Origin of the sequence: Bacteroides sp. AR29, assembly GCF_900217715.1 — a bacterium.
Classification (GTDB): domain Bacteria; phylum Bacteroidota; class Bacteroidia; order Bacteroidales; family Bacteroidaceae; genus Bacteroides; species Bacteroides uniformis.
In genome coordinates this window covers 57,672-173,014 of record NZ_OBMS01000004.1, presented here as the reverse complement: position 1 = coordinate 173,014, position 115,343 = coordinate 57,672, and the positions used below count along the sequence as shown (strand labels likewise).

86 protein-coding genes, 1 other RNA gene and 3 pseudogenes (2 of these 90 cut by a window edge) are annotated in these 115,343 nt (G+C 46.2%); 36 read left to right on the top strand and 54 right to left on the bottom strand.

The features are described from left to right. The 3 genes and pseudogenes from CSD97_RS03535 to CSD97_RS03525 all read right to left on the bottom strand — a co-directional run. Positions 1-835, bottom strand: partial view of a LytTR family DNA-binding domain-containing protein gene (locus CSD97_RS03535; RefSeq protein ID WP_008665300.1) — the 5' portion only. 77 nt of this gene lie to the left of the window's left edge; 835 of the gene's 912 nt are visible here — the first part of the coding sequence; its start codon is at positions 833-835; its stop codon lies beyond the left edge, outside the window. Positions 836-901: 66 nt separating this feature from the next. After that, complete coding sequence (locus tag CSD97_RS03530) at positions 902-1,504, bottom strand: sugar O-acetyltransferase (RefSeq protein WP_005832814.1); 603 nt, start codon at positions 1,502-1,504, stop codon at positions 902-904. A 55-nt stretch (positions 1,505-1,559) separates the two neighbouring features. Further along, positions 1,560-2,133 (bottom strand): annotated as a pseudogene (locus CSD97_RS03525) (Crp/Fnr family transcriptional regulator). 245 nt (positions 2,134-2,378) lie between these two features. Between CSD97_RS03525 and CSD97_RS18895 the strand changes: the two are divergent. Continuing rightward, positions 2,379-2,519 (top strand): hypothetical protein, encoded by a 141-nt coding sequence (locus tag CSD97_RS18895; protein ID WP_005832819.1) that lies wholly within the window; start codon positions 2,379-2,381, stop codon positions 2,517-2,519. Positions 2,520-2,598: 79 nt separating this feature from the next. Here CSD97_RS18895 and CSD97_RS03520 read toward each other — a convergent pair whose 3' ends face one another. From CSD97_RS03520 to CSD97_RS03480, 9 genes and pseudogenes are all read right to left on the bottom strand, one after another. Continuing rightward, positions 2,599-4,164, bottom strand: coding sequence for a hypothetical protein (locus CSD97_RS03520; RefSeq protein ID WP_227212788.1), 1,566 nt, complete (start codon positions 4,162-4,164; stop codon positions 2,599-2,601). 84 nt (positions 4,165-4,248) lie between these two features. Next, positions 4,249-5,382 carry a DUF4249 domain-containing protein gene (locus CSD97_RS03515; protein ID WP_035448985.1) on the bottom strand — a complete coding sequence of 378 codons (1,134 nt, stop codon included), beginning with the start codon at positions 5,380-5,382 and terminating at the stop codon, positions 4,249-4,251. A 12-nt stretch (positions 5,383-5,394) separates the two neighbouring features. After that, positions 5,395-6,558 (bottom strand): DUF4249 domain-containing protein, encoded by a 1,164-nt coding sequence (locus CSD97_RS03510; RefSeq protein ID WP_005832823.1) that lies wholly within the window; start codon positions 6,556-6,558, stop codon positions 5,395-5,397. Between the two features lie 6 nt (positions 6,559-6,564). Beyond that, positions 6,565-9,303 (bottom strand): TonB-dependent receptor, encoded by a 2,739-nt coding sequence (locus tag CSD97_RS03505; RefSeq protein WP_098031996.1) that lies wholly within the window; start codon positions 9,301-9,303, stop codon positions 6,565-6,567. A 1-nt stretch (position 9,304) separates the two neighbouring features. Beyond that, complete coding sequence (locus tag CSD97_RS03500; RefSeq protein ID WP_005832827.1) at positions 9,305-9,988, bottom strand: hypothetical protein; 684 nt, start codon at positions 9,986-9,988, stop codon at positions 9,305-9,307. A gap of 241 nt (positions 9,989-10,229) precedes the next feature. Then, positions 10,230-10,604: a YccF domain-containing protein gene (locus CSD97_RS03495; RefSeq protein WP_098031977.1), complete on the bottom strand. Its 375-nt coding sequence runs from the start codon at positions 10,602-10,604 to the stop codon at positions 10,230-10,232. Positions 10,605-10,641: 37 nt separating this feature from the next. Continuing rightward, a complete protein-coding gene (gene dinB / locus CSD97_RS03490; RefSeq protein ID WP_057255711.1) occupies positions 10,642-11,745 on the bottom strand; it encodes a DNA polymerase IV in 1,104 nt (367 codons plus the stop codon). Positions 11,746-11,776: 31 nt separating this feature from the next. Beyond that, positions 11,777-12,064 (bottom strand): annotated as a pseudogene (locus CSD97_RS03485) (2-aminoethylphosphonate--pyruvate aminotransferase); the annotation flags it as partial. Positions 12,065-12,159: 95 nt separating this feature from the next. Next, positions 12,160-12,234, bottom strand: a pseudogene (locus CSD97_RS03480) (2-aminoethylphosphonate:pyruvate aminotransferase); the annotation flags it as partial. An 87-nt stretch (positions 12,235-12,321) separates the two neighbouring features. Between CSD97_RS03480 and CSD97_RS03475 the strand changes: the two are divergent. From CSD97_RS03475 to CSD97_RS03460, 4 genes are all read left to right on the top strand, one after another. After that, positions 12,322-14,262: a heavy metal translocating P-type ATPase gene (locus CSD97_RS03475; protein WP_098031976.1), complete on the top strand. Its 1,941-nt coding sequence runs from the start codon at positions 12,322-12,324 to the stop codon at positions 14,260-14,262. 5 nt (positions 14,263-14,267) lie between these two features. Continuing rightward, positions 14,268-14,702: a transcriptional repressor gene (locus tag CSD97_RS03470; RefSeq protein WP_005831909.1), complete on the top strand. Its 435-nt coding sequence runs from the start codon at positions 14,268-14,270 to the stop codon at positions 14,700-14,702. Positions 14,703-14,773: 71 nt separating this feature from the next. Continuing rightward, a complete protein-coding gene (locus CSD97_RS03465) occupies positions 14,774-16,414 on the top strand; it encodes a sigma-70 family RNA polymerase sigma factor (RefSeq protein WP_098031975.1) in 1,641 nt (546 codons plus the stop codon). A gap of 81 nt (positions 16,415-16,495) precedes the next feature. Beyond that, entirely contained in the window at positions 16,496-17,293 is a 798-nt protein-coding gene (locus CSD97_RS03460) for a class I SAM-dependent methyltransferase (protein ID WP_098031974.1), read from the top strand. A gap of 199 nt (positions 17,294-17,492) precedes the next feature. Here the strand turns inward: CSD97_RS03460 and CSD97_RS03455 are convergent, their stop codons facing one another. Further along, a complete protein-coding gene (locus tag CSD97_RS03455) occupies positions 17,493-17,978 on the bottom strand; it encodes a helix-turn-helix transcriptional regulator (protein WP_008665278.1) in 486 nt (161 codons plus the stop codon). Positions 17,979-18,183: 205 nt separating this feature from the next. After that, positions 18,184-18,582: a transfer-messenger RNA gene (ssrA, locus tag CSD97_RS03450) on the bottom strand. Between the two features lie 816 nt (positions 18,583-19,398). Here ssrA and CSD97_RS03445 point away from each other — a divergent pair. From CSD97_RS03445 to CSD97_RS03435, 3 genes are all read left to right on the top strand, one after another. Then, on the top strand, positions 19,399-22,227 hold the full coding sequence (locus CSD97_RS03445) for a beta-glucosidase (protein ID WP_098031973.1): 2,829 nt from the start codon (positions 19,399-19,401) through the stop codon (positions 22,225-22,227). Positions 22,228-22,328: 101 nt separating this feature from the next. Next, positions 22,329-23,456 carry a lactonase family protein gene (locus CSD97_RS03440; RefSeq protein ID WP_098031972.1) on the top strand — a complete coding sequence of 376 codons (1,128 nt, stop codon included), beginning with the start codon at positions 22,329-22,331 and terminating at the stop codon, positions 23,454-23,456. Positions 23,457-23,526: 70 nt separating this feature from the next. Further along, positions 23,527-24,576 (top strand): DUF4831 family protein, encoded by a 1,050-nt coding sequence (locus tag CSD97_RS03435; protein WP_057258670.1) that lies wholly within the window; start codon positions 23,527-23,529, stop codon positions 24,574-24,576. A 7-nt stretch (positions 24,577-24,583) separates the two neighbouring features. On the opposite strand, the gene CSD97_RS03430 is transcribed toward CSD97_RS03435, so the two are convergent. The 15 genes from CSD97_RS03430 to CSD97_RS03360 all read right to left on the bottom strand — a co-directional run bounded on the left by CSD97_RS03430 (position 24,584) and on the right by CSD97_RS03360 (position 40,364). After that, a complete protein-coding gene (locus tag CSD97_RS03430) occupies positions 24,584-24,937 on the bottom strand; it encodes a PqqD family protein (RefSeq protein WP_057258649.1) in 354 nt (117 codons plus the stop codon). Between the two features lie 19 nt (positions 24,938-24,956). Beyond that, positions 24,957-26,348 carry an MFS transporter gene (locus tag CSD97_RS03425; RefSeq protein WP_005831932.1) on the bottom strand — a complete coding sequence of 464 codons (1,392 nt, stop codon included), beginning with the start codon at positions 26,346-26,348 and terminating at the stop codon, positions 24,957-24,959. 153 nt (positions 26,349-26,501) lie between these two features. Beyond that, a complete protein-coding gene (gene secG, locus CSD97_RS03420; RefSeq protein ID WP_005831936.1) occupies positions 26,502-26,891 on the bottom strand; it encodes a preprotein translocase subunit SecG in 390 nt (129 codons plus the stop codon). Between the two features lie 4 nt (positions 26,892-26,895). Beyond that, complete coding sequence (locus CSD97_RS03415) at positions 26,896-27,669, bottom strand: hypothetical protein (RefSeq protein WP_005831938.1); 774 nt, start codon at positions 27,667-27,669, stop codon at positions 26,896-26,898. A gap of 4 nt (positions 27,670-27,673) precedes the next feature. After that, entirely contained in the window at positions 27,674-28,198 is a 525-nt protein-coding gene (locus CSD97_RS03410; RefSeq protein ID WP_005831940.1) for an LptE family protein, read from the bottom strand. Beyond that, positions 28,185-29,435 (bottom strand): sigma-54 dependent transcriptional regulator, encoded by a 1,251-nt coding sequence (locus CSD97_RS03405; protein ID WP_005831941.1) that lies wholly within the window; start codon positions 29,433-29,435, stop codon positions 28,185-28,187. Before CSD97_RS03405 ends, CSD97_RS03410 begins: the two co-directional genes overlap by 14 nt. A gap of 1 nt (position 29,436) precedes the next feature. After that, positions 29,437-30,534, bottom strand: coding sequence for a 4-hydroxythreonine-4-phosphate dehydrogenase PdxA (pdxA, locus tag CSD97_RS03400; RefSeq protein ID WP_005831943.1), 1,098 nt, complete (start codon positions 30,532-30,534; stop codon positions 29,437-29,439). A gap of 5 nt (positions 30,535-30,539) precedes the next feature. Next, a complete protein-coding gene (locus CSD97_RS03395; protein WP_008665256.1) occupies positions 30,540-31,595 on the bottom strand; it encodes a DUF4837 family protein in 1,056 nt (351 codons plus the stop codon). 70 nt (positions 31,596-31,665) lie between these two features. Further along, a complete protein-coding gene (rlmN, locus tag CSD97_RS03390) occupies positions 31,666-32,706 on the bottom strand; it encodes a 23S rRNA (adenine(2503)-C(2))-methyltransferase RlmN (RefSeq protein ID WP_022401941.1) in 1,041 nt (346 codons plus the stop codon). A gap of 153 nt (positions 32,707-32,859) precedes the next feature. After that, on the bottom strand, positions 32,860-34,998 hold the full coding sequence (locus CSD97_RS03385) for a SurA N-terminal domain-containing protein (protein WP_016272890.1): 2,139 nt from the start codon (positions 34,996-34,998) through the stop codon (positions 32,860-32,862). A gap of 122 nt (positions 34,999-35,120) precedes the next feature. Further along, the gene (locus CSD97_RS03380; protein ID WP_005831951.1) at positions 35,121-36,377 is read right to left on the bottom strand and encodes a hemolysin family protein; all 1,257 of its coding nucleotides are present in this window, start codon (positions 36,375-36,377) and stop codon (positions 35,121-35,123) included. 4 nt (positions 36,378-36,381) lie between these two features. Beyond that, the gene (gene lptC / locus CSD97_RS03375) at positions 36,382-37,008 is read right to left on the bottom strand and encodes an LPS export ABC transporter periplasmic protein LptC (RefSeq protein ID WP_098031971.1); all 627 of its coding nucleotides are present in this window, start codon (positions 37,006-37,008) and stop codon (positions 36,382-36,384) included. Positions 37,009-37,012: 4 nt separating this feature from the next. Then, positions 37,013-38,338 (bottom strand): hypothetical protein, encoded by a 1,326-nt coding sequence (locus tag CSD97_RS03370; protein ID WP_005831953.1) that lies wholly within the window; start codon positions 38,336-38,338, stop codon positions 37,013-37,015. Between the two features lie 45 nt (positions 38,339-38,383). Next, positions 38,384-39,646: a hypothetical protein gene (locus tag CSD97_RS03365; RefSeq protein ID WP_057089747.1), complete on the bottom strand. Its 1,263-nt coding sequence runs from the start codon at positions 39,644-39,646 to the stop codon at positions 38,384-38,386. Continuing rightward, the gene (locus tag CSD97_RS03360) at positions 39,633-40,364 is read right to left on the bottom strand and encodes a type III pantothenate kinase (RefSeq protein WP_057097786.1); all 732 of its coding nucleotides are present in this window, start codon (positions 40,362-40,364) and stop codon (positions 39,633-39,635) included. Before CSD97_RS03360 ends, CSD97_RS03365 begins: the two co-directional genes overlap by 14 nt. 505 nt (positions 40,365-40,869) lie before the next feature. On the opposite strand from CSD97_RS03360, the gene CSD97_RS03355 reads away from it, so the two are divergent. From CSD97_RS03355 to CSD97_RS03335, 5 genes are all read left to right on the top strand, one after another. Next, on the top strand, positions 40,870-42,090 hold the full coding sequence (locus CSD97_RS03355; RefSeq protein ID WP_044468557.1) for a DUF4105 domain-containing protein: 1,221 nt from the start codon (positions 40,870-40,872) through the stop codon (positions 42,088-42,090). Further along, the gene (locus CSD97_RS03350; RefSeq protein WP_098031970.1) at positions 42,090-43,658 is read left to right on the top strand and encodes an alkaline phosphatase family protein; all 1,569 of its coding nucleotides are present in this window, start codon (positions 42,090-42,092) and stop codon (positions 43,656-43,658) included. Before CSD97_RS03355 ends, CSD97_RS03350 begins: the two co-directional genes overlap by 1 nt. 97 nt (positions 43,659-43,755) lie before the next feature. Further along, a complete protein-coding gene (secA, locus tag CSD97_RS03345) occupies positions 43,756-47,091 on the top strand; it encodes a preprotein translocase subunit SecA (protein WP_098031969.1) in 3,336 nt (1,111 codons plus the stop codon). Positions 47,092-47,261: 170 nt separating this feature from the next. Next, positions 47,262-48,362 (top strand): DUF6340 family protein, encoded by a 1,101-nt coding sequence (locus CSD97_RS03340; RefSeq protein WP_098031968.1) that lies wholly within the window; start codon positions 47,262-47,264, stop codon positions 48,360-48,362. A gap of 66 nt (positions 48,363-48,428) precedes the next feature. Next, complete coding sequence (locus CSD97_RS03335) at positions 48,429-48,875, top strand: hypothetical protein (RefSeq protein ID WP_016272898.1); 447 nt, start codon at positions 48,429-48,431, stop codon at positions 48,873-48,875. A 106-nt stretch (positions 48,876-48,981) separates the two neighbouring features. Here the strand turns inward: CSD97_RS03335 and CSD97_RS03330 are convergent, their stop codons facing one another. From CSD97_RS03330 to CSD97_RS03305, 6 genes are all read right to left on the bottom strand, one after another. Next, the gene (locus tag CSD97_RS03330; RefSeq protein ID WP_098031967.1) at positions 48,982-51,984 is read right to left on the bottom strand and encodes a glycosyl hydrolase family 28-related protein; all 3,003 of its coding nucleotides are present in this window, start codon (positions 51,982-51,984) and stop codon (positions 48,982-48,984) included. A 29-nt stretch (positions 51,985-52,013) separates the two neighbouring features. Further along, complete coding sequence (locus CSD97_RS03325) at positions 52,014-55,031, bottom strand: glycosyl hydrolase family 28-related protein (RefSeq protein ID WP_005832872.1); 3,018 nt, start codon at positions 55,029-55,031, stop codon at positions 52,014-52,016. Between the two features lie 146 nt (positions 55,032-55,177). Beyond that, positions 55,178-55,897 (bottom strand): DUF3823 domain-containing protein, encoded by a 720-nt coding sequence (locus CSD97_RS03320; protein ID WP_005832874.1) that lies wholly within the window; start codon positions 55,895-55,897, stop codon positions 55,178-55,180. A gap of 20 nt (positions 55,898-55,917) precedes the next feature. Then, positions 55,918-57,882 (bottom strand): RagB/SusD family nutrient uptake outer membrane protein, encoded by a 1,965-nt coding sequence (locus CSD97_RS03315; RefSeq protein WP_005832876.1) that lies wholly within the window; start codon positions 57,880-57,882, stop codon positions 55,918-55,920. Between the two features lie 13 nt (positions 57,883-57,895). Next, positions 57,896-61,312, bottom strand: a complete 3,417-nt coding sequence (locus tag CSD97_RS03310; protein WP_057097849.1) for a TonB-dependent receptor — start codon at positions 61,310-61,312, stop codon at positions 57,896-57,898. 235 nt (positions 61,313-61,547) lie between these two features. Further along, on the bottom strand, positions 61,548-62,561 hold the full coding sequence (locus CSD97_RS03305) for a FecR domain-containing protein (RefSeq protein WP_055288535.1): 1,014 nt from the start codon (positions 62,559-62,561) through the stop codon (positions 61,548-61,550). A gap of 139 nt (positions 62,562-62,700) precedes the next feature. On the opposite strand from CSD97_RS03305, the gene CSD97_RS03300 reads away from it, so the two are divergent. The 4 genes from CSD97_RS03300 (at position 62,701) to CSD97_RS03285 (ending at position 67,480) form a co-directional block, all read left to right on the top strand. After that, on the top strand, positions 62,701-63,279 hold the full coding sequence (locus tag CSD97_RS03300) for an RNA polymerase sigma-70 factor (RefSeq protein WP_034522723.1): 579 nt from the start codon (positions 62,701-62,703) through the stop codon (positions 63,277-63,279). A gap of 354 nt (positions 63,280-63,633) precedes the next feature. Continuing rightward, positions 63,634-64,128 (top strand): hypothetical protein, encoded by a 495-nt coding sequence (locus CSD97_RS03295; protein WP_098031966.1) that lies wholly within the window; start codon positions 63,634-63,636, stop codon positions 64,126-64,128. After that, the gene (locus tag CSD97_RS03290; protein ID WP_009038079.1) at positions 64,125-65,054 is read left to right on the top strand and encodes a ThuA domain-containing protein; all 930 of its coding nucleotides are present in this window, start codon (positions 64,125-64,127) and stop codon (positions 65,052-65,054) included. Before CSD97_RS03295 ends, CSD97_RS03290 begins: the two co-directional genes overlap by 4 nt. A gap of 5 nt (positions 65,055-65,059) precedes the next feature. Then, complete coding sequence (locus CSD97_RS03285; protein WP_098031965.1) at positions 65,060-67,480, top strand: glycoside hydrolase family 9 protein; 2,421 nt, start codon at positions 65,060-65,062, stop codon at positions 67,478-67,480. 78 nt (positions 67,481-67,558) lie between these two features. On the opposite strand, the gene CSD97_RS03280 is transcribed toward CSD97_RS03285, so the two are convergent. Then, the gene (locus CSD97_RS03280) at positions 67,559-70,207 is read right to left on the bottom strand and encodes a valine--tRNA ligase (RefSeq protein ID WP_057097783.1); all 2,649 of its coding nucleotides are present in this window, start codon (positions 70,205-70,207) and stop codon (positions 67,559-67,561) included. A 186-nt stretch (positions 70,208-70,393) separates the two neighbouring features. Here CSD97_RS03280 and CSD97_RS03275 point away from each other — a divergent pair, with 186 nt between their 5' ends. Both CSD97_RS03275 and mazG read left to right on the top strand, forming a co-directional pair. Continuing rightward, entirely contained in the window at positions 70,394-71,440 is a 1,047-nt protein-coding gene (locus tag CSD97_RS03275; protein WP_005831985.1) for a DUF3810 domain-containing protein, read from the top strand. An 8-nt stretch (positions 71,441-71,448) separates the two neighbouring features. After that, positions 71,449-72,273, top strand: coding sequence for a nucleoside triphosphate pyrophosphohydrolase (gene mazG / locus CSD97_RS03270; RefSeq protein WP_098031995.1), 825 nt, complete (start codon positions 71,449-71,451; stop codon positions 72,271-72,273). Between the two features lie 86 nt (positions 72,274-72,359). On the opposite strand, the gene CSD97_RS03265 is transcribed toward mazG, so the two are convergent. The 6 genes from CSD97_RS03265 to rpsA all read right to left on the bottom strand — a co-directional run bounded on the left by CSD97_RS03265 (position 72,360) and on the right by rpsA (position 77,596). Further along, positions 72,360-72,833: a hypothetical protein gene (locus CSD97_RS03265; protein ID WP_035449335.1), complete on the bottom strand. Its 474-nt coding sequence runs from the start codon at positions 72,831-72,833 to the stop codon at positions 72,360-72,362. Between the two features lie 25 nt (positions 72,834-72,858). Beyond that, the gene (locus CSD97_RS03260) at positions 72,859-73,224 is read right to left on the bottom strand and encodes a hypothetical protein (protein ID WP_005831990.1); all 366 of its coding nucleotides are present in this window, start codon (positions 73,222-73,224) and stop codon (positions 72,859-72,861) included. Positions 73,225-73,271: 47 nt separating this feature from the next. Continuing rightward, on the bottom strand, positions 73,272-73,826 hold the full coding sequence (locus CSD97_RS03255; protein ID WP_005831992.1) for a sigma-70 family RNA polymerase sigma factor: 555 nt from the start codon (positions 73,824-73,826) through the stop codon (positions 73,272-73,274). Positions 73,827-73,880: 54 nt separating this feature from the next. After that, entirely contained in the window at positions 73,881-74,795 is a 915-nt protein-coding gene (locus CSD97_RS03250) for a ribonuclease Z (RefSeq protein ID WP_098031964.1), read from the bottom strand. A gap of 34 nt (positions 74,796-74,829) precedes the next feature. Continuing rightward, entirely contained in the window at positions 74,830-75,624 is a 795-nt protein-coding gene (locus tag CSD97_RS03245; protein ID WP_057097779.1) for a hypothetical protein, read from the bottom strand. A gap of 175 nt (positions 75,625-75,799) precedes the next feature. Next, positions 75,800-77,596 (bottom strand): 30S ribosomal protein S1, encoded by a 1,797-nt coding sequence (gene rpsA, locus CSD97_RS03240; protein WP_005831997.1) that lies wholly within the window; start codon positions 77,594-77,596, stop codon positions 75,800-75,802. Positions 77,597-77,792: 196 nt separating this feature from the next. On the opposite strand from rpsA, the gene CSD97_RS03235 reads away from it, so the two are divergent. After that, entirely contained in the window at positions 77,793-78,614 is an 822-nt protein-coding gene (locus CSD97_RS03235) for an alpha/beta hydrolase (RefSeq protein ID WP_005832910.1), read from the top strand. Between the two features lie 3 nt (positions 78,615-78,617). Here the strand turns inward: CSD97_RS03235 and coaW are convergent, their stop codons facing one another. Together coaW and CSD97_RS03225 are read right to left on the bottom strand one after the other, a co-directional pair. Further along, the gene (gene coaW / locus CSD97_RS03230; RefSeq protein ID WP_008665214.1) at positions 78,618-79,448 is read right to left on the bottom strand and encodes a type II pantothenate kinase; all 831 of its coding nucleotides are present in this window, start codon (positions 79,446-79,448) and stop codon (positions 78,618-78,620) included. Between the two features lie 167 nt (positions 79,449-79,615). Further along, entirely contained in the window at positions 79,616-81,937 is a 2,322-nt protein-coding gene (locus CSD97_RS03225) for a DUF5686 family protein (RefSeq protein WP_034522728.1), read from the bottom strand. A gap of 416 nt (positions 81,938-82,353) precedes the next feature. Here CSD97_RS03225 and CSD97_RS03220 point away from each other — a divergent pair, with 416 nt between their 5' ends. Then, entirely contained in the window at positions 82,354-84,543 is a 2,190-nt protein-coding gene (locus CSD97_RS03220; RefSeq protein WP_005832915.1) for a glutamine synthetase III, read from the top strand. A gap of 292 nt (positions 84,544-84,835) precedes the next feature. After that, complete coding sequence (locus tag CSD97_RS03215; protein ID WP_005832010.1) at positions 84,836-85,537, top strand: Crp/Fnr family transcriptional regulator; 702 nt, start codon at positions 84,836-84,838, stop codon at positions 85,535-85,537. Between the two features lie 83 nt (positions 85,538-85,620). On the opposite strand, the gene trxB is transcribed toward CSD97_RS03215, so the two are convergent. From trxB to CSD97_RS03170, 8 genes are all read right to left on the bottom strand, one after another. Beyond that, positions 85,621-86,571, bottom strand: a complete 951-nt coding sequence (gene trxB / locus CSD97_RS03210) for a thioredoxin-disulfide reductase (RefSeq protein WP_008665210.1) — start codon at positions 86,569-86,571, stop codon at positions 85,621-85,623. A gap of 37 nt (positions 86,572-86,608) precedes the next feature. Continuing rightward, positions 86,609-87,259, bottom strand: a complete 651-nt coding sequence (locus CSD97_RS03205; RefSeq protein ID WP_081106164.1) for a LolA-like putative outer membrane lipoprotein chaperone — start codon at positions 87,257-87,259, stop codon at positions 86,609-86,611. 3 nt (positions 87,260-87,262) lie between these two features. After that, positions 87,263-89,767: a DNA translocase FtsK gene (locus CSD97_RS03200; protein ID WP_098031963.1), complete on the bottom strand. Its 2,505-nt coding sequence runs from the start codon at positions 89,765-89,767 to the stop codon at positions 87,263-87,265. Between the two features lie 271 nt (positions 89,768-90,038). Continuing rightward, entirely contained in the window at positions 90,039-90,650 is a 612-nt protein-coding gene (locus CSD97_RS03195) for a winged helix-turn-helix transcriptional regulator (protein ID WP_057252352.1), read from the bottom strand. A gap of 359 nt (positions 90,651-91,009) precedes the next feature. Continuing rightward, complete coding sequence (locus CSD97_RS03185; RefSeq protein WP_081030256.1) at positions 91,010-91,279, bottom strand: hypothetical protein; 270 nt, start codon at positions 91,277-91,279, stop codon at positions 91,010-91,012. 13 nt (positions 91,280-91,292) lie between these two features. Then, entirely contained in the window at positions 91,293-91,580 is a 288-nt protein-coding gene (locus tag CSD97_RS03180) for a hypothetical protein (protein WP_044468860.1), read from the bottom strand. After that, complete coding sequence (locus tag CSD97_RS18960) at positions 91,558-92,133, bottom strand: hypothetical protein (RefSeq protein WP_070101133.1); 576 nt, start codon at positions 92,131-92,133, stop codon at positions 91,558-91,560. Before CSD97_RS18960 ends, CSD97_RS03180 begins: the two co-directional genes overlap by 23 nt. 138 nt (positions 92,134-92,271) lie before the next feature. Continuing rightward, a complete protein-coding gene (locus CSD97_RS03170; RefSeq protein ID WP_057258636.1) occupies positions 92,272-93,852 on the bottom strand; it encodes a hypothetical protein in 1,581 nt (526 codons plus the stop codon). Between the two features lie 201 nt (positions 93,853-94,053). Between CSD97_RS03170 and CSD97_RS03165 the strand changes: the two genes are divergently transcribed. The 13 genes from CSD97_RS03165 to CSD97_RS03105 all read left to right on the top strand — a co-directional run bounded on the left by CSD97_RS03165 (position 94,054) and on the right by CSD97_RS03105 (position 112,634). Then, entirely contained in the window at positions 94,054-96,873 is a 2,820-nt protein-coding gene (locus CSD97_RS03165) for a glycoside hydrolase (RefSeq protein WP_098031962.1), read from the top strand. A gap of 96 nt (positions 96,874-96,969) precedes the next feature. Beyond that, positions 96,970-99,060, top strand: a complete 2,091-nt coding sequence (locus CSD97_RS03160) for a BT4734/BF3469 family protein (protein ID WP_016272917.1) — start codon at positions 96,970-96,972, stop codon at positions 99,058-99,060. 64 nt (positions 99,061-99,124) lie between these two features. Beyond that, positions 99,125-99,679, top strand: coding sequence for a DUF5063 domain-containing protein (locus CSD97_RS03155; protein ID WP_098031994.1), 555 nt, complete (start codon positions 99,125-99,127; stop codon positions 99,677-99,679). A gap of 3 nt (positions 99,680-99,682) precedes the next feature. Next, the gene (locus tag CSD97_RS03150) at positions 99,683-100,306 is read left to right on the top strand and encodes a 3'-5' exonuclease (protein ID WP_005826911.1); all 624 of its coding nucleotides are present in this window, start codon (positions 99,683-99,685) and stop codon (positions 100,304-100,306) included. A gap of 39 nt (positions 100,307-100,345) precedes the next feature. After that, entirely contained in the window at positions 100,346-101,527 is a 1,182-nt protein-coding gene (locus CSD97_RS03145) for a class I SAM-dependent rRNA methyltransferase (protein WP_005826914.1), read from the top strand. Between the two features lie 314 nt (positions 101,528-101,841). Continuing rightward, positions 101,842-103,098: a nucleoside permease gene (locus CSD97_RS03140; protein WP_005826918.1), complete on the top strand. Its 1,257-nt coding sequence runs from the start codon at positions 101,842-101,844 to the stop codon at positions 103,096-103,098. Positions 103,099-103,124: 26 nt separating this feature from the next. Then, on the top strand, positions 103,125-103,709 hold the full coding sequence (locus CSD97_RS03135) for a bifunctional nuclease family protein (protein ID WP_098031961.1): 585 nt from the start codon (positions 103,125-103,127) through the stop codon (positions 103,707-103,709). 1 nt (position 103,710) lies between these two features. Next, on the top strand, positions 103,711-104,409 hold the full coding sequence (locus CSD97_RS03130; RefSeq protein WP_009038062.1) for a 16S rRNA (uracil(1498)-N(3))-methyltransferase: 699 nt from the start codon (positions 103,711-103,713) through the stop codon (positions 104,407-104,409). A 22-nt stretch (positions 104,410-104,431) separates the two neighbouring features. Further along, on the top strand, positions 104,432-105,985 hold the full coding sequence (locus CSD97_RS03125; RefSeq protein ID WP_098031960.1) for a DUF4836 family protein: 1,554 nt from the start codon (positions 104,432-104,434) through the stop codon (positions 105,983-105,985). Between the two features lie 41 nt (positions 105,986-106,026). Then, the gene (locus tag CSD97_RS03120; RefSeq protein ID WP_098031959.1) at positions 106,027-106,671 is read left to right on the top strand and encodes an ATP-binding cassette domain-containing protein; all 645 of its coding nucleotides are present in this window, start codon (positions 106,027-106,029) and stop codon (positions 106,669-106,671) included. 11 nt (positions 106,672-106,682) lie between these two features. Next, positions 106,683-107,888 (top strand): hypothetical protein, encoded by a 1,206-nt coding sequence (locus CSD97_RS03115; RefSeq protein WP_098031958.1) that lies wholly within the window; start codon positions 106,683-106,685, stop codon positions 107,886-107,888. A 35-nt stretch (positions 107,889-107,923) separates the two neighbouring features. Beyond that, entirely contained in the window at positions 107,924-110,197 is a 2,274-nt protein-coding gene (locus CSD97_RS03110) for a helix-turn-helix domain-containing protein (protein WP_173675098.1), read from the top strand. An 85-nt stretch (positions 110,198-110,282) separates the two neighbouring features. Beyond that, the gene (locus CSD97_RS03105; RefSeq protein ID WP_173675097.1) at positions 110,283-112,634 is read left to right on the top strand and encodes a TIM-barrel domain-containing protein; all 2,352 of its coding nucleotides are present in this window, start codon (positions 110,283-110,285) and stop codon (positions 112,632-112,634) included. Between the two features lie 147 nt (positions 112,635-112,781). Here CSD97_RS03105 and CSD97_RS03100 read toward each other — a convergent pair whose 3' ends face one another. Then, positions 112,782-114,641 (bottom strand): SLC13 family permease, encoded by a 1,860-nt coding sequence (locus CSD97_RS03100; protein ID WP_005826934.1) that lies wholly within the window; start codon positions 114,639-114,641, stop codon positions 112,782-112,784. Positions 114,642-114,719: 78 nt separating this feature from the next. Further along, a complete protein-coding gene (locus tag CSD97_RS03095) occupies positions 114,720-114,995 on the bottom strand; it encodes a putative quinol monooxygenase (protein WP_005826936.1) in 276 nt (91 codons plus the stop codon). Positions 114,996-115,161: 166 nt separating this feature from the next. Between CSD97_RS03095 and CSD97_RS03090 the strand changes: the two genes are divergently transcribed. Beyond that, on the top strand, positions 115,162-115,343 hold the 5' portion of the coding sequence (locus tag CSD97_RS03090) for a YtxH domain-containing protein (RefSeq protein ID WP_035449063.1). It continues 112 nt past the right edge of the window; 182 of the gene's 294 nt are visible here — the first part of the coding sequence; it begins with the start codon at positions 115,162-115,164; its stop codon lies off the right edge, out of view.

Below are 115,343 nucleotides of genomic sequence, written 5' to 3'. Positions count from 1 at the left end.
AACCCTCCAGATTCAGCTTATATCCCTGAGAGTTTCCATCTACTTTCACCACCATCCGGATGTTTACAAGAAAGGCCCTATGGCAACGGATAATAAAAGGGCAAGCAGAGACAGCTTCCTCTGCCTGCTTCATGGTGGCACGCAACAATCTCCATGTAATTTTCTTTTCTTTATCCGAATCTGAACGGTAACCTACTTTTACGTAATTCCCCTTTGCCTCTGCATAAAGGAAATCTCCGGCCTTTACTTCCAGCATTTCTTTGGTGCCACCGGCAAACACCAACGCTTCTTCCGAGGAAAACACCTTGTCTTCCAAGCTCGCTATCCCAACTTCCGGGGATATTCTCCTTGAAAGGTGACCGTTCATCTCCATAGCTTCTTTCAGATTGCGGGTCAGTTGCAAATTGCGGTTCCACATCAGAAAAAATATGGTAGGAAAAGGTGCCAGCACCATTACCCAAGACAAAGCCAGAAAGAACAACCGCTTGTCCAACCACATTCCCATCAACCATGATTGATAGGCCCAAATCCCCACTGCTATCAGCAACAACATCAGCAGCAAATTCAACACATGCTTACCCAATGTCCAGTTCTGCTCCTTGTAATAAGCAGGAAATAATGCCGGAAGCAAATAGGTGAAAACTCCCGAAGCACCTGCCGCAATCAATGCAGAACCGGCAACCACCCCAAACACACTTCCCTTTATCCGGGAAATACCGAACGGCTGAAGTATATATAATATCAGAAAAATAATGGCCGAAGGTATCACTACTGCCTTCCAGCGTTGATAAAACGTAGGATAAGGACTCCGCCAAAGTTCCACCAATTTCCCCATAAGTATATAGTCTCTCTTGTTTACATGGTAATATATGCAAAGATAATACATTTACTCAACACATGCTCATACAGATACTATATTATCAATCTGTTTTATCACACGACAAGGATTTCCCACTGCCACACAATTCGCAGGAATAGAACGGGTAACCACACTCCCCGCCCCGATAACGCTGTTCCTCCCGATGGTGACACCAGGCAAAATGACAACCCCTCCACCAATCCATACTCCATCCTCTATTCGTACAGGTAAGGCATACGTACGGCAGATTTCTTGTTCTTCCGGACAGTCCTGCACCATACGTTCATCTACTTTGGTAGAATGGGTTGCCGTATATATCTGTACATTAGAGGCTATTAAGACGTTGCTACCTATGTCAATACGATTGTTGTCCACAAAGGTACAATTCATGTTGACAATTACCTTGTCGCCCATAAAAATATGCTTGCCACATTCACAATGGAAGTCAATATCCACATGCACATTCTTGCCTACATGTCCCAACATCTCACACAACAACTCCCTCCTGCGCTTGCTATCGGCATAATCTGTGGCATTGAATTGTGCCAGGAGACGTTTTGTACGCAAAATCATCTCCACTATTTTCGGATCCCTGCTTCCTATAAAAGGTTCGCCAGCCATGCACTTTTCATATTCTGTTTTCATACGCATCCTGTTTTTGCGGACAAAAATACAAAACTCTAATGTATAGGAATTTATCCTATGTTAAAAAATACCCCTTTGCCCTGATACGACTCAATGATTGTTGTGTAATGCCAAGGAAAGAAGCGATATGTCCCAAAGTCACTCTATGAAAAAGGGCCGGACACTCACTCATTAATTTTTCATAACGCTCATACGCAGACAAGTTGAGGCGAGATATATGAATATCTTGTAAGCGAAGAAAATTTTCCTGTTGTAACACCCTCATCCAATTTGCAATATCTATATCTGACTTATACAACTCATTAAGCGTTTCAATGGAAATAGAATAGACCAGTGTTTCTTCCAATGTTTCCACGTATTCAAAGCCTGCTTTGTTCCTATATAAATCCCACGAGCCACAAGCTACATCACCTTCCATAGAGAACCATGTCGTTATTTCTTTTCCATCGTGCAAGGTGTACGAGCGTGTCATTCCCTTCTCTATGAAGTGGACTTGCCTATCAAATTGTCCTGCACGGATAAAGTGTTTTGACAGGAAACACTTGCTTTTCAAAACCATGTGCCAATGTCGCCAATGCTTCATCTGAAACCGGATAATAAACTCTTATTGTTCTGACAATATTCTCCATACTAAAATATCCCTTTTTACAAAGGTATAAAACAAGGAAGAGTTTGCGAAACTTGCGTAACATATTTGTCATATATAGATTGCAAAATCTAGTATTTCTAAAGAAAATAAAGGATGAATGGCTATTTTTTATGTTATAAAACACATTTCTCGCAAACATTTCGTATCTTTGCAACGTTATAAGATAAAAGAAAAGATGTAAAAACCCGCTTTCCGAAACGCGGAGAGCACAAAAAGATGAGAATTATGAAAAAGAATGCAAATGAAATTTTTATGTTACAGTACCAAATCAAACGCTATCAGGCAATGGGTAATGGAACAATGTGTCAAACACTGAACGGTAAACTACAAAAGCTGCTTGCAAAGCAGTCACTCGTAACCATGTAAAAAAACACCTTTAAATACAATGAATAAAGGGCAGGGAACTTTTCTGTTCTCTGCCCTTTTTCTTTTTTATCCATCTATACTAATGGTTAGCACCAACAACAAACTCACTTTGCATCCTTATCTCCCTACCGTCAACCGAAATTCCTTGTAGGGTAATTATATATATTCCGTTCATATCCGAAGTATAAAAGTTGAGTGTACCCATAGCGGAAGTTATCTCCGGATTCCAATAAAGTGTATGCCGAAAATCCGGTAAGCGAGAACCGGCTTGTTTCTCTGAATTGTATGATGGAGCAACAAATGCGATTCTCTTTTGTGGAAACTCATAAGAAAACATCTGTGAATTCTTATCCAAACGTATATCAGGCAATGTTCCCCGATGGGTTATAAACGAAACAATTCCATCATACAACTCCCCGCCAAAAGTATATTTGCCAGTATAACGATGTATATAGTGTATCAAACGGGCATCATAGTTCAGAATGGTTTCATGGTCATCAAACGGAATCCCGTCTAACAACACCAGTGTTTTCATATTACTGAATCTCCTTATATCCGGTTGCAGTATCCGGATGACATCTTTACCTTCCAGCTGACTGATACGTATTCCCTTGACAAATTCCACAAAAACATCCCTCACAGTCCTGAAACGAACATACTCATCCAGATTATAAGTGGAAGCGGGAACAAAATCATAAAGTTGTTGCAATATACTCTTGCTATACGAAGAATCTACCGGCAAAAGAGAATGTAATTGCGCGCTGAAACCACGCTCTATCAAGTCTTCTTTCCGAAATGACACACAGACTTTAGGAAGTTTTTCCGCCAACACCCCGACAAAAGGAGAAATAAGCTCCAATCGGCAGGGACTTTCCTCCTCCGGTAATGCAGTTAATACAATCTCCTGCATATCCGTTATTCCGGTCGTATAAAAAGCATAAATAGCGTCAGCCTTAGGCTGTCCGCCAAAGACACGAATATCCTTGCCCACACATGCCAGACGTGCATTTACATTGTCAGCAGGCGCTCCCATCAGCCTGCCGGTTACAATATGCCCTTCACACTCTGCAGCAAATGACCGTTCCGGAACACTTGTATAGTTCTTCTGCCCGTCGGCTGATATTGGAAACCCCTTTAGCACATAGTCTTTTCGTACTACGGACAAAGTAAGCTCCTTGACATCAGCAGGCAGATTGGGTAATGTCAAGGCTACTTTACTCCGGTTCCCATAGACCGATTTATCTGTCCATAAGTCCGCTCCGGAAAGCTGATTGCCGGAAGCTTGTGAAACGGTAATGGAATCCGTGAAAAGTTCCACATTATCCTCCTCTGTTGTCTGAACAGTATTAAGCAAGGCTATATACTTCTTTGGGAAACAAGCCATAGGATAGTTCCTCATATAACGCGTATATGCCGTCAGTTGGTAAGCTCCGGTATGCATGACTTGCGGAAGTCTGATACGTCCCCATCCATTCCCGTTCTGCAAGTCGATTTTACCTTGTGCGTATACCAGCTTCGTGTCACTTATCTCTACATAAGCTACTTTGCTTAATACGCTTCCACGAGACAAGGAATCCGTCACACAAACTTTTATCCACAAATCTTCTCCAGCCACATAGCAGTCCTTGTCTGTATAAATACGCATATTCTCAACAATTTGAGCGTGTAATCCCAATACAAGAACCCAACCTATAATACAAAATATCACTCTCTTCATATCATTTCAATATTAATTCATTTCATCCGGCCAGAAGGAAGGCTTTTCCAAGCTGGCACCTAAATAGCGTACGTCTGTACAACCTCCGGAAACCCATGCATAACCTACCATCAATGGATAAGCAATAGCATATCCCATCACATATAAATCCATGTACGAATCTGCCCAACCTCTAAATTCTTGGCAATAACCGTCAGGAAACCTATAATATATATCATCGGCAGAAATGAAAATACGATATTTTGCCACATTCATGCTAACTCCCACATAACCAACTACATTTTTGCCTGAATTGTTGCAAATAATATTCGTAGGAAGTTCTGAAGGCTGAGGAATAAACAATCCACCCATTTCTTCATTGATTTTTATTTTCTCCTGATAATATTCGTACTCGCCCCTCGAAATCTTACGCTGTTTCACCAAAGTGCTATAATGATGAAAGACACGGTTATTATCCGCCTTTATAGAATAGAGCCACTTATCCTTCAATTGAGTATCCTTATTTGTTCCTATATTACCTACTATGATTTTAGCCGACTTATCATGACACCATCCCCGTGCATATGGTGTAGTATCAAAATCAACCACCTCATCAGTGGTAGGGTCATAACGGAACTTGGGATTATATACTGCCCTCACTTCCCAATCTTCCTCGTAACTCCAGAAATAACATCCGCCATCTTCACTCCGCATAGAAAAGCGGATAGAGATGTCACCGTATTTTTCCGGTTGCTCGTAGGTAACGTCATTTATTGTTTCTGTCTCCAATGGATATTGAGGCTCCGAAGTATAAATATCCCCTTCATACACAATTTTCAGACTATAGCTGGCATCTTTATTCAAAGAGCCAATTACAACTTGGTATTTTCCATCTCCCAAAGAAGTGCCATTAAAACAAGAACCATCACTTCCTACTACACTGACTTCTGCATCTATCTTGTTATAATCCTGAGGAATTCCTTCTACATTCAAAGGAAAGGAACAGCTCAAGGAAAAAACAACTGTACTATCTGATATGATGTTACCTTCAACTATAAGCACCCTCGTACTACTCTCCGGCAAGTGCGCATTGAATTTATCCACACAACTGCCAATAGTGAGCCACAACAAGCATATCCATGTTACTATATATTTTGCATTATTCATCGCTTTTTCTTATTAAAACAGATTGATTTCAACTGGCCAGAAGGAAGGCTTTTCCAAGCTGGCACCTAAATAGCGTACGTCTGTACAACCTCCAGAAACCCATGCATAACCTTTGAATCCCGTACGTGGGTCCGGGTCCGGATATGCAATGGTATACCCCATCAAGTATAAATCTAAAAATGTATACTCTTCTTTCAGCCCTTTCGCTCCCTGACAATACCCCTCAGGAAGCCTATATTGTATATCATCTGTAGAAATGAAAATGCGATATTCCGCCACATTCAAACTGACACCAACATATCCAATGGCCTGTTTATTTGAGCTTTCACATCTAATGTTCGACGGCAATTCCGAAGGCTGGGGAACAAACAACCCGCCCATCTCCTCATTAAGCTTTATTTTCTCCTGATAATATTCATATTCACCCTTCGAAATCTTACGTTGTTTCACTATAGTACTGTAATAGCAAGAAAAACGAATATCGTCTGCTTCAATGGAATAGAGACACTTATCCTTTACACGATTATCCTTGTTTATTTCCATATTACCTATTATTATCTCGGACGATTCACTATGACACCATCCGCGTGAGTATGGTCTAGCATCATAATCAACGATCTTATCTGTTTCGGGGTCATAAGCACACATAGGATTGTATACGGCCCTCACCTCCCAATCTTCTTCATAACTCCAAGAATAACATGCAGCATCTTTGCTTTGCATAGAGAAACGGATACTGACATCACCATACTCCCCTTGCTGTTCGTAGGTGACATCGTCTATGCTTTCCGTTCCTATCGGATATTGAGGTTCGGAAGTATAGATATCTCCCTCATAGACAATCTTCAAGCTATAGCGGACATCCCTATGCAATGTTCCGACAGCAACCCGGTACTTTCCATTACCCAACGCAACACCCCTAAAACTGGAGCCATCCTCACCGGTTACACAAACTTCAGCATCCACCTTATTGAAATCAGGAGGAACCCCTTCCACATCCAAGGAAAAGGAACGGCTCAAAGAAAACACGACAGCACTATCCGATATTATACTACCTTCAACTATGAGAAGGCCGATACTACTTTCCGGCAAGTGGGCATTGAACTTATCCACACAATTACTAAGGAACAACCATAACGGACATATACATATCACCCAATATACTTTATTCTTCATACCCTTTCAGAATTTAATATTATAAGTAACAAAAGGAATGGGAGCACCGAATATGGACATCTTGTATCCTTGAATCCTACCCTCCTCGGACACAAAATAGACAGAGTACACATTCTTCCTTCCGGTCAGGTTATAGATACCGAAAGAAAGGGAACTGTGGGTCAACAATGTCAGGTGGTGACTGGGTTCAATATTGAACGACAAATCCATACGGAAATAGTCGGGAACACGATAACTGTTACGGTCGGTATAGTAAACCTGCATTTTCTTCAAACCCTGGTCGTAGTATTGCCCGGCAGGAATTGTGGTGGGACGGCCCGTACTGTAATCCATATTGAAAGACATGCTGTAACGGCGGGTAAACTTGTAATTGCCTACAAGCTTGAAGTCATGCGGCTTGTCATACTCGGTCGGATACCATTCTCCACCATTGATGGGACGGGCTATGCGCGGATCATTCTGACGCAAGAAAGTGCGCGAATAAGTATAGCTCATCCACCCGTTCAGTTTTCCAGCCGGTTTTTTCACCTGGAATTCCACGCCGTAAGCATATCCCTCCGTATTGATGACATCCGTCTCCAGATGGTGGTTCATCAGGATTTGGGCGGAACTGCGATAATCCAGATAATCAATCAGCTTTTTGTAATATCCTTCTACAGATAATTCCAGAAGTTGCCCCGGCGTATTATAGTAGGCGCCTGCCGCCACCTGCCAGCCACGTTGAGGCTTGATATTGGGGTCGCTCAGCTTCCAGGTATCTGTAGGAGACATAACGGCAGTATTCGATACCTTATGGATATACTGCCTCATCGTATTGAAACCGGCCTTTACGGAAAAATCATCTGTAAAGGCATAACGTGCCGACACTCTGAATTCCGGTCCGTGATAGGTCTTGATGACCTTTCCATTCCCCGCCGTGATAGAATCCGCCACCGAAGACATGGAGGGCAGTATACCTTCCTGATATGTATAGTAAGTGCACGGTCCCAAAGCATTGAGCATGGAATAGCGTATACCCGCATTGATGGAGAGCCTGGAAGTTATATCCCATTCATCCCCTATATAAACGGCACTTTCCAGTGCTTTATCCTTTTGCAGTTCATCATATCTTACCAGCGAATTAGGCCCCACCGGCTCGTAGGTCCCGGAATTCACATTATACAGCTGGCTCATCAAACCGAAGTTCACCGCATGGCTATTGCCGGCTTGATAAAGAAAGTCCGCTTTTCCAAACCATTGGTTAATGGCAAAAGACAGCCGTGCGGCAGACGCTTCCTCCACCGTTTCATCATTTCGGTAATCGTAGTGGTCATAACCGAAAGAGAAGTTTCCGGTCAGCTTTTCTGCAAAGACAGTCCTCCAGTTTGCCGAGAAATTCATATTGTTGTAGGCATACTTCTCATTGTCATTAAAGGCAAAACGGTCGTGACTATAATAGCCATAGACATTCAGCTTGTTGCGCTCGTTCACCGTATGCGAGAAGACAGTCCCCAAATCATAGAAACCGGCTTTCCCATCACGATACCCGCTTTTGTTGGGCAATGTCTTCATTATCCAGTCCGAATAGGTCGTACGTCCACTCAGCAGAAGGGAAGTCTTTTCCTTAATGATGGGAATCTCGAGATTCAACTTACTGGTCACAAGCCCGATACCTGCAGAACCAGTAAACTTTTCCTTGTTCGCCTCCTTGCTGGTGATGTTCAGTACGGAAGCGATACGCCCGCCATACTGGCTGGGGATACTGCTCTTATAAAGTTCCGCATCCTTTATCATGTCCGAATTAAAAGCCGTGAAAAAACCGAAAAGATGATTGGGGTTATAAATCGTTCCGTTATTGAAAAGAAGCAGGTTCTGGTCAGCGGCACTCCCACGCACATTGTATCCGCTGGATGCCTCCCCCACTGTCTTGATGCCGGGAAGTGTCTGTATCATCTTCAGCACATCCACCTCACCCATAGCCGTAGGAATGTTTTTCAGCAGGGCAGGCTGCAGCTTCTCCATTCCCAACTGCACACTTTTCACGTTCTGTATACGCCCCGAAACAATAAGCACCTCATCCAGCATATGGTCTTCCTCTTCCAACTCGATATGGACAATGCCTTCACCATAAAGCATAAATTGCCGATGGGTCACTTTGATATTCATCCCACTGATTTCAAGAATATTATAGCCTGCAGGCAGGTCAATGGTAAATTCCCCCTGACGGTTGGTCGTCGTAGCTACCCACGGCTCTCGATGAATGATGTTGATACCATCCAGATTCTGGCCGGTCTTAAAGTCAGAAACTCTTCCGGTCAAAGTTATCATATCTCCGGGGGCAGGCTTGTACTTGTTTCCTATCTCATAGACCTTGTTTTCTGAAGAAGACTTCACAATAGGAATGTATGAAGGCAATAGTTCCTCATCCGTCTCCAACTTTTCCCCCATCAATACCGGTGGCAGCGAGGTAGCCAGAAAAATCTCCGGCAAGACAAATATTCTGTCACCATAAACCGTCACCTTATAGATAGTAGCTGCCAAAGCCTCTCTCAAGTACTCGGCAGTGGGGTTCTTCACCTCTGCCCGCTTCACTTTAAAAGGAACCGTTATCGTTGTATAAACACGGCAAGACGTGCCCTTTTCTACTGCATCCATCAATTCGAATATGGAAATGCTGTCCGTAGCCATCTGTTGCTGTGCAAACATGCCGAAAGGCGACAATAGGAGGAAAAAGGCTACTGTATATTTAAGATTATGTGCTTTCATATTATTTTCCATGAATTAAGGAATCAATATATTCCGTTAACCGGGTCATTGCCCGGACACCGCCATCTTCCTTGAAGTCCAGCCGCTCTTTCCGGCAATAAGCCTTCAACTGCTTCTTGTATGTAGGAAAAAGTTTCAAGAAACCCGAACGGGAAGTTATCACATAATCGGTTCCGCCACTGCGAAGACTGAAATAGCTCTTTTTCTTGAACCGGCTGTAATAAAGATCGTTTTTCTTCACCTGAGACTCCATTGTGGATACGATATACTGTGTCAGGCACATTTGCGGACTATCATATAGCAACGCAGCGAAACAGTCACCCTGCGGTACAAACTTCTGTCCTTCTATGACAAAATAATCCACTTTCCGCATATCTACCTGCAAGGTTATCCGTTTCTCCGGAGTAACCACAATCAGACTCTTTTTATAGGTATCATAACGGAGCTGCAAATCCGAGTAAAGCCATCTGCCATAACAGACAGCCCCCTCGCGAAATTCATCCGTATTCCAATAGGGATGGTTAAGATACTTCTGCTGGTTATAATTTTCCTCTGCCTTACCGGAGTAAAGAGCAGCATAATCTCCTGCCGCTTTTCTGAATTCATCAAAAACGGCTTGTTGTGCACAAACCAAAGATGGAAAACATAGGACGCATAGTAGCGTGTAAAGGTGTGTTTTTCGCATATATGTGAAGTGTTATAGGTGAGGATAATCACAAATATAACATTTCACTTTTAAAAATAAAATTATTATTATATATAATTCAAATAAAAACAAAAAATAGAGCCATAATCGGATGCTAAACACAAAGCTAAACATTTAGCATGCAAGCAGAAGCACATTACGATAAGATTAAAGCACCATTCATCCTCCACCATCAATTATACTTACATATATTTATAAAAAAACGATACAGCACAATCGCTCAAGCCACAACAATATCCTTCCCGAAAGGAGTCAATGCCAGCCCTGCCAGCTTAAAGTGTTGGATACCGAAAGGAATGCCTATAATGGTGATGCACAGCAATAACCCGAATCCCAAGTGCGAAAGGCAAATCCAAATGCCGCCCAAGAATATCCAAAGAATATTCATCAGCACATAGAGGCAACCGTTGGAACGTTCCCCGCTACGAACCTCTTTGCCGAAAGGCCACAAGGCAAGGCTTGCCATTTTCAAGGTCTGCATGCCGAAAGGGATGCCAATAATGGTGAACATCATCAATAAACTTGCAATAAGATACTCCACAGCAGTGATGATACCTCCAAACATCAACCACAAAATATTCATAAAACAGCCCATAGCTTTCCTTTTTTTAATACTGAACACAAATATAGCATTATTTATTTGAATGGTCCGTCTCCCAGTCACTAAATTCAAAACTCAGTTGTTCCCAGACTCCCTTCTCCTCCTCTTCACGGGGATTGGAAACGGAAAGTCCAATCAAACGGATAGGATGATGTTCATAATCCACTTCCTGCAGCAACTGCTTTGCCAAAGGCAGAATCACGTCAAGGGCAACCAGCTCCTTTGTTTGGGTCATACTGCGGGTAATCTGGCTAAAATCATGAAACTTGATTTTCAGCGTCAGCGTATTCCCGCGGAAATTGGCGTGCTCCAGTCGCCCCACCAGCTCCACTGCCGCATGGTACAGCTCTATAATGACGGATGAACGCTTGCTGATGTCCTTCTCCAACGTATGTTCGCAACCCACAGACTTGCGGATGCGGACAGCCTCTACCGGACGGGTATCGATGCCACGGGCAAAATCATAATAGACTGTCCCCACTTTGCCAAATTCGCGGGTCAGCATCTCCAAAGACTGCATGCGCAGCTGTTCCCCGTTGTGAATCCCCAAGGTGTGCATCTTCTTCGCCGTTACCGGTCCCACTCCCCAGAAACTTTCAATGGGCAGCCGGGCAACAAAGTCCAGTGCCTGGGCAGGATGTATGGTGCAAAGCCCATCCGGCTTGCGGTAGTCCGAGGCTATCTTGGCAAGAAACTTATTATAGGATATGCCGGCGGAAGCCACCAGATTCAACCTCTCCCGCACCTTCCGCTTTATCTCCTTCGCGATGTCTACAGCCAATGGAATGCCCGGTTTATTCTCCGTCACATCCAAAAAAGCCTCGTCCAGCGAAATGGGCTCGATGACATCCGTATATTCATGAAAGATTTCGTGTATCTGGCGGGAAACGGATTTGTAGACTTCCATCCGTCCCGGGATAAAGATAAGTTGGGGGCACAGCTGCTTTGCCTTCAGTGACGACATGGCAGAACGCACCCCGAAACGCCGTGCCTCGTAACTGGCTGCCGCCACCACTCCCCGTTCCTCCGCATGGCCCACGGCAATGGGCTTGCCCCGCAATGCAGGATTATCACGCTGTTCTACGGAGGCGTAGAATGCGTCCATATCGATGTGTATAATTTTTCGTCCAGTCATTCTTCTTTCAACTCCCCGATACAAAGATACACTAATTTTTCTTCATCCGAAGTATCCGCCGATAGACATAAATGAAGGCTGGTATTAAAAAGGCATCTGCAAAAATCCATGCAGTAGGGTCACCAAAACAAACAGCCAGACAACCGAAGGCTGGAACAGCCAGTAGGCTGACCAGTATCCGGGCAATCATCTCCAAGACACCGGAAAGCATGGCAAGATTGGTATATCCCACCCCCTGGATAGTGTATCGCAGGATGCAGAGCAGTCTCCAAACCGGGAAAAAAGAAACGGAAATGTATAGGAACAACTCCGTATTCTTCCATTTCTCTGGATGTTGCCATAAATCTAATACCTCCGAAATTGGGTGTAAAAATAGGGAAAGATAGCGTTTAACTCGCGAATTACCTCTATCAGCTACCGGAAATCTTCGGGATGAACATCTCCGATATTGCCGATACGGAAAGTGTCGGCTTGCGAAATCTTTCCCGGACATTCCGGAAATTTTCACTTTGCAACCAAGTTGCATCTCCTTTCCGCTACCTTTGCTGCAGAAAATAGAAAATAGGAGGAAACAATATGAGTTGCAAATGCTGCTGCACACACGGACATACAGCGATACAAGAAAAAAGAAACAGTCTGCTGAAAGATTATTGGAGAATCATCCTCTCCGCCCTATTGCTCTTCGGAGGGCTCATCCTGAATGCTACTGACACCACCTTCTTCAAGGGAGAGTATGTACCTTTTATATGGTACTTGCTTGCCTATCTCCCCGTAGGCCTCCCGGTGATGAGGGAAGCCTGGGAAAGCATCCTGCAAAAGGACGTGTTCAGCGAATTCACCCTTATGTCCATCGCCACCCTCGGCGCCTTCTATATAGGCGAATATCCCGAAGGCGTTGCCGTCATGCTCTTCTACTCCTTGGGAGAGCTCTTTCAGGACAAAGCCGTAGACAAAGCCAAGCGTAACATCAGCGCCCTGCTCGACGTACGTCCCGAAACGGCAACGGTCATCAGAAACGGCAGTACACTTGTCGAAGCTCCCCAACGTGTGCAGGTAGGCGAAACCATCGAAGTAAAAGCCGGAGAGCGCGTCCCCCTGGACGGAACGATGCTGGACGAAGTTGCCGCCTTCAACACCTCCGCACTGACGGGAGAAAGTGTTCCCCGCAACATCCGCCAGGGCGGGGAAGTGCTTGCCGGAATGATTGCGACCGACAAAGTCGTACGCATCCAAGTCACCAAACCCTTCGAGAAAAGTGCTCTTTCCCGTATATTGGAACTGGTGCAGAATGCCTCCGAGCGCAAAGCGCCGGCAGAACTTTTCATCCGTAAGTTTGCCCGTATCTATACGCCCGCCGTCACCGGACTGGCGGCATTGATTGTACTGCTCCCCTTCCTCTATTCGCTGGCAGATGCACAATTCTCGTTCATCTTCAATGACTGGCTATACAGGGCATTGGTCTTTCTGGTTATCTCCTGCCCGTGCGCCCTCGTCGTAAGCATTCCGTTAGGCTACTTCGGAGGAATCGGCGCCGCCTCCCGCCTGGGTGTCCTCTTCAAAGGTGGCAACTACCTCGATGCCATCACCCAAGTCAACACGGTGGTATTCGACAAGACGGGTACGCTGACCAAAGGTACCTTCGATGTACAATCCTGCCAGGCACAACCGGGAGTTACGGAAGAGAAGTTGATACAGCTTGCCGCCTCGGCAGAGCGAAACAGTACGCACCCCATAGCCAAAGCCATCATAAGCTATGCCCAACAAAGAGATATAGAGCTGATTGCCACAACGGACGTTACGGAGATTGCCGGCCACGGACTGCAAGCCACTATGGATGGAACGCGTGTCCTGGTGGGCAACACCCGCCTGCTGACTAAGTTCGGGATAGAATATCCCGATGAATTGTCATCAATTGTCGATACGATTGTGGCCTGCGCCATCGGAACAAAATATGCCGGTTATCTGTTGCTATCAGACACATTAAAGGAAGATGCCGTCAACGCCGTCAAAGAATTAAAAGCTTTAAATATCAATAATATTCAGATATTATCGGGAGACAAACAAGCCATTGTTACTAACTTTGCAGAAAAGCTAGGCATCACCCAGGCATACGGAGACCTGCTGCCGGACGGAAAGGTGAAGCACATCGAGGCACTCCGCAGCAACCCTGCCAACCGAATAGCCTTTGTGGGCGACGGCATCAATGATGCCCCGGTTCTTGCCCTTAGCCATGTGGGCATCGCCATGGGCGGACTTGGCAGCGATGCCGCCATCGAAACCGCCGATGTAGTGATACAGACAGACCAGCCTTCGAGAGTGGCCACCGCCATTCATGCGGGCAGGCAAACCCGCCGGATTGTCTGGCAGAACATCTCGCTGGCTTTCGGAGTGAAGCTGCTTGTCCTCATCCTCGGTGCCGGTGGAATCGCTACACTTTGGGAAGCTGTCTTTGCCGACGTAGGCGTCGCCCTCATTGCGATAGTGAACGCCATACGCATACAAAAACTTATTAAATAGAAAAAATGGAAGAAAAGAAATATTTGGACCTATTGGCCAAAAGGGACATACAGCCCACTGCCATCCGCATCCTGGTATTGCGCACCATGATGCAGGCAGGCCGTTCCGTCTCATTGCTCGACCTTGAAACCATGCTGGATACGGTGGACAAATCCACCATCTTCCGTACCCTTACCCTATTCCTCTCCCATCATCTGATACACAGTATAGATGACGGGACGGGTTCCTTCAAGTATGCCGTGTGCAGCGACAGTTGCTCTTGCGACGTAAGCGACCTGCACACCCATTTCCATTGCGAGAAATGCAACAAAACCTTCTGCTTCACCAACATTCCCACTCCGGTGGTGAAGCTGCCTCAAGGATTTACACTGAACAGCATCAACTATGTACTGAAAGGCATTTGTCCGGACTGTGCAGCAGAAGTCAACCGGGAGGCTTAGTCAAAAAATAAAAATCCATGCAGTCATTCATGTTCTTCTCTATCCTTAAGAAATAACATTGAGACAAACACATGGATACAAAAGCTCTTGTCACTTTATGCCAGAAGGGAAACGGGCAGGCCTTGAGCCTGCTCTACGAAAACTATTCAGAGAAAATGCTGAAAGTATGTCTACGCTATATTCCCGACCCAACGATAGCCCAAGATCTTCTTCACGACGGTTTTGTCATCATATTCACTTCCATTCATTCGCTGCGCAACCCGGAGAAACTGGAATACTGGATGAAAAAGATTATGAGAAACCTGGCACTGCAATACCTCAACCATGCCAATGCCAACCCCACCATCCCATTGACAGATATTCCGGAAGAGGAAGAGCCTGCTGAAAATCCTTTTTGTCCGGATTTCATTTCGTACGATAAGATGCTGGATATAGTGGAGAGCCTTCCGGAGGGCTACTGCAAGGTATTTAAACTGGCAGTACTGGAAGGATTGTCCCACAAAGAAATCGGAGATTTACTGGGTATAGCGCCACACTCCTCTTCCTCCCAATTGTTCCGGGCGAAAATTTTACTTAAAAAGATGCTGGCAGGATACCGTGTATTCATTGTTTTGACAGTATTGCTTCTCTTTCCAACGCTGTATGACTATCTGTACAGAGAGAAAAAGAGTATCAGGGAAAACCGTTTGTCCAAAGTTTCTTCCAGGCAAGCCGGGAGTACGCAACAAACAAAGAAAACCGATACTCCCCGAACCGACGAACAATGCTATACCAAAGAAAATCTGAACAAAAGGGAACGAATCATCCCTCCCGTTCCAGTTTCCACAGAATGGCCCCTTGCCATACCCACAATGAAAGATAGTATCCACAAATATCCCATACCTTCTCCATTCACCGGACAGACCATCACCAACCGACAGATGGCTTTCGTCTTCTCCCCTTCCCTGATGCCGCCAACCCGCAAGAAGAAATCCGGAAAATGGAAGTTGATGCTGGCAGGTTCACTCGGACCGCAACTGGCACAGAACTTATATAAGCTGATTGCCACTCCACATACCGACGGCATTTCAAGTGACTTCCCTCAACAAGTCAGCACGTGGGAAGAGTATTATTCTTATCTGCACACCCGCTATCAGCAGGGTACTCTGGGAAAAGATTCCATCGGACTCATGCAGATTGCCCAGAATAACAGCGGCAGGATTGTTGAGAACCAGCAACATCATGCCCCCATCGTCGTGGGACTCTCTCTCAGCAAGAAATTGAATGAGCGTTGGAGTCTGGAAACCGGATTGCAATATACGCTTCTCAGGTCGGAGTTCACTACCGGCGAAGCATTCCGCATTCAAGACAACCAGAAGTTGCATTATATCGGCATTCCTCTCCGGCTTTCCTACCGTTTCTGGCATTACAAACGTTTCTCCGGTTATGCCACGGCAGGCATGCAGGTGGATATCCCCATAAAAGGGACACTCCAAAGCTTCCATGTCACGGACAGTATTCCACACAAGCTCGGCAGTCATCCGGTAAGTGCTCCCTGGCAGTGGTCGGTCAACACAAGTATAGGCATACAATATCACCTCACACCCCAGGCAGGCATCTATCTGGAGCCGACTGTAAACTATTACATCCCCGACGGCAGCCAACTGCGCACCATCCGAAAGGAACACCCGTTCATATTCACCCTCCCGGTAGGCCTCCGCATTTCCTGGTAAAAAAACGATGCGCCACGCAGTCTTTTACCCGACTGATTATCTATTTATATGGATAATCAAACTCAAGAAGGAACAAAGAACATGCAGAAACGACATACCGACCGGGAAAGCTACTTTGATGAACAGTCACAGACCAGCAAGAACTATTATATCCCCTACATAAAGGAAGTCATCGGACACATCCCCGATAAAGTGCTGGAAGTGGGCTGTGGAGAGGGAGGCAATCTGCTTCCCTTTGCCAAAGCCGGTTGCCGGGTGATGGGCGTAGACATTGATGCCATGCGAATAGAGCAAGCCAGGACCTTCTTCACCCAAAGGCATCAGCAGGGACAGTTCATTTCCACCGACATTTTCCAGCTTGAGGACAAGGCTACGAATTTTCCCCTGATTCTTCTACACGATGTGATAGAGCATATCAGAGACAAAGAACGGTTCCTCTCCGGCCTACAAAAACATTTGTCTGCCGACGGAGCTGTATTTGTAGGATTTCCCGCCTGGCAAATGCCATTCGGAGGCCACCAGCAGATAGCACACAGCCACATTGTTTCACATTTCCCTTTTCTCCACCTCCTTCCCCGCACTTTATACAGATGGATATTAAGACTATGCGGTGAGCAGGAACGCGTAATCACGGAGCTACTGGATATAAAGAGCACCGGATGCACCATCGAACTGTTCAATCGCATCGCCCGGCAAGCCAACTATCAAATCATTGACCGGAGACTGTACCTTATAAACCCACATTATAAAATCAAATTCGGCTTGTCCCCACGAAGGCTCAACGGAGTTATTGCTGCTATCCCGTACATAAGAAACTTCTTTTGTACAAGTTGCTTTTACATATTAAAGAAAGGGACTAAAACTGTTAATCACTACTGATTTCCCAGCTTTAGAATTGATTCCGAACCATCAATTTAAGATTATATATTCAGAAGAAACCATTAAATTTTTGAATAGCTCTGATGAAAGAGGGGGTGTAGAAACCCTCATAAACTAAAAAATCACCCTCGCTGCAGATGGTTGTAGCGAAGGTGATTTCAATAAAAGGGGAACTTGCACTTCCTCCCTTTTAATGTTTTTACATCGTTACTTGGTTCATTACAGCCTCGTCAGGTGTCGTTCCTATTTCATCGGCAAATAATATGTGGGTGATAGACCCTCTCGGGGTCGGAGTTTCGATTTTAATTCTTTGACCTTGGTACATCTCCGGAATATCCACCAGCTTACATCTATGGGCTTCGTTATTGCCAAAACTGACATAATAATCTTCCCCTATTACCAGCTTTACAGGTTTACGTTGAGAGAAATGAGTCGGACAAACAGAGCTATCCACTTTTATATCTATCACAAAACCAAGAGCGGATGTTACCTTAGATAGTATATCAATGCTCACATTATAAGCCCCTTTCTCTATCTTGGCTATATTAACACGATTAACACCACAAAGATTAGCCAATTCCTCTTGGGTCATATTTCTCTTCTTGCGAAGAATGGCTAACCGACTACCAATCCGTTCACGTTCTTTCAAAATCTTCTCTGTACATTTTCCTTCGTGAATTTTCATAAATCTGTTGCAGAATTTAAAGTGTTGCCCCCACTTCTAATAGTTATTGATTTTTGAACAGACAAAAGTAGATATTAATTTTAAATTGTAGCACATTTACTACAACCGTTTTCTAAATGAATATAAAAGGTAGGGGGAGTAGAAGAAAAGAGAAAGCCCCTGAATTACTGGAATTCAAGGACTTACAAACTTCTTTTTACTATATCCGTGGAGCTGGAGGGAATCGAACCCTCGTCCAAACGAGGAAATCATAAGCTTTCTACATGCTTATCTTTGCCTAAATTTTCGTGCAGCGGCAGAACCAAAGCCATCAACCGTTGCCTTATCCTCTAAATTTTCACCCGCGCCACGAGGCTGACACGAACTATCCCCGATTTGACTGCACCACTTTATCGGAATGCTTCGGAGCAACAGCTTCCGAGTGATGTCACGTCCCAGCACCTGGTGCCGGGATTAAGCTTCAATCTACTATACTTCGATTAAGCAGCGAGAGCGTAACGAGTTTCGCCAGATAAAATTTTGAGGACTGAGATTAAAGTGCAAATCAACGACGCACTGCATGCTTACTTACCATTTCTGCCCGCTGTCAAATCCAGTCAACCCCATGACTTTGTAACGGTCTGAAATTTAAAAGATTGCGTAACTCATTGCTAAGTAGGGAGGGTGAAAAAGGGATAAATGCTACTTTATTTTTCATCCTCTACCGCTTTCTTTGGCCCAAAGATACATATTCTTTTATTAGCAATCACCATATATTTACAAATATTAGCTAATACTGACTTTTCGTGATAAAAACAATAATCTTCCATACATAGAATATGTGCACCCCATTGTCATCAATGTTCAAACAGCTACCAAAGCCAGTATCCGTTGACGGAATTACCCCCTGCAAGAGGGAATATCTATCTTCTGTAATGGATATTTGCACAAAAGAGATGGGAAGTTAACGGAAAAAGTCTCTGAAGTTAACTGAAAAACCGGAAAGAATTAAGGAAGCAATCTATCCCAAACTTTGGTTTTTCCATACCCAGCCTTGAGATGTCTAAACCAAGGTTTGGTTTAGACATCCCAAGGTTGAAAAGAAAGTTCTTCCGTACAAGCAACAATTCCGCCAACAGATTCCTATTATATAAATACACCCTCGTTTAACAGATGTAGCCGTAATACTTGTATACACCGCGATTGCATCTACTTTTCAGGTTATTATAGTGTTCTTTCTTTTTAAAAGTGAATGATATGTTTCGTCTAATAATGATTTGAATTCCCCGGTAGCGTCTTGGAGGATATTTTTAGTAAGAGGAAGACCCTTCGGACAATAAAAGCCGATACTTCGGACTATTTTATCCCTTTATTTCACACATTAGCCGTATTTTTGTCAACAAAAGAAACAATAATAACCAAGAGATTTTTAGAACATATCATGAAGAACCTTATTGCCCTAACCCTGCTGCTTGGAGGAAGCACACTGCTCTGCGCACAAAAGCCTGCCAAAACACCGGCAACCTACAAGCCGGTGAAAAGTGAAATGTACCGCAAAGGTTGGATAGACTTCAACAAAAACGGAGTGAAAGACGTGTACGAAGACCCCTCCGCCCCGCTCGAAGCACGCATCGAAAACCTGCTGCAACAGATGACGCTGGACGAAAAGACCTGCCAAATGGTCACCCTCTACGGCTACAAACGCGTACTGAAAGACGACCTCCCCACCCCCGAATGGAAAGAGCTGCTCTGGAAAGACGGCATCGGCGCCATCGACGAACACCTGAACGGCTTCCAGCAATGGGGGCTGCCTCCCTCGGACAATGCCTACGTCTGGCCCGCCTCGCGCCACGCCTGGGCACTGAACGAGGTGCAACGGTTCTTTGTGGAAGATACCCGTCTCGGCATCCCCGTAGACTTTACCAACGAAGGCATACGCGGCGTGGAAAGCTACCGCGCCACCAACTTCCCCACCCAACTGGGACTGGGACATACCTGGAACCGTGAACTGATTCGCCAAGTAGGACTCATCACCGGACGCGAAGCCCGCATGCTGGGCTACACCAACGTCTACGCCCCCATCCTCGACGTAGGACGCGACCAGCGCTGGGGACGCTACGAAGAAGTTTACGGCGAATCTCCCTACCTCGTAGCCGAACTGGGCATCGAAATGGTGCGCGGCTTGCAGCACAACCACCAAGTGGCCGCCACCGGCAAGCACTTTGCCGCTTACAGTAACAACAAAGGCGCCCGCGAAGGCATGGCACGCGTGGACCCGCAAATGTCGCCGCGCGAAGTGGAGAACATACACATCTACCCCTTCAAACGCGTCATCCGGGAAGCTGGCATGCTGGGCGTAATGAGTTCGTACAACGATTACGACGGCATCCCCGTGCAGGGCAGCTACTACTGGCTCACCACCCGCCTGCGTGGCGAAATGGGATTCCGTGGCTACGTCGTATCCGACAGTGACGCCGTAGAATACCTCTACACCAAGCACGGCACCGCCAAAGACATGAAAGAAGCCGTCCGCCAAAGCGTGGAAGCCGGGCTGAACGTACGCTGTACCTTCCGCTCGCCCGACTCCTTCGTCCTTCCCCTCCGCGAACTGGTGAAGGAAGGCGGGCTGAGCGAAGAAGTCATTAACGACCGTGTGCGCGACATCCTCCGGGTAAAGTTCCTCATTGGTCTGTTCGATGCCCCCTACCAGACAGACCTTGCCGGTGCCGACCGTGAAGTGGAAAAAGAAGAGAACGAAGCCATCGCCTTGCAGGCATCCCACGAGTCCGTCGTTCTGCTGAAGAATGCCGATGAGCTGTTGCCCTTAGACATCAACTCCACCAAGAAGATTGCCGTCTGTGGTCCCAATGCCAATGAAGAAGGCTACGCGCTGACCCATTACGGCCCACTTGCCGTAGAAGTGACCACTGTACTGGAAGGCATTCAAGAAAAGACAAAAAGCAAGGCAGAGGTGCTCTACACCAAAGGCTGCGACCTAGTGGATGCCCACTGGCCCGAAAGTGAAATCATAGACTATCCTCTGACCGACGACGAGCAAGCCGAGATAGACAAAGCCGTAGAAAATGCCCGCCAAGCTGATGTTGCCGTCGTAGTATTGGGCGGCGGACAACGCACCTGCGGCGAAAACAAATCGCGCACCAGCCTCGACCTGCCCGGCCGGCAGTTGCAACTGCTTCAAGCCATACAAGCCACGGGCAAGCCCGTCGTACTGATACTCATCAACGGACGCCCGCTCTCCATCAACTGGGCAGACAAGTTCGTCCCCGCTATCCTCGAAGCCTGGTATCCCGGCTCCAAAGGCGGAACAGCCCTGGCCGACATCCTCTTCGGCGACTACAACCCCGGTGGAAAGCTGACGGTGACCTTCCCCAAGACCGTAGGGCAAATCCCCTTCAACTTCCCCTGCAAACCTTCTTCACAGATAGACGGCGGTAAGAATCCGGGACCTACGGGCAACATGTCACGCATCAACGGAGCACTCTACCCCTTCGGTTACGGCTTGAGCTACACCACCTTCGAGTACTCCGACCTCGACATCACCCCCCGAGTCATCACCCCGAACGAGTCTGCCACCGTCCGCCTGAAGGTGACCAACACCGGCAAACGTGCCGGAGATGAAGTAGTGCAGCTCTATATCCGCGACGTACTGAGCAGCATCACCACCTACGAAAAGAATCTTGCAGGCTTCCAGCGCATCCACCTCGAACCGGGCGAAGCCCAGGAGCTGTCCTTCACCATCGACCGCAAGCACCTGGAGCTTCTGGACGCCGACATGAAATGGGTGGTGGAACCCGGCGACTTCGTGCTCATGGCCGGCGCCTCTTCCGAAGACATCCGCCTGAACGGAACGCTGACCGTAGAAGACTACCAGACCCGTGCCAAAGCCATTGAAGCCCAAAAACCAGCAAAGCGTGTGAGTGCCAGCACCAACCCAGAGGATGCCGAAAACGTGCTCGACGAAAAAATCAATACCGCATGGCAAGGAAATAAGGGAGATTATATTACCTTTGCCTTGAAGAACGGAACCCAGGTAGATAAAGTTACCATCGCCTTTACACGTGACAACAACCTGCCGGCAACCTTCGAAATCCAGCTCTCGGGCGGTGGCGGACAGTTCCTCACCATATATTCGGGCACCGTCAGCGAATATGGCAAGCTGATTTCCTATCCGTTCAAAGGCACTACCGCCAGCGACCTCCGCATCGTGCTGAACGATGACCGCGTCAGTATTGCCGAAGTTAAATTTTAATGTGCTAATGTGCCAATATGCTAATGTACCAATGACCATGCAGCATATACAGCGCAGCCAATTAGCACATTAGCATATTGGCACATTAACACATTAAATTAATGAAAACACTTCTTTTCTGTATGCTCGGATTAGGTTTGACAGCATGTGGCTCTTCTCCAAAGGGCACTAACGGTGACCAGGACGAACTCGCCATGCTAATAGGTACTTACACGAATGGCTCAAGCAAGGGTATCTATACCTTCCGCTTTAATCAGGAGACGGGAACAGCCGTTCCGCTCAGTTCAGCGGCATTGCCCAATCCCTCCTACCTCGTCCCCTCGGAAGATGGCGAATTTGTCTATGCCGTCAGTGAAATGAACGACAGCACAGCAGCCCTCAGCTCCCTTGCCTTCGACCGGGAAACGGGAGAAATGCGCCTGCTGAACACCGTTCCCACCTTCGGCGCCGACCCCTGCTACGTGGCCACCAATGGCCGGGAAGTGTTGACTGCCAACTACAGCGGTGGAACCATGTCCGTCTTTCCTTTACAGAAAGACGGCACTTTGGCTCCTGCAGACACGCTCTTTCAAGGCTCTGCCACCGGTCCCGACGCCATACGGCAAGCCACTCCCCACATCCATTGCACGGTCTTTTCACCGGACGGAAAGTATATCTTCGCCACCGACTTCAGTGCCGACCGCATCCTGCGCTTTGTGATGCACCCCGACAACCCTATTCCTCATGCTTCTCTGGAAGCCGTTGGCATTGAGGCAGATTCCGGCCCGCGCCATCTGACATTCAGCCCTAATGGGAAGTTTGCCTATCTCATCACCGAACTGTCCGGTAAGGTCATTGCCTTCAGTTACGACGACGGCCGCCTGGAACAGATACAGACTATCACAGCCGACACCGTAGCCGCCCGTGGAAGTGCAGACATCCACCTCAGTCCGGATGGGAAATACCTCTACGCCAGCAACCGTCTGAAAGAAGACGGCATCGCCATCTTTGCCGTGAATCCCGAAAATGGGACCTTGGCAAAGGTAGGTTATCAGCCCACCGGCATCCATCCCCGCAACTTCAACATCACGCCCAACGGTAAATACTTGCTTGCCGCCTGCCGCGACAGCAATGTCATTCAGGTATACAAACGAAACGAAGTTACCGGACTCTTGGAAGATACTCATCAGGACATTGTAGTCGACATGCCGGTTTGCGTACAGTTCGTCAGCTCTGTTAATAATTTATAAAGCAATATTTAGCAAAGATAACTTCATTAACTTTGTCCCTTAGCTAAATCAGTCTAAACGAATGTACATTATGAAGAAGAATATATTGATGCTCTCAGCTCTGTTCTTGTCTACCACTGCCCTGGCGCAAACAGACGTAACCACCGGTGTGATGCGTGGCAAAGACTACGGAGTGACTTATATGTTGCCCAAAACAGAAATAGAAATCGTATTGCAAGCCACCAAACATACTTACACTCCCGGAGAATTTTGCAGATATGCCGACCGCTATCTGCGTCTCAACAACGTGTCTGCCGAACCCGAGGAGTTCTGGACACTGGATAAGATAGAAACCCGCATAGCCGGTGTACCGGATAAGGACAACGTCTATTTCGTGAAGATGAAAGACAAGACCGTAGCACCCCTTATGGAGCTTACCGAAGACGGAATTGTCCGCTCCATCAACATTCCGTTCAGCGGTAAGCCTGCTGCCAAGACGCCCGAAGCCAAAGCCACCGAAAGCAGCATTGACCCACGCAGTTTTCTGACGGAAGAAATACTGATGTCCAACTCCAGTGCCAAGATGGCCGAGCTGGTGGCTAAGGAAATATACAGCATCCGCGAAAGCAAGAATGCCCTCCTGCGCGGCGAAGCAGACAATATGCCCAAGGACGGCGCCCAACTCAAGCTGATGCTTGACAATCTGAACCAGCAGGAAACGGCTATGACGGAAATGTTCTCGGGCAAAATAAAGAAAGAACCCAAGACATTCACCATCCGGCTGACGCCTAAAGAGATGAAAGATGAAGTGGCTTTCCGTTTTTCCCGAAAGCTGGGAGTGGTGGCCAATAATGACCTTGCCGGTGAACCGTATTATATCAGCGTCACCGACCTCAAAAGTCCCGATGTATCTGCCACCGAGGAAGGCAAAAAGAAAGTGGACGGTGTAGCCTATAACCTTCCGGGCAAGGCACAAGTGACATTGGTGTATAACAATAAGAAATTGTTTGACGACCAACTTCCCATTACCCAATTCGGCACCGTAGAATACCTCGCACCGGTACTGTTCAACAAGAATTCTACCATCAAAGTGCTGTTTGATACGGCAACGGGAGGATTGATAAAAGTGGATAGGGAATAAAGGAATTCTAATTCCGGATTGTCAACTGGATAAATCCATCCTTACGCAACTGCATTACGTAGGCGGTGACCCGGGGAATATAATTCTCTTCCTCCCCAAAGTGCCTGGCAAGTAGATAGATGATTTCGCGCACGGTACGATGTCCATCTATCAGATTCCAGACAGCTGTACCGTGTTCTTCCAGCCTCACATGGATGTCAGGAGACATCCCCTTCGGCAATAAAAAACGACGCATCCATTCGTATTTAAACCGTGGGTAGGCGAGTACGGCGCACTCACCTTCCCATTCGGTTGTTATATGTCCACAGCGGACCGGAACAGCGTCCAACAGACTTACTTTTCCTTCGGGTATTTCCATCATACGGTATCCGCTTTTCCTATTATTTCTGAATATTAGGCTCTTCCAGCTTATAACCATACTTCTTGTCTGCCTTCTTCAGCAGTAGAGCCACTATAAGGGACAAGCAGGCAATACCGGTAAAAATGCACATAGGCACCGTATAGTCATACATATTCGTTCCATCTGGTTTCTTGCCGGATATACAATAGGCATCAAGCACCCACCCTATCAATGTAGGAATACCCCAAAGACCGATATTCTGGATAAAGAAAATCAATGCGTATGCCGTACCCAACTGGCTTACCGGGAATATCTTGGCCACAGCCGGCCACATGGCAGAAGGTACCAGCGAGAAAGCGATACCCAAAATTATCATCAGCACAATAGCTACCAGCCAATAGTTTATATCGGGAATAGCATAAATGAAATGCACACATATCAGCATGGCCGAGCCCAGCAGCATGATAGATGCGGACTTGCCCCGCTTGTCAATGAAACCACCAAAGACCGGAGTCAGAATCAGCGCTCCCAATGCCGGAAGTCCGGCAAATGTACCGGCCACATTCTCATTGATACCGTATTTGATAATCATCAACTCGGAAGCAAACTTCTGGAATGGGAATACACAAGAGTAGAACAATACACACAGCAATGCTATCAGCCAGAAACCGGGATTGACCAGAATATTCTTCACATCCTTAAAAGAGAACTTCTCTTCCTCATCTTCCGTACCGGCAGCAATGGCAGCAGCTTCCATCTGTTTGTCCAGCTTCTTGTCCATCACTGCAAAGACGAAGAAAGCAATCATACCGCCCAACAACAGAACCAAACCCAACAACACCGGTGTGGAAATACCGAAAGCGCGGGCCAAAGGAATGGCTACGGCATAACCGGCTTGCGAACCGATACGTGCTAAAGCGACTTGTACCCCCATAGCCGTGGCAAGCTCTTTCCCCTTAAACCACTTGGCTATGATTTTGGAAACTGTAATACCGGCGACCTCCGCTCCTACTCCAAAAATGGAATAACCGGCAAAAGCAACAAACACACCCGTTTTATAGCCAAATATTTCATTGATTCCGAATAAAGTCGCGTCGGCACCGGCAAGTCCCGTCATTGCATAGTATTCAAGTGCTGTACCACCTACCATCAGGATAGTTGCCAGCTTTCCGGTGAAACGGATACCAAAGCGGTCGAGGATTAATCCTCCCCAAATCAACATCAGGAAAAAAACATTCAGAAAACTATAACCACCGGTAAAGAATCCGAAATCGGTACTCGACCAAGCCAAGTCCGTTTCCAACATTGTCTTCAACGGTGCTACCACGTCGTTTACATAATAAGCTGCCATCATCGTGAAGGCAACAATCACCAATGCCCCCCAACGGGTAGCCTTGGAATCATTCAATTTAAGTTTGAGTTGTTCTGTCATTGTACTATTTGGATTTCAATTTATTAATCAGATTGCATAAATTGCTGACAAAGGTAAATAAATACTTCATCAAAACGAAAAAAGGCTGACACCTTTTCAGTATCAACCTTTCTCTTATTTTTCCAAGCGGGAGTCATCCGCAATATCCTTATCTTATTCTGCTGCAGGGGCTTCTGCTGCAGGAGCAGGAGTTTCAGCCGGAGTTGTAGCTGCAGGGGCCTCCGATTGCGGAGCTTCTGTACCTACGGGCATGTTATAAGGATTAGTTTTTTCTTCTTGTTGCGCCTGTTCCAGAATCACATCACCGCCCTTGCCTGTGGAAGAAGGAATAGTGTAAGCAGAAACAATACTGAAGACTACCATGACAGCTGCCAGAGTCCAGGTTGCTTTTTCCAAAAAGTCCGTAGTCTTGCGCACACCCATAATTTGGTTGGATGATGAAAAGCCTGATGCCAGACCACCTCCTTTAGAATTTTGAATCAATACAATGAAGCACATCAGCACAGATGCAATCAGCATTAAGATAACTAATAATAAATACATTTTGTTATTTTGATTTAGCGTTAATAATCAATTTCTCCAAAAATCTGATTTGGTCTGCAAAGTAAGCATTTTTTTTTGGATAATTCAAACTTAATTTTTTAATAATTTCAAGCGCCTTGTCATATCGGTGCTGTTTTATATAGATTTTGGCTAAAGTTTCCGTAAAACAGCTATCGTCCAACTCTTCCGTTACCGGCGATACTGAGGGTTCTTCCTCTTCTTCAGTCTCTTCCTCCTTCTCTACAAGAAACTCCCTTCTCGTATCCGAGGCATCCGAAGACTCACTCTTTTGGATAAAGTCATCTATCAATTCATGCCCACGCAGTTTAGGCACTTCCGACTCATCTTCTGCATCCACACCGGGTTCTTCCTGCATTAAATAGGCCGTATAATCCACCGCATAATCCAGCTCCGTATGCTGTGAATGCTCTTCGGGAACAGTAGCCAGAAATGCGTCAATCAAGGAAAGGGTACGGTCCACACTCGGCTCTTTCTCCAAATCGCCGGAAAACAGCGACGAGACCTTCCGGGATTTCAAAGTATAGCGGTCACCCTCTATAAAGTAAAACAGCACACGACGGTCTGCCACATACAACACAGCCTTGCGCAACTCCGCGCCAAAGTTGATGTCGTGCAGTAGATAGAGGTTTTTCAGATAGAGCAAACGGAGCGACTGGAAATAAGGATAGCGTGCCACCAATGTGCGAAGCTCGTACAAAGTATCCCTATTCAGCGTCTCGGGATGCTGAATCCATTGTTGCAAATGGGTAGGCGTCATGAGTTTACCAGTTAGCTACAGTTGCATTGAAAATCTGTTCGGCAATGTCTTTCACCATCAAGGTTATCAGCTGGTCCTGCACTTCGGTCAGCAATTTTGAGGAATCATAGGTCTGGAAAGCCGAGAACTGCTGTTCAAAGTCCTCCTCATGGTTCGTGTTATTGGTGTAGCGCACGTTGACAGTCAGCGTCACCTTCACCTTCGAAGAGTAGCCGCTGGCATCCACCGATTCATTATATTGATTGTAGCCGGTTATTTCTCCGTCTATTTCCAGGTCTCCTCCGGAATTCACCAGTTGCAGGCGAGTCTGCTGAATGAACATATCCTTCATTTTCTGGTTAAATTCTGTTGCCAGCGGTGCATATACATACTCTGCCCGGTTCTGGAAATCGGCAATGGAAATCGTTTTTACCTTTGTATAGTCGATAGAGCTTATCGGAGCAAGTCCCAACTTCATACTACATGAATTCACCAGAAATAACAAGCTTACCAACAAGGAAGCAAATGCCGCTTTTTTAATCCAATCCATATTCTTTTATCTTTCTGTATAACGTACGCTCAGAGATATTCAAATCCTGAGCCGCACTCTTACGCTTGCCGTGATGTTTTTCAAGCGCCTTACGTATCATTTCTTTCTCCACTTCATCCAGGGAGAGTGACTCCTCCACATATTCTTCCGTATCCTGGAAATCATCGTCCACCGGAGTAACCGGCTTTACCGAAGGATGTATAATGGTGGGAACACTGGATGTTACCGGAGGTACCACCGCCGGAGTAGCCGGCGTATAGTAGGCCGATGTGGCAACCGCCGGATTGGCTACCGTTCCCCTTTCAGCCATAATCTCATGCACCAACTTTTTCAAGTCCGTTACATCCTGGCGCATATCAAACAGAACCTGGTAGAGAATTTCCCGTTCACTCCCAAAGCTCTTGTCCTCCTTCACTCCAAACAAGGCAGGCAGGCGCTGCATATTGTTCTGCTCAGGCAGATAGCCCTTCAGTATGGATGCATTGATTTCACGATTGGTCTCAATGATGGATATCTGCTCGGTGATATTCTTCAACTGGCGCACATTACCCGGCCATGAGTAGCCCAGCAACACTTGCTTGCCGTCTTCCGTCAGCTGAATGGCAGGCATACGGTACTTTTCTGCAAAGTCCGAAGCAAACTTTCGGAACAGCAGCACCACGTCTTCACCGCGTTCGCGCAATGGAGGGACCTGAATAGGAACTGTGTTCAAACGGTAATACAAGTCTTCACGAAAACGTCCGTCAGCAATGGCTTGTGTCAAGTTTACATTGGTAGCGGCAACAATACGCACATCGGTCTTTTCCACCTTAGAAGAACCTACTTTGATGAATTCACCGCTCTCGAGCACACGCAACAAGCGTGCCTGGGTAGGCAAAGGCAATTCGCCGACTTCATCAAGGAAGATTGTTCCGCCGTTGGCCTCACCGAAATACCCCTTCCGTTCGCCGATAGCCCCGGTAAATGCGCCCTTCTCATGACCGAACAGTTCCGAGTCAATCGTCCCTTCGGGAATGGCTCCACAGTTCACGGCAATGTACTGTCCATGCTTGCGCCGGCTGTACTGGTGTATTATCTGCGGAAAGCTCTCCTTTCCCACACCACTCTCTCCGGTAATCAGTACAGACAAGTCGGTGGGCGCTACCTGGATAGCGATATCAATGGCACGCATCAGCGCTTCATTGTTGCCGATAATGCCGAAACGTAATTTTACTTGTTGTATTTCCGCTTTTGTCATTCTACAAATCTTCTTCTACACTATCGAGTTTCAGTTTGTCGCTATCGTCACGTTTCTCGTAATATTGCTTGCGCAGCGGATTTGCATGTGCCTCTTTCTCACGCTGGCGGTTACGGAACACATCTATTGCCACATAGATAGCCTGCCGGAATGAATCTTCAGAGGCGATTCCTTTCCCGGCAATATCGTAGGCCGTGCCATGAGCAGGCGAAGTGCGTATCACCGGCAAGCCGGCAGTATAGTTCACGCCCTCGTCCATAGCCAATGCCTTGAACGGTGCCAGCCCCTGGTCGTGATACATGGCCAGGATACCATCAAAATGGGTAAAGTTATCTGAGCCCATAAACCCGTCTGCCGGATAAGGACCATAGCAAAGCATACCCTTAGCAGCCATTTCGTTGATGGCCGGAATGATAATCTCCTGCTCTTCAGTTCCCAGCAATCCGCCGTCTCCTGCATGCGGATTCAGCGAAAGCACTGCAATACGCGGTGCGCTGATAGCAAAATCCTGCTTCAAGGAGCGGTTGAATATCTTCAGTTTTTCTTGTATCAGTTCTTTGGTGATGCTTCCGGCTATCTCTTTAACGGGAATATGTCCGGTCACCAATGCTACCCGGAAGTCATCTTTCATCAGAATCATAAGGGCCTTCTCGCCATCTCCCAATTTTTGCTCTATATACTCCGTATGTCCGGGGAAGGCAAACTCCTCCGACTGGATGGTATGCTTGTTGATGGGAGCTGTGACAATCACGTCTATCATTCCCTCCTTATATTCCTCAATGGCTTTTTCCAGTGCACCAAGTGCAGCTTTACCAGCTTCAACGTCAGGTTTAGAGAACTCAACCTTTACTTCATCATCCGTACAGTTCACTACACTCAAGCGATTGGGAACCGCTTCGGAGGCGGAGTTGACGATACTGAAGTTGGTAGGCAAGTCCAATGATTTACGATGATAAGCTGCCACTTTAGGCGAACCGTAGATAATCGGCGTGCACAATTCCAGCATCACCGGGTCTGCAAACGTCTTTAAAATCACTTCATACCCTACACCATTAATGTCGCCTTGTGTAATGCCGACTCTTATTTTGTTGTCTTCCATTTTTATTACTTATTATTAGTAGTATCTTTTGAGGTTACGCCTACCGGAATTTCCGCACCTTCCTGCTTGCTGCCGGGCAGTTTCAAGGTATAGAGCGAAGCCTCCATCTGACGTACCAGATTACGTTTCATTTTATCAGGTGAATAAATAAATATTTCAGATACGATAATACGCTGATTGGCCTTGTCCAAACGTACATGCGATACGAACGGACCGCCCATGAAGTCACCCTTTATGCGCCACAAGCCGCGGGCCTCCAGTGCATAGTCTCCCTGCACACTGATGGGGCGTACATCGGTCATCAGAGAATCCGTCGACATATACATGCCTTCACGGGCACCAGGGATATTAACCTTCATCACGGAATCGCGTTTATGAACAAAATATTCTTTAGTAAACGTATCCTTATCCGTATAAGGATAAGAGTAGATTACAAAGTTCTGGTCGCCGGTAGCTGCATTCGTACCTGCCCAGAAGAAGTTCTCACCCTCCTTGGTAGATGTCAGTTCGCCCGGCACCCATACATCGCAATCGAACTGGCTTTTCACCTTCGTTGCTATATAGTCGCTATGCTTGTCCTTCAATACTGAAATCTGACGATTCATTTCCGCATGGGTAAAGAAATCGATGATTACCTGCCTATTCTCCTCCACAAATTTCTCGAACGAAGCCTCGTCCGGTGCCTGAATAGTGAGAATAGACTGAGGAGCAGCATATACATTCCTTGCATACTTGAATTTAGGCTGGGTATAGAGGTCCTTGTTCACATCGACAATAATGATATTGCGAATCAGTTTTAAAGTGGCATCATAATTGGAAGGGGCAGTATACATGATTCGGAATGAACGTTCTGACTGGGGAAGCCCCGGAACATCAGAATCAAGCACATCGAAAAGCGCCCTACCGGCAGGACGTTCCCACAAGCCGGGCTCCACCACTACCAGAACTTCATACGCACGACCACTGGAGGTCGGAGTAAACACACCCTTTTTACCACCACCGCAAGCGGAAAAAAGTGTCAGTACGAGAACCATACTTAAATAAAACAAGTGCTTTCTCATATCTCTATCATTTTAGTTTTTCACAAAGCTACGAAGAATGCGTAATATCCTCCCTACCTAAGTTAATAATTTATATTAATTCTTCTTTATTCTCCTCCTGCTTGGCAGTGGACAACATGCCACAAGCGGCAAATATATCCTCTCCACGCGATGACCGTATAGTGGTAAACAGACCGTGCGAAGTCAGATAATCACGGAACGCAGTCATGGTTTCCATATCAGCCCCTTCAAGATTCACTCCAGGTATGGCATGAAAACGAATCAGGTTAATCCGGCAGTCCAGCCCGCGTAGCAGCTTCAGAAGTTCCTTTGCATACGGTAACGAGTCATTCACTCCTTTGAAAACAATATATTCAAAAGATAGTCTGCGCTGTTTGCTAAAATCATAGTTTCTTAACAATTCCACAATCTCCGTGATGGAGAACGCCTTCTCTGCCGGCATCAGTTCGCGGCGTTGCAAAGGTATCGGCGAATGAAGGCTGATAGCCAGATGGCAGTCCGATTCCTCAATAAAACGCTGCAAGCCCTTCTTCAATCCCACAGAAGAAAGTGTAACACGCTTGGGACTCCACGCATACCCATAAGAGGCGGTCATTATTTCCAGCGCTTTCAATACCTCGTCCAGATTATCAAGTGGTTCACCCATGCCCATCATTACCACATTGGTAAGCTTGTCCCTTTCGGGCAACGAATTGATTTGATTAATAATCTGGTTGGATGTCAGATTGGCAGTAAAACCTTGTTTGCCGGTCATACAGAACTTGCAATTCATCTTACAGCCCACCTGCGAGGAGACACAAAGCGTAGCCCTGTCTTCGTCGGGTATATAGACAGCTTCCACGAAATGCCCCTCGCCTGCCCGGTACAAGTATTTCACCGTACCGTCTACAGAGCGCATGGCATCTACCGGCGCTTCGGCACCTACCTCATAGATTTCTTTCAGCAATTCCCGATGCTTCAACGAAAGATTGCTCATTTCGTCTATAGAAGTCACCTTCTTGTCATACAGCCAGGAAGCTATCTGCTTGGCAGAGAAACCGGGCATTCCCAGATTCTTCACCACATTCTGCAATTCAGAGAGCGTCAAGCCCAATAGAGGTCGTTTCTGCATATCGTTTTTCATTAAAAACAAAACTCTTTCAAGAATGCAAAGGTAGGAATAAAGTTGCACAAAGACAACGGAGAGTATAGAAAATGAAATGTACAGAGAATGAAAAAGCCGCCCGGGAGTACCGAACGGCTTTTCAATATGGGTTTTCTATTCTTAGAAGAATAAATAACGTTGGTCTTTTACGTTGGCTTTCAGATACAAGTCACTGATGAACTGGCTTGCCATGCGTGCATGCATGTTAGCCAAGTTAGCCTCTTCAGTTTCCTTGTTGAATGTTTCGTTCAGCTTCTCTTTTGCATAAGGTTGCAGAACGAATACACCACCGTTACCCTTGATAGGAGCACTCAGCTTGTTCACTTCGGCAATAGAAGCGTATGCGCCTACCAGAGGTTCGCTGCTACGCAATGCCGGGATATAGGCAGGAGCAGAGAAAGTAACGTGCTTTACAGAATCACTAACAGCATTTGCCATATTCTTGTACTGCTCGAACGAAGTTGCATTGGCAGCCTTCATATCAGCCATAATCTTCTCTGCTTTCTTGTCACGGAGAATTTCAGCTCTCAACTGGTCCTTTACCAAAGCCAGTGGGCGATAACCTTCAGGAACAATACTTGCAACACCTACTACCAGCATACGGTCGCTCTCGCCACATTCGTACAAACCGGAAACTTCACCGGCTTTTGCCTCAAACGCCCATTTCAAAGCATCTTTGGTTCCTCTGATACCACCGATACCATGTTCAGAGCTGTACAAGTCGGCTCTATCCAGCAACTTGTAACCGGCATCTTCCGCATTGGCAATCATTTTCTCTAAAGTATTGTTTGCAGCGATGAACTGGCTAAACTCATTGTATGCCTTGCTGTAAGTTTCCTTGCTGAATTCTACCGGACGCTTGATAACGGCTACCTTATATTTATCCTTGACAGCCTTCTTGTTGGTTACTTGCAAAATGACATTTGCTTGTCCCAACGCCAGATTGGTCAGTTCGTTCTGTCCCAAAGTTGTGACAGCGGTAATGTATTTCAAGTTGTCACCGTCAATCTGTGCGCCTTCGTAGTTAGCAGAAGAAATCCAGGTAGGCTCACCGGTCTGACCGTACTTCTTCGCAATTTCAGCAAAGCTGGCACCACCCTTAATAGCATTGTAGATGCTGTCGGCTAAAGTCTTCGTCTTTTCAGCATCTTCGGCAACTACCTGAATCTGACGGAACTCGATAGAGTCCGGCATAGCAGCAGTAGCCAATTTCTTGAAAGAGTTAAGAGTATTGTCCGATACGTTATAATAAGGTCCGAATACACCACCCACCGCAACAGAATCCAAACGGGCTGTCACATCAGCAGGCAGAGACTTAGTAGTGTAGAACAAGTCTGTATAAGGAGCTTCGGAACCGGTAGAACGGATGAAGGTAGTATAGTCAGAAGGATTGGCAGTAAGTTGTTCGGTGTATTCTTCCATTTCCTTCTGGAGAGCAGCTCTGTCTTCTGCACTTGCAGTAACTTGCACATCAATGAACTTGATATTGCGAGTTTCCACATATTGCTTGAACTGTTCTTTCTTCTTGTCGTATGCAGCCTTCAAATCAGAATCCTTGATAACGATGGTAGAGTCAACGATAGAAGAATAGGGAACTGCAGCAAGCAGCAGGTCTGACTGCTCTACTCTTGCATCAAAAGCGTCTTGAGCTTCTACCGGGTTGGAGAAAAGAGATTTTGTAATCAAAGCCTGATACTTCTCCTGAAGACGTGCCTGGATAAGAGACTTTTCGAGGAAAGACCAGAACTTGTACATGGATTCATAGTATTCTGCATATTGTGAAGGCATCTGCGCCTTATTCATTTTTGAATAGTCCACCAAGAACTTCTTCAACATATCCTTATCAAACGCACCGGTCTGAGGATTACGGAACGGAGTCTGTTGCAGCATCGGATGCACACCGGCATTAATGATAGCCTGAATCTCAGCCTTCGATACAACCAGACCGAGTTTCTTTGCTTCCTTTTCAATCAGCTTATTATTGACGTATGTTCTCCATACTTCATCTTTGATTTGGTTTGTCTGCTCATCGCTCAATGCACTGTTGCCACTGGAGAACTTGATGACTTCTGTATATTCTTCTACCAATGCTTGAAAATCCTGAGCGGAAATTGATTCCCCGTTCACTTCACCTACGTCTTGTGACTGGTGTGGCTGAAGCACTTTCCACGCGTCACCTGCGATGAAAGCAAACAGCGCCAAACCAATAACAATCACCAATAAAGGTCCTTTAGACCGAATGTTTTGTAATGTTGCCATTTTAGTTAATATGATTTATTTGTTTATTATTATTTTCCTAACACGTTCATTTTAGCGCACGAAGATACAAAAAATGCTAATACGCATCCATTTATTCTTTAAAAAATTATGCCTAAATGAAATTATTCAATGACTTTCAGTCTTACCAACTCAATTTTAGTGGCTGTTACCTTGATTATTTTAAACTGATAATTATCCACTTCAATCACTTCATGCAGCTTCGGGAAACTTTGATAACGGTTCAGAATCAGACCGCCCACTGTCAGATAATCATCCGATTCCGGCAGGTCGAGCCCGAAAGTCTCATTTACCTTTTCTATTTCCAGACGGGCCGAAAGCACATATTCACGTTCACCCAGCTGCTTACATACATAGGACGTATTATCATGCTCATCCTCAATATCGCCGAAAATTTCTTCCACCAAATCCTCCAAAGAGACGATACCCGCCGTACCACCGAATTCGTCCACCACTACAGCAATCGTTTTTTTCTGCTGCATGAACAGTTTCATCAGTTTGTGGGCCGACATCGTTTCGGGTACAATAGGCACTTCCTTCACGTTATTCCTCCAGTCCACCGGATTCCTGAACATCTCCGACGAGTGAATATATCCCACCACATTATCTATATTTCCATCATATACTATGATTTTGGAAATACCCGACTCCACAAAAAGACATTTCAATTCTTCCAATGTAGTGGTCAGATCTACAGCTACCACCTCTGTACGCGGTACAATACAGTCGCGTATCTTTATATTCGAAAAGTCAAGCGCATTTTGGAATATCTTTACCTCTGCATCCAGTTCTTCTTCACTTTCCGCATTCTCTATGCTCGACTGGATGAAGTAATCCAAATCCACTTTGCCAAAAGCCTTGGCCGACGCCTCCTTGTTTACTTTCATCCCAAATATCCGAAGGAACAGATACGACAATCCCGATGCAAACTTTGAAACAGGAAACAGAATGACATAACATATGAATAAAGGAATGGCACATACCCTCAGCATCAGATTGGGATTGATTTTAAACAAAGTCTTCGGCAAGAACTCACCGGTTACCAAAATAATAAGAGTGGAAATTACAGTCTGCACCAACACCATTACAAAATGATTGGAAATAATTCCGGCAAGAAGATTCACCTCTATGATTTGTGCCATCAAGATACCATAAATGACAAGCGCGATGTTATTACCCACCAGCATGGTCGAGATGAAGTTATTCGGGTTGCGAAGGAAATAGGAAATGATACCGGAAGTGACGCCTGACTTCCTTTCCATCTCAAAGCGCAGTTTATCTACGGAAACAAAGGCAATCTCCATTCCTGAAAAGAAAGCGGAGAAAGCCATGGTTATCAATAAAAAAATAACGGTATCCATTTTATCAATTTATGGTATCAGTCTGCAAACTATCTGTTGCGGCAGTCTCCTCGTCAACATAGAAGATACCTTCCGGCTTGCGAATCGTGTAAACAGTCATCTGCTGATTGGATTCAAAGCCATGTCCCGTAATGATACGGTCAGGCTGCTCGATACGGATAAACTCATCCGAATAAATTCTTTGTGCCCGCTGGTCCCAATACAGCAGCTCTGTATCAAACTGCTCACCTTTCAAATTCTGTATATGCACATTCCCCATCAGTTTCCACAACTCCTCCTTATTAAAGAAGTAGGCTGTATCAGCCTTGATACTTGCCTCCACTTGGAAGATAGAGTCGAACTTCTCCAAATAGACCCCCTTTTCAAAAGCCCAGTAAGGAGGATTCTTCCGGTCAAAGACCAGCCACTCTTCCGTATTGATGCGGTAACGCGTTACACCGGAATCAGAAACCAGTGTAGTCACCCCACGGGTATCCATCACTGCCATAGAGTCACGCTCGGTAATGGCATCTCCCAGCTCCTTCTTCTTCCCGGAACACGAAGAAAATAAAAGAAGCATAACCATTGCCCCAAGGACAATGGTTATGCTCGCATTTTTATGATAAACAATGTTGATGGGTTGTAGCAACATGATTTTATCTGATAGTTGTAGATTCACCTATCCATCCACCGATAGTGATACGGTCACCAGCTTTGTAACCCAACATAAAGAGGTCTTTAGCCTGGGGAGTGTGGCGGGAATAAGTACTAATCAATTCGTTAGCACGTTCTGTAACTGAAGGATCTACAGCTTTAGCTCTCTGCAGCTTGTCAATTACTACAAAGTAAGTACACTTATTCAGAGCAGGCTCATCGGTCCAGTTAGGATTGGAGCCGTAAAGCTGTGCCAGTAAAATATAAGGCTCTCCATAGTTCTCCTTAAAGCTCATAGCCTTTTGGCAGTAGCTTCTTGCCTGAGAGAGTTTCTTGGCCTGCATCAAGGCTGCGGCAGTAGCGTATGCCATTTCAGCCTTCTTGTCATTATCTGTTTCTTTAGCCAATGCTTCATCAAAATACTTCACGGCATTGTCATAGTCACCTTTCTTATAGTACATGTATGCTACACCTACAGCTGCATCGGCAGTCGGGTCAATCTGATACATGTACTCAGATGCCTTGAAGTAAACTTCGCTTTCGTTGCACTTCATCAATTTCAGGATGTTCAATGCCTTCTTCAAGAAAGCGGAGTCAGTCTTGCTTGCTTCCACCTTAGGACCATAGATATTCTGCAAAGATTCACAATCAGCTACACCACTCTGAATGAACATGGCCACGAGGTTATCCTTGATAGCTTGCAAGTTAGCCTTCTTAGCTTCCTTGGTTTCAGCAGCAAGTGCGTCATCTGCATACTTGGAAGCATCAATATAATCCTGGAAGAACTGGTCGGTATGATTATCATCAGCCTTTACCTTCTGCATGGAAGTATCCAGGAAATAGTGCAACACCGCACCTTTGGAACCACCCTTTTCAGCATGAACAGATTCTTTCAGCCAATTATAAGCCGTATTAAGGTCCGGAGCAGGAGCGAACTGAAGATAATCCACAGCTTTGGCACCCAAGGCATCAGCCACACTCGGCACGCCCTTCATTCCCTTACCAATGAATTCAGGAATATACTTCATTCTCAAATCATATACATCCATCAACTCATCAAAATACTTCTTGTAATCAGCAGAATTTCTATCCTTAATCTGACTCAAGAAACCCACTAAAATCTTCTGAGCATCTGTAAATGTGTAATACCGCAGTGTAGGACAATCCTTCAATACAGCCATACAAGGAGCGTATGCATCCTTAAAGTTACCAGCTCTCACTGCTTCATGAGAGATACTACTGTTCGAATTACAATTTTCAGTCTGTGCGAAAGTGCTGGTCACTCCACCCGAAAGGAGCAAGACAGCCACAAGCGTCTTAATTTTCATTGTATTTAAATTTTAGTTGTTATATTTTTGTCTATTCAATTTCCATTAATCCACTTTACGCTTGAAGAACCAACGTTCGTTAAAGGTTACTCCGATACAAATGCGCAATGTATTTTCGTTCAAGAACGCTGCTTGGGTTCCTTTGGTTCGCACGTATTGCGCAGAAAGGCTCAATACAGAACGGGTTCTCGGTATGGGTAATCCAAAACCGGCAGTAACACCATATTCATCAGCGGCACGTACACCGTCTATCTTATAATAAGGTTTGGAATAATAAGCTCCCAAACGATACTTCACATGAGACAAATAACTTCTTCCCATAGGATTCGGCAGATACTCTGCACCAACGGATATTCTTCCACGGTCGCAAAACGCCTCGTCATTGTTCATATAGCTCACTTTGCTCCAATTCTGGAACATCACATCCGCTCCTACCGTCAGACGATTGTCGTACACGTACGTCACACCTGCGCCAAATGTTGTCGGAATGCCGCAAGTAACAATAGTATCCCTCGTTGCCGAAGTAGCTCCCGTATTGCTATCACCAGTCTGCGTAACTTCGTACGCATCGTTACTCAAATCATGCCCCGGAGAAAAGACGACTCCCAACGTTGCAACATGCTTTTTCCCAAACTGATGGGTGTACTGCGCTCCAAAATCCAACTTATAACTCTTTACAGCCACATTAGACTGTATTGTAATAGGAAATACACTTGAACTGGACGGAAAGGTTTCCGCAGCGGTTCTTGTTATATCTCCCCAAAGATACGAAAAATTCGCACCGACAGAAAGATTTTTAATTATTTTAAAGCCCGCACCTAAATAAAGCTGATGCAGACCTCCTTCTCCCGAATAGCTTACCGTCGTAGATTTGTCTGGGAATTCCGTATCTTCCCGGTACTCTCCCATGCTGTATCCCACATTCGAATAAGGCAACAATCCCAAGCTTATGGCAGCCCATTTACTTGCACGAAACTGCATCGTGATGTAATCAAAACTGGAATTCTTGGCATTTCGTTTCAGAGTACCGTTACTGAGGTTTGTATTCTGTAAAGAGACTGCTCCATCAAAGATAAAAGTCAGCGAATCTACCGCCGTATAGGATGCTGGATTAGCGAAGTTTGTCTGATACTTGTCTCGTAAACCATAGGCAATACCACCCATCGCCCTGCTGTTACTTGAGCCTTGTTCAGATAACTGTCCATATCCATATCGTGTATAGGGAGAATTTGTATTATTTTGAGCGACTGCCGCTCCTGATAATATCGTGAGCAAGAGCACTAACAGTGTTTGTCTATAGCCTGTCATTATTATAGTTTAAAATTCTATTTAATCCTTTCAACACTAAAAATCTGTCTGCAAAGATGATACTTTTTAAGTTTGTATCAAAAGAAAAATCATCCCCGCCCGTTAAAAAAACCAAAAGTTCAGGATATTTATGCTTCATAGCCGTAACGTAACCTGAAATTTCATATTCAATACCCTTCAGTACTCCGGCACGGATAGCTGTATCGGTATCCTTCCCCATGGGCACCATCCGCCCCTCAAGAGCCACCATTGGAAGCCGTCCGGTAAACTGATGAAGCGCCTTGAAACGCATCTGCAGGCCGGGAGAGATATTCCCGCCATGATAGCGGGCAGCAGCATCAACAAACTCATAAGTGATACAGGTACCGGCATCAATCACCAGTATATCCCTGCCAGGAAATTGCTCATTGGCTCCTACCACCGCCGCCATACGATCATACCCCAGCGTCCGGGGAGTTTCATAGAGGTTTTCTACCGGAAGAGAAGTCTTTTCATTGAGCCACAGAATGGGGACAGCCATATCTTCCAGTTGCGACAACACCTCTCTACTCAAATCAATGACAGTAGCCACTATCGCTTTTTCAATCGTATATGTACGGCATACTTCAGGCAACCGTTCCAACGTCAGATTGGAGTCATACACCACCTCCACGATACGTTCACCATCAAACACCGCCATCTTGGCGATTGTATTTCCTATATCAATAATGAGATTCACCGTATTGCATAAATTTAGCGGCGCAAAGATATAACATTAATATTGAAATTCAGCAGAAACCATCTCTTTATTAGAAGAACAACTGCACAAGAATTCTTATTCACATCCACACCAAACAACCACAATGCCACTTTTACATTCTGTTGAGATTTATTAAAGCCGCAACATCATACCACAACCACCTGATTATCAATACAACTAAATGCGCTACATTCAGTATACGACTGAGCCCTATTCAGTATACGATTGAATGGCATTCAGTATACGACTGAATCAGGTTCAATATACCACTATTTCTTGCACCCGTATCGTTTGTAAATAGAAAATATCTACCACTCGTACTCGACAGTTGATTCAAAACAACCAATAATGCGAATTAAGAATTGTATCAAGTTCATAATTAAAAAAGATTCTTCGGACACAGATGACCGGAATAACGCGAATAACCGCTTTAGTTCCTAATCACAAATTGGGATAATATTAGTTTTTTCCGTAAGTTTGCAGCATGAAACGAAGCCTACTTATACATATATATATAGTAATCTTTTTCTTCTGTTTGCCTTCAGCAAATGCCCAGGTGACACAACAGCAAAAGACTGCTGCAACAGACTCCGTACGCGTCAGCCTACTGACTTGCGCTGCAGGAGGAGAGATTTATTCCCTATTCGGACACACTGCCATACGGTACGAGAACTATACACGTGGCATTGACGCCGTCTTCAATTACGGCATGTTCAACTTCAACGCCCCTAACTTCATCTTCCGTTTTGCCTTGGGAGAAACGGATTATCAACTTGGAGTAACCGATTATGAGCATTTCGCCGCCGAATACAACTATCTGGGACGCGATGTCTGGCAACAAACGTTAAATCTAACAGAAGAGGAAAAAGAACGCCTGATAGCACTATTGACAGAGAACTACCGCCCTGAAAACCGAGTATACCGCTACAATTTTTTCTACGACAATTGTGCCACCCGCCCGCGGGACCAGATAGAGCGTGCCATCAACGGCACTCTGCAATACGCTGACAATATGACTGCTAACAGTACGGGAATCTCTTTCAGGGATTTGCTGCATAAATACAGTGAAGGCCATTTGTGGTCACGTTTCGGCATGGACCTATGCATGGGCAGCAAAGCAGACGAACCCATCAACCGGCGGCTGGCAATGTTCGTCCCCTTCTACATGCAGGAGTATTTCAATAAAGCGCAGATTGTGGACAAAGAAGGACAAGCACGGCCACTGGTTGCCAAAGAAGAAAAAATCGTAGTAACGGGTAAAACACCAGCCGACTTCGTCAGCAGAGGCATCACACCGATGCAGTCGGCTTCGCTATTACTGATACTTGTAGCAGGCATCAGCATTTACGGCATACGAAGAGGGAAAACTCTTTGGGGCATAGACCTCATACTCTTCTTGGTTGCCGGAATGGCTGGATGTATACTGGCATTTTTAGCACTATTCTCACAGCATCCGGCAGTAAGTCCCAATTATATATTATTTGTATTCCATCCATTTCACCTTTTCTGCCTTCCATTCATGCTATCCAGGGTACGAAAAAGGGAAATAAGCCGCTATATGCTGGTTGATTTTGTAGTTTTAACACTTTTTATAGGGCTTTGGACAATAATTCCGCAGAGAATTCCGCCAGCAGTATTACCTTTGGCACTGTGTTTGCTGATACGTTCTGCAAGCAACCTCATTCTAACATACAAACGAAAGTAATGAAAAAAGGACTGATAACTTCCATACTCGCACTTACATTCAGTGGTCTGCAAGCCCAACCGCTGCCTGCCTCCCCAAAGCTGGTGGTAACATTGACCATTGACCAGTTGCGTACAGACTATATGGAAGCATTTTCGTCCTTATACGGAGAAAAGGGGTTTAAGCGCTTACTGCGTGAAGGTAAAGTATTCCGTCAAGCAGAATTTCCTTTTTGCGGAACGGACCGAGCCTCGGCCATTGCCGCCATCTATACCGGGACAACACCGTCCATGAACGGCATCATTGCAGAGCAGTGGCTGGATGCAGGTACACTACGCCCCATAAACTGTGTAGAAGACCCCAACTTCATGGGCAACTATACCGACGAAAGCACTTCCCCCTCCCAATTACTGACCTCTACTATTGCCGACGAGCTGAAAATAGCTACCCGCAACAAAGGTCTGGTCTATGCCATCGCGCCTTTCCGCGATGCCGCCATATTGGGTGCCGGGCACGCGGGGAACGGTGCTTTCTGGCTTAATAACAATACCGGAAAATGGTGCAGTACGACTTATTATAATGAATTTCCGTGGTGGCTGAGCCAATACAACGACTGGAAATCTCCTGACTACCGTATCAAGGATATGGTATGGACACCTGCACTTCCTTTTACCAACTATACATTTCTGCCCGAATGGCGCAACGAGCCATTCAAATACAAGCTGGATGGTGAACGGACAAACAAGTTCCGCCGCTTGATAACCAGCCCTTTCATCAATGAGGAAGTCAACCTGCTGACCGAAGAGCTGCTGAATAAGAGCACTATCGGACAAGATGACGTGCCCGACCTATTATCGCTGACTTACTACGCAGGAAATTATAACCACCGAAGTACGCAGGAATGTGCCATGGAAATGCAAGACACCTACGTGCGACTGGACCGTAGTATAGCTTCCTTATTAGAGCTCATAGAACGTAAAGTTGGGCTCCACAACGTACTTTTCTGCATCACCTCCACCGGCTATGCCGACCCGGAAGCAGCCGACCCGGGCGTATACCGGATACCGGGTGGTGAATTCTACCTGAACCGCTGTGCCGCCCTGCTAAACATGTACCTCATGGCATCCTATGGCGAGGGACAATATGTGGAAGCTTATTATGACCAACAAATCTATCTCAACCATAAACTTATTGAGAACAAGCAGTTGAGCCTGACTGAAATTCAAGAAAAATCTGCCGAATTTCTGGTTCAGTTTAGTGGCGTGAGCGAAGTATATTCAGCTCATCGCCTGCTTTTGGGCCCCTGGTCACCGCAAATAGAACGTATACGCAATAGTTTTCATCGCAAGCGCTCTGGCGATTTGCTCATTGAAATACTCCCGGGCTGGACTATCATGCAGGAAAATAGTACTGATAACCGTGTAGTACGTACGGCCGATATTCCTGCTCCCCTCATTTTATTGGGAGGAGGAATGAAGGCTGAAACCATCCGTACCCCCATCAGTATTGACCGCATTGCCCCTACCTTGGCAAGTGTAATGCGCATCCGCGCCCCTAATGCAAGTACAGCATCTCCCCTTGACTTTTGATTCTAAAATAATCTGTGCAAATCTGGATAATCTGTATAGAAATCAGTAACTTTGCACGCTCAACTAACTCAGCAATAATAATAAAAACAAATATATAATGGGATTTAATGAATTTTTAAGCTCGATTTTCGGCAACAAATCCACACGCGACATGAAAGAAATACAACCGTGGGTGGAGAAAATCAAAGCCGCTTACCCGGAAGTAGCCAAACTCGACAACGACGCCCTACGCGCCAAGACAGAAGAACTGAAAGCCTACATCCACGATTCGGCAGCCGAACAACGCGCCAAAGTGGAAGAACTGAAAGCCAACGTTGAAGATACCGAACTGGAAAAACGCGAAGACCTCTTCAACCAAATCGACAAAATCGAGAAAGAGATATTGGAGATTTATGAAAAAGCGCTGGACGAAGTATTACCCACCGCTTTCTCTATTGTAAAGGAAACAGCCAAACGATTCTCTGAAAATGAAGAAATAGTGGTTACAGCTACCGATTTTGACCGCCAACTGGCTGCCACTAAAGACTTTGTACGCATCGAAGGCGATAAAGCCATCTACCAGAACCATTGGATAGCAGGTGGTAACGATACTGTATGGAACATGGTACATTATGATGTACAGCTATTCGGTGGTGTGGTTCTACATAAAGGTAAGATTGCCGAAATGGCAACCGGTGAAGGTAAGACATTGGTAGCTACCCTACCGGTATTCCTCAATGCCCTGACTGGTAACGGCGTGCACGTGGTAACAGTGAACGACTATCTGGCAAAACGTGACTCCGAATGGATGGGTCCTCTTTACATGTTCCACGGTTTGAGTGTAGATTGCATCGACAAGCACCAGCCCAACTCTGATGCCCGTCGCAAAGCTTATCTGGCAGATATCACGTTCGGTACAAACAATGAATTCGGTTTCGACTACCTGCGTGACAACATGGCTATCAGCCCCAAAGACCTGGTACAACGCCAACATAATTATGCCATTGTCGATGAGGTGGACTCAGTATTGATTGATGATGCCCGTACTCCGCTGATTATCTCCGGACCGGTTCCCAAAGGCGATGACCAACTCTTCGAACAGCTCCGCCCGCAAGTGGAACGTCTGGTAGAAGCTCAGAAAAAACTGGCTACCCAATACCTGGCCGATGCCAAGCGCCTGATTGCATCAAACGATAAGAAAGACCAGGAAGAAGGCTTCCTCGCTTTGTACCGCAGTCACAAGTGCCTGCCCAAGAACAAGGCACTCATCAAGTTCCTCAGCGAACAAGGCATCAAGGCCGGTATGCTGAAGACCGAAGAAATCTACATGGAGCAGAACAACAAGCGCATGCACGAGGTGACTGACCCGCTGTACTTCGTTATCGAAGAGAAAATGAACAGCGTGGATTTGACGGACAAGGGCGTAGACTTGATTAGTAGCAATGTAGAGGACCCCACTTTCTTCGTACTCCCCGATATCACAGCGCAACTCTCTGCCTTGGAAAACGAAACAGAGCTGACAGACGAACAGCGCCTTGAAAAGAAGGATGCCCTGATGACCAACTATGCCATCAAAAGCGAACGTGTGCATACCATCAACCAACTGTTGAAGGCATACACCATGTTCGAGAAAGATGACGAATATGTGGTAATTGACGGCCAAGTGAAGATTGTGGATGAGCAGACGGGACGTATCATGGAAGGACGTCGTTATTCTGACGGTTTGCACCAAGCCATCGAAGCCAAAGAAGGCGTGAAAGTAGAAGCTGCCACCCAGACTTTTGCCACCATTACATTACAGAACTATTTCCGTATGTACCACAAACTATCCGGTATGACCGGTACGGCAGAAACAGAAGCCGGCGAGTTGTGGGACATCTACAAACTGGATGTAGTGGTTATTCCGACTAACCGCCCCATTGCCCGTAATGACATGAATGACCGCGTTTACAAGACAAAACGTGAAAAATATAAAGCAGTCATCGAAGAGATAGAAAAAATGGTGGCAGCAGGACGCCCCGTACTGGTGGGTACCACTTCTGTTGAAATCTCTGAAATGTTGAGCAAAATGCTTACCATGCGTAAGATTGAACATAGTGTATTGAATGCCAAACTGCATCAGAAGGAAGCGGATATTGTGGCTACTGCCGGTTTGAAATGTGCTGTAACCATCGCTACCAATATGGCCGGCCGTGGTACCGACATCAAGCTGAGTCCGGAAGTGAAAGCTGCAGGCGGTCTTGCCATCATCGGTACAGAACGCCACGAATCACGCCGTGTGGACCGTCAGTTACGTGGTCGTGCAGGACGTCAAGGCGACCCGGGTTCTTCTGTATTCTTCGTATCTTTGGAAGATGACCTGATGCGTTTGTTCTCCAGTGACCGCATTGCCAGTGTAATGGACAAACTGGGTTTCAAAGAAGGTGAAATGATTGAACACGGCATGATTTCCAAGTCCATTGAACGTGCACAAAAGAAAGTTGAGGAAAACAACTTCGGCATCCGTAAGCGTCTGTTGGAATATGACGACGTGATGAACAAGCAACGTACAGTAGTCTACACCAAACGCCGCCACGCTTTGATGGGCGAACGTATCGGCATGGATATCGTGAACATGATTTGGGACCGTTGTGCCAATGCCATTGAAGCGCCCGACTACGAAAACTGCAAGATGGATGTGCTCCAGACACTTGCCATGGAAGTACCTTTCACCGAAGAGGAATTCCGTAATGAGAAGAAAGAAAAACTGGCAGACAGAACTTTTGACGCTGCCATGGAACTCTTCAAACGCAAGACAGAACGTATGGCACAGATAGCCTATCCGGTCATCAAACAAGTATACGAAACGCAGGGACACATGTACGAAAACATACTTATCCCCATCACAGACGGAAAACGTATGTATAACATCTCCTGCAACCTGAAGAGAGCTTATGAGACAGAATGTAAGGAGGTGGTGAAGTCATTCGAGAAATCCATCTTGCTGCACGTCATCGACGAAGCATGGAAAGAAAACCTGCGCGAGCTGGACGAGCTGAAACACTCCGTGCAGAATGCAAGTTACGAGCAGAAAGACCCGCTGCTGATTTACAAGCTGGAATCTGTGAACTTGTTTGATGCCATGGTGAATAAGATTAATAATCAGACTATCTCTATCTTAATGCGTGGACAAATCCCGGTACAAGAGGCTCCGGCTGAAGCCCCTGAGGCTCCCCAGGCTCCCCGCCAAGTAGAGGTGCGCCAGGCTGCTCCGGAACAACGCCAGGATATGAGCAAGTATCGCGAACAGAAGGTTGATTTGAATGACCCGAACCAGCAGGCCGCTGCGGCACAAGATACACGTGAACAACCAAGACGCGAACCTATCCGTGCCGAGAAGACCGTAGGACGCAATGATCCTTGTCCTTGCGGAAGCGGTAAGAAATACAAAAACTGCCACGGAAGGAATGCATAAATCAAAGCTATAAAATGATAAGGCGATAGGGTGATAAGATGATACCGTCAGGTATCTTTTATCACCCTATCACTTTTTCTCCTGCCACATTATCACATTTTTTATTCGTTCCAGCTTTTGAATATTCAGCTAAAAGAGTACTTTTGCTCCAAAGAACAAAACCAAAGACTATGACCAAATATCACTATTGTCTGTTATTGATGGGTTCTCTGCTGTTAGGCAGCTGCCAGAGTGTAGAACAACTGTCCATTGATTATATGCTTCCGGCAGAAGTCAGTTTCCCGGCAACACTGAAACGTGTGGCTGTTGTCAACAACATGCCAAACGTACCGGACAACAAACTCATCATCACTGAGGAAGAACAGAAAAAAAGCGAGAATGAGGTGGCACGCCTCACCAACTACTACAATGGAGACGCCGCAATAACAACCGAATCCCTTGCAGAGGCCCTTGCCAACGAAAACTACTTTGAAGAGGTTGTGATATGCGACTCTGCCCTCCGGAGTAAAGACATCAATCCCCGCGAAAGCACATTATCGAGAGATGAAGTACTGGAACTTACACAGAATTTGGACGTAGATTTCCTGATAGCCCTGGAAAACATACAAATGCGTTCCAATCGCAAGATAAGTTATATGCCCGACTGGGGTGTGTTCCTCGGCACAGTGGATGTAAAGGTATATCCTACCGTCAGAATATATTTACCTAACCGCAAAGGTCCTATGGTGACCGTCAACAGCAATGACAGTATTTTCTGGGAAGAGGCAGGAAATGGTGAAGCGTCAGTACGTTCCCGCCTCATCAGCGAAGAAGACATGGTGAAGCAAGCATCTGAATTTGCAGGAACGGTTCCGGTAAGACATCTACTCCCCTATTGGAAAACCAGTAACCGCTATCTCTTCAGTGGTGGTTCTGTAAATATGCGTGACGCAGCCGTATATGCCAAAGAAGAAAATTGGAGTAAAGCAGTAGAGCTCTGGAAGCAGACCTACGAAACAAAAAAAGGAAAACAGAAAATGTATGCAGCCTATAACACCGCTTTGGGCTACGAAATGCAAGACAGCATAGATACTGCCTTGGAATGGGCATTAAAAGCGCAAACCCTTGCCCGTGAGAAAAGCAAGACAGACAAAAAAGAGACAGGCGAAATACATGATGGAACCATCTCCTATTATATCTTTATCAGCATGTATGTAGACGAATTGGAGAAACGAAAAGAGGGAATGGCACGCCTGAACATGCAAATGAACAGATTTGATGATGATTTTTAGTCAAATGATGCAGAGATAACCGTTTTTTTTATACCTTTGAACAACCATTAAGAAAAGAAAGTTATTATGAAGCTCAGTCAATCGTCATTAGCACTCTTGGAGGACACTCTTAAAAAAGCAATCGGCAAATACACCTGCGGTTGCGAACAGACTATCGTTACAGACATTCATCTGCAACCGAATCAGAATTCGGGCGAACTGTCTATCTTTGATGATGAAGATGAAGAGCTTGCCAATACTTCCATTGAAGAATGGATGACATACGAGGGGGATGATTTCTACGAAAATGTAGAGCGTATCTTGTCCTCACTGCTCTGCAACATGAAAAATGAAGGAAAGTTCGACAAGCTGACTATCCTGAAACCATTCTCTTTTGTACTGGTGGATGATGATAAAGAAACAATAGCAGAACTGTTGCTGATGGATGATGATACTCTATTGGTCAATGAAGAGCTACTGAAAGGATTGGATGAGGAACTGGATTCTTTTCTGAAAGAGCTGCTGGAAAAATAATATTCCAAACAATCAGCCTATAAGGAAAAGAGACCTTCTTATAATAAATTAGCCCCTGCGATATAAAACGACCGCAGGGGCTAATTCTTTTTTACCTATACAATACCTAACGTATCTTAATTCCATAGAAAGAACTTGAGGTGGTAACAAAAAGCATATCCTTCTGCCTTCCACCAATTGCCAAGGAAATCGGGCGTTCTTCTATCTGAATACGTCTCTGCTCTTTACCATATTTGTCATAGACAAATATTTCACCATCAGCAACATAGACATTTCCGTCAGCATCGGTCACATTACTGTATTGGCCATAAGGACATATTATTCCTTGTTCTGTCAAACGGCCATCCCCACCAACGGAAAGTTGTACTGTCGTTTTATTCATCTCATTTACAATATAAACCGGTTCTGACTGACCGGGAACTGTAACAGTCAAAGCACAAGAACGTCCCAAATCATAGGTATCCGGAATAATTGTCACGCCATCCGGAGCGACAAAACTATACTCAGGCATACTGGCAACCACCTTGTCAAAGTCACCTCTCCAACGACTGGAAGGGTGAATGACTTTCTGTATATTCTTCATACCGGCTGTAACGACACGTGGCATAGGCTTCATCGTAGCATCCACGTTATCCGGATTAAAAGAATACCCCCAAGCACTCCAGCCACTGTTACCCCAACCACTGTACATCGGATTATCATCCGGCAAGCGCACTACCGTTTCCTGCTTGCCGTTCACCAGATAACCCGGCTGAGGGTCATAGCGGAAAATAACCAGCAGATTGTCTTGCGTATCAGTGGCCAATGTAAAAGGTTTCCAGGGATAATCGGCTATCAAAGTAATCTGCTCCGTGTCTGCCGACCATTTATAGATTTTCTTCAGACGGTTTTCACAGAAGTAGATATTTCCTTTACTGTCGGTAGTAGCTCCGGAGGCCAGTTCAAAACCGGTAGCCAGCTTCACAGGCTTGTCCATGACCGTGCAGGAAGGGCGAAGGCTCTTCTCGCTACCCGAAACAGTGAGACGGGCAAAGTCCCACGAATAAACGGGCAACTTCTTATTCATATCATATATAGGAAACTCTATGACTGGCAATATCTGCGTATAATTGTGCATATTACGGAAAGTGATATTCTTGCAATCCCATATGCGGAAACCTATCCTCTTCGGCATAAAGGCACGGATCACGCGATACATCCACACATTTACCATTTCGATATTTTGACAATTGGACATTTCTGCCATATAACAATCAGGCCCTTCACGACCTTCTTCCTCAAACTGGAAAGCATAAATTTTCCAGTTGGCCACATTATGGAAACGGGCTTCAGTACGGACATGATGCTCCAAAGACATGGCATAAATACGTCCCGGAGTCTTCGTTTCGCTAATATAAAGCCCACTGGCAGCATACGTACTGGCTGTCCAAACATCCTTAATTGTCCCGCCGCCATTGTTTGTAATCCACAAACTCCAATACTGGTTGTCCCAAGCCATATCCTTACCGGTCTCCATGACCGGAGAAGACGGGGAACTAATTCGACGCTCGCCCCTGCGGTAAGACGACTGTCCGGAAACATTCGGAGCCAGTTTGCGCAAGGTGCCGTGCCCGCCTACAAACTTCACATCATTCAAGTACGAACGCTCACCCGCCATCCATTTACAGCCGACAGCACGGTAATTATACGCACCGGTATTAATACCTATGCCATTCAGCACGTCGTCGCCGCCTTCGGAAGATTCAACCAAAGGCACAGGCATGCCGAAACCACTGAATGCAGGCTCGCTTTCCTTCAACAGAAATTGAGTCCCAAAAGGATGCAGCCCAATCAGCTTAGTACCGGGAGACAGCTTCAACGTTCTCGTCAGGCGATACCAACCCTGGGGCACATAGATGTTTTTATGCAAAGAGACAGCTTTCTCAAAAACTTCCGTATCATCAGTCTCGCCATCACCTTTTGCCCCTAAGTCTCGGATATTGACCCATGTCTCCATTGCCGGAAGAACCGGAAGGTCCTTGCCAAGTGTAACCGGCAGTTTTGCCACCGGCTCTATTTCACATATTTCCCTGAAAGAAGAAGCATCATTCAAATCCTGATACACCAGACCGTAAGTAAACTCCTTGACTCTGTACATTTTTGCTTTTCCGGCCACTTTCTTTCCACTTTGAGCATAGCCCACCAGTACGGGAACATTCCTGCAATCCACATTCACCAGATTCAATTGCGAAAAAGTATTTCCCTCTACGCTCACCCTGACACCGGCTTCCGAAATATTCTCCCACAACGAATTCTCCACATGAAGACGGTCTGCCAGATTCTCTGCCATTTCAAAGGCAACGGGCGTATTCTTCACATGCATATTGACGATGGCAAACCCCACCTCTTTTGAATAGACAGCCGCCTTTCTCTGCCCCTCAAAGTAAGTATCGACCATCATCATAGGCCATCCCGGAGAAGTCCTGGAGGAAATTATCCCATATTCACCGCCATAAAACCTGACGTCTTCCAGTTCATTGCCAACATCATACATGCCGGCTTTCCCCGAACCAATCCGAATGTCGCAATGATTGATAAATCCATGCTGGGCAAAATGCGCACGAATGGCGACGGCTTGAGGATTACCTTTGTCTATACGGAAATCCACATTGGACACCGCACTATAGAAAGTACCTGCACCGGCATCCGAAGGCTTCCTGCCCTCTTGTGCCAGCCCTCCCGTAAACCATATCATATAATTTTGAGTAGTCTGGAAACCGGGTGTATCGGCTCCCAAATAAATCACCGGCCGTTTCTTCCCATAACCAATCAGCCGAATGGATGAGGGAATTTGAATCGTCTTGCTAATACGATAATTTCCTTCCGGCAGAAACAGTATCCCAAAGTTCTTTTCGCGCTTCACCTGATTGATTGCCTCTTGAAGTGCATCGGTCACGTCAGACTTTCCATCAGCCTTGAAGCCGTAATTCTCCGGGGTAAAGTAGAATGCTTCCGGATCGTCCGGTCTTTGCGTATAGGTGGAACCACCCTCTGCCGCCCACCCGGACGGCATATTACCGATAATCCAACAGACTATCAGCAGGTATCTCATTATTTGATAATTTCTCATTACACAGATTGTTTTAATATGGATTTTCCTTATTTAATACGTACACCAAAGAACTTGGAACGGCCTGTGACAAACAATGTATTGCCATCCTTACCGCCAAACTGTAATGTGGACGGACGTTCGGGAACACGAATCATCCCTTTCTTCTTGCCATCCTTATCAAATACATATATTTCTCCGTCAGCCACATACAAGTTCCCTTCCTTATCTACAGCAGAACCAAATTCGCCCTGCTCCACAAAATAGCTCAAGTTGGAGAGCGTGCCGTCATTGGCCACATCCATCTTCACCATTCTGCGGTCATATTCATCAGAGGTATAGAAAGGCTTTCCCGGATAGGCTTCCAGCAGGGAAGAACTACGTGACAAGTCGAAATAATGAGGAATGATAGTTTTTCCATCCGGTGCCAGGAAGCACATTTCAGGAACATAGACCGACACCGCATTGAAATCGTGGAAGTCTCTCCAACGGTTAGAAGGATAAAGAGCCTTATACACGTTCTTCACTTGACCCATCGGAACACGCGGCAACAGTTTGATGGTCTCTTCCGGATTTTCCGGGTCAATGGAGTAGACTCTCATTGTATATGCGGAATTACCATATCCGCTGAAAGAAGTACCTTTTGTATCAGGCATTACCGGCATTTCCTCCGGCTTACCATTAATCAGATATCCCGGCTGCGCATCATATCTGAACAATACCAATAGATTATCTTCTGAATCAAAAGCCAGGTTGGAGGGTTTCCACGGGAAATCTGCCAGCAGCGACAAGCTGTTTGTCTCTACCGACCATTTAAAGATACGACGCATCCGATGGTCGCAGAAGTAAATGTTACCTTTACTGTCGCGCGCAATGCCTTCGGCAAATTCCAAATCGGAAGCCAATTGGTTCACCTTACCTATTTCATTGCCTAACGGTTGCTGATGAGGTTCTTTTCCGGTTACAATCAAGCGAGAAAGTTCCCACGGGCGGATGTCAATGTCTTTATTGACATCGAACACTGCAATGTTATTCGTATATTTAATCTGAGAATAGTTATGCAGGTTCAGAAATGCGATGTTCTCGCAATTGCGGATACGTACAGAACTGTGATACGGTTCATTGACACGGATAACGCGGAACATATACAAGTTTGCAAAGGTCACATCTTTGCAGTCGTCCATCTCTATCGGTTGGCAATCGGTACTTTCGCGGCTCTCTTCCTCGGTTTGCATGCAATACACCTTCCAGTTGGACACCTTGTTGAAACGTACTTCATTTCTTACATGATGCTCGATGGACATGGCATAGATACGCCCCGGAGTAGAAGTATTGTTGGCATAGAAACCATTGGTGGCATATGTGCTTGCTGTCCAGATGTCTTTAAAGGTGCCGCCACCGTTGTTGGTCACCCACAGACTCCAATACTGGTTGTCCCAAGCAAGGTCCATGCCCGAAGCCGCTACCGGATTATCGGGAGAGCTGATGCGAACCGGTCTTTCCCACCAGCCTCTTGGTTCAGCCACACCGGGTTTCGGTTTCCACAAGCCACCGTGTCCACCTACAAATTTCACATCGTTCATATAAGAATCGGCATTTGCCATCCACTTCACGCCTACTGCACGATAGTTGTAACCACCGGTATTGATACCGATACCTACCAGCATATTAGCACCACCTTCGGACGATTCAACCATTGCCTTCGGACCACCAAAGCCGCTAAATGCAGCAGTACTTTCGTTCAATCTGAATTGTGTTCCAAAAGGATGCAAGCCAATCAACTTGGTATTGGGCTTCATCTTCAATGTTTCAGTAATGCGATACCAGCCCTGAGGCACATAGATGTTATCGTATTTATCAATAGCCTCTTGAATAGCCTTTGTATCATCTGTTTCTCCATCACCCTTGGCACCAAGTTCGCGAAGATTCACCCACGTTGCCATAGCAGGCAGTGCAGGAATATCCATTCGTTGAGCTACCGGCATCTTCTGTATCGGCTCAACTTCAACCAATGTTTCATATTCCGGCATATCAAGCAGGTTATCCATTTGCAGACCGTGGTCGTATGATTTCACTTTATAGATTTTATGAGCAACTTTTGTATCTGTATTGCTACGTGTGTACTTAGCCAAAACCGGCACATTCTTACAATATACATTACGGAAAGTAATTTGATTATTGCTGTTGTTCTCATTGGTAATTACCACAGCCGGACCACTTACATTTTCAAAGTAGCTGTTTTCCAAAAAGAGCTTGTCGCAATAATTAGGGTCGATGTCGAATACAGCCGGTACATTCTTAGCATACAGATTTACCATTGCCAAACCAGACTCTTGGCAACGAAGCGCTGCAATGCGTTGTCCCTCAAAATAAGAATCAACCATCATTACCGGCCAACCCGGAGAAGCTTTTGTCGTATAGATACCATAATCACCTCCATAGAAAGCTACGTTTTCCAATTCATTACCTACATCGAACAGACCGGCTTTACCCTTACCGATATATACTGCAACATAATTGATAAAACTATGCTGTGCAAAGTGAGTACGCAATGCCACTGCATGCGGATTACCGTCTTCTATGCGCAGGTTAATATTAGACATAGCACTATAGAACGTACTGGCACCTGCATCACGCGGTTTCTCACCTTCTTTAACCATACCTCCTGTAAACCAGAACATATATTTTGCTTTTCCCTTATCGCTTGGTACTTCTTCTTGAAATCCCGGAGAGTTTTTAGCCAAAATAAATTCAGGACGGTTCTTTCCATAACCAATCAAACGAATGGCTGTAGGAATATAAATAGTCTTACTGATTTTATACTTGCCTTCAGGTATAAAAAGAATACCGAAATTCTTTTCTTTCTTCACTTGATTAATGGCTGCCTGCAAAGCGTCCGACACGTCCATTTTTCCATCCGCCTTTATCGGATAGTTCTCGGGAGTGAAATAGAATGCTTCCGGATCATTCGGTTTCATTGGGTAGATGGAGTTCAATTCCACTGCATAAAGTTGCATACTGAGCATTCCCAACAAAAGCATTAAAAGATTGGTTGTCAGTCTTTTCATAATAATTTGTTATTAAGATAATTATACAATAAAGGCGTTCTGTTCTTCCAAGGACAGAACGCCTTTGTCAGTTAAATATACATTCTTCTTAGAACAAGAAGTATATTATGTCACAAATATAAGGTTTATATCGTTACAGTTTTTGTTTAAAACGGTATTTCAACCAACGGACTGTAATTATAACGTATTGTACCTACATCAGGAATACTTGCCTTGGCGCCAATACGGAAGAAATAATTCTTTCCTGTATATTTAAATGCACTTTGGTTAGCAGCCACATCAATAGTCAGCGTATAAGTCTTAGCCGGGTCAATTGCTATAGGCTCATCAAATGCAATTTTGTCTGTGCCGCCGCTCAATCCGAACTTCACGATATTACCTACCCACATATCAGAGAAAGCAAACAATTGGAGATCCGAAAGTTTTTCATTTCCCTTTCCACCTTCCAATGAGAAAGTAGCAACAATCTGGTTACCATTCTTCTCAATTCTCGGGTTCTTGATACGGATGTAAGGAGTTACCTTGAAATCCAAGGTATTATCACCCTTCTTCACTACCACGCCTTCTTGTTTGAAAGCATAGCAGTTATTATTCTCCATACGGATGTCATAGGTAGCGGCAAAAACCAAATTGTTGCGGTATTCGCCCGTATTCATAATTTTCCAGCTTTGAGTCTGCGGGTTGGCAAAACCTAACTCCACAACTTTCAGTTCGCCTCCGTCTTGAACGTCCATTCCAACCAGCTCACCTGTCTTCTCATCAATAATAGAGCCATGAATAGAGGCATTGGGAGATTCATAGTTATCAATTTCACAAGATGTCAATGCAAACAAACAGCATGAGATCATTAACAATATTTTTTTCATAATCTTCTAAGAATTTAGTATTAATAACCAGGGTTCTGAACTAAGCCATTTGATGCTGTTCCAGGAATAGCACGATAGTATGACTGAGGAGCAAAGGTACGACCGTTCTGTTTTTCATCTCCGTGGAAGTTTGCACGTACAAAGATGTACGAAGGCGTGTCGGTACGCAAGTCAATCATCGGAACGAGAGCCGAACGCATACCACCATTATAGTACACGTGGTTGTCGCGACGACGAACCATATCCCAGAAACGTTTACCTTCAAATGCCAATTCTACACGACGCTCTTTCAATACATTCTCCAAAGTAAGAGGAATGTTATCCTTATGAGCAGCACGATGACGGAGAGCATTCAGCAAGGTAGCAGCCTTGTTCTGATCGCCCTTACCACTTTCAACTACAGCCTCGGCATAGTTCAAATAGATTTCTGCCAAACGAATGTCGATAAACGGAGTAGTAATGGAGTTATCACGGCTGGACAAAGAAGAGAATTTTTCTTCTTCCATATACTTACGTACCGAGAAACCGGTAGTAGTATAGTTACCATTTTCTGAGTTACCAATGTTACCGAAACCAGAGTAGCCACTTGTACCTTCGGCACCAAAAGCAAAGTAAGTCTTTCCATCTTTACCCTGAGCAGAAGAGTTGTTATAAACAACGACTTTTCCTGAAGTTTCTACCAAACCACCTTGCATCAAGATAGGTACACTGGCATAGCTTGATCCGGGAATGATGACACTGGCTTGCAGACGTGCATCCTTATTCAAGAAAGGTTCAGACAAGCTGCTATATTGAATGTAAGGATCGGTAGACTTCACATTACCTTCCAACTGAACATTAGGTACATTGGCTTCATTGCCATCTGCACGAGTCTTGATAGGAGCACTCTTACCTGTACCATCATCGGTATAATCTTCGAACAAATCGACCAAATCAAGCGTAGGGCTGAAACGTCCGTAACGCAAAGCACCCGGATTTACCTGTGCCAAGCTGTAATACAAAGACCAACCATGACCTGAACGGTTGTTATTAGTCGAACCATCTACATAGCCACGAGACAGCAACACTTCATCTACCGGAGTAGACTGTATAAAGAGCTTTTGGAAATTTTGACGAGCTTCGTCTATGCTACCCGGATTGGCTCCATACAATGCACCACCATAATTATTCAGAATTTCATCTGAAGCAGCAATACATTCACCATAGAAATAATCAGCTTCGCCTTTGCTTAAACCAACCAATTTCTGATTAACAGCTTCACCTGCCAACGGAGCCTTGTCCCAATATTTGGCCAAAGAAGCAGCGAACAATGCCGCACGCGACTTCATACCCAATGCGCCCCATTTTGTGAAACGATAACCGTCACGAGCAACAGGAAGATCCTTTGCAGCTTCGCCAAACTCGTTAATAACGAATTTCCAAGTGTCTGATTCTGTACTACGCGGCACTCTCAAAGCTTCTGAATCACCCGGCACATAATCACCATCTTGCACGCGGTTAATGATAGGCACACCACCGTAACGCTTCACCAAACCAAAATAGATGTAAGCACGGGCAAAGCGAGCCTCAGCAATCATACGAGTAGCATCTGCTTGACTCAAAAGCCCTTTTTCTTGTGAAGATGTCACAGTTTCTATAAAGATATTCACCTGACGAATCTCATCATAAGGCCAATAATCGAAACCTTCTGTAATACCGCCACCACCTTCACTACGGGCAGCTTCATCAGAAAGGAAAGCAATGTTGGAAGCACCGTTTACACCGTCATAGTTACGGGCATTGAAACCTGTGTAGGGACGGAATACAAAATCTTCCATAGGGACTGCGGCATAAACAGTAGCCAATAAAGCCTTCATACCACCATCAGTTTCAGTCAGTTTGTCGCCGGACACTTTATCAAGCGGCTCCAATTCCAAGAAGCTATCGCAACTTGAAAGTCCTACAACCGCACATAGGGCCAGAGCGGATAATATGTTTTTCTTCATAATAATCTAAGTATTAAAAATTAATATTCAAACCAATATTATATGATTTCATCAACGGATAAGCCAAGCTGGCACCCCAGTCGCGTTCTTCACGTTCGGGGTCTGCATCTTTCAACAAAGAGTTACAGAATGTCAAGAGGTTGAAACCATTTACAAAGACACGCAGGTCGCTGATACCCACCTTACGAGTAAGATTCTTCGGAAGTGTGTAACCCAATTCCAAGCTCTTCAAACGCAAGTAAGTAGCATTCGGATTCCAGAAAGGAATAGCACCTACACCCCAGCTGTTACCATTATCCTGTGTACCGACGAAGTCACGACGCAAAGCGGGGAACTTACCAGATACCCATTGAGTAGCAGGATTGTAGGGGTCATCAGTAACGTTAGCTGTATGCCAACGGTCCATATACTTCTTCATCAAAGTCGGGTTAGTCTTCGAACCGTAACCGAATACGTCATCATTAGCATAACCGATTACATAACCGGCAGCACCCTGCAACAGAATGTTCAGGTCGAAGTTCTTGTAAGTGAATCCCAAGTTCATACCAAACTGGTAAGGAGGATTGGCTCCTGCACGACGTGATTCAGGCAACTGGTCTTCATAACCAATTACACCGTCACCATTGCGGTCAATAATACGGAATGCACCGGGAAGCATCATGGAGTTACCATTGCTGCCACCATACAGAGGTGCTCTTTCAAATTCGGAAATATTCTGGAACTGGCCGTCTGTCTTCTGAATCCACATACCACCACCTGAGTGATCCCACATACCGCCGATGGTACGATTATCATGACCATTCAAGAAGCGGTCCATTGAACTTTGGTAAGGATTGTGTTCTACATCCAAGAATTTGTAACGAGTGAACGAGTAGTTGGCACTGATGGTATAACCAAAGTCCTTACCAATCTTACCGCGTGTTCCGAGTTCAATTTCAAAACCGGTGTTTTCTTCCGAGTTAATGTTTTCTTTCGGGAAGCTGGCACCGAATGTATTCGGAATATCCATGATGCGGCTTGCCAAGATACCATCGTTGACACGACGATAAACTTCGACAGTACCGAACAATTTACCATTCCACAAATCAAAGTCCACACCGATGTTAGCAGTCTTGGTTACAACCCATGACAGATTATCAAGAACCACACCCGGAGCAACCATACCCATGGTCAGCTTATCATTAAATACATAACCTTTTTCACCTTGTGTATATGCAGCCACGTATTGGAACGGATCACCGGCATCGTATCCACTCTTTCCGTAAGAAGCACGGAGTTTCAAGTTAGAAACAAACGGCAGACCCTCTTTGATGAATTTCTCTTCAGACATACGCCAACCGGCACTTACCGAGGGGAAGAAAGCCCAACGATGTCCAGGAGCATAACGATAAGAACCGTCGTAACGTCCTACAACTTCCAACAAATATTTGCCAGCATAATCATAGTTGGCACGTACCAAATATGCAGCCAGACGAGTTTCTCTGCGGTAACCGCTATTGGTTGCTGTACTGGCATCAGCCTGATTCAAAATGTCGTTCGTGAAATAACCGTCATACAAACGACGTCCATACAATTCATCGTAACGGCTACCTGACAGTTCGACAACTCCGGTAGCACTAATGTTGTGGTTGCCAAAGCTATTTGCATAGTTCACCTGTGCACGTCCATAAAGTCTTTGGAAAATACCCATTGTGTTCTGATAACGGTTTTCACCAAAAGTCTTAGTCGGCTGGTCAGTGAAGTAGTCGTACAACTGATAAGATTTCTGCAATTCTGAGTTGTTGCGGTTGTTACCATTGAAAGAACCCAAGATACCTAAGCTCAAACCCTGTACGAAAGGAACTTTCCAAGTCAAATCGAAGTCTGCGGAGTAGTTCACACCACGATTACGACGATATCCGTCTACATTCGGGTCAACCAAAGCTGCCGGATTCTTACTTTCGGGAGCAATATCAGAATAGTGGTTTGTAGACCCCATAGCGTAAGGACCTACACCACGGTCATTTACCAACAAAGTCTTGAAAGTCCACATAAAGTCTTCTCTCGGACGCTGTGTTTGGTCCCAACGACCGGCCACTTTAACGTTCATGGTCAATCCCTTAGCCAACTCGGCTGTCAAGTTTGAACGGAAAGTGAAACGTTCGTAATACTGCACATTGTTTTTCAACAAACCGTTATCGCGGTTGTAACCGGCACTTACAAAGTATTTCACCTTTTCATTACCACCACGAATAGAAAGAGTATGGTTCGTAGCGAAGGCCTGCTTGTTCATATACATATCAATCCAGTCCCAATCACGATAACCTTCTACACCATTCTTATATTTATCCAGAATGTCTTGTGAATAAACTTCAGCCTTCTTACCGTTGCGGCTCATTTCGTTTTCCATCATACGGAATGTATAAGCGTCTACAGTTTCTTCCATACCGGTAGCATGCTTAATACCGAACAAACCGGAGTAAGAAACACGTGTCTTTTCGGAAGCACCTTGCTTGGTAGTAACAATGATAACACCGTTAGCCGAGTTCATACCATAAATAGCAGCCGAAGCATCTTTCAAGATAGAGATATTCTCGATATCTTCAGAGTTAAGTTGGGCAAACTCTTCATATTCACGTGTTACACCGTCGATTACGATCAACGGTTCACCACCACCACGAATACTGATCATGTTATCGAAGGTACCCGGTTCACCCGTTTTCTGACGAATCATAAGACCCGGCATCTTACCTTGGATATTATTGATAAGGTTCTCACTCTTAGTGGTCTGAATAGTTTCAGAAGTAATCGCTGTTACAGCACCCGTCAATGACTGCTTCTTCTGAACACCATAACCCACAACGACAACCTCATCCAACACTTCGGCATCTTCTGCCAATACAATGTTGAAAGAAGTCTTACCATCTACACGGATTTCTTGAGTCTTATAACCTACATAACTTACAAGAAGAGTAGCAGTCGGAGCCACATTGCTCAGTGTAAAGTTACCATCAATGTCGGTAATCACACCGTTGCTGGTACCTTTCACCAAAATACTGGCACCGATAATCGGTTCACCCGTTGCATCAGCCACAGTACCTTTTACGGTGATCGCCTGCATAGTAGCCTGTACTTCCTCGGCTCCTACAGCCTTATCATAAAGGATTATATTACGGTCCAACACCTTATAGCCTATATTGGTTCCTTTGAACATATCGTTCAAAACCTTGAATATAGTTTTGTTATTTACCTGAACCGATACACGACGATTTACATCAACTTGTTTGTTGTTGTAGAAGAATACGAATTCGGTGCCCTGCTCCAATTCCGTCAATACTTCATCGACCGTTCTGTCTTCAAGCGCAAGGCTTACCATTGTTTTTTGAGCATAACTATCATTGGCAAAAGTCATACCAACCAAACAAAACAACATAAATAATGTGCATCTCATAGCAAGAGGAATTTTTTTCATGCATCTCATCAGGACACTTTTTGCCCTAAATGATTGGATACAATAGTGTTTTTTCATAATTTTGTATTGATTTCTAGTGAAAAAATAAAGTTACTTTATCTGTCGCCAAACAGATATTTAAAAGTTACTGTGTTTCATGCAGGAAAATGCGCCAACATTTTCCTGCATGTTTTTCTAAACGGACTTGTGTTTCATCATACTACTTTTTAAAGGGTTAATAAACTTCTATTACCTGTCTCTCGGCATTCACATCACCATCTTCAACAAACTTGAAATGAATATTCGAGGAGATTCGGAAGTGCTCCAATATTCGCTCCAAACGTTGTTTGGTAAATGTAGCCGTAAAGGAATTCTGCTTCAATGAAGCCTTTTTCAGAATGAATTCCACATTATACCTTTTGCTCAGACTATTCAATATATCTTCAAACGGAGTGTTCCTGAAAATCAAGCGTCCGTCCTTCCAACATGTTTCCACGTCTACATTGACTTCTTTCACAACGACCTTTTCCCGCACTATATCATAAATAACCTTTTGCCCCGGTATCATCATTACATTATTCCTCCTGCCGTTATTCACATAGGAGAAACTGACTTTACCCGAAACCAAAGTGGTCTGTACCGTCCTGCTCCCTTTGTAAGCCTCTACGTTGAACTCCGTTCCATGTACCACTATCTTGGAATTGTTCAGCGTGCCGACAATGAACTTCTTTTCATCTTTTGCGACAGAAAAGAATGCTTCACCCACCAACTTCACTTCCCTTTTATCATCGGCAAACCGGGAAGGATAACGCAACGACGACGACGAATTCAGAACGACTTCCGTTCCATCCGGCAATTCGACAGAAGTAGTCATTCCCGGATTTGTCCTGACTTCCATCATATGTATCTCTTCTTTATCCTTGTCCCAATAAAGGATAGACCACGATACCATCAAAGGGATGAATAAAATGGCGGCCGCCCGTTGCATCCCTCTAAATAATACCTGATACCTATTGACCTTTTTCTGTTTCATCTTACGATGTACATCCTCCAAGGCCTTCTTTACATCCAGCCTGGATGAAATCTGCGCCATGTCCGCCGCCAGGCCGAGTGTCTGAACCTGGCGGGCTGTCCTGCGGTTCTCTTCCGATGCTTCCAGCCACTCCTCTACCAGAGCAGTTTCATCCTCCGTTGTCTCTCCTTCATAATAGCTGAGAAGCAGGTTCTCCATTCCCTCTCTTTTTACCATAATTTTTATTGCTAGCTTTAATCTAAAGACAAACGGGTGAAAAGAACTCCTAAACAAAAAGCTAAAAATATTTTATACACATAGATTATAATGGAAAAAAAAGCTATTTTTGCCCAACAATAATGAACCCCCACACCCAATGAGAAACAAACCATTAGAAGATACATCTTTATTATCCGCCATACAAAAAGGAGATAGAAGTGCTTTTGATGTGTTATTTCAAAAGTACTATTCTGTGCTCTGCACCTACTGCTATCGTTTTGTCCGGCTGGAAGATGCAGAAGAGATTGTTCAGGACGTCATGCTATGGCTTTGGGAAAACCGCGAAAGACCCATTGTCGAATATTCGCTCAAGCAATATCTGTTCAAGGCTGTCTACCATCGTTGCATGACCCGGATTGCCCAAAATGAAGTGAAGCAACGGGCAGACACCGCTTACTATGAACGAATGTTCACCATGCTGCAGGAGGTGGATATCTATCAAATCAACGAATTAAGCAAGCATATACAAAGGGCCATCAACGAACTGCCGCCTACTTATAGGGAAGCTTTCATCATGCATCGTTTCCAGAATCTGAGTTACAAGGAAGCTGCCGAACTACTCAACGTTTCCCCCAAAACGGTAGACTACCGCATTCAGCAGGCTTTGAAGATATTAAGGGTCAAGCTGAAAGATTATCTGCCACTGATATTGATGCACCTGCTCACCTCGCATTAAGACCATACACAAGCAGAACGTCCCCTATACCTTGTCGGCTACACACCGGGACTTAGCCCTAAAGAGTATAGAACTGAGAGGTCAAAACATCCGGATGTTTTACCCCAATACATGGGGATGTTTTCACCCAAAACACCCGGATGTATTACCCCAAAACATCCGGGTGTTTTAATGGAAAGGATGCGGATGTTATGACCTCTCAGTATACGGGTCAGACCGGTTCAGTCCTGATGGGAGAGGCACTAAGTCCCTATATATCCCGTATTCATTAATTATTCTAAAAAAAGTTAGGGAAAACTCCGGGCCACCGGTCATATAAGCAAGAAGCAACCCTATTATTATCATAACCTCAAAATGCACGCAATGAGAAAACTGATTATCCTATTGTCGGCGCTGGTGTACGTCATCCATGCACAAGCGCAATTTTCAGTGACAGCCCATCAGGAAGGATGGGACAATATCCCTCCACAAGTACAAAAACCGGGATTTTCCTTTCAGCAATCCGTACTTGCCAATATGGACGGGGACGATGCCCTTGAAGAAGTAATGCTTTTCGGACATGACAACGGGCACTACCCCACTTTCGACCTTTTCAAGGCCTACTATGCAATCGTAGACAACTATACCAAAGAAATACAATACATTTCCGACGAGATTTATGTCACCGACAAGTACAATCTCCTTGTAGAAGACCGCAACAAGGACGGCATCTCCGAGCTCTACATATCCTACTTCAAAGACGGAAAGTTCAGCGTAGACGAACAAGGTTACAATCTGCGCACCACACGCTGCTACGACCGTATAGAATGGAACCCTACTGGCAAAAACTTTAAATCTTCCGGAAAATGAAAACAAGACTGACACTTATCCTGGTACTCCTTATTTATATAGGAGCTGCCTCGCACACACACGCACAGCAAAAGAAAGTAATCAAAACCATGATGATAGCCGGGCAGGACGGCAGCCATTACTGGCAAGGCGCCTGCGAAGCCATGAAGCAGATATTGGAAAACAGCGGAATGTTTAAAGTGGACTTTGCCTTTACACCCGACTTTGGTGGAGACATCGCCACCTTCAAACCCGATTTCCACCAATATGATTTAATCGTCATCAACTACGGCGGAGCTACATGGACAGAGCCCGTACGCAAGAATTTCGAGAAATACGTTGCCGATGGAGGCGGTGTGGTAGTGATACATTCTTCCGTCGTCCCGATGGCCGACTGGAAAGAATACAACGAGATAATAGGCATGGGGGCCTGGGACGGACGCAACGAAAAGGACGGTCCGTATCTGTACTGGAAAGACGGACAATACGTCTACGACTACTCTCCGGGGTATGCCGGCTACCACGGCTTGCAGCACGAAACCGTCATAGAACACCGCGCCCCCCATCATCCTATCCTGCAAGGATTGCCTCCTCAATGGAAACACTTCAAGGACGAGATATATACCCGCCTACGCGGTCCGGTAAGAAACATGGAAATATTGGCCACCGCCTACGAACGCGGACGGCATGAACCGTTGATGTGGACAGTAAGCTACGGGAAAGGGCGCATATTCGTCGACCTCCTGGGGCACTGCGGCAACGACCCGAACATGACTTACTCCATGCGCTGCACCGGTTTCCAGGTGACTTTACTCCGGGGATGCGAATGGGCTGCCACCGGTGCCGTCACTCAAGAAGTTCCCGCAGATTTCCCACTGAAGGATACTTATACATTACGTCCGGAGTTCAAGGCTCCTTTTCATGCTTACCCTGAAACCAAACACTGAATACCATGAAATACATCATCCGAACACTGCTGCTGGCATGCTGCTGCATGCAGGCACAAGCACAAGCTCCGTGGAAACCCGATACGGAACTGGAGAAACAATTACAGCAAAGCAATCATGTGCACCGCATAATGAAAGCTAATCCCGCACACGCCGGACTGACGCGGTGGGAAAAGAAAAAGGTATTGAAAAGCAGGGGACTCCCCCTGGCCGAAGATTTCGGCGCTCTGCGCCACACCGGACCCGGAACCATACATGTGGACCGTAAAGTCACTGTCTCAGGCAAAGGAAGTGTCCGTCTGGACACTCCTGCCTCCCTGGGCAAGAAGAATCCAACAAACCGGAATTACGCCACCCCGGAGATTATCCGTCCCCTCGACCGGGAAGACTTGCGGGAATACAACCGCTTTTCCGTTTGGGTATATGTGGATGCACCGGGCGTTTATCTGACCTTTGCCGGATTCACCCTATACAATGAAGGGGAGAAAATCATGCCGACTCCCGGACGCTTTGAAGGACAACACTTCGAGACTGTCTATCCCAACAAATGGCAGCACATCATATGGGAAATACCGGACCTATACCGTGACTGTGTCACCGGCTTTTCGGTAAACATCATGCTGGCAGGTGCTCCTGCAGGAGCCAGCGAACACATGAGCCTATACATAGACGACATGCGCATCGAAAAGGTAGAAGCGGAAAACAGCCGGGGATTCGACCTGCGAAAAGATGCAATGGCCTACTGCCACAGCGGATACAAGCCGGGAGCACGCAAGCAGGCTTTGGTGCAGCACGTACCGGAAAGGACTTTCAGCCTGCACGATGCCGCCACGGGACAAACCGTTTATCAAGGTAAGGCCAGTCCTCTGAATCAGGACAAGAAGCAGGACAAAGGATTTCTTGTGCTGGACTTCAGCAGTTTCAATACGCCCGGACAATACTTCCTCTCCATCGGTGATGTACAATCAAAGCCTTTCCCCATCGGAAATGATGCCTACCTGTCTACCGCCTGGCACACGCTGAACTTCTTCTTTTCCGAACGTTGCGGTTTCGACCAGCCCGGCATTCATCAGGAATGCCATCAGGATGTATTCGCCTATCATCCCGACGGACGGAGCATGAGCATTGCCGGAGGATGGCACGATGCAGCCGACCTGACTCAAGGAACGGGAAATACAGCCGAATCGTGCATCGCCCTCCTCGAAATGGCCGGTGCCGTACAAAGCAAAGACAGTATCTTCTACGAACGCCTGCTGGAAGAGGCACGCTGGGGAGTGAACTGGATTCTGCGTACCCGCTTCGGTGACGGCTACCGACTGGGTGGACTGATTATCGGCATTTGGACAAAGAATATCCGTGGTGACAAAGACGACATGCAGACAGAAGCACGAAATACGCCTACGGACAATCTGAAAGCCGCTTCCAGTTGCGCACTCGCCGCCCCTCATTTTGAAAAGAAAGACCCAGTGTTTGCACGGTGGTGCCGGAACAGTGCCATTGAGGACTTCCAATTCGCCATCGACCTGCTGGATACGCAAAGGACGGAACAGAACGAAACCGAACTTTATGCCCTTGCCACCGTCACAGCCATGCGTTTGTACCGCCTTACACAAGATGTTTACTATCTGGACTGGGCAACCCGGCTGGCACGTACCGTCATGGCGGGCCAACAGTTGGAAAAGCGTACCGACTGGAAAATCCCCCTGCGAGGTTTTTTCTATGAATCTTCCCGGAAAAAACGTATCCTGGCCTATTATCACCAAAGCCAAGAGCACTTGATGGCCGAAGGACTCTCGATGCTACTGACAGATGCCCCTACCCATCCGGACGTCCCGTTGTGGAAGGCATCCTGTGAAGCCTATGCAGACTATCTACGCGGGATTTCACAACTGATTGAGCCGTACGGCATACTGCCAAGCGCCGTATACGAGGTGGATAATACCGATTATAAGAATCTGTACCACGAAGGAGAGCAGGTAGGGCTTCCCAGCCTGGAAGAATACAATGCACAAGTGCGCAACGGCATCCCTCTCTCGAAGGATTTCTATCTGCGCCGTTTCCCCGTCGCCTATCAGTTCAGGGGATTCCACGCTGTTGTCATGGGCAAAGCCAAAGCTGCCTTTATTCTTGCACGCCTATTCAACGACAAAGCGTTAAGGGATATTGCAACCCGCCAGGTAGAATACATATTAGGCTACAACCCGTTTGCCATGAGTACCGTTTATGGAGACGGATATGACTATCCGCCGCTTTACGGGGCATACGCCGGAAATGTTGTGGGAGCCGTGCCCGTAGGAATCGAAACATTCGAAAATGAGGACGAACCCTACTTCCCGATGCAGAACAACTGTACCTATAAGGAAATTTGGACTCACACTACCGCACGCCTGCTGTGGTGCGTGGCAGAACTGTTCAGACAACCTTAATCCATATCCTTAAAAAAGAAGCTGTCTTAAATATATCAGTTCTATATTTAAGACAGCTTCTTTTTATGCTATGGCAGATTATGCTTTTTTCAATGCAGCAATACTTTCCTTGAGAGACTTGATGATACTCTCGGCATCTGCCTGCTTCTTGCGTTCCATCTCAAGCACTGTGGCAGGAGCGTTGTTCACAAACTTCTCGTTACCCAGCTTCTTCAGCACGCCCTGCAGGAATCCTTCCTTGTGCTTCAGTTCAGCCTCCATACGGGCTATCTCAGCTTCCACGTCAATCATATTGCCCAGAGGTACGGCATATTCCGTGGTACCCACCATGAAGGAGGCAGCGCCGTCGGCCTTATTCTCCACTACATTGACGGACGAGAGGTTACACATCTTCATAACAACCGCATTGAATGCCGCAACCGGATTCTCGCCGATAACCTGCAACTCAAGCGCTTCCTTTTGGGCAATGTTCTTCTGCAAACGGATGGAACGGATATTACTGATAACCTCTTTCACCGTTTCAAAGCGGACAAGCAACTCCTTGTCTGCCACAGTGTCTATCGTTATCCTATCCACCATCAAGCTGGCTTGTCTTTCTTCAATCTCCTCTTCTGTACGGTAGAGGTGTTGCCAGATTTCCTCAGTGATAAACGGCATAAAGGGATGCAACAAGTGCAACAGGTTATCAAAGAAACGCAGGGTACAGTCATGGATACTACTCGGAATGCCTTCACCGTAAGCAGGCTTGATGATTTCCAGATACCAGGAAGAGAACTCATCCCAGAACAGTTTGTAGACAGCCATCAAAGCTTCACTCAAACGATATTTGCTGAAAAGGTCAGCCACCTCGGCAGCCACTTCATTCTGTTTGGATTCAAACCAGTCAGCAGCCAGGCGCGATGCCTCGGGAACCGGTTTCTGGTCGTCCACTCTCCAACCTTTTACCAAGCGGAAAGCATTCCATATCTTATTACAGAAGTTACGTCCTTGCTCACACAGCGCATCATCAAAGAGTATGTCGTTTCCGGCAGGAGCTGCAAGCATCATGCCCATACGCACACCGTCGGCACCGTACTTCTCTATCAAGTCCAATGGATCGGGAGAGTTACCCAACGACTTGGACATCTTACGTCCCAGCTTGTCACGGACAATACCCGTAAAGTAAACGTTCTTGAACGGCATCTTTCCTTCATATTCATAACCTGCCATAATCATACGGGCTACCCAGAAGAAGATAATGTCCGGACCGGTCACCAAGTCGCTGGTAGGATAATAGTAGCTGATTTCCTCATTGCCCGGATTGTTGATACCGTCAAACAAAGAAATAGGCCACAGCCAGGAAGAGAACCAAGTATCCAGACAGTCTTCGTCCTGACGAAGGTCTTCCTGTTTAAGACCGGCATTACCTGTTTTCTCTTTTGCCAACGCCAAGGCTTCTTCGGGAGTGGCAGCCACTACATAACCACCTTCCGGCAAAAAATAAGCAGGAATGCGATGCCCCCACCACAACTGGCGGCTGATACACCAGTCCTTGATATTTTCCAACCAGTTCTTGTACGTATTCTTATATTTGGCAGGATAGAACTTCAACTCATCATTCATCACCGGTGGCAAAGCCATGTCGGCAAAGTGCTGCATCTTCAGGAACCACTGCATGGAAAGTTTCGGTTCGATGGGCACGTTGGTACGTTCGGAGAAACCTACCTTGTTGGTATAGGCTTCCACTTTCTCCAACAGACCGGCAGCAGCCAGGTCCTTCTCAATCTGCTCGCGCACATCGAAACGGTCCATACCGATATACAAGCCGGCAGCTTCACTAAGCGTTCCGTTATCATTGAAGATGTCGATGCTCGGCAGGTTGTACTTCTCACCCAGCATGTAGTCGTTCACATCGTGGGCAGGAGTTACCTTCAGACAACCGGTACCGAACTCTATATCTACGTAATCGTCCTCGATAACCGGGATAACACGTCCTACCAACGGAACAATCACCTTCTTACCCTTCAACCAGGTATTCTTGGGGTCATTCGGATTGATGCACATGGCTGTATCTCCCATGATGGTTTCAGGGCGGGTGGTAGCAACCACTGCATAACGTCCTTCGGGGTCACCTTCTACCATATACTTCAGATAGTACAGCTTGCTGTGCTCTTCTTTGTAGATTACTTCCTCGTCACTAAGTGCGGTCAGTGCCTTAGGGTCCCAGTTCACCATGCGGACACCACGATAAATCAGACCTTTGTTATACAAGTCAACAAAAACCTTGAGCACGCTTTCACTGCGTTTCTCATCCATAGTAAAAGCTGTACGATCCCAATCGCAAGAAGCACCCAGCTTGCGGAGCTGCTTCAAGATGATGCCGCCATGTTCGTCAGTCCATTCCCAGGCATGCTTCAAGAACTCGTCGCGGGTAAGGTCTGTCTTCTTGATGCCTTGTGCGGCAAGTTTGTTCACCACCTTGGCCTCGGTAGCAATGGATGCATGGTCGGTTCCCGGCACCCAGCAGGCATTCTTGCCTTCCATGCGGGCACGGCGTACCAGAATATCTTGTATGGTATTATTAAGCATGTGTCCCATGTGCAACACACCGGTGACGTTGGGGGGCGGGATGACGACGGTGTAAGGCTCACGACCATCGGGTTTCGAACTGAATAATTTGTGGTCCAACCAATACTGGTACCACTTTCCCTCCACGTCAGCGGGATTGTACTTACTTGCTAATTCCATGTTTTTAAATCTCTATAATTAATTTATTGCGAATAACGGGCGCAAAATTAATGAATTAAAATTTAAATATATATTTTTGTCCCTACAAAATGAGTCAGGAGTTAGTAGGAGTTAAAGGGAGTTATCGCCCTCCGGGCTTAGGAGTTAGAGGTCGATAGTCCTCTTAATGGTAGGTTGAAAATAAAAATGAGAGACAAATTGAAAATCCGGTATGTCGTATTAATCGTATTACTGTCTGTTGTATGGGCAACGCAGCTCATTCCAATATTGGGAGAAGTATATGCACAGTCTGTATATCCGGTGATTTCTCATTTCTTGTCCTCCTTTTCAAAACTCATGCCTTTTGCCATAGGCGACTTGTTTATTTTCCTCAGTGTACTCGGACTTCTTTTCAATCCAATCAGGGCACGCTATATCCAAAAGAAAAAGTGGAAACAGATTCTGCTGAACGAAATGGAATACTTGCTGTGGATATATGCATGGTTCTATCTGGCATGGGGACTGAACTACTCACAGAAAGATTTCTATGGCAGGACAAACATTCCTTATACTGCCTATACTCCCGAAATCTTTCAGTCATTTGTAGACAACTATATAGACAAGCTGAATGCTTCCTATACAGATGTCACCTCCATTGACGAACCATTGGTCTGCCGGGAAAGCGTACACGGATACAACCAAATCAGCGATACGCTGGGGATACATCGCCCTCCCCACTCCTCTCCGCGCGTGAAGACCATGCTTTTCACTCCGTTCATTTCCATGGTCGGTGTTACGGGAAGCATGGGACCTTTCTTCTGCGAATTCACGCTGAACGGCGATTTGCTTCCACCACAATATCCTGCTACTTATGCCCACGAGCTGGCACACTTTTTAGGCATCACCAGCGAGGCAGAAGCCAACTTCTACGCTTACCAGGTCTGCACCCGTTCGCAGGTGAAAGAGATTCGTTTCAGTGGGTATTTCTCCGTACTCCCACATGTGCTGGGCAATGCCCGCCGACTGATGAGCGAAGAAGAATACGCAGAACTTTTCAACCGGATACGTCCTGAAATCATAGAACTGGCCCAAAAGAACCAGCAATACTGGATGGAGAAATACAGTCCGCTCATCGGAGACATCCAGAACTTTATCTACGACTTGTACCTTAAAGGAAACAAGATTCAAAGCGGACGCAAGAACTATTCGGAAGTAATAGGCTTGCTTATCTCATACGAAGAATGGAAAAACTAAATTTCAAAATCATGCATACAAGAAAAGAACAGATGGAAGCCTTCGGCCGCTTCCTCGACATACTCGACGAGCTGCGCGAGAAATGTCCCTGGGACCGCAAGCAGACCAACGAAAGCCTGCGCCCCAATACCATCGAAGAGACTTATGAACTTTGTGACGCCCTGATACGCGATGACAAGAATGACATCTGCAAAGAGCTGGGCGATGTGCTGCTGCATGTGGCTTTTTACGCAAAGATAGGCTCCGAAACCGATGATTTCGATATGAAAGACGTATGCGACCGTCTTTGTGAGAAACTTATTTTCCGCCATCCCCATGTCTTCGGCGATGTAAAGGCCGAAACCGCAGGCCAGGTTTCTGAAAACTGGGAACAGCTAAAATTGAAGGAAAAAGATGGGAACAAAACAGTGCTGAGCGGTGTACCCGCTGCCCTACCCTCACTCATCAAGGCCTATCGTATCCAAGACAAGGCCCGCAATGTAGGATTTGACTGGGAGGAACGCGAGCAAGTGTGGGATAAGGTAAAAGAAGAAATCCAGGAATTCCAGGCTGAAGTCGCCCACATGGATAAAGAAAAGGCTGAAGCCGAATTCGGCGATGTCATGTTCAGCCTCATCAATGCTGCCCGCCTCTACAAAATCAATCCGGACAATGCACTGGAACGCACCAACCAGAAGTTCATCAACCGATTCAACTATGTAGAAGCACACAGCATCAAGGAGGGTAAAAATCTCCATGACATGACGCTGGAAGAAATGGATAAGCTATGGAATGAAGCGAAAGCATTGGAAAAAGAAAGCAAACAAGATGATTCTTCTAAAGGTCAGGTTTAGCTGGCTAAAGCGAGGTATCTATCATTAACAAAAGAAGGTTGCTCACATCATTGTGGCAACCTTCCTTATTTGTATTCATTCACTATTCATCTTTTTCCTTGTGTTTTTCGTGGAGAAGCATCCCCCTTTTTATGCATGCCTTTCAGTAATTCACGGTGGAAACGCATTTCAGCCCTTTGCACCAGATAAATCTTTTTACAAGGCAATATTTTCTTGAACTTATCAAAGTAGGTCTTGTCCAACCGGTCAGAAGCGATACGGGCATCATATACACCTTCCATAATTTCCTCATACTGGGCTTCGGTTGTTTTTTCATCTTTCCCTTGTCGAAGCAACTTCCAAGCCTCGTCATTTAGCTGCTTTTTCCGGTCCTGCAATTCAAAATACAATGGGAAGAACTTGGCTGCCTCCTCACTCGTCAGTCCGGCTTTCTCCGTTATAAACGCTTTTTGTTTGGCACGAAACTCTTCAGGTGACAGATGCTGGTCACATCCATCGCTAGCCCAAAGCAGAGGCATAATGCCACATATCATAACCAATAAAACAATTAGTTTCTTCATTTTTAAATAGTTGAGTGTTGTTACCTTATTCTGCATCAGAGTCTGCCAAATAAACATACAATGAATAATCATCCAGCATGGAATTCTCTACGGCCATATTAATATATTCCATTTCTGTTTCCGTATCATCAGCAGCCATACGCTCTACAGATGGAGTATGCTCCGAAGAAGCTACACGGATAATCAATGCCGCACCTATAAACATGGCGGTCATATACAACCAAGGCCTTACCTTCTGCCACATTGTAGGCTCTGTCTGCACAGCAATGAGTTTCTCTTTTTCGGGAAGCCGGTTCATTACCTCTGAAGTAAGATTCTCAAAGTAGCCTTCAGGAACGCGGAAAGGATTTTCCGTCCCTATCTTTTTCTGTATTTTATCTTCTTCTTTCATAAGCTTTCTCCTTTCTGTTTAATTAGACATTGTTTTGTGGCAAAGGTTTAATACTCCTCACCCAAAAACTTTTCTATTTTCTTCACGGCATGGTGATAGGAAGCCTTCAAGGCACCTACGGAAGTACCAAATATATCGGACATCTCTTCGTATTTCATTTCCTGGTAATACTTCAGGTTAAACACCATACGTTGTTTTTCCGGCAAGGCAAGCAAGGCTTTTTGCAAAGCCATCTCTGCTTTATCACCGGAGAAGTAAGGATCACTTTCAAGCTTTTGAAGTGCATCTGCCTCGGGGTCATCCAAAGAGACTGTGGAAGCAGCCCGTTGTTTGTTCAGAAAAGTGAGGCATTCATTCAAGGCTATGCGATAGAGCCAGGTAGAGAGTTTAGCCTCTGCCCTGAAATAATCTATATTAATCCATGCTTTAATGAAAGTATTCTGAAGTAAATCATTGGCATCTTCATGAGAGAGGACCATACGACGAATCTGCCAATACAACTGCTCGCTATATTGGGTAACAATCATCTCAAATCCCCGCTTTTGTGTGCTTTCTTCTTGTAGAAGAGCCAACACTTCGCGTTCATTATAGGAAGGGGTCATAAATTTCTATTCGCATTTGTTGTTTTAGACTGCCAAAGATACGAAAAGTTTAATTCATACCGATACACAAAGTGTTTCTTTGGCAAGCTGAGTATCCGGAAAAATAGCGGATGCTTCTTGAAGCAAGATATTTTCATCTTCGTATCGTGCCGAAAAATGTCCTATCAACAACTTCTTCACCTCAGCCCTCCTGGCTATTTCGGCCGCTTGTGTAGCAGTTGTATGAAATGTTTCTTTAGCACGCGGTGCATCCTCATTCGCAAATGTCGCTTCATGAAAAAGCAAGTCAACTCCTTTTATCTGCTCTACGATAGAAGGAAGATAGATGGTATCCGAGCAATAGGCATAACTGCGGGACGGAGCAGAAGGGCGGGTCAACAAGTTGTTGGAAACCGTTTTTCCCTCCGGTGTCACGTAATCGGCCCCATTCTTTATACGATTCAATTCGTATACCGGCACTTGGTAGAAATCGACCATTTCACGGATAATATGGTTAGGACGCCGCTTCTCTGCAAACAAAAAGCCACAACACGGCATACGATGACGCAAAGGAATGGTAGTAACCGTCAACGAACGGTCTTCATAAATCTGCATCGGTTCTTTCGTATCAAACTCATGGAAAAGGACCTTGTACGTCATCTGCCTATTAAAAAAATCCAGCATAGGTGTCAGTAATGTTTCCAGCCCTTTGGGAGAATGGATATGCAACTCGGCTGTACGTCCTAAAAGGTTAAGTGTAGAAATCAGTCCTAATAAGCCAAAACAATGGTCTCCATGCAAGTGAGAGATAAAAATATGATTCAAACGTGAAAACTTCAGATGTGATTTACGGAACTGCAACTGCGCCCCTTCCCCACAATCAATCATAAACAACTTGTCGCGCACGTTCACAATTTGAGACGTAGGGAAATGACGCGTTGTGGGTAAAGCGGAACCACAACCAAGAATATGTAACTCAAATTTTTCCATTCCAAACCTTCCGAACTGATTTCTACTCCTTGATTTATAGAAGAGCCTTTATCTCTGAAACTCCAAAGGATATTTCAAAAGTTTCTCCGGATTTATTCCCTTTATACAGATAGCCCACCCCTTTATCACACTTCACACATACTTCCAAGAACATGCGCAAGGCTGGATCGGAGGAGTTCAAAGAGTTCTTCACATTTGCCTTCATCTGTTCGGCATTTTCCTTCAAAGCAGACATCTGTACTACAGATTCGTCAATCGTATAATGATAAAGCACCTTATCCGACTCGATTGTCAGTTTATTGAGCATAGTAGCTTCATCCACCTGCATCGGGCACGATACGTTGGTCATCTTCACTTGCTCTTCCAGTTTCTTCTCGTCACTGCTGTCGGCAGATGCACCACCACCATTCAATATATCTTTCAAGTCCTGAGTAGTCAGATAACATTCCACTTCGTTACCGGATGTCTTTCCTTTATATATGAACTTTATACCGGAATCAGTACCGACAACCAAATCCAGCATCTCTTTAATAGACCCTTGTGGATTACCGAACATAACAGTCACAGCAGACTTCATTGCATCAGGATTCTCTTTCAAAGCGTCTATATTGAGGAAACTTTCATTCATAAGCAGTACATATACCACATCCGACCCATCAAAAGTAATACTGGATATTTCGCCGGAAGCTCCCATATCCATGGGACATTGTTTGTTGGCTGCTGCGATAGCCAGCTTGAGTTTAGACTTCTGGCCGCATGCGGTTAGTAACATCAGCGACAGGCAAGTGAACAACACCATCTTCCCTGCATTTTTGAACATGTTTTTCATAATAAATGAAAATTAAATTATTGAATATTTCTATGATTGCAAAAGTAACCACCCTGCAAAGATAAACATTTATGGAAAAACCATCCTTAATTCCATAAAATTCTATTGACAAATCATAAAAAAGAAGGGCACTTGTTTGCGCAAGTACCCTTCCTTCATTTATAGAACGGAGTAATTATTTCTTTCCAGCTTCCATCTGTTCCTTCAAGGCAGCCAAAGCATCAATGTCACCCAGAGTAGTAGATGCAGCCTGGTTTTGGATAGCAGGAGCAACGTCTTCTCTCTTACCGGTTGACTTCTTAGTAGCAGCCTTCTTTTCAGCTCTTTCTTCTGCCTTTGCAGCATCTTCGAAGATACGGCTGTGAGAAAGGATGATACGCTTAGCGTCCTTGTTGAACTCAATTACCTTGAATTCAAGCTTCTCGTCCAACTGAGCTTGTGATCCGTCTTCCTTAACGAGGTGCTTCGGAGTAGCGAAACCTTCTACACCATAAGGCAGAGCAACTACAGCACCCTTATCCAGCATTTCGATAATAGTACCTTCGTGTACAGAACCTACTGTAAATACAGTTTCAAATACATCCCAAGGATTTTCTTCGAGTTGCTTGTGGCCAAGGCTCAAGCGACGGTTTTCCTTGTCGATTTCCAGAACTTGTACGTCGATGTCTGCACCAATCTGAGTGAATTCAGACGGATGTTTAACCTTCTTCGTCCAAGACAGGTCAGAGATGTGAATCAAGCCGTCAACACCTTCTTCGATTTCAACGAATACGCCGAAGTTAGTGAAGTTACGAACTTTTGCAGTGTGCTTGCTGCCGATAGGATACTTCTCTTCGATAGTTTCCCAAGGATCAGACTTCAGCTGCTTGATACCCAAAGACATCTTACGCTCTTCGCGGTCCAAAGTCAGGACTACTGCCTCAACTTCGTCACCTACCTTCATGAAGTCTTGTGCAGAACGCAAGTGCTGTGACCAAGACATTTCAGATACGTGAATCAGACCTTCAACACCCGGAGCGATTTCGATGAATGCACCGTAGTCAGCCATAACTACAACTTTACCCTTCACGTGGTCGCCAACCTTCAGGTTAGCATCCAGTGCATCCCAAGGATGCGGAGTGAGTTGCTTCAAGCCGAGAGCGATACGCTTCTTCTCATCATCGAAGTCAAGGATAACGACGTTGAGTTTCTGGTCGAGTTCAACCACTTCTTTCGGATCGCTAACACGGCCCCAAGAAAGGTCTGTAATGTGAATCAAACCATCTACGCCACCCAAGTCGATAAATACACCATAGGAAGTGATATTCTTAACGGTACCTTCGAGAACTTGTCCTTTTTCGAGTTTACCGATGATTTCCTTCTTCTGTTGTTCCAGTTCGGCTTCGATAAGAGCCTTGTGGGAAACAACCACATTCTTGAATTCCTGGTTGATCTTAACAACCTTGAATTCCATAGTTTTGCCAACGAATACATCGTAGTCGCGGATAGGCTTCACGTCGATTTGAGAACCCGGCAAGAAAGCTTCGATGCCGAATACGTCTACAATCATACCACCCTTTGTGCGGCACTTGATGTAACCCTTGATAATTTCTTCGTTTTCCAAAGCTGCGTTTACGCGATCCCAAGAACGGGTAGCACGAGCTTTACGGTGAGACAGAACGAGCTGTCCTTTCTTGTCTTCCTGGTTTTCGATGTATACCTCAACAGTATCACCAACCTTCAGTTCAGGATTGTAACGGAATTCACTCATCGGAATGATACCGTCTGATTTGTAACCGATGTTCACAACTACTTCACGCTTGTTCATTGCGATTACGGTTCCATCAACTACCTCGCGGTCGTTAACCTTGTTCAACGTATTGTCATACGCCTTTTCCAGTTCTTCGTGGCTTGCACTGGCTACTGATTCGCCGTTCTCATAAGCATCCCAGTTGAAGTCTTCAATAGGAGCTACATTCTTTAAATTTTCCATTAATAAATAAATTGTTTAACTCGTTAATTAAGTGAGACTTTATGTTGACTCATTGTAAATCGGGCGCAAAGATAGAAGTATTTTCTTGAACTACAAAACAAAAAGCATTCAAAACAGCAGTGGAATAATCAATTAAAGAATAAAAAAAATGTTACCTTTGCATCGTTTCATTTATACATAATCTCAATAATTTATCATGAAAAAGATAATCGCATGCATTTCCATCATTTGCTATACATTATTATGTTATAGCCAAAATCAGACAACGGACAACAACTACCGTACGCAAAAGAACATTTCCTATCTTCATCCCGGCGAAAAGGACAGTTATAAGCTGGAGCGTTGTAAGCTCGACCTCCATTATCCTACTGATAAAAAAGGATTTGCCACCCTTATCTGGTTCCACGGCGGAGGACTGGAAGCCGGAGAAAAACATTTTCCGAAGGAGTTCCTGGAGCAAGGCTACGCCGTGATAGCCGTAAACTACCGACTCAGCCCGCGTGCCCAAAATCCTGCCTACACGGAAGATGCCGCAGAGGCCGTTGCTTGGACTTTCGAGAATATAGAAGAATTCGGAGGAGATAAAGACAAAATATACATAGCCGGTCATTCAGCCGGTGGTTATCTCTGTCTGATGCTCAATCTGGACAAGAGTTACCTGGCAAAGTGGAATATTGACGCCAACAGCCTGGCAGGCGCTTTCCCCATCAGCGGACAGACCACTACCCACTACACCATCCGCAAAGAACGCGGGCTGCCTTCCGACACTCCGATTATAGATAAATATGCTCCTTCCAATAACGTAAGAAAAGACGCTTCACCCATGATACTTATCACTGGCGACAAAGAGTTGGAGATGCTGGCACGCTATGAGGAAAACGCCCATTTGTATGCTCTCCTCAAAGCATTGGGACAAAAAACCACCCTCTATCAGATGGAGGGATTTGACCACGGTACGGTGGCCGCTCCCGCATGTACCTTGATAAACAGCTATATGAAGAAGGCAGGCAAGAAGTAACCACTACCCTTGCCTTTCTTTTACGTATGCCAATGCCGCTCCTATTGCTGTTCTATATTCAGCATAGGGCGGTATATGAAAATGTACATGATAGATGGCTTCCATTTTAGAAAACACCTCCCGGCACTGGGGCAGTTGGGTGAGATTTCCTATCAGAACGAAATCCTTGATAGGACTGTTCAAAGCTGACAGTACAGCAGCTCCTCCAATGGTTTGAAGTACCGTATAAATTATACCGCAGGCAATATCTTCTTGAGAAGCATTGCTATCTGCTTTCCCGAAAAGAGAGGCGGTAGCACTCACTGGCAAGTCAGGCAAAGCAGTGTTGCAAATATCACCTATCTGCAAGTTGACACGAGTTACATCCCCTTTCTCAGCCAACTCGGACACCTGATGAATATCATGAGTTTTCAACAGCAACCTCGATAATCCCTGCAAAGTACCTCCACCAATCCCCAAGCCGCCAATATGCTGCACCTTGTCTCCGTCTATTTTCACAAAAGAAGTGCCGGTACCCATGCTGACTACAATCAGTTGGTCTATATCCGTTGCATGTCTAGCTCCCAAACCATTGGCAATAAACTCATCCGTTTTGCGAGTAGGCAGTCCATATAGAGGGCTGTTGACAAATGCGCTTCCCACTCCCGTCAGCATCACCTGCTCCACATCGGCCAGCTGTATACCATTGTCATAAATATACTTACCGAATGCTCCGAATAAGGAAGTCACCGGGTCGGTAGCCGTAATAAACATTGGAGACTGTATCTGTTCTCCATTGATTCCAACGATTTTCGTGGTACTTCCACCCACATCTATTCCTATTACTATACCCATAGCTCCAAGTAATTTGCAGCAAAGTTACAAAAGAATCAATAATTGACAATTGATTAATGTGATAATGTGCCAATATGCTAATTGGCTAATTGGCTGCGCTATGTTTATGCTACGCCATCACGTCCTGGTCATTGACACATTGGCACATTAATCACATTACCACATTGCTATCTGTTAAACAGTTCGAAGGTAAATTTGCAACCTATTTCCTGATACTTCCAGTTTGCAAAGCTGGCAAACAAGCCAAAGTCAAATATATGTGTACCAATGCCATACCCTACTTCCAGATAAGGTTTCAAGTGAGGAACCACCAATGCATTCAGATACAGACGTTCATTCAATACATATTGGGTATATTTCATCAGATGGCGGAGCAGGAGGAAAGGAGCTTCATAGGTAAGGTGTCCGCGGATATATTTACGGGAAGAGTTATACCAGCGGCCGTCCAGCAACTGGAACACCCCGCCAATATCATCACTCCAACCCATAGGAAGATTGGAACGCCGCAAATTGGCAAAGTCCACAAAGTACAGTTCCTTCTGATTGGTAAACTCTCCCCAACCAAAACGCCAATAAATATCACGCATCAAGCCCAAAGAAACCTGATGCTGCAAATCAATCTCTACACGCTCGTACGAACCACTGCTCTGCAACACTCCACTGAGTCCCCGCTCCCAATCTACTGAGATGGAAGGATACTTGGAATGAAGATTTACTTTACGGTCGCCATTCATATAATAGTATTGTCCCGGAGTCCAGGTGAGGCGGACGCGGGGAGCAAAACTATTATAGGTATGGCGGAACTTGTTCAGGATATTCGGGTCAAAATTCGGAAAGAAGGATGAACCTCCGGAACCGGCACGGGTGGCCGACTTGGTAGGCGGCATGCTCGGGTAGTTCAGTTCAAACCGGGAGCGGTTCACTTCCGTACGTCTGTGCATGGATACACCCACTTCCAGCGACAGACCGTTTACTATTTCCCAGCTATGACGCAGATTCAGATACAAATCCTTGAAATAATCCAAGTGTATCTGGTTGAAGTCAAAAATACTGTCGGGGATGGCTTTCAGGTCGTCCAGCACATCACTGCTGTAAATCCGGTTACCGTTACCAAACTCCAGATGCAATGCTGCACGCTTACGGGGCCAATAATCAAAATCGGACCTCACCCTCCAGTAAAACTCTTTTTCCTTAAAATTATAACCTATCCGGGGAACGATGCGCAGCAGGCGATCACCGGTAAAAATACGGTTGTACTTGAACTCCTGCCGATACGAAATTCCATGCTTGCCGCTATAGCTCAAAAGAAAAGGATTGATTAGTGGTGAACAGCGCACACTCCCCAATTTATCAAGGTCTACCGTATAGCGACTGATCAATGCATCTCCAATCTGCCCCCAAAACTCCAAGTTCTTATTCACCGGTTTCTTTTTCCGGGCGAGCGTATCCCGACGCAAGAAGAAATCCTGATACAGTGTCTCCTCATGCGGAGTCAAAGGAATGGGACGCAAAGTTTTAAAGTAAGCAGTATCACGTAGATAAGCATTCGTATCAGTACGCAACGTGTATGAATCGGACAAGTCATATTTACTTTTCTTCACCGACCTCCGTATATCACTGCCAGAAGTTTTCTGAATGATGTTCTTATAATCGAGTACAGCTTCATAAGTGCCATCTACCACATTTCCCAAAAAACGAAACGTTGCATCCACATCATACTGCAACGGAAGAAATTCGTCCGAATCGCCCACATTACCCATCTTCACCAGATTATTGAACCGCACCATCTCATTACGTCCGGAAAAACGCATCTCGCGTACACTCCACACGTTATCACTCACAATCAGATAACCGCCCACCAGCTGAAAGCTTTTGCTTTTTGGCATAAAACGGATTTTATACTGAAGGGCATGCCGTTCCCCCATCACCGTATCAATCCGATAGGTATAATATTTTTTGGCATTGGGTGCTAAAGGAGAGAGTAGTTTGTCATATAATAAGGTAGAAGAATAGATGTTGATGTGAAAATATTCCGGCAGCCGTCCGTCCATTTCCCAAAACTCGGAAGCAGTACCGACACTTGCCTTTACCTTCTGGTCATAGATGTCGGGAGCAGTAAAATGCAAATCGCTATAAGTTTCCATCATATATTCCCGCACCCCTTTCTTGGGCCGGAACATGGAAGGGATGTAGCGGAGAATATGATTCTTCTTACGGATATTCACCCAGCCCTTTATGTAAAGCTCAGCCTTGTAACTTTCAATAATACGTTCATAAAGGGGGGCAAAGAAGATGACTTTCTCCATGATGGAGTCTGCCGAACTCACATGTTTGTCAACCGGATAAGATACACGCTCCGCCCCTGCCTTCTGTACAAAAGAAAACAAGAAGCAAATCCAAATCCATATAAACAACAAACGTTTCAACCGCAATTTCTCCTTATAGAATCGGGACAAATATACGGAAGAATTTGTGTAATGCAAAAACATGTTCCATAAAGAAGCGGGAATGACACTTGTGACACCCTTTATTATAAAACATATGTTACGCGCGAGAGACAATAATACACAAGCACACATAGTTTGTGCGAGATAAATACGAACCTATATTAATTGTTATAAAAAGGGTGCCACAAGTGTCATGTACAGAATGATTCGTAATTGTGACACATGAAAATTACTAATCACGACGCACTAAAATTACTAATCGTGATGCGGAAAGATTACTAATCATGGCATGTAACAAACGCAAGCTTTTGGTCGTTTTTCCATAACAAGCAGACTTTTTTAGGGGGTCTATTCTCAAAAAACACTAATATTTTCGAGAATACCCCCTAAAAAAGAGGGGGTAGTTCAGAAAAAACATGTATTTTTGCGCCCAACAACCAATAAAAGGAGAGACTTATATGTCAAAAATGCGATTTTTTGCTTTGCAAGAACTTGCCAATCGGCAACCTCTTGAAGTGACCACCCCTTCAAACAAACTGTCCGACTACTACGGCAGCCATGTCTTCGACCGTAAGAAAATGCAGGAATACCTGCCTCGTGAAGCCTACAAAGCCGTGACCGACGCCATCGAAAAAGGCACTCCCATCAACCGCGAAATGGCAGACCTGATTGCCAACGGCATGAAAAGTTGGGCAAAGTCCCTCAACGTCACCCACTACACGCACTGGTTCCAGCCTCTGACGGACGGAACAGCCGAGAAACATGACGGCTTCATCGAATTCGGAGAAGGAACGGAAGTGATTGAACGTTTTTCCGGCAAACTGCTCATCCAGCAGGAACCGGATGCATCCTCTTTCCCCAACGGGGGTATCAGAAACACATTCGAAGCACGAGGATATACTGCTTGGGATGTTTCCTCACCTGCCTTTGTGGTAGATACCACACTTTGCATCCCCACTATCTTCATCTCTTATACCGGCGAAGCGCTCGACTACAAGACTCCATTGCTCAAAGCCTTGGCAGCCGTAGACAAAGCAGCGACAGACGTATGCCAGTTGTTCGACAAGAATATCACACGCGTTTATACCAATTTAGGCTGGGAACAAGAATATTTCCTCGTCGACTCGGCACTGTACAATGCCCGCCCGGACCTTTGTCTGACCGGACGTACCCTGATGGGACACTCCTCGGCCAAAGACCAGCAGCTGGAGGACCACTATTTCGGCTCCATCCCCCCACGTGTCACAGCTTTTATGAAAGAACTGGAAATCGAATGTCACAAACTGGGTATCCCGGTCAAGACCCGCCATAACGAAGTAGCTCCCAACCAGTTTGAGCTGGCGCCTATCTTTGAGAATGCCAACCTTGCCAACGACCACAACCAGCTTGTGATGGATCTGATGAAACGCATCGCACGCAAGCATCACTTCGCCGTACTGCTTCACGAAAAACCCTACAACGGCGTGAACGGCTCCGGCAAGCACAACAACTGGTCGCTTTGCACCGATACGGGTATCAATTTGTTTGCACCGGGCAAGAATCCGAAAGGAAACATGCTGTTCCTTACCTTCCTGGTAAACGTACTGATGATGGTATACAAAAACCAGAACTTGCTGCGCGCCTCCATCATGAGTGCCGGAAACAGCCACCGTCTGGGAGCCAATGAAGCACCTCCCGCCATTCTGTCCATCTTCCTGGGCAAACAGCTGTCTTCCATCCTCGACGAGATAGCTCGCCAGATAAGCAGCAGCAAGATGACATCGGAAGAAAAGACAACACTGAAATTAGGCATCGGACGTATTCCCGAAATATTACTGGATACCACCGACCGTAACCGTACTTCTCCATTCGCCTTTACCGGCAACCGCTTTGAGTTCCGTGCCGCAGGTTCGTCCGCCAACTGTGCCGCCGCCATGATTGCCATCAATGCAGCTATGGCAAACCAGTTGAACGAATTCAAAGTCTCCATCGACAAACTGATGGAAGAAGGAGTCGGCAAGGATGAAGCCATCTTCCGCATTATGAAAGAGACCATCATCGCCTCCGAGCCTATCCGCTTTGAGGGTGACGGCTACTCCGAACAATGGAAGCAGGAAGCCGCCCGCCGTGGGCTGACCAACATCTGCCACGTTCCCGAAGCCCTGATGCACTACATGGATAACCAGTCCCGTTCCGTACTCATCGGCGAACGTATCTTCAACGAAACGGAGCTTGCCTGCCGCCTGGAAGTAGAACTGGAGAAATACACCATGAAGGTACAGATAGAAAGCCGTGTGCTGGGCGACCTTGCCATCAACCACATCGTACCGACTGCCGTTATCTACCAAAACCGTCTGCTGGAAAATCTCCGTGGCCTGCGCGAGACCTTCTCTCCCGAAGAATACGAAGTCCTCAGTGCCGACCGGAAAGAGCTTGTACGCGAAATTTCCAAGCGCGTAACAGCCATCAAGGTACAAGTACGCGAAATGACCGAAGCCCGCAAAGTAGCCAACCACATGGATAACTACAAAGACAAGGCTTTCGCTTACGAAGAAACCGTACGCCCTTATCTGGAAAGTATCCGTGACCACATCGACCACCTTGAGATGGAAATTGATGATGAAATCTGGCCGCTTCCGAAATATAGGGAGCTGCTGTTTACAAAGTAGGCCTCTCCCTAGCCCCTCCCCCGTAGGGAGGGGGATAGAGATACTACGATAAACAATTAAGTTACTACGATTTACGATTTGACGGTTTACGGTTGGAGTTACTCATACAATCATAAACCCACCTGCTAATGAGTAGTTGTTTAACAATACAAACTTCAATCGTAAATCGTCTAATCGTAAATATATAGATTTTCCTTCATCTCCCCCCCTACGACATCTTTTTGTCATATTTGTGCAATATTTAATTTTTTCTTTTTACATTTGTGCTGTATAACACAGTTTTGCAGCAGTTATGGTAAAAGTAAACTTGTCTGATATTAATGTTCCGGAGTTGATTGCAGATATATGGTCTCCCTTGAATGACGAACAACGGGAATTCCTCGCCAACCACTTCACACTCCAGAACTACAAAAAAAACGAAGTCATCCATTGCGAAGGCGAGACACCTACGCATTTGATGTGTCTGCTGAGTGGAAAGGTCAAAATCTATAAAGACGGAGTCGGTGGTAGAAGCCAGATTATCCGTATGATTAAACCTGTCGAATATTTCGGTTACCGCCCTTACTTTGCAAAAACAGACTATGTCACGGCAGCATCTGCATTCGAGCCGTCTCTTGTTTGCCAAATCCCCATGACTGCCTTGATGACTCTGCTCACACAAAACAACGACCTTGCCATGTTCTTCATCAAGCAATTGTCCGTTGACTTGGGCATTGCCGATGAACGCACTGTAAACCTGACGCAGAAACATATCCGCGGAAGACTCGCAGAATCCCTACTATTCCTCAAAGAAAGTTATGGTTTGGAGGAAGACGGCTCCACCTTGAGTATCTATCTCTCGCGTGAAGATCTGGCCAATTTGTCAAACATGACCACTTCCAACGCCATACGTACGTTGTCACAGTTTGCCACAGAACGGTTAATCACCATCGACGGGCGTAAAATCAAAATCATAGACGAAGAAAAGCTGAAGAAAATCAGCAAGATAGGATAAGGAATAAGTGACAAGGGATAAGCGATTAGGGGTTAGCATAATAAAAACACATTATTGCCATCCTAACCCCTAATCACTAATCACTAAATCAGTCCTTTCGCAGACAAATATCTTTCCGCTTCAATGGCTGCCTGGCAACCAGTTCCGGCAGCGGTGATGGCTTGACGATAGTGAGGATCAGCAACGTCTCCGGCGGCGAATACGCCCGGCACTTTGGTACGCGGTGTTCCCGGCTCGGTGACGATATAACCTACTTCGTCCGTATCTACATAAGGTTTGAAAATATCTGAGTTGGGTTTATGGCCGATAGCCAAGAAGAAACCGTCAATAGCCACATCATAGCGCTTCTCATCAGGTTCACCCATACGCTGTACCAAATGTACACCTTCCACACCGTTCTCTCCAAACAAGCCTACGGCATTATGTTCGAACAGTACTTCAATCTTGTCATGCTTCATCACACGCTCCTGCATAATCTTGGAAGCGCGAAGATAAGGTTTGCGGACAATCAGATAAACCTTGGCAGCCAGTCCGGCAAGGTAAACAGCTTCCTCGCAGGCAGTATCTCCACCCCCTACAACAGCTACCGTTTTCTTGCGGTAGAAGAAACCGTCACAAGTGGCACAAGCGCTGACACCCATTCCCGCATATTTCTTTTCATCCTCCAGCCCCAGATACTTCGCAGCGGCACCTGTAGCAATAATCAGCGTTTCAGCCTCAATCATCTTTTCGTCATCAATCGTAATCTTGTAAGGTGCTTCAGCAAGATTGGCTGCGGTAGCAACTCCATAACGCAAATCTGCACCAAAACGTTCGGCTTGCTTCCGCAGGTCTTCCATTAATTCCGGACCTCCGATACCTTGGGGATAACCGGGGAAATTCTCCACATCAGTAGTGGTTGTCAACTGGCCACCGGGCTGCAATCCTGCATAAAGTACCGGTGAAAGATTGGCACGGCCTGCATAAATAGCGGCAGTATAGCCGGCAGGACCCGAACCGACAATCAGACATTTTACTTTTTCTGTTTCCATCATTATATTATTTACTATTTGACTATTTACAATTTACTATTTAGCGCATGTCGATGACTTCAGCCGTGGGATAGGCTTTTTTGTCAAAGACAAAGAAACTATCCGGATAGGATTGTCCGGTCTGGTAGTTATTAATAAGGATAGTAGTCATATACTTACTCCCCCGTGGTGCCAAGTCCACTTGATGCAGACGATACGTATCCTTTGTCACAAACAGATAGACACTTTCAGGGTCTCTTCTCTTGTCGGCAGCAGTCATGGTGATGTAATAAACAGACTTGTCTTGCTTACCACCGACACTGCTCAACTTCAATCTGTATCCCTGCTTGTAGAGGGACAACCAAGCATACGGATTAAGAGTCTGCAATTCCTCCTGCGTAGGTTCCGATACATTCACCTCATCTGCCGAAGCCACATAGCTCCACTGCGTATGTCCGTCAAACCAAGTCTTCATTCCCTCGGTCTCAACCACAAATTTCTCACCTTCCAGATAGAGAACTCCCGCATAAGAGCCTTGTTGTTCGTTCACGGTAAACGCCAGCTTCACCCCTCCCGCTTTCCGAAAGGCTTCGGCTGTACGCTCCAATATATTCTTGGCATCCGGTTGTTGTGCCGACATCGGCACAGCAAACAACAGCAATAGCACACCAAGTAAAAGCTTATCAAGTTTCATCATTCTATAAATAACCATTCCTTATTGCAAATTGTTTAACCGCATTTCCAGGTCACTCTCATCTATACAGAACACCTCACGCGCCTTACTACCTTGCGCCGGTCCCACAATCCCCGCTTTCTCCAACTGGTCCATGATGCGGCCGGCACGATTATAACCGATGGCAAACTTACGCTGAATGAGCGATGTGGAACCCTGCTGGTGAATAACAACGAGACGGGCTGCATCCTCGAACAAAGGATCGAGACGTCCCATATCCACATCCCCCAAATCACCTCCTGCATTTTCATCCACATATTCGGGCAGATAGAAAGCAGTGGGGTAACTCTGCTGGCGGGCGATAAACTTCGTAATCTCCGCCACTTCGGGCGTATCGATAAAGGCACACTGCACACGCACCGGGTCAGCTCCCTGCAGGAATAACATATCACCGCGGCCTATCAGCTGGTTGGCTCCCGGACGGTCGAGGATGGTACGCGAATCGACCATTGCCGATACACGGAAGGCGATACGCGCCGGGAAGTTGGCCTTAATCGTACCCGTAATGATGTTTGTTGTCGGTCGCTGTGTAGCGATAATCATATGTATACCCACGGCACGCGCCAACTGGGCGATACGTGCGATGGGCAGTTCCACATCCTTACCGGCTGTCATAATCAAGTCACCGAACTCGTCGATAACGACTACGATATAAGGCATGAACTTATGCCCCTTTTCCGGATTCAGACGACGGTTGATGAACTTCTCGTTATACTCCTTGATATTGCGCACATGGGCAGCTTTCAGCAAGTCATAGCGAGTATCCATCTCCACACAGATGGAGTTCAAAGTCTGCACCACCTTCGTGACGTCCGTAATGATGGCATCTTCCCCGTCGGGTAATTTCGCGAGGAAGTGATGCTCAATTACGGAGTAGATGCTGAATTCTACTTTTTTGGGGTCTACCAGCACAAACTTCAGCTCTGCCGGATGCTTCTTATATAATAAGGAGGTGATGATGGCATTCAACCCCACGGACTTACCCTGACCGGTAGCACCGGCAACGAGCACGTGCGGCATCTTGCACAAATCCACCATAAACACTTCATTCGTAATCGTCTTACCCAGTGCGATGGGCAAGTCGTAAGTAGACTCCTGGAACTTCTTGCTGCCGATAATACTCTGACCAGATACAATCTTCGGATTGGAGTTGGGCACTTCGATACCAATCGTACCCTTTCCCGGAATGGGAGCGATGATACGGATGCCGAGCGCCGAAAGGCTGAGGGCAATATCATCTTCCAGACCGCGTATCTTCGAAATGCGGACGCCCTGCTCGGGAGTGATTTCATACAGCGTCACCGTAGGACCTACCGTCGCCTTAATGGTACTGATTTCTATACCGAAACTACGCAGAGTATTGATAATCTTATCCTTGTTCGCGTTCTGCTCTACCATGTCAATGGTCGGACCATTGTCATCGTAATGCTTCATCAGGTCTATTGTGGGGTAATGATAGTTTTCCAAATCCAGACGGGGATTGTACGGCTCCTTCTCCGTTCCCACATACTCCTCCTCTTCGGCCTTTTCAACCTGGAATGCCGGCTCCTTCTCTACCGGCTGTTCCCGAAAAGGGGGCACCGGCTCCGGTGCAGGAGTCTCAAAAGTCATGGTAACGTCCTCATCCGCAGACTTGGCAGGCTTTATCTTTCCATCACTTCCACCCAAGTCAAGGGTGATTTCATTCAGCGGTTCGTCCTCTTCTTCCTCTATAGCAATCTCCTCCTCCTTTTCAAGAACCTTTTCCGGCTCCGCAGCTTCCGGTGTCGGAGCAGCCGCCTTTTCCTTTGCACCCCAAGAGGTCTTGAACTCTTCCGGCGTTTCACCCTGCACGCTTTCCACCTTCTCCTTACGCTTCAAGAAGCTGAGACTGAACAATCTGCGCAACCAGATGACAGTCCGTGCACTCAGATAGATGAGGAAGCAAATGGCAGTTACCAACAATAGCAGCCAGACTCCCGGCACACCGACTTGAGACACAAGCCAGTTACTGACATTGTATCCGTGCATACCGCCCAGATAGAGGAAAGAGTCCTTGTACTGGTCTACAAACACAAAACCGAAAAATACCGAGAACCACACCAGCATCAACGAACAGCCGATGAACCACTTCCACAAGCGCACCACACGCACCCGCATCAGCTTCAGTCCCGCCACAGCCAGGAACACGAGAATCAGGAAAGACGATACGCCGAAGCAATCATTTATCAGATAGCTGGCCAACTGCGCACCGCGGCTACCGGCGTAGTTCTTCACCCCATTGTTGGTGGAAATCAGCTCCTGCGCACTGCCTCCGTCAATGATGCTCTGGTCTGCCGCTCCCGTGAAAAAGAATGATGTGAAAGCAAGCAACAAATAAACCGAAAAGATTACCAGCACCAAGCCGATAACGAAATGAACCGTTTCACTTCTAAATAACGCTGCCACTTTCCCCAAAAACGAGAGTGACAGTTCCGTATCTTTAGCTGTTGAATTTTTCTTTGCCATATTTTTTAAATAACTATTGAGAATTGATTGCAAAAATAATAAAAACTATCCTTCTGCCGCGTTGTTTTCATTCTTTAATTTCTCGTCTGCCGATTATAGGTATTCCTAATCTACAACTGTAATTTTATCGCATGTTTTACTTACATACTTGCATGAAATGACATAGCGCACTAATTTACAACAGATTGCACCATGCAAGCAGACCTCATGCAAGCATGCAGGCAGATTTTGCCTACATGACGCAATCCATGCAAGCCCTATACGCATCAACCTACTCTTTTTCCTTCAAAAAATAAATCGGCTGTTTCTGCAACCCTTTGTTTACCAACACATTCTCCTCACAAAGACGACGAATCTGCCGCGTTGCAGTCGTGCGGGTCATGCCGCAAATCGACTGTACAACACTGCGGGTGATGAACTCATTCTTACGTAGATAGTTCACCACTTTTTGCTTCACCTCATCATCCGTCAGCCTCTTTTTCATGAGATTCCGCAATTTCAGCGGCTTTACTTTCAATACTCCTATCTCACTGCGCAACGCCTTGTCCGGTCTGAAAGTGATGTTTTTCAACTTCACCTTAGTACTTTTCCGCTTTGTCTCCAGTGTCACCGGTTCCGTGCAGGTCAGCGTGGGAACAAAGTAACCGATGCCGTCCAAATGTACCTGCCTGCCCTCCCCCAGCTCGCGTCCCACAAAATGCGACAAAGCATCGAGTACCGCCAGTACATCCGTCTCGGTCAGCGAGCAGTATTCTTGTATATGCCTGCGCAGCTCATCGGTCGTCGTAGAGCCGTTCAGTTTAATCCGGGGATGCAGGGTCAGCTCTTCCCCTTGTTTATCCTTCGTTTTCGGGTTTTCGTACCAATCAAATAAAATTGCCATATTCTTTCCTCCATTTTTAGATTCATTTCTGTTGCTGTCTGCAGGTTTCGCTCATGCAAAGTACCGGCTTTCATTAGGCAGAGCATAGGTCTTCCTTACGCAAAGAAGCGTTCTTCCTTCTGCTGAAAGCTTATCAAAAAAAAATGCGCACAGCTGTGGTTTACCTTCTTCATATTTGTGATACACCTTCTTCACAACTATGAGAAAGACATTCCACGACTGTGCGCAACTACAAACTACAGAGGCAAAGATAGTGAAAAGCAGGGGGCCTGGCAAAGGAATGCTAATCTTTTTCAGATTGAAGCATGTAATAATGCGGTAATAATAGCGCTATTTGCCCAGCTCCATAATTGCAACAATTAATCTTCTTCTTCATCATCGTCATAATCTTCATCGTAGTCATCATCGTCACCATCCCATCTACACCCACAAGCATCACAAGCATAATCATTAATACCACTTGAATCAGGATAGACCAAATGCGAGCCACATTCAGGGCAACGCAACTTGTCGTTATCATCATCGTCATCCGCAATTTCATCACATGGCCATTCTCTTCCACAATCCGGACAAACATAATTCACGCCATCGAAATAGGCATTCTCATTCAAACAAAAAATACATTCCATAACTATCTTATTTTTAATTATTACTTTTATTCATTATTCTTTTTGCATATAAGCAGCATTTAATCAGCACAACTCCCACCAGCATAGAACAGACAATGCCAGTTGCAATGAAAAGAGGGCTTCTATCAGCGGAAGCAATGCCGTTTTTTGCCAACACCAAAAGTCCCGTCTGAAAACAAACGGCCGACAACAAGCAGAACAGCAGCACACTGCGTTTCCAATGTTTTGGCATCGGTTCATTTTTTTCTACCTCTTCTACCATTTCCTTCATTGCTTCTTCAATCCATATCTTCATCTTCATTGTCTTGAGGATTTATTTCATATTTGGGGTCTAAATCATATCTGTACGCAAGCAAAAAATCGGCCTTTTTATCTTTGGGTTTACAAAGAGAATACAATATGGCCCCTACTACCAATGGGGCAGCCGCAACAACTGCAATCCCTGCCAGCATACCACCTCCTATTATACCGCCAATTGCAGCCAATCCGGAGGTTATTCCTGCTGCCGACAACCCAGCAACAACACCTGAAGCCGAAATCAAGCTTATCATTCCTGCCACCGTACAAGCAGATCCTCCACTTGCCATTATTTTGGCAACCAAATCATCTTTGTCTTTTCTAGTCATCTTTTTGTAAGCATCAAAATCTTTACCTAATACAACGGTGAACATGATACAGAATTCTGCGTAGCACACGTCAGTAGGATAACTCTTGCCCTCGGCCAAACGTGTAATTGCGTACTTCGACATTGTCATAGCCACTGCAAGTTCATCAATAGAAATAGAAGAATTACTCATGAATGAACGCAAAAACGGAGCGAAACCGACTCCTTTCGGAAATTCTTGATTTTCCATAATCTTTTTTTTAAAGTTTATATTATGGCGCCCTCTGCCTATAAGAACAAAAAGCAACCGTTAGCATTAACGATTGCAAAAGTATGGGGGAAGAACCAGCTGTGAAATAGACGTCTACAAAAAAGACAATCAACCTCTTTATCCATTTCCACATTTATCTTTAAAGGTTTTCCATTTTTTCTCTGGTAAGCCTAATGTGTCATTTACGATTTTCCAAGCGTCCTTTGGCAGGTCTAATAGAGTTTGCAATATTTTCCATGAATTTATTATTATAGATGTAGCATCCTTCTTACTATCACACAATTTTCTTATTGTTTCCCCGAAAAATCCGCCGTTCATAGTCATCAAAATCTTGCTGATAGACGTGTAAGGAGGTGACACCACTCCTCTATTATGTTCTATATCACACTTAGAAGTATCTAATGTTCCCAAATAAAATTGCATATACCCCAAAAGAAGTCTAATCATGTAGATAAATTGTTTATTAGTTTTCTGCTGCAAATCTCGCTCCTTCACATCTGCATTTCGTACTATCCGCCACGCTGCCTCATAGTGTTTTTCTTTTCTCAGATATCCACTTTCAGTGGTCTTTTCCAGTAGTTTCTCAAACATTTCTTTATTTGTCTTCTCCTTTCCCTTTTTCGACATTTGGCCTATCTCTTCAAGCAGTTCCTGATACGCTTTTTTTGTAAAGTTAACATCAGCAGAGAAACGTATCTTATCCTCTTCCTGAGGCTCTTTCCGAGAGCCAGAACGTTTTCTCAGAGCCTCAACATCTTCATTTTCAAGATACCCCTCATATATACTTCTTATAAGACGAACCGCCCTTGCACCCACCTCCACAATATCCTCATCTTCATGAAGAGTAATCCAAAAGGGCCAATAAGTATGGTTGTTCGCATTATTTGTAGGCTTAAAGCGATGAGTGAAAGATTTCCCCGGAAATGTATTTTCAAGAACAGCAGTAACATAATAACGAATATCTTTCCATTCTTCATTGAACATTTTTTCCCCATCTTCATCATTCCCATCAAGAATCAGCCCCTTACATCCATAATAAATGCCGACAACCGGTTCATACACATCATATTCTATCAGAAATTCATACCCTCTGCATCCATCCTTACTGTACAATGTCCCCAGCTTGTACATCATGTGATGTGGAGCCTTGTTCCCATGAAAAGAAGCATCCGCTTTAAAATCCTCCACTTCATCCAGCAGCCTCATCTTCTTTTTATAAAACTCTGAAGCTTCGTCATTTAACCTTTTCCAATGCTCCCGGTTCCTCTCTCTGATTTTATCTTTCTCCATCTCAGAGACAACCTCCTGACAGTTCACATCACATTCGGCCCCATCAAAATCAATGCTAACACTGGAAAAGTATTCAAGGGCTGCCTGCACTTCTTTCTTTTTAGCATAGACCTGCCTCGCTATAAAGATGCAAGCCTCCCGCGTAAGGTGATAGTTTTCCACGCTCCTACGCGCACCAGAGCCTACCCCAACCATTTCAACCATCAGGTTAAAATGCTCATCCACATTTATACCATCCGCTTCGGCAGACCTCATGGCTTTTGCCAATGGAACGGAAAATTTCTGGTACGTACTATACCCCAAAGCAGCGCACAATTCCCTCGAAGTCCAGTATGACCGTCCTTGCCCATCAAACTTCCTTATTTTCTCAAAAGGTGATTTATCACTGATTTTCAATTCTTTATTCATAAAGACAGAAACAAATTACATGATATAAAAATCCTCATCTATAATGACGAACACTCAACAACACTAATATCAAGCATGAAGATAGCAATAAAAAAACATCCCGTCACATAATTGGAAACATTTTGTATACAGAGAGACGGGAGCAATGCCCTATATTTGCAACCGGTCAATCAATCACCGGCCATGAAAAACAGGTAGTTTATGAGAAATTTCATTGTATTATGCTTATTGGCATGTCTGGCATCATGTACAGACAAAAAAGAATTCCAGACAATAAGAGAACGAATCGATTTATCAGGAAATTGGAACAGTTCATTAGGGAACTGCACATTGCCCGGTACGACGGATGAAAACAAGTTGGGAGACGGCAGGCATCCCACCAATGTAACCTCCCAGTTGACACGGACTTATCCCTACTCCGGCATCGTAGAATATGAAAAAGATGTTGAAATTCCCGTACAGATGGAAGGGAAACGCCTGATACTCTTCATGGAACGTACAAAGCCCAGTACTCTCTGGATAGACGGGGACAGCGTCGGCACGTTGGGACATATCTATGCACCTCACTGCTATAGCCTGCCGGCCTTGGCACCCGGCAGCCACCATATAAAGATACGCATTGACAATTCCCCCAGCTCCGTACCAGCCGAAATCCAAAGCTCGCATGCCTGGACCGACGGCACACAAACCAACTGGAACGGCATTCTGGGCGACTTCTACATCGAAGCGGCCCCACACACCTATCTCAAGCAGGTACAAGTCTACCCGTCTGTAAAGGAGAAAAAGGCCCGCATCCATGTAAACATATACAGCGATTCGGAGCAATCGGGCGTAGTGACCCTTTCTGCCAAGACGTGGAACACCCAACAAGAACACCAGTTACCGGACATGGAAAAACAAGTCGGCTTGAGCAAAGGTGAAAATAAGATAGAACTGACGCTCGATATGGGCAACCGGATGCAGACATGGAGCGAATTCCACCCCACACTTTATGCACTGAACGTGACCCTTGCCACAAACGAGGGTAAAGACAATATAATAACAGATTTCGGTATGCGCGACTTTGCCACCGAAGGTACTCAGTTCACCATAAACGGCTTCAAGACCTTCTTGCGCGGCAAACACGACGCTTGCGTATTCCCACTTACCGGATATGCGCCGATGGATGTAAAGTCCTGGCGAAAAGTTTTTCAAACAGCCAAGAGTTATGGCATCAACTACTACCGTTGCCATTCCTACACCCCGCCCCGCGCCGCTTTTGCCGCTGCCGACATCGAGGGTATCTATTTCCAAGCCGAGTTGCCTTTATGGGGAAGCATTTCACCGGACAACCATCGCTTGAATGACTTCTTGCTGAACGAAGCCTATATGACCCTCGACTACATGGGCAATCACCCCTCATTCACCATGTTGGGACTGGGCAACGAGTTGGGTGGCGACGTTGACCTGATGCGCAATTGGCTGGACGGATTCAGAAAACATGACAACCGCCATCTCTATTCGTTCGGTTCCAACAACTTCCTGGGTTGGGGAGGTGCCATAGACGGTGAAGATTATCTGACAACCTGCCGGGTAGGAGGAGGCGAAGGCTATACAACGCACGTACGCAGTTCATTTGCCTTTGTCGATGCCGAAAAGGGAGGTATCTTGAACAACACCCGTCCCAATACCCGTGCGGATTATACTGCTGCCATAGCGAAATCTCCCCGACCGGTCATCAGTCACGAAACCGGACAGTTCCAAATTTATCCCGACTACAAGGAGTTGGAGAAATACACCGGCGTATTGCATCCATATAACTTGGAGATATTCCGTGACCGGCTCAATGAAAATGGACTACAGGACCAGATTGACGCATTCCATCAGGCCACCGGCCGGTTTGCCGTCGAATGCTACAAGGCTGATATTGAATACGGCCTGCGCACTGCCGGTTTAGGCGGATTCCAGATGCTCGACCTTCAAGACTTTCCCGGACAAGGCTCGGCACTGGTAGGCATTCTGGATGCTTTCATGGACAGCAAAGGCATTGTCACTCCCGAAACATTCCGCGGCTTTTGTGCTCCGGTGGTACCGCTGGCGCTTATGGACACCTACTGTTACAGCAACAAAGAAGAGCTGAACATAGGCCTCGCCCTGACAAATTACGAAGAGCAACCATGGTCTGATGCATTATGCTGGCGTCTGGAAAGCCTGAGTGACAGCGTAACTTTTGTTCGCGAAGGCAAAGTCCCCGCCCATGTAGAGCAAGGAAAAGCAATGCAGGTGGGCGAGTTGAAAAGCACCCTTACCGAAATAGACAAGCCTGCCCAATTGCGACTGACACTGACCACCGGGAATTATCATAACTATTATAACTTATGGGTATACCCCGACCGGACACCGGAAAGCGAAGCGGACATCTTCATCTGTCAGTCCTTGGATGACGAGGCGCGAAAGAGACTGAGCCAAGGAGGGAAGATACTGCTTATACCCGACCACAAAGCCATTGAAGAACAGAGTGTAGGCGGACTTTTTACTCCTGACTACTGGAACTATGCCATGTTCAAAAGCATTTCGGAAAACGCCGGCCGCGAAGTTTCGCCGGGCACCCTCTCCTTGCTGATGGACGAGAAACATCCCTTGTTCCGGCAGTTCCCCACCGAGTGCCATAGCAACTGGCAATGGTGGAGCATCGTACGCCATGCCCGCCCCTTTATTCTGAATGCTACGCGCCACGAATACAAGCCGCTTATCCAAGTAGTAGACAATGTGGAACGGAACCACAAGTTAGGCTTGCTGTTCGAATTTGCCGTAGACAACGGTAAGGTATTGGTTTGTATGAGCAATCTCGAAGCAATTCGCCACACTCCGGAAGGAGGTCAGCTGCGCAATGCCATTTTAAGCTATATGAAGTCGGCTGAGTTCTCTCCCACCGAGACGCTGACCTCACAGCAGTTGCAGCACATATTAACAACCGAGGTGAGGAAGCAAGACATTGTCGGCGTGAAAAACCAGTCGGATTACGACGTACAGCCGGAATAAAAAATAAGTATGAGAAGTTTCATCATAATTCCACTTTTCCTCGGCTGTCCCGTCATTTTTCAGTAGCTTTGCGGACTTTAATACAGCAAGCACCCCATGAAACTTACCCTTATACGCACCGCTCGTGAAACCGGCAAAGAGACATTCAGCACATGGCCCAGCGACACCTTGATGGAGAAGATGAAAACCGAGAACAAAGCCGGACACATATCCGCCTTGCGCAGCCTCATTCCCCACATCACCGGAAGCAACGGACACTACCCCTGCATAGACAAACTGCCACGCATCTGCCCTGCCGCAGAATATGCCCGCAGCAAAGAGGGGGAAAGATACCTGAAAACCTACAACGGACTGGTACAGATTGAAGTCAACCACCTGGCCAATGCCGTGGAAGTGGAGCAAGTAAAGCGCCAGGCGGCCCTGCTGCCGCAAACTTTTGCCGCCTTTTGCGGAAGCAGCGGACGAAGCGTAAAAATATGGGTACTGTTTGCCACCCCCGACGGTTCGCGCCCCAGGCAGGAAGAAAAAATCAGGCTGTTTCATACCGCTGCCTACCGGCTCGCCGTAAACTGTTACCAGCCCCTGCTCCCCTACCCCGTCACACTGAAAGAACCTGCCGTGGAGCAAAGCTGCCGCATGACGCTCGATGACCGTCCCTATTACAATCCGTCTGCCGTCCCTTTCTGTCTGGAACAGCCTTTGTCCGTGCCCGACGAGCCCACCTTCGGCCAACGGAAACAGACCGAAGCAAACCCGCTGATGCGCATTGCCCCCGGCTATCCGGCCTCCCAAACCTTCTCCATCCTCTTCGAAGCCGCCCTGAACCGTACCTTCGAAGAGCTGGAAAACTGGAAACGGGGCGATGACCTTCGCCCCCTGCTCTACCTGCTTGCCGGGCATTGCTACAAAGCCGGCATTCCCGAAGAAGAGGCAGTACGTCAAGTCATGATGCACTACTACCGCGAAGCGGATGAACAACTGGTGCGCATGACCCTGCACAACCTCTACCGCGAATGCAAAGGCTTCGGCACCCGCAGCAGCATGACCCGCGACCAAATCACCGCCTTCCGCCTGGAAGAATTCATGAACAGACGCTATGAGTTCCGCTGGAACACCGTGCTGGGAGAATTGGAATTCCGCCAACGGGACTCCATACACTTCCATTTCCGCCCTGCCGACCAGCGGGTAAGAAGCAGTATCGGACAGAATGCCCTGAAAGAAGGAATCAGCGTATGGGACAGAGATGTGGCACGCTACCTCAACTCGGACGCCATTCCCTTGTACAACCCCATCGAAGAATATCTGAACAGCACCGGACATTGGGACGGCAAGGACCGTATCCGCGCATTGGCCGACCTCGTCCCCTGCAACAATCCGTACTGGCGGGAACTCTTCTACCGCTGGTTTCTCAGCATGACGGCGCACTGGCAAAACATCGACCGCCAGCATGGAAACAACACGTCTCCCCTACTGGTCGGAGCCCAAGGCTATCGTAAAAGTACCTTCTGCCGCATCCTGCTGCCACCCGAACTGCGCTTCGGATATACCGACAGTATCGACTTCAAAAGCAAGCAGGACGCAGAGCGGAGCCTCGGCCGCTTTTTCCTGATAAACATCGACGAATTCGACCAAATCAGCGTCAATCAGCAAGGTTTTCTAAAGCATCTGCTGCAGAAACCCGTGGCAAACCTGCGCAAGCCTTACGGCACCGCCATCCAGGAAATAAGACGCTACGCCTCCTTTATAGCAACCAGCAACCAGAAAGACCTGCTGACAGACCCCAGCGGCAGCCGCCGTTTCATCTGCATCGAAGTCACCGGCCCCATCCATACCAATGTCACCATCAACTACCGGCAACTCTACGCACAAGCCATGGATGCCATAGCCAAAGGTGAACGCTACTGGCTGGACGATTCCGACGAAGCCATCTTGAAACAGACCAACCGGGAGTTTGAACAGCCCACACCGTTGGAACAGCTCTTCCTCTGCCACTTCCATCCCGCCGAAAATGAAGAGGAAGGAGACTGGATGACCCCTATGGAGATTCTCTCCTTCTTGCAAACCAAGACCAAAGACCGGCTGTCCATCAATAAAGTGGCTCTGTTCGGACGTGCACTCCACAAACTGGGCATCAGCAGCCGCCGGAAGACAAGAGGAACAGAATATCATGTAGTGAAAAAAGAATAATCCTGCCAATTAATTTGCTTCTACTTTCGGTTTGCGCTATCTTTGCGTTTCAAATCAAGAAGATATGAAAAAAGAAAGTCAAGTGATATTCGACCGGAATGCCGTAGAGTTTGTGACCGTAGCCGCCGAGTTTTGCAAGTTTCTGGAACAAGCGGAAGGGGTGAAACGTTCCGCGTTCGTCGATACCTCCTTAAAAATACTTCCGCTGCTCTACCTGAAGGCCTCCATGCTGCCCGAGTGCGAAACCATAGGAGACGAGGCGCCGGAAACATTCGTCACCGAAGAGACCTATGAGGTACTCCGCATGAACCTCGCCAATATCCTGGCCGAGAAAGACGACTACCTGGACGTATTCGTATCCGACATGAAGTATAGTGACCAGCCCATCACCAGGAACATTTCCGAAGACTTGGCCGACATATACCAGGACATCAAGGACTTTATCTTCGTATTCCAGCTGGGTTTCAACGAGACGATGAACGATTCGCTTACCATCTGCCAGGAAAACTTCCGCCTCCATTGGGGACAAAAGCTTGTCAACACCCTGCGTGCCCTGCACGAGGTGAAGTATGCGCAAGGCGAGGATGAAGAGGAGGAAACCGCAGACTTTGAATATTAAATTATGGTTATCAAAAGAACAATAGATAAAGAAACAGTGAAAGACCTGCCCAAAGCCGCCTTTCCGGGACAGATACATGTCGTACAGACACCGTGGGAAGCGGAGAAGGCAGTCGCCTATCTGAAGTCCTGCCCGTTGCTGGGCATAGACAGCGAAACCCGTCCATCGTTCACAAAAGGACAGATACACAAGGTGGCCCTGCTGCAGATTTCCTCAGAGGAACATTGCTTTCTGTTCCGCCTCAACCTGACGGGACTGACTCTGCCGGTTATCACATTGCTGGAAAACCCAAGTGTAACGAAAGTAGGCCTTTCCTTGCGGGATGACTTCATGATGCTGCACAAGCGTGCTCCTTTCGAACAACATGCGTGCATTGAATTGCAGGAATACGTCCGCGCTTTCGGCATCCAGGATAAAAGCCTGCAAAAGATATATGCCATCCTCTTCGGGGAAAAGATTTCGAAAAGCCAGCGCCTTTCCAACTGGGAAGCCGAAACCTTGACCGAACCGCAGAAACTGTATGCCGCCACCGATGCCTGGGCATGCCTCAACATCTACAACAAGCTGCAAGAACTGAAACGGACAGGAGATTTTGAGATAGAAGCCAATAATAATGTGGTAATGTAATGCACATTATCACATTACCACATTAATCACATTATATATATGTACAAAGTATACCTTAAACCCAATAAAGAGGAGTCATTAAAGCGTTTTCACCCGTGGGTGTTTTCCGGCGCCATCGCACATTTCGACGGAGAGCCCGAAGAAGGGGAAGTTGTTGAAATCTACACGTCCAAAAAGGAATTCATAGCCAAAGGGCATTTTCAGATTGGCAGTATCGCCGTACGCGTACTGACCTTCCGTCAAGAAGAAGAAATCAATGCGGACTTCTGGAAACGCAAACTCAGCATAGCATACGACATGCGCCGCAGTATCGGCATAGCCGGAAACCCGACAAACAACACCTATCGCCTGGTGCACGGGGAGGGAGACAACCTGCCGGGGCTGGTTATCGACATTTATGCCCGTACCGCAGTGATGCAGGCACATTCTGCCGGCATGCACCTCGACCGCATGGCCATTGCCGATGCCCTTACCGAAGTGATGGGCAGCCAGATTGACAATATCTATTACAAATCGGAGACGACCCTTCCCTTCAAGGCCGACCTCTATCCGGAGAATGGTTTCTTGAAAGGCGGCAGCACGGACAATGTAGCCATGGAGTACGGCCTGAAGTTCCACATCGACTGGCTGAAAGGCCAAAAAACCGGTTTCTTCGTAGACCAACGCGAGAACCGTTCGCTACTGGAACGCTATGCCAAAGGCCGCAGCGTACTGAATATGTTCTGCTATACCGGCGGCTTCTCCGTATATGCTATGCGTGGAGACGCCAAACTGGTGCATTCCGTGGACAGCTCCGCCAAAGCCATCGACTTGACCAACAAGAACATCGAACTGAACTTCCCGGGTGACACCCGCCATGCCGCCTATGCAGAAGATGCCTTCAAATACCTTGACCGCATGGGCGACCAATACGACCTGATAGTTCTTGACCCTCCTGCTTTTGCCAAGCACCGCGATGCTCTGCGCAATGCCCTGCAAGGCTACCGCAAACTGAACGTCAAGGCTTTCGAGAAAATCAAGCCCGGCGGCATCCTCTTCACATTCTCGTGTTCGCAAGCCGTCAGCAAAGAAAACTTCCGCACCGCCGTGTTCACAGCCGCTGCCATGTCCGGCCGCAGCGTACGCATCCTGCACCAACTGACGCAACCTGCCGACCACCCGGTCAGCATCTATCATCCGGAAGGGGAATACCTGAAAGGACTGGTTCTATATGTAGAATAAAGGAAAAAGCAGGCTTTGTTAGCCTGCTTTTCTTAAATAGAGTTAATAAAAAGCAGAAATACGCCAAAACAGCATGTTATATAACATAAACCGTGTATATTTGCACTGTGTTTTTCATGGTATTAGATTTAAGGTTAATAAAGATTGGGTGTCTGGGATAGATACCCTTCTTTTTTTATAATACATTCCTTCCCAAAACCCATCCCTCATTAATCTCTTTCGTTGAAGAAAAAGCCGTACAGAACTTGTTTTTCTCCTAGTCTCATTGTACATTTGCATCTATTACATAATTCAAAACATAAAAAGCTAATATTATGAGCATCAAATTCCGACTCACTGCCATGCAATTCCTGCAATTCTTCGTTTGGGGAGCATGGCTGATTTCATTAGGTGGTTACATGGGCGGTACGTTACATTTTGAAGGCGGACAAATCGGAGCAATCTTTGCAACCATGGGTATAGCCTCACTGATAATGCCCGGACTGACCGGTATCATCGCTGACAAATGGATAAACGCCGAACGCCTTTACGGCATACTTCACCTCATCGGTGCCGGTGCTCTGATTTATGCTTCCACTGCCACTACATACAACCACATGTACTGGGCCATGCTGCTCAACATGCTTGTTTACATGCCTACACTATCTCTGGCCAACACCGTATCCTACAATGCATTGGAAAAATATAAGATGGATTTGATAAAAGACTTCCCTCCCATCCGTGTATGGGGAACGGTAGGCTTTATCTGTGCCATGTGGGCTGTGGACCTCACCGGGTTCAAGGCAAGTTCGGCACAGCTCTATGTGGCAGCCATATCGGCAGCCATGCTGGGACTTTATGCTTTCACTTTGCCAGCCTGCCCCCCCATGCGCAGCGAAGGAAAAACGATGCTCTCCGCTTTCGGACTGGACGCACTGGTGCTGTTCAAGCGCAAGAAGATGGCTATCTTCTTCTTGTTCTCCATGCTGCTGGGAGCCGCCCTTCAAATAACAAACACATACGGCGACCTTTTCCTGGGTTCGTTTGCTTCCATACCCGAATATGCAGATTCGTTCGGTGTAAAACACTCCGTCATCCTGCTCTCCATCTCGCAAATGAGTGAGACGCTGTTTATCCTTGCCATCCCCTTCTTCCTGAAACATTTCGGAATCAAGCGTGTTATGTTAATAAGTATGTTTGCATGGGTATTCCGTTTCGGGCTCTTTGCCCTCGGAGACCCGGGAAGCGGACTCTGGATGCTCATTCTCTCGATGATTGTCTACGGCATGGCATTTGACTTTTTTAATGTATCGGGCTCGCTGTTTACAGAAATGGAAGCACATCCCAGTATCCGTGCCAGCGCACAAGGCTTGTTCTTCATGATGACGAACGGTGTGGGAGCCATCATCGGAGGTTATGCCAGCGGAGCCGTGGTGGATGCCTTCTCGGTATATGCCGAAGGCGGAGGACTGGTAAGCCGCGACTGGACACCGGTATGGTTTATCTTTGCAGGATATGCCTTAGTCATTGGTCTGTTATTTGGAATAGTATTCCGCTATAAGCATAATCCGGAGAAAATAGAGAAAAACTGATTGAGAATCAGGTTGATTTAATAGGTATGAATAAGAAGAAGATAGAACTACAAGTACTAAACATTTCCAACAGCCAGGCGCAAGTGGGCGCCTATGCCCTGGTACTGGGTGAAGCGGGCGGCGAGCGCCAGCTTCCGATTATTATAGGTGCCACCGAAGCACAAGCTATGGTCATCGAGATGAAAGGTATTGTACCGCCCCGTCCGCTGACGCATAACCTATTTGCTTCCGTTCTTGAGGTGCTGGGTGTAAAACTGATGCGTATTCTTATCTATAAAGTAGACAACGGAGTATTCTACTCCTACCTTTACATGAAAGCCGAAGAGACTATTCTCCGGATTGATGCCCGTACCAGCGATGCCGTCGCCCTGGCATTGCGCATGAATGCTCCTATCTTTGTCTACGAAGAGATTCTCGAAACAGAATGTCTGAAAACCGGCGAAAGCACCACCGACCCTATGGGAGGCAGCGAGCCGGACAAAGACGAACTGTTGCAGGAAGACACAATAGGCATATTGAAAACAGCCCTGCAGAAAGCAATCGAAGAAGAGGATTACGAACGAGCCGCACAGATAAGAGACCAAATCAACCAACTCAAAAACAATTTGTAACATGCACGTATTCTATACTCCCGACATACAGACCCACGCAGAACTGCCCGAAGAGGAAGCAGCACATGCCGTACGGGTCTTACGCCTGCAAGCAGGCGACGAGGTTATGCTGACAGACGGAAAGGGCTGCTTCTATCGCGCCGAAATCAGTACGGCTACCAACAAACGCTGCCTGGTGAATATTCTGGAAACCCTTCCGCAAGCCCCCTTGTGGAAAGGTCATCTGCACATTGCCATGGCACCTACCAAGAACATGGACCGTACTGAGTGGTTTGCCGAGAAAGCGACGGAAATAGGGTTTGATGAACTGACATTCCTGAACTGCCGTTTCTCGGAACGGAAAGTCATCAAGACGGAGCGCATCTCCAAAATTCTGGTTTCTGCCATCAAGCAGTCGCTCAAGGCACGCCTGCCCCAACTGAATGAAATGACAGACTTCAACAAGTTCATCACACAGCCTTTTCCGGGTCAGAAATTCATCGCCCACTGTTATGAAGGCGAAAAACCGCTTTTGAAGGATATGGTACATCCCGGAGAGGACGCTCTCGTACTAATCGGTCCTGAAGGAGACTTCAGCGAAGAGGAAGTCCGGAAGGCGACGGAAAACGATTTTATCCCCATCAGCTTGGGAAAATCAAGGTTGCGTACAGAGACGGCGGCACTGGTTGCCTGCCACATCCTCAATTTACAGAATCAATGATACTCACTAAAACAAAAACTATATGAAAAAGAACCTATTCTTCCACTTCTCAGTACTGGCAATGCTCATCGTGCTGATAAGCGCTTGTTCGTCCAAAAAGCCAGAATACACCAACGTTATTCCTTCCGATGCCTCGCAAGTCATCGCTGTCAATTTAAAATCATTGGCAGACAAGGCCGGTACCAAAGATAAAGAGACTAAAGAAGCACTGCAAAAGCTGACAGATGCCTTGAAAAGCGATATGAATACAGCTACTTTCCAACAATTGGAGGCTGTACTGAAAGACCCTGCCAAATCGGGAGTGGACGTCAATGCGCCGATTTATGTCTTCAACGCTCCCTCGTTCCCCTACACCACCATGGTAGCCAAGGTTCAAAGTGAGGATGATTTGCTGAAGCTTCTGGAAGTTACGGAGAAAGAACAGATAATCAGCCATGTGGCAGAAGCGGACGGTTACAGTTTTGCACAAATCAACAAGCGGGCATTGCTCGCTTTCACTCCTACCACGCTTATGGTGGTGAACTACACCGGCACATCGCAACTGGAAAAAGTCAAAGAAGGAATTCCCGCCTTGCTGAAACAGACCGGAGAAAACAGCATCAACAGTAACACCGCTTTCAAGAAAATGCAAAAGCAGGATGGAGACATCAATATGCTCATCTCTCCTTCCAGCCTGCTGAGTGCATACGCCAATCCGCTGAATTACGGAATATCCCACAATATCGACCTGAAAGACTTGAAGATGCTGGGAAGTCTCTCCTTCGAAAAAGGGAAAATAGAACTGAAAGTAGAGAGCTATACCGAGAACACAGAATTGAAAGCACTTTTCGAAAAGCAAATCAAAAGTACTTGTCCCATCGAAAACACGTTCTTGAAGTATTTCCCAAAATCTACCCTGGCGCTATTCAGCATAGGTATCAATGGAGAAGAGTTCTACAATGTGCTGCAAGAGAATGAGCAGTTCCGCAACGATTTCTCCATTACCAAAGCCGCTGAAGTAAAAGACTTGTTCAGTGCTTTCCACAACGACCTGACCATAGGCCTTATCAATGTAACCATGAACAGCAATCCTTCTTTCCTGGCCTATGCCAGCGTAAAGAACGACGCTCCCTTGAAAGCCCTTTATGAGAAAAAGTCCGAACTGGGACTGAAACGCGGCGAAGACATCGTGAAATTGAATGAGAATGAATATGTCTATAAATCACGCGCTATCAACATATTCTTCGGCATACGAGACAAACAGATGTACGCCACCAATGACGAACTGCTGTATAAGAATGCATGCAAGACCGCTGACCCGTCTGCCAAAGAGACGGACTTCGCTTCCAGTCTGAAAGGCAAGCGCACAGCCTTTGTCATCAATGCGGAAGCCGTACTTGACCTGCCCGTTGTAAAAATGCTAGCTGGATTTGGCGGACAAGAGTATAGCACCTATTACTCGCTGCTCGGCAATATCTCGTATCTGGAAGCTGTCGGCAACGAGGACAAGGCAACCGTCACCCTGCAGCTGAAGAACAAGAATGTTAATGCACTGAAACAGATTGTGGACTTTATCAAGCAGTTTGCAGGAATGTAATTTAAGGATTAAGGATTAGAGATTAAGGATTAATACCACTCATGAATAGGATTCACCTACGGCAAACACTACCTCAAGTGTTTGCCGACCGTGATGCCATTACCTCAGACGTATGGCATCGGGACATTACGTTCCACAAAGGGAAACGTTATCTCATAGAAGCCGCTTCGGGCACCGGAAAATCATCGCTTTGCAGCTATGTTTACGGTTACCGCAACGATTATCAGGGAATCATCAACTTTGATGAGCTCAATATCCGTTCACTCTCCGTCAATGACTGGATAGATATACGCAAACACTCTCTCAGCATTCTTTTTCAGGAGTTGCGTATCTTTCCCGAACTTACCGCCATCGAGAACATACAACTGAAGAACCGGCTTACCAATTTCAAAAAAAAGAAAGAAGTCCTTACCCTCTTCGAAGCCATCGGCATTGCCGACAAGGTAAACGAAAAAGCCGGAAAGCTATCTTTCGGCCAGCAACAAAGAGTCGCCTTTATCCGCAGCCTCTGCCAGCCTTTCGACTTCATCTTCCTGGACGAACCCGTCAGCCATCTGGATGACGAGAACGGAACAATCATGGGCAGGCTGCTGACAGAAGAAGCCAGCCGCCAAGGAGCGGGAATCATAGTGACTTCCATCGGCAAACATCTGGAATTGGATTATGATGAAATTTATCAATTATAAATGTGGCTAATATGAACCGACTTGTTTGGAAACTTCTCCGCCAGCACATCAGTGTCGGACAGTTGGCAGGCTTTTTCCTCGCCAATCTCTTCGGCATGATGATTGTATTGCTGAGCGTACAATTCTATCGTGATGTCCTTCCCGTTTTTACGGAAGGGGACAGTTTCATGAAGAAGGATTATATCATTGCTACCAAGAAAATCAGTACTTTGGGCAGCTTTGCCGGGAAAAGCAATACCTTCTCCAAAGATGAGATAAAAGACCTGAAAGCCCAACCTTTCACCAAAGGGGTAGGCGCGTTCACTCCTTCCTTGTTCAAAGTCTCTGCCGGACTCGGTATGCAGGAAGCCGGTATCCGCTTGTCGACAGAGATGTTTTTCGAGTCTGTACCCGACGAATATGTGGATGTCAGTCTGGACAAATGGCATTTTGATGAAGATACCCGGATAATTCCCATCATCGTTCCGCGCAATTATCTGAACCTCTATAACTTTGGCTTTGCACAAAGCCGGAGTCTGCCGAAACTCTCCGAAGGTTTGATGAGTCTGGTACAGATGGATATCATGATGCGGGGCAACGGACGTGTGGAACAATATAAAGGCAACATTGTAGGATTCTCCAACCGGCTGAATACCATTCTCGTCCCCCAATCCTTCATGGACTGGGCCAACAAGAATTTTGCACCGGAAAAAGAAGCTGAACCGTCCCGACTTATTGTGGAAGTGAAGAATCCTACCGACACAGCCATCACCGACTATTTCCAGCAAAAGAATTACGAAACCGAAGGCAACAATCTGGATGCCGGAAAGACAACTTATTTCCTGCGCCTCATTACGGCTATCGTCATGGGCGTAGGATTATTCATCAGCATTCTGTCATTCTACATCTTGATGCTGAGCATCTTCCTGCTTCTCCAGAAGAATACGGTAAAACTGGAAAACCTGCTGCTGATAGGATATAGCCCGACGCGGGTAGCCACGCCTTATTATATACTGACAGTAGGGCTGAATGTACTGGTACTGTTCCTCTCCATCGGTTGTGTGATATGGGTACGCAGTTACTATATAGAAGTAGTCAGGAATCTCTTCCCGCAATTGGAAAGCGGGTCACTGCTTCCATGTATATTGACCGGTTGCCTATTATTTTTTGCTGTATCACTGCTGAATATTTTGGCAATAGGCAAAAAAATTATCAGTATCTGGAAAGGGGGAAAATAAAGATGGGAAAAATCCATCCAACAGATATAAAGTTCATGGTATTGTTGGTATTATGCCTCAGCATGGCATTTCCCAGCTCTGCCAATAACTTTCTATTCACTACCATTGACACCTCGCACGGTCTGAGTGATAACCAGATACGCTATATCCTCCAACTTCCGGACGGAAGAATGGTATTTACCACCACCCGGAACGTCAATCTGTATGATGGAGCCAACTTCACCTCCCTGCAGCCCACCCCCGAAGATATATATCCGCTGAAACAATACAAGGGCTTCTACCATGTCTATCTGAGCGGCGATTCCCTCTTGTGGATAAAGGATTACCAACGGCTGATGTGCATCAATCTCCATAACGAGCGATACATTGCCAACCTGGACTCCGTCTTTCAACAGAAAGGCATGCAGCATCCCATAGAGGATTTGTTTGCGGACGAACGGGGGCTTGTCTGGGTAATCAGCCATGGCGAGCTGTTACAGCCGGAACTTTCCTTCCGATTGAAACTGCCTGAAGACCGGGGAACGATACAAGACCAGACTGCAGATGACGAATCGCTGTATCTGTTCCATGACACAGGAGAAATCGTATGCTATGATGTAAAAAACGGAAAGCAACAGTATGACATTGCCGCATATCCCCGGACGGAACAAGAGAAGTTCCAAAACACCTCCCTCATACTCAGAGGAAAAAACGGGTTCTATCAACTGCGCAACGGCTCTAAAGGAGGATTTTTCCATTTCGACCTCCATAAGCGAGCATGGGAGAAGCTGATGGAAACAGACTATACCCTCAATACACTGATGATTTCCGCGGATGAGAAAGCATACATCAGCTGCATCCGTGGTTTTTGGATTATCGACCCTAAAAAGGGGACACGCCACTATATGCCCACCTTGAGGACCCGAAAGGGCAACGTCCTTGCCACAGAAATCAGTACGATTTTCCAAGACCAACAAGGGGCTTTATGGCTCGGAACATTCAACAGAGGATTGCTGTACTACCATCCGGCCCTATATAAGCACATCCACATAGACAAGAAGGATTTCCCCCTATCACTTGAAAGAAATACAGCCGTAGCAAACTTTACGGAAGACCGGGACGGCAACATATTCATAAAGGACCGGACAGCTATCTATAAGCTCGACCTGCAGGAAGACGGCAACCGGATACTCATGCCGGTAGAAGCATCCACCCTGCCCAAAGAGCTACAAGGGGAATACGGTTCGGAAGCGGCATTCGTGTCACATGACGGAACGCTCTACTTCGGAGACGCTGACGGATGCAATATCTTTTCTCCCAATCCGGAGCCTCCATCTTCCAGTCTGCCCTATCCACCGGTTTTCACGGCAATCCATGTACATGGAGAACGCATCCTCCCGGGCAGAAGCTATGAAAGCCGGACTATACTACCCGAAAACTCTCCTTATGTGGAAGAAATATCATTGAACCACGACCAGAACTTCCTCACTCTCGAGTTCTCCGCATTGAATTACTTCAACCGCGAGCACACCCATTACCGCTATCAGCTGGAAGGTATCGACGCACAATGGGTAACCGCCGGCAACATGAAGCAGAGCAACGGCATTCTCCAAGCTCCCTATACCAACTTGCCACCGGGAAGCTACACCTTCAAGGTAATGGCCTCTAACGATGGAAAGCATTGGAATGAAGAGCAAACGGCCCGGATAAGCCTAACAGTCCATGCTCCCTGGTGGAAAACCGGCGTTGCATACGTCATCTATATAGTCTTGTCAATCGCCATCATTGCGGCAAGCATCCGCCTCTACATACACCGCACCCGGAAGGAGATGGAACGGAAACACAAAGAAGAAATCCTTTTGCTCCGCATCCGCAACTTGATAGAGCAGTGCAACCGTTATGAAGCGGAACAAAAGAAATCACTGGAAGGAAAAAACATAACTTGTGTACATAGCCATACCGAACCTCACCAAACAGAAAACAAGCAAGACGCATCCGAATCTGTTTTCCTGACAAAAGCTATCGAACTGGTGGAAAAGAACCTGCATGTACCCGGCTACTCCGTAGAGCAGCTAAGCCGCGACTTGTGTATGGAACGCACCGGACTTTACCGGAAACTGGTAGCCATGCTCGACCAGTCCCCCAGCCTCTTCATCCGCAACATCCGCTTGCAACGTGCGGCACAACTCATCCTGGAAGGCAGCCTCAGCATTACGGAAATCGCAGAGCGTACCGGCTTCAGCAGTTCCAGCTATCTCAGCAAATGTTTCCAGGAAATGTACGGCTGCCGTCCCTCGGAATATGCGGAGAAAATGCAGAAATCAACTTGAGTGTTGTTCCGTTTCAACAAGATTGTTGCCACCTAAAGGGGATTCAAGGCTACTTTTGCAGCATAATTTTAAAAGAACCATGAAAATGAATTTTATGAAAAGAGCCGGCTTCGTGCTGACTTGTGCAACCATGCTTGCAAACTTGTGTGCCGCCCAGAACACAGAGCGCACACCTCAAGGAATGAAATGCACCACACAAGGAATGGACATCCGTGTGGAATTCTATTCGCCTTCCATTGTGCGGGTTTACAAAACTCCCGAAGGCAAACCCTACAACAAAGAAAGTCTGGTAGTGGTCAAATCACCCGAAACGGTCAAAGTGGACTTTTCGGAGGAAGCAGGACAAACCGTGCTGAAATCTTCCATATTGAAAATTTTTGTCAATCCGGCAACCGGAGGCATCAGTTTCCATACCATCGCCGGCAATGAGCTGCTGAAAGACAAGGACTACGGCACCTCTTTTGCCGATAAGAATGATGCCGGCACTCCCTCCTATCAAGTAAGGGGCTCTTTCCTATTGGATAAAAACGAACCTATCTACGGAGTAGGACAAGTGATGGACGGCAAATTCAACCGCCGCAACTCCATGCACCACATGCAGAACGAGAACATGTTCACCTATTCTCCTTATTTCATGTCGCCTGTGAAAGGCTATGCCGTATATTGGGACAACTACTCCATTTCAGAATTCATGGATACTCCGCAGGAACTCGCTTTCCAGAGCCTGGGACACTGTGCGGACTATTATTTCATGTATGGCGGAAACGCCGACGGCATCATCGCCCAGGTGCGCGACTTGACGGGACACTCCCCCATGCTTCCGTTGTGGGCCTATGGTTTCTTCCAAAGCAAGGAGCGCTATCATACGCAGGAAGAAAGCCTGAATGTCTTGAAGAAGTATCGCGAACTACAAATTCCCATTGACTGTATGATTCAAGACTGGCGCTACTGGCCCGAATATCAGAAGACGGACAGTGCGTGGAACTCACACAGCTTTGACCCTGAACGCTTTCCCAACCCCAAGAAGTGGGCCGACGAAATACACAAGCTGAATGCCAAGCTGATGATTGTGGCATGGCCCGGCTTTGGCACCCACACAGAGCAACGCAAGGAGCTGGATGCCAAAGGCATGATTATCAATTTTGATACCTGGCCTCCACAAAGTGGCGCACGCCCCTACGACGTCTACAATCCCGAAGCAAGGGATATTTATTGGAAATATCTGAATAAAGGCATTTTCAGTTACATCGGCAACGACGGCTGGTGGCTCGATTCTACAGAGCCCGACCATATCAACCGACAAGAATCGGACTATGACCTCCCCACTCACTTGGGATCTTACCGAAGTGTAAAGAACACCTACTCACTGATGCACAACAGCGGAATAGCCTCGCATCAAAAGGCTTTGAGCAAAGACAAACGCGTTGTCATCCTAACCCGTTCCGGATTTATCGGACAACAACGTTACGGCTGCAACACCTGGAGTGGTGACGTGACCTCCACTTGGGACATGCTGGAGAAACAGATTCCTGCCGCACTGAACTACACCTTAATGGGCATTCCGAACTGGAACAGTGACATAGGCGGCTTCTTTGCCGGACGCTGGAACCAAGAAGGGGGAGCCAAGAACCCCAAATACCAAGAACTGTATGTACGCTGGATGCAGTTCGGCACTTTCTGCCCGATGATGCGTTCGCACGGTACGGAGTTGCCCCGTGAAATCTGGAACTTCGGCAAGCGTGGCGAGTGGTGTTTCGATGCCCAGGAGAAGATGATTAATCTGCGCTATCGCCTTCTGCCCTACATTTACAGCACTTCCTGGGATGTGTCCCACAATGACGGTACATTCATGCGTCCTTTAGTAATGGATTTTGCAGCAGATTCTAAAACACATGAAGTTGGCGGCGAATTTCTTTTCGGACGCTCCCTACTGGTAGCACCGGTCACCCGGCCGGAAGTGACGGAATGGTCGGTTTACCTTCCTCAAGGCGCAGACTGGTGGGACTTCTGGAGTAACGAAAAACAGCAGGGCGGACAGACCTTGAACCGCTGTGTATCGAAAGAGATTCTGCCCGTCTATGTAAAAGCCGGCAGTATCCTGCCGTTCGGTCCCAAAGTACAGTATTCCGCCGAAAAGAATTGGGACAATCTGGAGATACGCATCTATCCGGGTGCCGACGGCACATTCACCCTCTACGAGGACGAAAATGACAACTACAACTACGAAAAGGGAGCTTATTCCACCATCCGCTTCCATTGGGACGACAAGGCTCGTCGCCTGACAATAGAAGAGCGGGAAGGCAGTTTTCCGGGTATGCTGAAAAGCCGCAAGTTCAAGGTTGTTCTGGTCGGTCAGAACTCCGGTACGGGAGACCGGCCGATGAAAGGCGGAAAGACAATAAGCTATGCAGGAAAGAAAAAAAGTATAAAGCTGTAACAGTAAAAAGGAGGAACGTGTCAAAACTACCTTACTATTTTTTAGGCGCGGATTACGCAGATTTCAAGAATTCAATTTGCATAGTCCGCGTTATTCCACGTAATCCGCGCCTAATATTACAGCATAATGAAGTGGTCATATACTTTATTAAAAAGGAAACAGCAACGGCAACACAAATACCATCACCACTCCCATAATAATCTGCAACGGGAGCCCCACTTTTATATAATCCATGAATGTATATTGTCCTGCCGGCATCACCAGTGCATTGGGCGGTGTAGAGAATGGAGAAGCGAAACACATGCTTGCCGCAACCGTCACGGCAAACAAGAACGGAACGGGACTTACTCCAATCTGAACCGCACTTTGAAGAGCAATAGGGGCCATCAGCACTGCCGTCACCGTATTGCTGATGAACATGGTCATCAATGAAGTGGTGAAATAGATACCTGCCATCAACACAATAGGACCATAACTACCCAATCCGCTCACAAGACTGTTGGATATATATTCCGAGGCACCGGTTTTTTCGAGTGCAAGAGACATGGGGAGCATGGCTGCAAAGAGCACAATCGTTTCCCAGTTTATCGTTTTATAGGCGGCTTCCACATTCCTGAAACATCCCGTCAGCACCATCAGCAAGCCGGCAATCATCACCGCTGTCACCGGGGCCACGGGAATAAAGTCGAAGACCATCATGGCAACCATCAGCACCATGATAGCGGCAGCTATGGGCGCTTTATAATCCAGCGTCACTTTGGCGGCTTCTGCCAAAGGCTGCCCCAATACCACCCAATCGGAATCTTCCCTGCTTATCCGTGCGATGTCCTGCCACGCACCCTGCACCAGCAAAACATCGCCACTATGCATACGCTCACGTCCCAATTCACGTAATATATATTCCTTCTTACGACGGATGCCCAATACATTTACATTAAATTTATCACGGAACCCTGCTTCCTTCACCGTCCGGTTCACAATATTGGAAGAGGGCATCAACACGATTTCGGCGATTCCGATGTCATAAAAGTCAAGGGACTTGTCGGCTTTGGAGGCTTCTTCAGTGGTATGCCCGTCGAGCATTTCCATTAAAAAGTCTTCAGCAAAACGATTTACGTTCGACACCTCTCCCGTAATGTAAAGCACGTCGCCCACCCAAATGGTCGTATCGGGCGATGCCAATTTCTGGGTAATGGTTTTCAGGAATCTATGTTGGGAAGAGTCTACACGCCGTACTTCAATGATATTCAGACCATACTTGCGGCGTACATCCAGGTCTATGATGGTTTTTCCTATCAGACGGGAGTCATTGACAGCCCTCAAACGGAACAGATTGCTGGAAAGTCCGTACTCCTGTACCAGTTGGTCCAATGATTTGCCCGACAATGTTCCGTCATTCTTTTTACCTTTCTTGGAGAGAAACCATTTGGTCAGAGGCATTAAAACCAAAGTTCCCACTATCACGCACACAATGCCCACCGGCAAAAAGGAGAAGAAAGACAGCGGTTCAAAGCCCGCTCCCGTCAATGTATTCTGAATGACCAAGTTAGGAGGCGTACCGATAAGTGTCATCATACCGCCCATGCTGCTAGCAAAAGCCAAAGGCATCAATAGACGGCTAGGATTCATTCCGGCACTCAGTGCCAAGCTCACCACGATAGGCAGCATCAAAGCCACCGTTCCCGTATTGCTCACAAAAGCACCAATGGCAGAGGTAACCAGCATAACCAGCAAGAAGAGTTTCAGCTCGCTTTTGCCTGCCAGCTTTAAAATGCGCGAACTTATCATTTTAGCCAGCCCGGTCTGAAAAATGGCGCCGCCCACAACGAACAAGCCCACCATCATAATCACCACCGAGTTGGAGAAGCCGGAAAGGGCCTCTTCAGGAGTAAGAATCTGAAATATCAATAAACCAATCAGCGCACAAAGCGCCACAATGTCCGAACGGACTTTGCCTGCTACAAAAAAGGCAGCGGAGAGAACAAGGATAATAAGGGTAATCAGCATAAATATGTATATTAAGAATGCACAAATATACTTATTTACGCATGATCACACAACCCCTTACTACCTCAAATTACTGATTCAGAACTCGAATTTTTCCAACTTCATGGCAGCCAGCCCCTGGATTTTGGGCACCAGGGCCACAAAATGGTCTGCTTTTTCATGGGCAGACAATGACTCTGCATCTTTCCATGTTTCACAAATCATAAGAACATCGCTGCGAGTGGCGCTCTCAAACACATCATAAGCAATGCATCCATTGTCCTTCAAGGAATATGCGACCAGTTCTTTGGCAGATTCCAATACTGCGGCACGGTTCTCCGCACTTACCTGAATAAAAACATTTAATCTAATCATACTTGTATAAATTTTAAGTGCATCGCAAATTTAAGCAGAATAAATATCTCCACCAACAAAAGTAAATTGTTATTAATTCCTTTCTCGCCGGATGAACCAATCTTTGGCAAGTATGTTGTCTCATCAGAATTGATTCTAACTTTAACTATTAAAAACTGACTTGATTATGAAATGTAAAGATTCTAATTTCTGGATTGGACTGGGAATAGGTTCGGTTGCCGGTGCATTGGCCTACCACTTCTCCCGTACGGAGAAAGCTAAAAAGCTGGAAGATGCCATATGCCGTGCCATCCACAAAGCAAGTGGCGAAGCCAAGGAGTTCATCAACACTGCTGAAGAAGAAGCATT

Coding starts and splice junctions, on each gene's coding strand:
- CSD97_RS03145 (WP_005826914.1), top strand. CDS start 100,346: ATGTACAAAGTATACCTTAAACCCAATAAAGAGGAGTCATTAAAGCGT.
- rpsA (WP_005831997.1), bottom strand. CDS start 77,596: ATGGAAAATTTAAAGAATGTAGCTCCTATTGAAGACTTCAACTGGGAT.
- CSD97_RS03100 (WP_005826934.1), bottom strand. CDS start 114,641: ATGCTGATTACCCTTATTATCCTTGTTCTCTCCGCTGCCTTTTTTGTA.
- CSD97_RS03285 (WP_098031965.1), top strand. CDS start 65,060: ATGAAATACATCATCCGAACACTGCTGCTGGCATGCTGCTGCATGCAG.
- CSD97_RS03425 (WP_005831932.1), bottom strand. CDS start 26,348: ATGACAGAACAACTCAAACTTAAATTGAATGATTCCAAGGCTACCCGT.
- CSD97_RS03125 (WP_098031960.1), top strand. CDS start 104,432: ATGAAAAAGAACCTATTCTTCCACTTCTCAGTACTGGCAATGCTCATC.
- CSD97_RS03205 (WP_081106164.1), bottom strand. CDS start 87,259: ATGGTTATTTATAGAATGATGAAACTTGATAAGCTTTTACTTGGTGTG.
- CSD97_RS03385 (WP_016272890.1), bottom strand. CDS start 34,998: ATGGCAACATTACAAAACATTCGGTCTAAAGGACCTTTATTGGTGATT.
- CSD97_RS03325 (WP_005832872.1), bottom strand. CDS start 55,031: ATGAAAAGACTGACAACCAATCTTTTAATGCTTTTGTTGGGAATGCTC.
- CSD97_RS03180 (WP_044468860.1), bottom strand. CDS start 91,580: ATGAAGATGAAGATATGGATTGAAGAAGCAATGAAGGAAATGGTAGAA.
- pdxA (WP_005831943.1), bottom strand. CDS start 30,534: ATGGAAGACAACAAAATAAGAGTCGGCATTACACAAGGCGACATTAAT.
- CSD97_RS03115 (WP_098031958.1), top strand. CDS start 106,683: ATGAACCGACTTGTTTGGAAACTTCTCCGCCAGCACATCAGTGTCGGA.
- CSD97_RS03305 (WP_055288535.1), bottom strand. CDS start 62,561: ATGGTAAAAAGAGAGGGAATGGAGAACCTGCTTCTCAGCTATTATGAA.
- CSD97_RS03255 (WP_005831992.1), bottom strand. CDS start 73,826: ATGACCCCTTCCTATAATGAACGCGAAGTGTTGGCTCTTCTACAAGAA.
- CSD97_RS03220 (WP_005832915.1), top strand. CDS start 82,354: ATGTCAAAAATGCGATTTTTTGCTTTGCAAGAACTTGCCAATCGGCAA.
- CSD97_RS03430 (WP_057258649.1), bottom strand. CDS start 24,937: ATGATGGAAATACCCGAAGGAAAAGTAAGTCTGTTGGACGCTGTTCCG.
- CSD97_RS03160 (WP_016272917.1), top strand. CDS start 96,970: ATGAAACTTACCCTTATACGCACCGCTCGTGAAACCGGCAAAGAGACA.
- CSD97_RS03290 (WP_009038079.1), top strand. CDS start 64,125: ATGAAAACAAGACTGACACTTATCCTGGTACTCCTTATTTATATAGGA.
- CSD97_RS03530 (WP_005832814.1), bottom strand. CDS start 1,504: ATGAAAACAGAATATGAAAAGTGCATGGCTGGCGAACCTTTTATAGGA.
- CSD97_RS03170 (WP_057258636.1), bottom strand. CDS start 93,852: ATGAATAAAGAATTGAAAATCAGTGATAAATCACCTTTTGAGAAAATA.
- CSD97_RS03245 (WP_057097779.1), bottom strand. CDS start 75,624: ATGAAAAACATGTTCAAAAATGCAGGGAAGATGGTGTTGTTCACTTGC.
- CSD97_RS03440 (WP_098031972.1), top strand. CDS start 22,329: ATGAAAACACTTCTTTTCTGTATGCTCGGATTAGGTTTGACAGCATGT.
- CSD97_RS03165 (WP_098031962.1), top strand. CDS start 94,054: ATGAGAAATTTCATTGTATTATGCTTATTGGCATGTCTGGCATCATGT.
- secA (WP_098031969.1), top strand. CDS start 43,756: ATGGGATTTAATGAATTTTTAAGCTCGATTTTCGGCAACAAATCCACA.
- CSD97_RS03470 (WP_005831909.1), top strand. CDS start 14,268: ATGGAAGAAAAGAAATATTTGGACCTATTGGCCAAAAGGGACATACAG.
- CSD97_RS03380 (WP_005831951.1), bottom strand. CDS start 36,377: ATGGATACCGTTATTTTTTTATTGATAACCATGGCTTTCTCCGCTTTC.
- CSD97_RS03265 (WP_035449335.1), bottom strand. CDS start 72,833: ATGAAGAAACTAATTGTTTTATTGGTTATGATATGTGGCATTATGCCT.
- CSD97_RS03200 (WP_098031963.1), bottom strand. CDS start 89,767: ATGGCAAAGAAAAATTCAACAGCTAAAGATACGGAACTGTCACTCTCG.
- CSD97_RS03455 (WP_008665278.1), bottom strand. CDS start 17,978: ATGAAAATTCACGAAGGAAAATGTACAGAGAAGATTTTGAAAGAACGT.
- CSD97_RS03275 (WP_005831985.1), top strand. CDS start 70,394: ATGAGAGACAAATTGAAAATCCGGTATGTCGTATTAATCGTATTACTG.
- CSD97_RS03215 (WP_005832010.1), top strand. CDS start 84,836: ATGGTAAAAGTAAACTTGTCTGATATTAATGTTCCGGAGTTGATTGCA.
- CSD97_RS03520 (WP_227212788.1), bottom strand. CDS start 4,164: ATGCGTATTTATACAGACAAGGACTGCTATGTGGCTGGAGAAGATTTG.
- CSD97_RS03195 (WP_057252352.1), bottom strand. CDS start 90,650: ATGGCAATTTTATTTGATTGGTACGAAAACCCGAAAACGAAGGATAAA.
- CSD97_RS03225 (WP_034522728.1), bottom strand. CDS start 81,937: ATGTTTTTGCATTACACAAATTCTTCCGTATATTTGTCCCGATTCTAT.
- CSD97_RS03515 (WP_035448985.1), bottom strand. CDS start 5,382: ATGAATAATGCAAAATATATAGTAACATGGATATGCTTGTTGTGGCTC.
- CSD97_RS03335 (WP_016272898.1), top strand. CDS start 48,429: ATGAAGCTCAGTCAATCGTCATTAGCACTCTTGGAGGACACTCTTAAA.
- CSD97_RS03435 (WP_057258670.1), top strand. CDS start 23,527: ATGAAGAAGAATATATTGATGCTCTCAGCTCTGTTCTTGTCTACCACT.
- CSD97_RS03295 (WP_098031966.1), top strand. CDS start 63,634: ATGCACGCAATGAGAAAACTGATTATCCTATTGTCGGCGCTGGTGTAC.
- CSD97_RS03280 (WP_057097783.1), bottom strand. CDS start 70,207: ATGGAATTAGCAAGTAAGTACAATCCCGCTGACGTGGAGGGAAAGTGG.
- CSD97_RS03475 (WP_098031976.1), top strand. CDS start 12,322: ATGAGTTGCAAATGCTGCTGCACACACGGACATACAGCGATACAAGAA.
- CSD97_RS03185 (WP_081030256.1), bottom strand. CDS start 91,279: ATGGAATGTATTTTTTGTTTGAATGAGAATGCCTATTTCGATGGCGTG.
- CSD97_RS03500 (WP_005832827.1), bottom strand. CDS start 9,988: ATGCGAAAAACACACCTTTACACGCTACTATGCGTCCTATGTTTTCCA.
- CSD97_RS03330 (WP_098031967.1), bottom strand. CDS start 51,984: ATGAGAAATTATCAAATAATGAGATACCTGCTGATAGTCTGTTGGATT.
- CSD97_RS03130 (WP_009038062.1), top strand. CDS start 103,711: ATGCACGTATTCTATACTCCCGACATACAGACCCACGCAGAACTGCCC.
- CSD97_RS03150 (WP_005826911.1), top strand. CDS start 99,683: ATGGTTATCAAAAGAACAATAGATAAAGAAACAGTGAAAGACCTGCCC.
- coaW (WP_008665214.1), bottom strand. CDS start 79,448: ATGGGTATAGTAATAGGAATAGATGTGGGTGGAAGTACCACGAAAATC.
- CSD97_RS03120 (WP_098031959.1), top strand. CDS start 106,027: ATGAATAGGATTCACCTACGGCAAACACTACCTCAAGTGTTTGCCGAC.
- CSD97_RS03445 (WP_098031973.1), top strand. CDS start 19,399: ATGAAGAACCTTATTGCCCTAACCCTGCTGCTTGGAGGAAGCACACTG.
- CSD97_RS03250 (WP_098031964.1), bottom strand. CDS start 74,795: ATGGAAAAATTTGAGTTACATATTCTTGGTTGTGGTTCCGCTTTACCC.
- CSD97_RS03095 (WP_005826936.1), bottom strand. CDS start 114,995: ATGATTAGATTAAATGTTTTTATTCAGGTAAGTGCGGAGAACCGTGCC.
- CSD97_RS03370 (WP_005831953.1), bottom strand. CDS start 38,338: ATGAAAATTAAGACGCTTGTGGCTGTCTTGCTCCTTTCGGGTGGAGTG.
- CSD97_RS03505 (WP_098031996.1), bottom strand. CDS start 9,303: ATGAAAGCACATAATCTTAAATATACAGTAGCCTTTTTCCTCCTATTG.
- CSD97_RS18895 (WP_005832819.1), top strand. CDS start 2,379: ATGAAAAAGAATGCAAATGAAATTTTTATGTTACAGTACCAAATCAAA.
- CSD97_RS03260 (WP_005831990.1), bottom strand. CDS start 73,224: ATGAAAGAAGAAGATAAAATACAGAAAAAGATAGGGACGGAAAATCCT.
- CSD97_RS03235 (WP_005832910.1), top strand. CDS start 77,793: ATGAAAAAGATAATCGCATGCATTTCCATCATTTGCTATACATTATTA.
- CSD97_RS03350 (WP_098031970.1), top strand. CDS start 42,090: ATGAAAAAAGGACTGATAACTTCCATACTCGCACTTACATTCAGTGGT.
- CSD97_RS03365 (WP_057089747.1), bottom strand. CDS start 39,646: ATGACAGGCTATAGACAAACACTGTTAGTGCTCTTGCTCACGATATTA.
- CSD97_RS03405 (WP_005831941.1), bottom strand. CDS start 29,435: ATGACAAAAGCGGAAATACAACAAGTAAAATTACGTTTCGGCATTATC.
- CSD97_RS03315 (WP_005832876.1), bottom strand. CDS start 57,882: ATGAAGAAAAACATATTATCCGCTCTGGCCCTATGTGCGGTTGTAGGA.
- CSD97_RS03140 (WP_005826918.1), top strand. CDS start 101,842: ATGAGCATCAAATTCCGACTCACTGCCATGCAATTCCTGCAATTCTTC.
- CSD97_RS03310 (WP_057097849.1), bottom strand. CDS start 61,312: ATGAGATGCACATTATTTATGTTGTTTTGTTTGGTTGGTATGACTTTT.
- CSD97_RS03320 (WP_005832874.1), bottom strand. CDS start 55,897: ATGAAAAAAATATTGTTAATGATCTCATGCTGTTTGTTTGCATTGACA.
- CSD97_RS03355 (WP_044468557.1), top strand. CDS start 40,870: ATGAAACGAAGCCTACTTATACATATATATATAGTAATCTTTTTCTTC.
- CSD97_RS03460 (WP_098031974.1), top strand. CDS start 16,496: ATGCAGAAACGACATACCGACCGGGAAAGCTACTTTGATGAACAGTCA.
- secG (WP_005831936.1), bottom strand. CDS start 26,891: ATGTATTTATTATTAGTTATCTTAATGCTGATTGCATCTGTGCTGATG.
- CSD97_RS03410 (WP_005831940.1), bottom strand. CDS start 28,198: ATGGATTGGATTAAAAAAGCGGCATTTGCTTCCTTGTTGGTAAGCTTG.
- CSD97_RS03415 (WP_005831938.1), bottom strand. CDS start 27,669: ATGACGCCTACCCATTTGCAACAATGGATTCAGCATCCCGAGACGCTG.
- rlmN (WP_022401941.1), bottom strand. CDS start 32,706: ATGCAGAAACGACCTCTATTGGGCTTGACGCTCTCTGAATTGCAGAAT.
- trxB (WP_008665210.1), bottom strand. CDS start 86,571: ATGATGGAAACAGAAAAAGTAAAATGTCTGATTGTCGGTTCGGGTCCT.
- CSD97_RS03395 (WP_008665256.1), bottom strand. CDS start 31,595: ATGAGAAAGCACTTGTTTTATTTAAGTATGGTTCTCGTACTGACACTT.
- CSD97_RS03510 (WP_005832823.1), bottom strand. CDS start 6,558: ATGAAGAATAAAGTATATTGGGTGATATGTATATGTCCGTTATGGTTG.
- CSD97_RS03110 (WP_173675098.1), top strand. CDS start 107,924: ATGGTATTGTTGGTATTATGCCTCAGCATGGCATTTCCCAGCTCTGCC.
- CSD97_RS03495 (WP_098031977.1), bottom strand. CDS start 10,604: ATGGGCTGTTTTATGAATATTTTGTGGTTGATGTTTGGAGGTATCATC.
- CSD97_RS03300 (WP_034522723.1), top strand. CDS start 62,701: ATGAGAAACAAACCATTAGAAGATACATCTTTATTATCCGCCATACAA.
- CSD97_RS03105 (WP_173675097.1), top strand. CDS start 110,283: ATGAATTTTATGAAAAGAGCCGGCTTCGTGCTGACTTGTGCAACCATG.
- CSD97_RS03340 (WP_098031968.1), top strand. CDS start 47,262: ATGACCAAATATCACTATTGTCTGTTATTGATGGGTTCTCTGCTGTTA.
- CSD97_RS03465 (WP_098031975.1), top strand. CDS start 14,774: ATGGATACAAAAGCTCTTGTCACTTTATGCCAGAAGGGAAACGGGCAG.
- CSD97_RS03155 (WP_098031994.1), top strand. CDS start 99,125: ATGAAAAAAGAAAGTCAAGTGATATTCGACCGGAATGCCGTAGAGTTT.
- lptC (WP_098031971.1), bottom strand. CDS start 37,008: ATGTTGCTACAACCCATCAACATTGTTTATCATAAAAATGCGAGCATA.
- CSD97_RS03135 (WP_098031961.1), top strand. CDS start 103,125: ATGAATAAGAAGAAGATAGAACTACAAGTACTAAACATTTCCAACAGC.
- dinB (WP_057255711.1), bottom strand. CDS start 11,745: ATGACTGGACGAAAAATTATACACATCGATATGGACGCATTCTACGCC.
- CSD97_RS18960 (WP_070101133.1), bottom strand. CDS start 92,133: ATGGAAAATCAAGAATTTCCGAAAGGAGTCGGTTTCGCTCCGTTTTTG.